The sequence below is a fragment of the Christiangramia gaetbulicola genome (assembly GCF_003054225.1).
GTDB classification, from domain to species: Bacteria; Bacteroidota; Bacteroidia; order Flavobacteriales; family Flavobacteriaceae; genus Christiangramia; species Christiangramia gaetbulicola.
In genome coordinates, this window is sequence record NZ_QBKQ01000001.1 from 57,672 (window position 1) to 173,014 (window position 115,343).

Here is a 115,343-nt window from a genome sequence, read left to right on the forward strand (position 1 = left end):
TGGTTTAGATGTTTATGTTCATAAAGAATTATTTCTGGGGAAAATTTATCCAGTTCCAACTGAGACAGAACAGCCCAGTCGTATCCCTCGACATCAATATGTAAAAGATCTATAAAATTTACCCTGTTTCTCTTTAAAAGTTCGGTAAGGGTAATTCCCAAAACCTTTTTTTCCTTGATATAAGGCGCTAACACACCATTTAAATGATCTGTTATATTACTTTTCTTAAAGGATCCTAATTGCTCTATCCAGGCAGGAAGATCAGGCCTCTCTTTTTTTGCATTTTCACTTACAAAATAAAAAGTTTGCCATGAACCATTATTGATCGCAACATTTTCAAAATTAAACCTGTTTTCATTCCCGTAATTTTCCTTAAGTTGCTTAAAAAGATATGGGACCGGTTCTACGAAAAGTATTTTCCACCTTAAATTTTTCAAAATGAGGTTATAAAGCGGATCTCCACTTTTCCCGTCATTCGAGCCGATCTGAACAATACTAGCGTTAGGCTTAGTCAAAATTTTTTCAATCCATTTTGAAGGATTATCAAATTTTTCTTCTTTTAGACTTTTTTTCGTAGGTCGAAAATTTGCAATTAATTTTTCCTTTCTTCTTCTTATACCCTCCTTAAATAATCTTAAATTATAGCCAGGTTTAAAATTTACTTTCTTTGTTCGAAATTTTTTTAAACGGCTTGAATACACTGGTACTCCCTGGAATGTATTCAACATATTTTTATCATGGACTACCTGCAGCCAGGCATCCTCTTCCTTAAGCTCCATAACCTGATGATCATTCCAATCATCATGCGCCCTGGATAGAACTGTTTTGACCTTAGAATTCGAGAGAACCTTTTCATATAAACTTAGAAACTGATTGTATGGGTATTTGAATGCAGCCAACCTGCAATTATTCCCATATTCCAGAAAAAGTCCCTGGGGGAAGTATAAAAGAGTATCCTTTTTTAAGTTGATCACTGCATTCTGAACATTTTCAATAAACCTGTAACTTAAGGCATCATCATTATCCAGCCTTGTAGTAAGCATATATTTTGTTTCAGATTTAATTCTTTTCTTGATAATAGCTGATAAATTAACCTGAAAATCTTCAAAACTGTTTACAAATACTGGTTCAATAATTGGAATCTGCTGAAGATCTTCTACAAGGTTCTTAATTTCCCTACTTGGATTAGACTGAAAAAATATGATCCATTGAAATTTTTTAACAGACTGTCCAATTATAGAAGGCAGGCAGAATTTTTTAAACAACCTGATCCTGTCTTTTTCCCAGGTTTCACCTAAAACTTCCATGTGATTCTTATCCTGCTTCCAATCACGTTTTTTTAAGTTGAACCTGGTGATAATAATATGTTGAAAATCTAATCCCGGCATCTCAACTTAATGCTTTTGAAATAGCAGAATTTAATATCGCGATATGTTTATCCATAGTATAATCTCTCAATACTATTTCCCTTGCATTTTCCCCCATTTTTTTAGCAAGATCGGCATCGCTTGCCAGGAGTATAATATTAGCTGCCATTTCATCAATATTATGCTCCTCACTTAGCAAACCTGTTTGGTTATGTCTAATAACATCTGCAATTCCTGCATGGGCGGTCGCGATAACAGGTAAACCGGCTGCTCCTGCCTCGGTGATCACCACCGGAGTGCCTTCAGAATTTCCCTCGGGGGTAGTTAAAGAATGTTGAATAAATGCTCTGGAGCTTGCCATAATTTTTCTAAGTTCATCTGGAGAGATCGATCCAACCAGTTTGATATTTTTTTCAAGCCTTAAATATCTTATTAAATTATTACAAGTATTAAAAAGTTCACCTTCACCTGCCATGATCAATTTCGCATGAGGTAGCTTCTTTAAAACCCTGGCAAATGCGAGGATAACATAGTAAGGAGCTTTTTTATCTGTAAATCTTCCTGCTGAAAGAAAATTTGGCTTGGAAAAATCTGGTGTGATGTCAAAAAATTCTTTTCGTGGCCCGCAAACGGTATAAACTATTTTTTCCACAGGACAACCCAGGTTGATCAAATCGGTTTTCATTTTTTTAGAAACCACTATCACATAGCTGGCATACCTAAATAATTTTTTATAGGACTGGTAAGCGATTAATTGATTTTGATGATGCGCATCGAAACCATGAAAATGCACGATCAACGGAATCTTTAAATGTTCGCAAAGTTCAGCAACAGTTTCCCCAGTACTACCATATTCTGCAAATACAAGATCTATTTTATTCACCTGGAAAGATTCAAGCAATGCTTCCTGTTCTAAAGTAAAATCATTGAGACGATAATACCCCTTGAGGATATGTTTAATTCTTTTCTGTCTTCCATAAATAATAGGCTTTCCCTGCAACATTGTGGGTAATTCGCCATTATGATAAAAAAAGATTTTCCCCTTCAAAAACTCTTTGTGGGCATTTATGAAAGTTTCTGAATATTGGTCTAAAGATGGGGAAATAAGGGCAATATTCATAAGTTCAATTTAATATCCAAAATCATTCCTTCTCTTTTTTATGGCTTTTTCAATGTGATGCTTATCTTCTTTCTCCTTAAAAATTTTCCTGAATTGCTTGAGAATTTTCACTCCACGCTTACACATTTCCTTTGCCGATAATTGATTCCATCTACCTCCCTGGTGCACACGATAAACTGCCATATCATCCTCTAAAAAAAATCCATCTGACTTTTTTAAAGCCCATAGTTGTATCCCCCAATCAATCGCATCGCCTAATTGAAGAATTTTTGGCATATTCGATATACAATCTTTTCTAAAGATTAAGGTGCAAGTATTGATATAATTGGAATAAATATGATTATTAAAAGTAATTGTATGGGACTTTAAGGGATTAGCAATAAGTTCACCATCCTTTAAACGTTTGGAGTTATGGGCACAATAGCTGTATTTGGTGTATTTTTCCAAGAAATCAACCTGCTTTTGCAACTTTAAAGGATCGGTCCAGTAATCATCACCCTCACAAATAGCAATATATTTTCCTCTTGCAGCATTTAGATTATATAAAAAATTGAAGCGTCCTGTTGTACTACCATTAATTTTAATATTATTCTTTCTATTGTGTAAAAAAAGCCTAATCTTTTCAGGATATTTTTCAGCATACCAGATACAAATATCTCTCGTCCCATCTGAACTATGATCCTCTCCTAAAAGAATTTCGTAAAGGAAATTTGTTTTTTGATTTAATATTCCATTCAGACATTTCTCTATAAATTTTTTATGTTGATAGGTTACAACGCTTACAGAAACTATGGGGTCTCCATCCATAATTTGATTGTACACAATTACTTCTTCTTTTTTATATTTTGAGAAAAATTTAGTGTAACTCATTTATCCTTAACCATAGTTTTTGCAGGTATACCAACATATACTTTGCCCTTTTCACAGTTTTTGTTTACAAAAGCCAAGGATCCTATTGTTACATTATCTTCTATAATTACTCCATGTTGAATTACTGCATTAGTGCCTATGAAAACATTACTTCCAATAGTGGCACCTCCAATCGCATTCCCTCCATCATCTAAATTGTTTGTCATCACTCTCGGACTCAAATAGCAATTGTCGCCTATGCTTAATCCTCTCGCTAAAATACTTTCGTATCTCATTGTAACATTATTACCAATTTTACAACTTCCAGAACTAGACACTTTTGAGTCTAGATAACAATTTTCACCAATTATGGTATTTTCTCGTAATTCTACATAACTTTTGACAACTGAATTTTTACCTATTCGAACTCCATTTTTCAAAATACAATAATGTTCGATAATTACTTCATCACCTATTATAACATCATCTTCGATAAAACAATATTTACCAATTTTGACATTTTTTCCTATTTGTGCTTTTTTAGATATAAAACTCATATTTCATAATATTAAAATACTATTCAGAGAACTTTGGAATACCTTTTAAGTTGCCATTAAACTCTCGTTCTTCAGCTGGAAGTCCAATTAATAGCTGTTTGGACCTTTTTGTGTTTTTTACAATAACCGCACCTGCCGCCACTACCGTAAATTGATGAATTTTAACCTTTGGTCTAAATGTCACAGAGGACCCAATAAAGCAAAAGTCTGCAATTTTGGTATTTCCACCGGTTACTACATTATTTGCAAAATGTACATTCTGACCAATTTTTGTACCGTGGCCTATCCTTGCTCCTGGAGCAATAACCGTATTAATACCTACTCTCGTATCTTCATTCAAAGAACCTCTTACAATAACAGAGTTTGCCCCAATAAAACAATTATCTTCAATAAAAACCCCTCCTAATTGGGGTTGCCTAATTTTTTCGTTGTTATTTTTCCAGACCCAAGCAGTTCCAGTGGCACCTATCGTACAATTAGGCTCAATAATGACATTCTTCCCAATTGAAGAATTATCGTTAATAATACAATGAGATTTTATAATTGTATTATCTCCAATTCTCGATTTTCCTATAACGACGAATGGATCTATCTGAACATTCTTTCCTAAGTTTGCCTTCTTATGAATAATTGCTGATTTACTTATATGACCATTTGATTTTTCCTGAAACATTGAATTTAAAAGTTGATAATAAATTAATTGTGGGTTTTCTTCCACATGAAGAAAACCATTTTCAGAACGAATATCTAAATTGACTGAAGTAATTATAAGAGATCTTTCTAGATTATAGGTCCAATTATCACCCACAAAAAAATAAAATCCATTAGATTCAGGTTCAAACAATGAGCAAATCTTATAGGATGTATGCTTAGTACCTGAAAAAGAATACTTAATCTTATTAATTTTCAAATAATCAATTATTTCCTCAAATGATAACTCCACATTCAAATATTATAAATGGTAACATTTTTTTTAATTGTATCACAAATCTGATCTAAAACATTTTCATGAAGCCCTTCGAATAAGGGCAAGCAAAGAATATTTTTAGAAATCTTATCTGCTACCTCCATTTCACATTCTTCCAAATAATTTAATGAATTTAGACATGGGTAAAAATATCTTCTTGGAAAAACACCAAGGTTTTCCAAATTAAATTTAATATCAAGAAGCATTTTTTCTGTTTTAAAAATAACCGGATAATAACTGTAATTCCAATTAGATCCTTCCCTTATTTTTAATTTCTTGATCTCGAAGCAATCTAAATTCTGATTATAAAAATTTACTTGCTTCTTCCTATTTTCTATAATTTGATCAATATAAGGCAATACGGATAGCCCCATTGCAGCCTGCAATTCACTCATTTTTGCATTGATCCCTAGTCCATGAAAATCTTCCTGCCCTTTATGCCCAAAATTATGATGGTAAAATAATTTTTGAAATACCGTATCATCACTTGCAAATAGAGCTCCTCCCTCCCCGGTATGAAAAATCTTGGTTGCATGAAAACTACAGGTACTCACATCGCCATATTCAAAAATAGACTTTCCTTTATATTTTGCACCAAAACAATGTGCCGCGTCATAGATCACTTTTAAATTATAATTTTTCGCCAACTTCTCAATAGCTTCCACGTTACAGGGATTACCAAAAACATGGGTTGCCAGGATTGCAGATGTCTCTTCAGTTATCGCCGCTTCGATTTTGGTTTCATCTATGGTTAGATATTCCGGATGAATATCTACGAAAACGGGCTTGCACCCCTCCCAAACAATACTAGAAGTCGTGGCGACGTAAGAAAAGGGAGTAGTAATGATCTCTCCTTTCAATCCGAGAGCTTTTATAGCTATTTGCAAAGGCAATGTTCCATTTGTGGTTGCGAGGATATTAGGGACTTGCAGGTAGGAGCTTAGCTTTTCCTCAAGTTCCTTAACCAGCACCCCCCTATTAGTGATCCAGCCTGCTTCCCAAGCCCGGGACAGAACAGCCTGGTATTCTTCCTGAGGCGGTAAAAATGTTTTTGTAACCGGAATCATCATTATCCTTTATTTAAAGGGTTGTTATATGAACATACCTCATAGGTCGATTTTAGTAAAAATGGTTCCCAAGTTTCATTTTCATGAATTACCTGAAAATTAATAATGGAATTTTTTCTATAAATTGGTTCCTTATTTACTGAAGACCTCACTGCAATATTAATAGAGTAAATACCTTTTGACAACTGCAGTTCATTATGGGATACGGCAAACATAATATGACCATCTTTTTCAATAATAACTCCGCTTAAATTTTTTTCTAGTAAAGCAACCGGCCTCTGTTCCTTATCAACAATAATGGTAAAAAATTCAGGAACCGGAATATCCTTTAAAAGTTTAAAATGATAGTAAACCTTTAGATTATCGTTCCAATTAATCTGCCCTTTTGGGGATTCGATTTTAGCATCAATCAATTCAATTGAGTTATCTGTAAATACCACGTTGCTCTCATTTTCAATAAATCTCGCATAGTATTTATCTATTCCTTTCCCAACATTAGATCCATTATACATAGATTTTCCGTGTTCCATAACTATGATTTGATTACATACTCTTGAAACTGTTGGCATACTATGGGAAACAAACACAATGGCCGTTTTGGGCAAAATTTTGTCAATAGTCTTAAAGCACTTTAAAACAAAACCAAGATCTCCAACGGCTAAAACTTCATCAATGATGAGAACATCCGGTTCCATTTGTGCAGCCACGGCAAAACCTAACCTTACCTTCATCCCGCTACTGTAATTTTGCACAGGCATATCTATAAACTCCCTCAATTCAGCAAAATCAATGATTTCATTTAATTTTTCTTCGATCTCCTTCCTACTAAAACCAAGTACCGCTCCATTGTTATAGATGTTTTCCCGGCCGCTAAGGATTGGATTAAATCCAGCACCTAGTTCTATTAATGCTCCCACTTTACCTTTGATGGTTACCTTACCTTCATCTGGCTTGATAAGTCCGTTTAAAATTTTTAACAAGGTAGATTTGCCCGCCCCATTATGCCCAATAAGACCAAGGCATTCACCACGGCGTAATTCAAAATTTATATTCCTTACCGCCCAGAATTCTTTATCTCGTAAATTTCTTTTGTGATCGTCCCTGGAAAGATTAGAAATTAAATCCTTTACCCCATACCATAAACTGGTCTTTAAATCCTTGCAAAATTTTTTGGATAGACCTTCAGCTTTTACTAGTATTTCTTTTTCTTGCATTTGGGGTCTGCTTATTCTGATTTTTGATAAATTTAAGGAATTTAAATTCCTTACGTTTAAAATAGAAGAGGGGTTTCAGCCCTTTCTATTTAGTAAACTAATCCTTTTTATTAATTTGATCTTTCTACAATAATAGGAATAGATATCCTGTAAAAAACCATTCCAATAAAAAGCAAAGGAATACAAATTAATAACGCTATTGAAAAATAGCCGATAAATTCGGGGTTAGTCCCAATAAGCAAATCCCTCGTAGTCACGATCAACGGGGTAAAAGGATTTGCTAGCATAAGTGTGCGCATTATTCCACTATCTGGTATAGAATAAACAACCGGTGTTATGTACATTAAAAATCCCAGTCCCATGGAAATTATCCTGGAAACATCAGAGTATAGCATACTTAAAGGTGTAATAAAAAGTCCGATGGTTGTCCCCATTAACAGGGCAGCCAGTATAGCTAAGGGAAGAAAGACCAAACTCCAATGAAATCCAACACCGAACAAAAATACAAAAGCAATAAGCATAACTATTTTCAAAAAAGAATTAAATAATAGTTTATATATGCCGGAAACCACCAGAGCCTCTTTTGGAAAGTTGATCTTACTAATAAGACCTCTGGCTCCCTTGGTACTGGTTGCAGGTGTATTAATCGATTCGGTTAGAATAGACCAAATTAAAGTACCAGAAAATGCATAAACCGGATAAGGTATACCAGTTTCAGAAACCTGAATCGTTCCGGAAAGGTTTAGAAAGATCCAAATAGCTCCCGTCATTAGTGGTGCCACGAATGCCCATACAATCCCAAGATAAGATTGCCGGTATTGCGCTTTGATGTCTCTTTCAGCAAGTTGCCTTGATAAAAATCTAGATTTCCAGATATCACTAAGGCTTTCCTTGATCAAATGGTAAATATTGTGGTTATTTTCCCGTTGATAGACTCTGGTTTCCAATTGTTTCATAACAAATAGTAAAAGTATTTATACTGTAAAAGGGCAGCTGTGCATTAGCCCATCCTGAAGACTTTTGATCAATTCAGGGTAGGGTAAATTTGGCTTTTCCTGAATCATACTTTCAATTTCTGAATCACTGATTTTTTCATTTATCATTTTACCGGAGTAAAAAGGAAGTTGGACAGATTCCATATAATCCTGGTATTTGATATTGTTTCCAAAAATTTTTTTCGAAAATCTCACCCAAACTGAGGGGATATTATACGCATGCGAAACTATGATGCCATGCAAAGATGATGAAATGGTTTGTTTACAGGCAATAATTTTCCTCGTAACCTCTTCAACATCCAGGGTCATTAGATCTATAACTATTATCTCTTCACTATCCTTGTACCATGAATTTACAAGATCGTAATCATGGTAATGTGGTATTATTCCAATCTTGTAGGATTTTTCTATATCTGGAAAGTAGAATTTAGGAAGCAAGAGAGCTGGATCTCCGTATACCTCAGGACACGAATAACCTTTTTGATGCAAAAAACCCATTGTTTGGGGACCTCTTACCGCTAAGAATTTCGCTTCCTGAATTTCCTGTTTATTATCTATTATACCGCTACCCCAAACAATACTATGCTTAGTCGCATGATGAATGATACTTCCTGCTCCCAGATAAACAACCTTATTTAACCTATACCATGGTTGCTTTTTAGGATGGATCCATTCAGTGTTTTTACCTGATATTTTCTCAATTAAATATTTTGAAACTAAATCTCCGTAATTCTCTTTTTTCTTGGATAAAAATTTTATCTCGCTCCAGTAAAAAACAGGTAATTTTCTAAAAGGCATATATAGGTAACAATAAGTATTTAACTGTTTGGGGAAATTAAATAAAAAACTAGAAAAAAATCGAATGTCAATAGGTTTTTAAAGCGTAATAGTAATCTGCCGAAGAGATTTTATATCTTTCGGGCATTAAACTTATAATTCATTTTTTTTTGGCTTCAAAAAAAATTTTCATCCTTCTCCCAGATGGCGTTAGTTTAAGGAATTTTGCTTTCACTTCTTTTGTTCAGATAGGAGAAAAAAATGGATGGGAAGTGATTTTCTGGAATCAAACTCCATTCGACCTAACGACTTTAGGTATCAAAGAAATTAAATTACGATCCAAACCCAGAGCTTTTACTGACCTTCTTAAGCGCGCGAAGGTAAAGGTTGAACTTGATGAATTCCAGGCAAGGTGGAATGACCCAGTTTATGATACCTACAAATTTCCATCTAAACCTAAAAATATAAAAGGTATTATTAAAAAAGGTGCAGTTTTCTTACTCACCAAAGCTTACAAAGGTGAAAAAGGATTAAATCATCTACGTAAAAGGCTCCAAAAATCTGAGCGTAAAAATAAATTTTACACCGAATGTTTGGCTGTTTTAAAAAGAGAAAAACCAGATTTTCTATTCTGCACCAGCCAACGTCCTCTTAGCGCTATAGCTCCCCTTACAGCAGCTCAAGATCTAAATATTCCAACATCATCCTTTATCTTTTCATGGGATAACCTTCCAAAGGGAACAATGGTTGTGGAAACTGATTATTATTTTGTTTGGAGTGAATACATGAAAAATGAAGTAAGGAAATATTATCCTTTTATTTCCAATGAGACAGTTTTGGTTACTGGAACTCCTCAGTTTGAACCACATAGTGACCATAGCAAAATTCAAACCCGAAAATATTTTTTTCAGCAACACAATTTAAATCAAGATCAAAAATACATTCTGTTTAGTGGTGATGACAAAACTACCAGTCCTGATGATCCGCAATATTTAGCTGATCTAGCAGAGGCGGTTGGAGAAATGAATAAAAAAGAAGGAAATATTGGGATTATTTTTCGCAGATGCCCTGTGGACTTTTCTGATAGGTATGATTGGGTTATTGAAAAATTTCCAGATTTGATTAAAGCTATAAATCCGCTATGGATAAAAAAAGGAGAGATTTGGAATATGATACTTCCCACCAAAGAAGATATTCAAATACAAATGAATTGTATTTTTCATAGTGAAGTAATTTATAACCTGGGCTCGTCCATGGTTTTTGATGGAGCTCAGTTTAATAAGCCCTGCATTTATATTAACTATGATGTTGAGGATAAAAAGAATAAAAGATGGAGTACGGAAAAAATATATAAATTCATTCATTTTAGAAGTATGCCTTCAAAACATTGTGTAATTTGGTTAAATTCTAAATCTGAAATTTCCAAAAAGATTGATTTAGCCTTTTCGAATCCTGATCTGCATATTAGGAAGTCACTAGAATGGTTTAATAAAATAAATCTGTCTCCAAGTAAGGATGCTTCTGAGAGAATTTGGAAAAAAATAGATAAAATTTTATAAAGTGCATCTGGCATTTCTAACTTCTGAATATCCGCACCAAAGAACTACCCTATCGGCAGGAATTGGAACGAGCATTAAAAATATTGCAGCCGAACTCTTAAAAAAGGGATGGACAATTTCAATTTTTGTTTATAATCAAAGAGAAGATGACATTTTTAAAGATTCAGAAATTGAAATCCATCTGATCAAGCAGCGGAAATATAAAATTGCTGGTTGGTATTATCATAGAAAATATCTTCAGAACTACTTAAATAAATTTATTAAGGCTAATGATATCGATGTATTAGAAGTTCCGGATTGGACAGGAATTTCAGCTTTTATGAAACTAAAGTGTCCAATAGTTTTAAGATTACATGGCTCAGACACCTATTTTTGTTCTTTGGAAAATAGGAAACAGAAAAGAAAGAACTACCTGTTTGAGTATATGGCAGTAAAAAATGCAAATACCATTCTCTCGGTAAGTCACTTTACTGCAAATAAAACTAAAGAACTTTTCAATATTAAAAAGCCTATAAATGTAATTCCCAATTCTTTAAATTTAGATAATTTCAAATTATCTAAATCAAGTTTGGATCACAATAGATTATTATACTTTGGAAGCATTATCAGAAAAAAGGGTGTTATAGAACTAGCCCATATTTTTAACATAATTAATCAAAACAACCCAGATTGTATACTGGTTATTGCGGGAAAAGATTCAAAAGATATTTTAACTGGGAGATCTACAAAAGATTTGATGCGAGAAATCCTGAGTGAAGGTGCTAATGAAAAAACAAAATGGCTTGGACAGTTGCCCTATGAAAATGTTAAGACAGAAATTTCCAAGGCTACTGTGATCAGTCTACCTAGTTTTGCCGAAGCATTTCCCATGACCTGGATTGAATCCATGGCAATGGAAAAAGCCATAGTAACATCAAATATAGGGTGGGCAAAAGAAATTATTGATGATGGCATTACTGGTTTTACTGTAAACCCTAAAAATCATAAAGATTTTTCGGAAAAAATTGAGTTACTTTTCAAGAATGATAAACTAAGGTATCAAATGGGGAAAATGGCTAGGAGAAAAGTAATTGAGCATTTTTCCTCCAAGATAATAGCAAATAAATATGATAATTTTTTATCTCAAATAATCCACGAGCATAAGTAGCCTTAAATTATTATGATATATTAATATAATTGGATAGACCTCATTTTCTTATGAAAAAACGTAAAATATGTGTCGTAATTACTGCCCGCCCTTCCTACAGTAGAATAAAAACGGCTTTAAAAGCCATAAATGAACATCCGGAATTGGAATTACAACTTGTTATAGCTGGTTCGGCATTGTTAGACAGATATGGAAATGCGGTAGAATTTATTAAAAAAGATGGCTTCGAAATTGCAGCAAAGGTATTTATGGTCCTTGAAGGTGAAAACCCCACTACCATGGCTAAAACTACAGGAATTGGAGTCATGGAGCTTACCAATGTATTTTACAATCTAAATCCGGATGCGGTGGTAACAATAGCCGATAGGTTTGAAACAATTGCTACCTCGATTGCTGCAGCATACCAAAATATTCCACTAATACATGTCCAGGGTGGTGAAGTAACTGGAAGTATAGACGAAAAAGTAAGGCATGCTAATACCAAACTGGCCGACCTGCATTTGGTAAGCAGCGAAGAAGCAAGAGATAGGGTGATTAGACTTGGAGAATATCCTGAAAAAGTTATGAATACCGGTTGTCCGTCAATCGATTTGGCACATGAAATTCTTAAAGATCCTGAATTAGACTTTGACCCCATTAAAAAATATGGCGGAGTTGGGATGGAAATCGATTGGCAAAATGGCTATATAGTGGTCATGCAGCATCCTGTTACCACTGAATATCAAATGGCAAAAGATCATATTACGGAAACCCTTAAAGCGATCAATTCACTGGGGTATCCTACGTTTTGGTTTTGGCCGAATGTTGATGCAGGTTCTGATGGAACTTCTAATGGGATTCGAAGTTTTCGAGAATTGCAGAAGCCGGAAAATATACACTTCTTCAAAAATATGGAACCTTTAGATTTTTTAAAACTTTTAAAGAACTCACGAACTCTTGTTGGAAATTCCAGCGTTGGAATCAGGGAATGTAGTTATATGGGAGTTCCGGTTGTTAACATAGGTAACCGCCAGAATAGAAGGTCCCGGGCTCAGAACGTTTTGGATGTATCCTATTCAGAAAAAGAAATTTTAAAAGCCATCCAGCAGTCAATTGATTCAGAGCACTTTCCTTCTTCTAATATGTATGGAAATGGAGATGCAGGTGAAAAAATCGCCGATATACTCGCCACTACACAATTATCCTTTGATAAAACAATTACCTATTAATCTATTCTGAAAAAGCTGAAAAAATGAAAATTCTTGGTATTATACCCGCTCGCGGAGGCAGCAAAGGCATCCCTGGAAAGAATATTAAAATCCTGGGCAAAAAACCCTTGCTCCAATATACCTATGAATCGGCCAAAAGATCGTCTTTATTATCGAAGGTGATATTGAGCTCTGATGACCAGGAAATTATTTCTATTGCCAGAAAGATAGATCTGGATGTGCCCTTTACACGCCCAGATTACCTGGCACAGGATAAAACTTCAAGTTTAGAAGTTATCTATCATGCCCTGAATTATTTTCAAGAGAGAAACATCAGATTTGATGCTATATGCTTATTGCAGCCTACTACCCCATTCCGCCCGGAAAACCTAATAGACCGAGCCATAAAAAAATTTATTCAGGGTAATTATGATTCATTGATTACGGTAAAGAAGGTCCCTGCAGAATTTAACCCACACTGGGTTTTTGAAGACGAAAGCGGAAAACTTAAACTTGCTACTGGTAAAAAAGAAATAATTTCAAGGAGGCAGGATCTACCTACAGCTTATTTTAGAGATGGTGCTATTTACCTAAGCAAAACAGATGTGATCTTAAATCAAAAATCACTTTACGGCCAGAATATTGGATTTTTAGAGAACCTTGATCCTCGCTATGTTAATCTAGATACTCTGGAAGATTGGAATAAGGCCGAAAAAATATTAAAAGAGAGCAACTAATGTGCGGAATAGCTGGAATTATTTCTCCTTATAATCGAAAACAGGATCTTAAAAAGCTGCTCCAGACGCAAAAACATAGGGGTCCAGATAATACCGGCTCTTGTTTTGACGAAGGTTATGCTGCTCTCGGCCATAACCGACTTTCTATCTTAGATCTAAGTCAGGCAGCAAACCAGCCTTTTAAAGATTCTTCAGGACGATATGCCCTTGTATTTAATGGTGAGATTTATAACTATCGGGAAATCCGGGAAGAGTTAAGTTCAATTTATGATTTTAGAACACAATCTGACACAGAGGTTTTATTAGCTGCTTATATAAAGTTTGGAAAAACATGTCTTGAAAAGTTAAATGGGATGTTTTCTTTTGCTATCTGGGATAGTAAAGAGAAAATATTATTTGCTGCCCGTGATAGATTTGGTGTTAAACCTTTCTATTACACGCAAAATCCCAAGGAATTTATATTTGCAAGTGAAATAAAATCTCTAAAAAAAGTTTCCGCTAAAAATGACCCTTCTTTAAAGGTCTGGGCCAGCTATTTTGCCTATGGATCCTATGGAGAACCCTATGAAACTTTTTATAAGGACCATATGCAATTACCAGCGGGTCACTATCTGGTTTACAAAAACGAGAAATTAAGTATAAACAAATGGTATGATTTTATTGGGAATGTTAATCGAATTGAAATATCGAATGATGCTGAATATGTAAAATCAAGGTATTTTGAAATTTTAAAAGAGAGTATATCTCTTAGATTCAGATCTGATGTTGAAGTAGGTTTTAATATAAGTGGGGGCGTAGATAGTTCCCTATTACTAGCACTCGTAAACCTCTACAAAGCGAATGATAAAATTAAAGCCTATACTTTTTATACTGGTAATCCAGATTATGATGAGTTAGCCTGGGTCGAAAAAATGGTAGAAAAAACCAGAAATCCATTAACAAAGGTTCTTCTTACGGCTTCAGAAGTAAAGAGTTTCTCAAAGGAAATTAGTGCATATCAGGATGAACCCTATGGAGGAATACCTACCATGGCCTATTCAAAAATTTTTAAGCAGGCTAGAAAAGATAACGTAATAGTGCTTTTAGATGGGCAGGGTATGGACGAACAATGGGCTGGGTACGACTATTATTCAGGTAGGTCCACTTCTGTAATCCAGGGACAGAAAAAAGGTAGCTCTCCCTTTAAATCACATTGTTTATCAGATGAGTTTCAAAAAATTGCGAAAAGGACTGAGTATCCTGAACCATTTGAAAACAAGCTTCAGAATCTGCAATATCGTGACCTATTTTATACCAAAATCCCACGTGCTTTAAGATTCAATGACCGAATATCAATGATGGCTGGTACTGAACTTAGAGAACCTTTTCTGGATCACCGGCTGGTAGAATATGCTTTTGCCCAACCAGAGAAATTTAAGATTCAAGGAAATATTCAAAAGTACCTCCTGCGTGAATTAATAAAAGACCTTGTTCCTCCAGATATTTCGAGTGCTCCAAAACGAGCCCTCCAAACACCACAGAGAGAATGGTTGGGAAAGGAGCTTCAAGAATTTGTTAGGGAAAATTTAAAAACTCTAAAAAAATCTTCCTGGACCAAATGGTTTAATCATACTGAGATTGAAAAAGAATGGCAGAATTATCTACGAGGTGATCAGGATTCTAGTTTTCATATCTGGCAATGGATTAATGCAGCACAAATACTATCTGAATAGAAAATCATTTACTCAAAATTTCTCATAAATTTTCTCCAGGAATCTTTTATTTGAGCAATTTTCGAAGGGGCAGCTCCATAATAACCCTTGGCATAACGATTATATCCATAGCCGTAACCATAGCCATAACCATAGCCGTAACCATAACCATATTTAGCACTATGTACAAAGTGGTTCAATACAAAGCTGATATTTTTAATCTCCTCTTTGGCATATTTCTGATTGATAGTTTCCAGCATACCTCTTTTAGTATAATCCTGTCTCACCAGGTATAACGTAGCATCAGCATGCTTTACCAAATTTAAGGCATCAGCTACCATACCAATTGGTGGAGTATCCAGGATAATATAATCATATTCTTTCTTCAGTTCATTGATAAGGGTATCCATCTTTTCACTCAATAATAATTCTGAAGGATTTGGAGGTACCGGACCAGAAGTAATTACATCCAAATATGGGATTTTACTCTTCTGGATGATCTCTCTATCTGTAGACTGATCAATCAGGTAATTAACTATTCCGAGATCGTTATTCAATTCAAAATCATCGAAAATTTTTGGTTTCCTTAAATCGACACCAACTAGTACTGTTTTCTTTTCACTAAGAGCAAAAACCGTAGCCAGGTTCATGGCACAAAAGGTCTTACCTTCCCCGGAAACAGAAGAAGTAATCATAACCGTTTTAGAACCTTTTACCCCTTGCCTTTTATACATGAACTGTAAACTGGAGCGTAGCCCTCTAAAACTTTCAGCAATGGAAGATTTTGGAGAGGTGAATACAGCCAGGTTTGAATCCATTTTATTTCTTCCAATTAATCCCAGAATCGGAATAGGAGAAAGCCTGCTAATTTCCTGGGCATTATGTATGTTGGTATTTAAAAATACTAATAGAAAAACAAAGGTTAATGGTATTAGCCCTCCAACCAATACCGCCATGACATAATTAAGTTGGGTATCCGGCCCTATTCTGCCTCCACCAGTATCCTTAGCCTTATCAATGACCAAAACATCACTCACATTGGCGGCTTTAATTAGACCAGCCTCACTTCGCTTTTCCAGAAACATATTATAGGTGCGCTCGTTAATGGCATATTTTCGCTGTATCTTTAAAAGGTCTTGTTCATCCTGTGGTAATTTTTGCACTTCATTTTCCAGCTTTGCTATTTTAGAATTAATTTCACTTAATTCATTTCTTATTAAACCTTTAGAGGAATTAATGTTTTCAAGTAGAATAGATTTCACTGAGTTAATTTGCCGGTCAATGTCATCAAATACGGGAGAATTTTCTTTTAAAGTATATTGATAATTTTGTCGCTCCTCTGCCAACTGAATTATTTTTGAGACACCAGCGGAGATACTACCTTCACTTATACCGGCAACAGAAGGTGCAGGAACATTTGAATAATCATTCCTGGTTTGCAGATAAGTTTCGAGATTATCATAATATGATAATTGCCTTCTAATATTTTCTTTTTTTATATCGAGATCTGCGAGTTTTCCGGATATTTTACCGCTTTCAGCAGAAATATCTAATATTGAATTCTCATCCCGAAACTGATTTAGCTCGTTTTGAACCAATTTTAATTGTTCCGCCTGCACTGAGAGACTACTGTCTATAAAGCGTATGGTTTTAGTGGCAAATAGATTTTTTCTCTCCAACATGTTGGCACTTAAAACAGCTACCGAACCATTTAGATAATCTACAATTCTTGATTTATTAAGTCCTACCTGGCTTAAATTTAGTACAGAGGATCCATTGGCGTCTGGAGAAACAGCAACTCCTCTATACCTACCTACCGAACCATCAAAATTCGCAAAGCTTACATAAAACTTTTTCCCAATTTGCGAAGGCTCCTCAGTTCTTTGAATAATCCCTGAAAAAAATGGAAGACTTAAACGTTCCCCGATCTTAAAGTTGCGATCAAACTCCCTTGCCTCTATTATGCGATTATCAGTTTCTTTTGTTTTGTAGTTTGTTCTAGCAAGATTTTCAGGTAGGTTAGCTTTAATATTAAATGAATTCTCATCTAACATTTGAATTATCATCTGAATATTATTTGCCTGAAAAGCTGACGTATCGGCTTCTATTTTAAATGGAGTCTTTCCATAAGCATCAACTCTTTGGTATTCCCCATCCTCAAGATAATTAATATAGAACTGCAGTTTCTCTACAACCTCCTCATTATGAGACCGGGACCTTAAAATTGTAATTGCAGTATTAACCTTATCTGAGGTACCTCCCCAATTAAAGGTTAAACTGGTATTGGAGGTGAAAAATGGATTTTGATCGTCTTTTATGGAAATGGTGTTGCCTAACCTATAAACGGGTAATTTTCTAACATTGTTATAATATGCTACCGCCAAACTGATACCTACCGAAAGTAAAATAAGCTTCCAATAACTTATTACTTTTAAGACAAAGCCTTTAAAGTCAAATGTAGATCCTACGTCTGATATGTGATCATCTTCATGTGCCATTATAATCGAGTTATTGCTACCACAGATGTTACGATCGCCAATAAACTTGCAACCGTTCTAAAAACCTCAAGTCCGGTAGTACCTAATCCAATGGCTTTTCTAGGCAAAGGATTAACAACTATCATATCATTCGGTTGTATATAATAATAAGGACTGCTTAAGGCATCAATATTTGTTACGTCTATTTGATGAACCTCTTCTCCCTGGGGATATTGTCTTATGATCTGTACGTTTTCCCTATCTCCATAATCCGTTATACCGCCTGCTTTAGCAATTGCTTCCATAATAGTTACCTGATCTTTATAAATTACCTGGCTACCCTGTCCTATTTCTCCTAAAGTTGTATATCGTATACCGGCAAGTTTAACGGTCACAAAAATATTTGCTTCTTCCTTGAAATATTCTTCAAGCAATTTCTTTTCAATTTTCTCCCGAACTTCCTTTTCTGTATATCCTAACACATTAATTTCACCCATAGTTGGAACCCTGATATTACCGTGATCATCTACAGTAAAACCATCGAAATAAACAGCCTCTTCTGTAGTGGCATTTGGATTTTCATTTCCTATTGGATTAAACATTCCCACAATATCCTGATCCAATGCCTTAACCCTTATACTTAAAAGATCTCCGGTCTGGATTCTATATGGCTTACGTAAACGCTGAACCTGGATAATGCTATCTACCTCCTGGTCATATTCCTGAAGATAAGACATCTGCTTAGTTGATACGCATGATGATAAGGCTAGTAGGGAAGCGAATAAAAACAAAAAAGATTTGAATCGCATAGGGGGACTTCACATTGTTTTAACAAATATAGTTTTTACGGGCAAATATCAAAACTTTAGGATGGAATTATGTTTGGAGTTTGGGGTTTGTGGTTCAGGGTGGAGAGTGGAAAGTTTATGGTTGTGGGTTGTTTGTTGTCTGTAGTTCGTAGTTTGGTGTTTGGAGTATGGTGTGAGGTTGCCAGTTGTTTGTAGTTTATTGTTCATTGAACAGATTTCTCCCAACGTTCGAATTGACCAATAATCCTGATTGTCATTTCGAAGGAGTATAGCACTGAGAAATCTGATTTTTAAATCCAATAAGGTTCATTGCTGTTTTAAAGATTTATAAACCAATGAGAATTTTTTTCCGACCAATCGGGATCTGAATGACAAAATCGAATTTTGAACATTAAGACCCTGAAATAAATTCAGGGTGACGTTCATAGTTAAGCGTCATGCTGTCCCGAGGGATCGCAGGTTTCAGCATCTCTTCCAAATACAGAACGCAAAACCTACAACAGATAACTGATAACTGTTTATTGATAATTGTTCATCGTTACTTCGTACTTTTGCCGTCATACTACAGACAAGCGTCTAAAGTCTAAAGACTAAATAAAACATGAATTATCTTTCAGTAGAAAATATAGCCAAATCATACGGCGAACGCAGACTTTTTGAAAATATTAGTTTCGGAATAAACAAAGATCAAAAGGTTGGTTTCGTTGCCAAGAATGGTACCGGAAAAACCAGTTTATTAAATATTCTGGCGGGAACCGATTCTCCTGATGAAGGGCAGGTTATCTACCGAAATGATATCCGGGTAGCTTTCCTTTCCCAGGAACCTGATCTGGCTCCTGAACTTACAATTGAACAGAGCATTTTTACCAGCGAAAATCCAACGCTTAAGGTGGTGGCGCAATATGAGAAAGCCATGCAAAATCCTGAAGATGCAGACGCCCTTCAAAAAGCCATGGATGCCATGGAGGCAAATAACGCCTGGGATTTTGAAACTGAATTTAAACAAATTCTTTTCAAGCTAAACCTGCAGGACCTGCAGGCAGTAGTAAAAAATCTTTCCGGAGGTCAGAAAAAGCGCCTTGCTTTAGCAAGGATGCTCCTGAAAAAACCTGACTTTATTATCCTGGATGAGCCTACCAACCACCTTGATTTGGATATGATAGAATGGCTGGAGGAATATTTCAAAAAGGAAGATTTTACCATTTTCATGGTTACTCACGACCGTTATTTCCTGGAGAGAGTTTGCAATGAAATCATTGAACTCGAAGATGGAAAACTATATACCTACAAAGGAAATTACTCCTATTATCTCGATAAAAGAGAAGAAAGACATCAGCTGGAAGCTACGAATACGGGTAAAGCCCAGCAGTTATATAAAAAGGAACTGGAATGGATGCGACGCCAGCCTAAGGCCCGTACTACCAAATCTAAATCCCGCATCGAAGATTTCCACGATATAAAACACAGAGCGAGTCAGCGCAGGCTTGACCATAAAGTTCAGCTTGAACTCAATATGGAGCGAATGGGAAGCAAGATCGTGGAGCTTCATAATATCTCAAAAGAACTGGGAGGAAAGAACCTTATCAGTAATTTTGATTACAACTTCAAAAAGGGTGAACGTGTCGGGATCATCGGAAAAAATGGGACTGGAAAATCCACCTTTCTGAATATGCTTACCGGGAATATGGAACCTGATACCGGAAAGATCATTATTGGTGAAACGGTGAAATTTGGTTATTACACTCAAAAAGGCATCAAGATCAAACCTGGGCAGAAGGTGATAGAAGTTATTAAGGAATTTGGAGATTATATCCCTTTAAAAAAAGGCAGACAGATCTCAGCAGAACAGCTTCTTGAAAGATTTCTTTTTGATAGAAAAAAGCAATATGACTTTGTTGAAAAATTAAGTGGTGGAGAAAAGAAACGCCTATATCTGTGTACTGTTCTTATCCAGAATCCTAATTTTCTAATTCTGGATGAGCCTACGAACGACCTGGATGTTTTAACCCTGAACGTTCTAGAGAATTTCCTTCTCGATTTCCCTGGTTGCATCATCGTGGTTTCTCACGACAGGTATTTTATGGATAAGATCACCGATCACCTTTTTGTATTCAAAGGCGAGGGCGAAGTGGTAGACTTCCCAGGAAATTATACCGATTACCGGGAATATGAAGCTTCCAAACCTAAAGAAGAAAAAACATCTTCTGAAGATACCCAGACCAAAAAAGAAAAAAAGGAATTTAAATCTAACAGTTCCGGCCCTTCTTTAAGCTATACTGAGAAGAAGGAATACGGCAAACTAGAAAAAGAGATCGCTAAACTGGAAAAAAAGAAAGAAGAGATTCAACAGAGATTCCTGAAAGAATTAGATGCTGACGAGATCGCAGAAAATTCAGTAAAGCTCAAGGAAATTGAAAATGATATTGAGTCAAAAACAGAAAGATGGTTTGAGTTGCTTGAGAAGTTGGAGTCTTAAATTTATAGGTTGTGAGTTGTGAGTTGTGAGTTGTGAGTGAAATAAATAGAGTGGAAAGTTGATAGAGGAAAGAGGAAAAAATAGAAATTAGAGAAGGTTTTATTTTAATTGATATGGAGGAGGTCAAATTTAATTTTGAAGATTTAAAGGTTTACCAGAAAGCATTGGATTTCGTAGATATGGCTTACGATCTTACCTCGCGATTTCCTGAGAAAGAAAAATACGGGTTAAGCTCCCAATTAACCAGATCTGCTGTATCAATAGCTCTGAATACAGCTGAAGGATCAGGAGATTCAGACTCTCAATTTCATCGCTACCTTCAAATTGCAGAAGGTTCAGTTAGAGAATGCGTTACTTGTACTACAATCGCAGTGCGCAGAGTTTATATTACTCCTGAAGAAAACTTGAACGCACGTACAATTCTACTTGAACTTCTTAAAATGATTAGAAGTCTGCAACATTATTTGAAAAATAAAAAAGCTAAATAAAATTTCACTTTCAACTCTCCTCTCTTCACTTTTTTCAGAAAACTGATCAATTAAAAATGCTCTTTCAGCTAAAATCCTACCTAAACTTCCTCTTGAAAAGCCAAAACCAACACGGGCTCCACTCCCCTTTTGTCTATGATCTGGTGACAAAATGTTTCTATGACAAAAGTGAGCATAAAACATATAAGCTCATTAAAGATTACCGAAATGATCTTTTAGGCAACAAGGACAGAATTACCGTTACCGACTTTGGTGCGGGTAGCCGGATTTTTAGATCGAATGAAAGACCGGTGTTCTCTATTGCGAAAAATGCCGGGATTACTTTGCATCGGGCAAAATTACTATACCGCTTAACCAATTATCTTAAGATCGATAAAGCATTAGAACTTGGTACTTCCCTGGGAATAGCTTCTTCTGCCATCGCTGTTAATAAAAGTACTGATCTTATTACCATTGAAGGCTGTCCCGAAACCGCAAATATCGCCAAACAACAATTCGAGAAATACCAGCTGAATAATATAACGCTCAGAGTAAATGAATTTGAAGCGGAATTGAATCGTCTGATTCGGGAGCACCATAAGTTCGATCTAATTTATTTCGACGGAAATCATCAAAAGCAAGCCACTCTAGATTATTTCGAAAAGTTACTTCCTACTGCACACAATGATTCGGTGTTCATTTTTGATGATATTCACTGGTCTGCAGGTATGGAAGAAGCCTGGGAAGAAATTAAAAGACATCCTAAGGTCAAAGTGACCATAGATACTTTTCAATGGGGTTTTGTATTTTTCAGACAGGAACAGGTAAAACAGCATTTTTGTATAAGATTGTAACAAATAATCTAAATTCACGTCATACAGTTGAAAATTCAGTCTTAATGAGCAAAGTAATAGAGATTCGCGATATCACCAGAGATTTCCCTCTGGGACAGGAAGTAGTAAAAGTTTTAAAAGGTATAAACCTGGATATAGATCGCGGAGAATATGTTGCTTTTATGGGACCATCAGGTTCTGGAAAATCCACTTTAATGAACCTGCTAGGATGCCTGGATACTCCTACTTCCGGATCCTATGTTTTGAATGGTAAAGACGTTAGCAAGATGAGCGACGATGAACTTGCCGAGATCAGGAATAAAGAGATCGGTTTTGTTTTTCAGACCTTTAACCTTCTACCCAGAACCACGGCATTAGACAATGTGGCTTTACCAATGATCTATGCAGGGGCATCTAAATCTGAAAGGATTGAAAGAGCTGAAGACGTTTTAAGAAGCGTAGGACTTGGAGACCGAATGGATCACAAACCGAATCAGCTTTCTGGAGGACAAAGACAACGTGTAGCTGTTGGCCGTGCCCTGGTTAATAAACCTTCTATTATCCTTGCCGATGAACCAACGGGAAACCTGGATTCCAAAACCTCTGTAGAGATCATGAACCTTTTTGATGAAATTCATGCTTCAGGGAACACGGTAATCCTCGTAACTCACGAAGAAGATATCGCCAAGCATGCGCACAGAATCATCAGGCTCAAAGATGGTATGGTAGAAAGTGACGAAAGGAAATCTGTCGTTAGTCAGCATTAATCTGCAATAATTTTAAAAAAAAAATTTTATCCTCTATTCTCAGCCCCAGAAATTTAAATTTTGATTCCTGAATCGAGAATTTCAGTTTTTGAACTTTTAAGAATCTTTATTATCTTGTATTTACTAAGTCATTTAAAATGATAGAACTGGACCAGGAAACCTGGATTTATCTTACCATCATTGCTGTATTCCTAGCCTATTTTCTTTGGAGCTCCAGAAGGGCAAAAAACATTAAGAAGCAACGGAAGAACAGAAATTTCAGAAAAAGGTATATGGAAAGAAAAAAGGAGAATGAATCTGATTCTCTGGTAAAATAATTCTTTTCTATACTTTCTAATCGGTCAGAATTCTTTCCTGGCCTCTCTATTCTTTGTAACTTTAGGCTCCTAAAAAATAAGCATGAAGATTTACACTAAAACTGGAGACAAAGGCACTACTGCGTTATTTGGAGGTACCCGCGTTCCCAAACATCATATAAGAATAGAAAGCTACGGAACGGTGGATGAACTAAATTCACATATTGGCTTACTAAGAGATCAGGATACAGATCAGCCAACCAAAGATTTTCTTACTGAAATCCAGGATCGGCTATTTACCATTGGCGCTATTCTGGCCACAGATCCTGAAAAGGAGAAATTAAAGAACGGGAAAGACAGGCTTAATATTCCTAAAATATCTGATGTCGATATAGAGAAACTGGAAAACGCCATGGATAAAATGAATGAAGATCTTCCACCAATGACACATTTCGTGTTACCCGGCGGACACCAAAGCGTGTCATTCTGTCACATAGCCCGCTGTGTCTGCCGTCGCGCCGAAAGACTTTCCAGTGCTTTATATGACATAGAGGCCTTTGACGATAAGGTTCTTATGTACCTTAACCGACTTTCAGACTATCTGTTTGTGCTGGCACGGAAGTTGTCTAAACAATTACAGGCTGAAGAAATTCAATGGATTCCAAAAAAATCCTGAATTCTTCTACCTTCAGAAAAATTTCTTGCGAATACCGCAAAAATTTGGAGAATTAATTATGTTCTTTATATTATTGTAGAAAAAATAGATTTTTTTCTTGGCTATAAGCGCAAAAAAATTATTTTTGCCAAAATTTAAAACCCGATTAATCAATGTATTGGACTTTAGAATTAGCATCCTATTTGAGTGATGCCCCCTGGCCGGCAACAAAAGACGAGTTAATAGACTACGCAATCAGAACCGGAGCACCGCTTGAGGTTGTAGAAAATCTTCAGGCCATTGAGGATGAGGGCGATTCTTATGATTCTATTGAGGAGATCTGGCCGGATTATCCAACCGATGAAGATTACCTCTGGAACGAGGACGAATATTAAATTGACAACACGCAAAAAATAGGGAAAAGTCTCATTCATGAGGCTTTTTTTTTGCTTAAATTTGAACCCCTTTAAATAAAAAAACCAATATGAGTTTTTTAAATTCTGTATTAAAAGCTTTCGTAGGCGATAAGTCGAAGAAAGACGTAAAAGAAATACAACCCATAGTAAACAAAATTAAGGCTTTGGAGTCTGAATTTGAGGCGCTAAGCCTTGATGAGCTCAGAGCCAAGACTTCTGAATTCAAAGCGAAGATCGCTGAGGCGACCAAAGAAGTCAAAGACAAGATCACTGCCTTAAATAAAGAAGCTGATGAAATTGATGATATCACCCGTAAGGAAGATATCTATGCCGAAGTAGATGCTCTTAAGGATAAGTCTTATGAAATTTCTGAAAATATCCTGAACGAGATACTACCTGAAGCTTTTGCGACCGTAAAAGAAACAGCAAAACGTTTTGTTCATAATACCGAACTCAAGGTAAAAGCAACTGCTTTTGACCGTGAGATCTCTGCAGAAAAAGAATATGTTACCCTGGAAGACGATTATGCTATTTGGAGTAACTCCTGGGATGCAGCCGGTAAACCGGTAACCTGGGACATGATACATTATGATGTTCAGCTTATTGGTGGTGTGGCCATGCACCAGGGAAAGATCGCCGAGATGCAAACTGGTGAAGGTAAGACCCTTGTGGCGACCCTACCAATGTATCTTAATGCGCTTACCGGAAACGGAGTTCATCTGGTAACGGTTAACGACTACCTGGCAAAACGTGATAGCGCCTGGATGGCTCCTATCTTTCAGTTCCATGGTTTAAGTGTGGACTGTATAGATTATCATCGTCCTAATTCTGCTGCACGTAGAAAGGCTTATAATGCTGATATCACCTACGGAACTAACAACGAATTCGGTTTTGATTACCTGAGAGATAATATGTCTCATGCACCTGATGATCTTGTACAGAGACCGCATAACTATGCTATCGTGGATGAGGTCGATTCAGTTTTGATCGATGATGCCCGTACTCCGCTTATCATTTCCGGACCGGTACCAAAAGGTGACACCCATGAGTTCATGGAGCTGAAACCGGCAATTGCAAATATCGTTGAAGCTCAGCGTAAATATCTGGTAAAGGTACTTGCTGAAGCTAAAAGGCTAATCAAAGAAGGTGATACCAAAGAAGGTGGATTCCAGTTACTGAGAGTTTATCGTGGATTACCGAAGAATAAAGCTTTGATCAAATTCCTGAGTGAGGAAGGGGTTAAGCAATTACTTCAGAAGACCGAAAATTATTACATGCAGGACAACAACCGCGAAATGCCAAAGGTTGATGCCGAATTGTATTTTACGATCGAAGAAAAGAACAACCAGATAGATCTTACTGATAAAGGGATCGAGTTCCTTTCTGGTAAAGATGATCCTGATTTCTTCGTTATGCCTGAAATTGGAATGGAAATTTCCAAGATCGAAAAAGAAGGTCTTCCGCCGGAAGAAGAAGCAGAAAAGAAAGAAGAACTTTTTAGAGAATATAGTGTAAAGAGTGAGCGTATTCACACATTAAGACAGCTATTGAAGTCTTACACTCTTTTCGAAAAGGATACCGAGTACGTGGTGATCGACAATAAAGTAAAAATTGTAGATGAGCAAACCGGTCGTATTATGGAAGGTCGTCGTTATAGTGATGGATTACACCAGGCGATCGAGGCGAAAGAGAATGTGAAGATCGAAGATGCCACCCAAACCTTTGCTACGGTAACCCTTCAGAACTATTTCAGAATGTACCGTAAACTATCGGGTATGACTGGTACTGCGGTAACCGAGGCGGGTGAATTCTGGGAGATTTATGAATTGGATGTGGTAGAAATTCCTACTAACAGGCCAATCGCTAGAAACGATAAAGATGATTTGGTCTATAAGACCAAAAGAGAAAAATATAACGCGGTTATAGATCACGTGACCGATCTTTCCAATGCTGGAAGACCGGTGCTAATTGGTACAACTTCAGTAGAGATCTCAGAATTACTGAGTCGTATGCTGAAATTGAGAAACGTACCACATAACGTTCTTAACGCGAAACTTCACAAGAAAGAGGCTGATATCGTTGCTGAAGCCGGTAAATCTGGAATCGTGACCATCGCCACCAACATGGCAGGTCGTGGTACCGATATTAAGCTTAGTAAAGAAGTAAAAGAAGCGGGCGGTCTGGCCATCGTAGGTACAGAACGTCATGACTCCAGACGTGTAGACCGACAGTTAAGAGGTCGTGCTGGTCGTCAGGGTGATCCGGGAAGCTCACAGTTCTATGTGTCTTTAGAGGACAACCTGATGCGTCTATTTGGTTCTGAAAGGATCGCAAAACTTATGGACCGTATGGGTCTGGAAGAAGGTGAAGTAATTCAGCACTCCATGATCTCCAAGTCTATTGAAAGAGCACAAAAGAAAGTTGAAGAAAATAACTTCGGGGTACGTAAGAGATTGCTGGAGTATGATGATGTAATGAACGCCCAGCGTGAGGTGATCTACAAGCGTCGTTACCATGCCTTATTTGGTGAAAGACTGCGTGTCGATCTTGCGAATATGATCTTTGATATTTCTGAATCTATTGCAGAAACCAATAAAGCTGCAGAAGACTTCAAGAATTTCGAATTCGAACTGATCAGGAATTTCTCTATGAGCTCTCCTGTTACCGAAGAAGAATTCAAGAAAATGAATGCGCAGAAGCTTGCCGGTGAGGTTTACAAAGCGGCATATAAGCATTATGACGAGAAAATGGCTCATAATGCTGAACGTGCCTTCCCTGTGATCAAGCAGGTTCATGAAGACGAAAGAAATAACTTCGAGAGAATCTCTGTTCCTTTTACCGATGGTAGCAAGACTTTGCAGGTTGTAACCAACCTTCAAAAGGCTTATGAAACTGAAGGTAAACAGCTGATCAAGGATTTCGAGAAAAATATTACTCTGGCAATTATTGACGACGCCTGGAAAACTCACCTGCGTAAAATGGATGAGTTAAAGCAGAGTGTTCAGTTAGCCGTGCACGAGCAAAAAGATCCATTATTGATCTATAAGTTCGAGGCTTTTGAACTTTTTAAAGCTATGCTTGAAAATGTGAACCGTGATGTGATGTCCTTCCTTTTCAAAGGGGAAATACCATCTACCGGGGCACCGAACATTCACGAAGCACGTCAAACGAAGCAGAAGGAAAAGATTGAGACCAAGAAAGAGGATATTCCTAATCTTGACGAAAGAGCTGCGCAAAGTAGAGCAGCAGGAAACACCCAGCGTCAACAGCCTGAAGTAACCGAAACCATCGTGAGGGACCGACCAAAAATTGGTAGAAACGATAAGGTTACCATCAAAAATGTGATGAGTGGAGAAACTAAAAATATGAAATTCAAGCAGGCGATTCCGTTACTGGATAAGGGTGACTGGGTGCTTGTCGATGAATAGAAGACGTTAGACGTTAGACGTTAGACGTTAGACGTTAGACGTTAGACGTTAGACGTTAGACCAAATTAAAAATCCTGAAGTAGATCACTTCAGGATTTTTTTTGATTTAGAAATTTCACTTCGACAAGCTCAGTGTGACATATTTTTCAATGCTAACTATAAATTCACTGTTGGACTGAGCCTGTCGAAGTCCGATTTAATATCTCAATCAGGTTTACCAAATTGGGAATAATTCTTAGAAAGCTTAACTAATTTATCCCAATCCTTTTTTATAAGAGCTTCCTTCTTTTTCCTGCTCCAATCTTTGATCTGCTTTTCTAAATCTGCAGCTAAATTTGGATCCGTAAACTGCTCTATCCATTTCAATTTCACAGGCCTTCTACTGTAAGTATATGCTTCACGAAACTTACCCGAATTATGTTGATTGAGTCTATTTTCTAAATGAGAGGTCATTCTTACATAAAAAGAATCATCACTGCACTGAAGGATATAAACGAAATATAGTTTCATAATCTTAAATAAAAAGGCACTTCGACAAGCTCAGTGCAACAAAAATTTTAATTAAAATCCTGAGTCTGTCGAAAGGTGAGCTTAACAGAAGCTCATATTAAAGTTGATACTCCCTATCTAAAAACCTTTTAAGAAATGGCACCTCTAATAAAAACAAGGCTACAAAGGCAATCCCCAGTTGCATCGTTCTGGAAAGGTTGATGCTTGGAATTTTAAGGGCGTTTAATAGATCAAAGTTAAGATCATACTTGAAGGATAAATCTGTATTAATAAAATACAAAGCTAGTACTGAAGCGACAAGCGTACCTCCCAAAACTATCCACACAGGCCTGGAAATAAGGGGTTCGTAAGGTTTTATTTCAGCATTTCGAGCTTCGATTTTCATCATGATCCTGCTCTTAAAATCTGCCGATGGTTTTTCAGTTCCTGCTTCATTCAGCAACTTCTTCATCAACCTGTCTTCTCTGTTAAATTGCTTTTCCATTCCTATCTGATATTTCCGGTTTAATATAGCCTTCCAGTAATGCAAACAGCTTCTTCCGGCTACGGTACAATTTAATTTTAATATTGTCTTCTGTAAGATCGGTAACTTTGGCGATCTCCTTTACAGATTGTTCTTCAAAATAATATAAACTTATGATCGCCGCTTCATCTTCCGGCAAACGATCTATACACTTTTTAATGGTGACACTTCTTTCTTCACTTAGCATAAATTCAAGGCCATTTTCAATATGATCCAGGCTATCTTCTGTGATCTCCTCAATAATTGCGTAGGTCCTGTGCCTCTTATTCATTTTCAACCTGTCAAGGCTTTTATGATATACGATCCTGTATAACCAGGTTGAAAATTTAGAATCTCCGCGAAAGCTATTCAGCGATTCAAAAGCTTTAATAAAACTATCCTGAGCTACCTCCTCTGCCTCTTCCCTAACCTTTAAAATTCTTACCGCAATGGTAAATACAAAATTTTGATAACGATCTACCAGCTCCCCATAGGCAGTTGTATCTCCCTCAAGAGTTCTTTCAACTAAATATTGGTCAGTGTTTTTAGTCATTATTACCTATGACGACCAGATCAAATGATCGGTTACAAAATGTTTCTATAATAAATTTACATTTTTTTGTAACCGGTTTAGATTTCGTGGCGTCATAATAGCAAACGAACATTATTTTCACATTAAAAACTAAGAAATCATGGGATCAGAAGTAATTATTATGCCAATCATTTTCGGGGTTATTTTCGGGATGTTTTATTTATACATTTCGGCAAGGAACCGCGAACGCCTTGCTCTTATCGACAAGGGAGCCGATGCAAGTATATTCTACAGCAAAAAGAAACACGTCACTCCAGTATGGAAGGTTATCGTCATCAACCTTGCCTTGCTTTTGGTAGGTATTGGAGTAGGTATTTTCTTTGCCAATATTTTGACTTACAATATGGGGGTTGATGAGGACGTCGCTTATCCAGGTACGATCTTTTTATTAGCAGGGCTGGGATTATTCTCGGGCTTCTTCGCCACCAAAAGACTGAATAAAGACGCTTAGGAATAATTCAAAAATTTCATCACATCCCGAATGCTTCATTCGGGATTTTTTTATTTGTAGTGGTTGATAGAAGATTTTTACTAATTTTAAATGCTACAACCAATCAAACAGACTAATGAAAAAGTTCGCAATTGAAATAAAGTGGGGTATTATCTTCAGCATAATCTCACTAGCATGGATGTTCCTTGAAAAAGGACTCGGCTGGCATGATGAAAATATTGCGCAACATGCGATCTACACGAATTTCTTCGCAATCATTGCCATCGTCCTTTACATACTGGCTCTACTGGATAAAAGAAAGAGCTTTTATAACGCCTCCATGACCTGGAGTCAGGGATTTATATCTGGAATTGTAATTAGTGTCGTAGTAGCCATACTATCACCTATTGCTCAATATATAACCCATCAATTCATTACGCCAGATTATTTTAATAATATCATTGAATACTCTGTGGAAAGTGGCGCCATGACGAGGGAAGCTGCAGAAGGGTATTTTAACCTTACTTCTTATATCATTCAGTCTTTCTTTTTTGCTCTTGTTGTGGGAGTGGTTACCTCTGCGATAGTTGCTTATTTTGTGAAGACTAAAAAGGGGTAGCTAGAAATAATAAAAGAGGTTAAATTCAATAATCGTCCTTCGTGATATTTTGATATTTCGAAATATTCAACATCTCCAGTTTTTAGACCCTGAAATAAATTCAGGGTGACGATAAAATTATGATCAGGAAAGCTTAGATCTTCAACAACAAATTAGGATCGGGGCAGTTCTTTAAAAAAAGATCCAGGTCCTCTTTTTTTACCACACCTGGATAATCCCCGGTATAATCATGCATTTCTTCCATTATCTGGAAATGTAAATGCGGTGCGTAGTCTCCATTCTCATCAAAATCACCTAATTCAGCTATTTTTTCACCGGCCCTCACCTTATCTCCTATTCTTAAAGTCTCAAGTGATTTCCTGGAAAGATGCCCGTAAAGTGTATAGAATTTCCTGCCATTTGAAGAATGCTGCAAGATGATCGTTGGGCCGTAATCTCCAAAATTGTCGTTATCCTTAAAACTATGGATCTCTCCGTCTAAAGGACTTATGATATCTGAAAAAGCCGGCACCCAGACATCCAGCCCTATATGTATGTTCCGGTTTGCTGCAACATTATTAAAAAGTTCACTGCGGTTATACAAGGTCCTCAATTCGTTATAACCCCCATAAGCAGCTTTAGCCTTTCTGTTCCGTAGATATTCATCTATAAAAATGGAAAATGCTTCCGAAGAAGCAACTTCAAGTTTCAAAAGGTCAGGGTTATTAGCCGAAAGATCGATATACGCATAGTCCTTTTGCCTATAATCTCCTCCAATAACCGGAGTAAAACCGATCGTCAACCCATCTATAAATTCAGAAAAACCTTGCATAACATTCGACTTAAAATAGCCAAATGTAATGGCTAAGTTTTAATTTATCAATACATCACTGAAATTTGCCTTTATCGTGATATTAGAATTTCCTTCCCTGGATTTATTATACCCATTAAGGATCTCGTTATCGTAAGACTTGGTGGATTTCAGTTTTAAACCTGAAGGGTGTTTGATTGAACTTTGCATCCCGTTAAAGGTAAAGTTAAAGGCAGTGTCTGGCACATTCAATTCAAGATCGCTGTTCTCCAGGCTGATATTTAAAGTCTCGAAACCTGCACCCAGGTCATTGATATCCAGTTTCCCGAAAGAGCCGGTTAAGACACCTGTTTTCTGAAGTTCATTGATCACCACGTCACTGGAATTGGAATCCAGCTTAATGCTCACCACTTTATCTAATCTACAATTCTTTACGAATTCTGTAGAAAGCACTCCGTAATCCCAGTAAGCAACCTTCACCGGAGTATAAGCAGCCTTTATATTGGTTCCTTTCCCCGAGATTCGGTTAGCTGAAAGCCGACTGTGTGACAGATCGGCCTTCAGGTTTTTTATGTTACTTCCAAGTTTAAGTTCGCCATGGCGAACATTAAGTTCTAATTTAGCGTCTTTCGGAACTTTAAGTTTGATGGTCTTTTTGGACTTTACTCCTTTTCCATCTTCCAGAATAAAGACCTTGCTTCCGCCATTTTCCATTTGAGCCTCAAACTGTTTCCCGAATTCTTCTCCCCAGGCTTCCATTTTCTTTCCGAATTCTTCTCCCCAGGCTTCCATATCTTTTTCAAAATCCTTACCCCAGGCTTCCATTTTTACTTCATATTCTTTCTCGAATTTTTCAGAATTCTTCTCTACATTTTTAGCCCATTTTTCCATTTTCACTTCATACTCCTTACCAAATTTCTTTTCAAAATCGGCTTCCCACTTTTCAAGGTATTTATCTCCGTCTTTTTTATAAGCCTCATAGTCGAATTTCATACCCTTCATATCTTCTGCAAATCCAGGTGGAAGCGGGTTTTCAGCAATATTGTTCAAAATAGGGCCTACGAGATCTGTCATAAGTGGTTCCAGCAAGGCCGGCAATTCTGACAGTGATCCTTCTAATGCGGCCATATCTATGTCAAGATCCATTTTCATACTACTTGATCCCCCAGATTCAATTTCCACCCTGCCATTCGTTGCAGATGTTTCAAGTTTCCAGGAATCCAGTAATTTTTTGGTCATTTCCTTATCACCGGTATCTCCTTCAAGATAAGCCTCGATTTGTACCTCGTTCCTGTCCCAGTTTTCGATGATGATATTGGTGTGACGGGAATCGAGTTCTACATTCACATCTGGAGAGGTTTTATAGGTCTTGCTCAGTTTTTTGGTTTGAGCAAAACTCCCCGCAGTGATAAAAAGCAGTGATAAGATCACGTATTTAAGCTTGATAGTTCTCATATCTGTTGTCTTTTGATTGTTCAATTTCGTTTAACTTTGTTTTCAATTTTTTGAGGAGATCCAGTCTCAGCTGTAAGTTCGCGATCATAGCTTCAACAGTTTCCTCGTTTAAACCGGTTTCCTGAATTTCAGCATTTAGTGCTATATATTCTTCATTCAGGGTTTCCAGTTTCTTCATAAATGCATCTATAAGTTCTTTGTTATCTGGGGTCATTTCCAGTTTAGCAAGCTGAATGTTCACGCTTGCCATATAATAATCTTCTATCTTTTTAAATTCTGGCGAGACATCGCTCAACCTGTACTCTGTAGTAGGAACCTCTTTCTCCTCTTTCTGCTCTTCAACCGGAGTATCTACTACCTGATTATTATTCTGAACAGGATTCTGAGTGTCATTGAAAAAGAAGAAGGCTCCAATTCCCAAAGCAACTACCATTACCGCAGCGATCTGAAGAAAGCTACTGAAGTTGCTCTTCTTTTTCTGAACCGGCAGTGCTTCATCAAGCCTGGCTTCAAACCTGCTCTGATGCCCCTTGCTCAGCTTTTCTTTTCCTACATGCTCCTCGTTTCGAAACATTTCTCTAATATCCTGTCCCATTACTTAATGTTTTAAGTTCTTCCTGTAATTTCTTCTTTCCTCTATGCACCAGGGTGCGTGAAGCAACCTGGGTAATATTCAAAATTTCACTTATCTCTTCATGATCATACCCCTCTACGAGATACAGCATTAAAGGATATTTATACTTTTCAGGCAGATTTTCCATTTTCTGTTTTACTTCTTCAATTCCAATTCCATCCTCAACCTGCCAGTTGTTCTCCTCCTCTACGGTTCCGAGCGTCTGTTCATTGATCGCAACCAGTTCCAGTTTTTTAGCTTTAAGCTTGTCTAAACATTTATTGATGACGATTCTTTTTAACCAGGCCCCAAAGGTGACCTCTCCGTTAAACTGATGTAATTTTGAAAAGGCTTTTATAAAAGCTTCCTGCATGGCGTCCTCTGCTTCCATCGAATCTTTCATGAATCTCAAGGCCACATAATACATCCCGTCATAATATTTGTTGTACAGCTTGAGTTGAGCCCTCCGACTGTTCTGCTTACAAGCCTCTATTAGCTTATGCTGTATCAATTTAATTTGTTTTTGATGGGTTAGTTCACTTTAAAGACGAGACAAAAAATCCCGCGTTGCAAAAATTCCGAAAAAAATTTCAAATTTGTATCATCTTCCCGTAATTAGAGACAATATTCGGATATTGAAATCGTTATGGCCGAATTTTTGAAAAGCTATTTTAAAAGAATGCTATGAACAGCACTACAAAGCAAATACTGAAGATTGGCGGGATTATCCTGGGACTAGGGCTTATTCTCGTAGTTATCCTAAGATATACCACCAAAGCACATAGCCCTGAAGATACCATTACCTATAAGCAAGATGGGTTGGAGCTGAATGTATTTTATAACCGTCCCTATAAAAAGGACAGGGAAATATTCGGGAATCTTGTTCCCTACAACGAGGTTTGGAGAACCGGCGCAAACGAAGCGACTACTTTTGAAACAAACCAGGATATCCTGGTAGATGGAAGTTTATTGAAGGCTGGCAAATATACGCTCTGGACCATTCCCATGGAAAATAGCTGGAAGGTCATGTTCAATTCAAAAATGTATCCCTGGGGTATTAACCTGGATGAGGAAGCTTATAGAGATCCCAGGTTTGACTCGCTGGTACTGGAAAGACCAGTAGAAAAGACTGATAATAACCTGGAACAATTCACTATATCTTTTGAAAGATCTGGCGAATTTGTAAATATGATATTGGCCTGGGATGATACCAGTGTGAATGTGCCTATAAAACAAGAAGAGCCGCTAATTAGCGACTCTTCAGATAAATCTTGAAATTAAGAGCTATTCGTCCAGAAGTAAATTCAATGTTACATCGATATTATCTCTTGTAGCTCTGGAATAAGGACAGATTTCGTGGGCTTCATTTACCAGTTTTTCACCTGTTTCCACATCTACATCAGGAATATAAGAATCAAGAGTTACAGAAAGCTGTAAGTTCCCAGATTCGGTTTGACCCAACTTAACTACAGCAGTTACACTATAATCGCCCAGATCTACTTTATGTTTTTTAGCAACAACTTCTAAAGCGCTACCATAACAAGAAGAGTATCCTGCTGCAAAAAGTTGTTCGGGATTGGAATAGTCTCCACCTTCACCGCCCATACTCTTAGGCATTTTAAGTTCCATATCCAGAATACCATCTTCGCTACGGGTATGACCATTACGCCCACCATACGTAGTTACTTTAGTTTTATACAAATTCTTCATTGCGTGAAATAATTTAAGTAATTTAGTTTTCTTCAATATAACAAGCATTTAATGATGCCTGAAACACGAATTCATAAATTTGTCATAAATATTCCGCCTTATTTTGAGTGAAGAACAGCAAAAATCGGCTTTAAGCGAGTCTCAAAGCAAACCTGCCTCCGGAAATATCAGTGCAGAATCGGCTAAAAAGATCAGGGATTTCAGGAAAAATAAATTCTCTGAAAAAGAGCTATTGAAGGATCTGCTGAAAGGAAATAAAACTGCCCTGGGAAGGGCAATTACCCTGATCGAAAGCAATCAGAAAACCCATCAAAAACAGGCTGAATTTATTATTGAAGGAGCCTTACCTCATGCCCATAAATCTATAAGAATCGGCATCACGGGAGTTCCCGGGGTTGGTAAAAGCACTTTTATAGAAAGTTTTGGTTCTCACCTGATAGACCTGGGAAAGAAAGTAGCCGTTCTGGCAGTAGACCCCAGCAGCTCAGTATCACATGGAAGTATTCTCGGAGATAAGACCCGTATGGAAAACCTGGTTACCAAACCAAATGCATTCATAAGGCCTTCTCCTAGCGGTGAATCTCTAGGTGGCGTAGCCAGAAAAACCAGGGAAAGCATATTATTATGTGAAGCAGCAGGCTTTGATGTTATCCTGATCGAAACTGTTGGTGTGGGACAAAGCGAAACCACTGTGCACAGCATGACAGATTTCTTCCTCTTATTAAAACTTGCTGGGGCCGGGGACGAATTACAGGGTATAAAGCGCGGAATCGTGGAAATGGCAGATGCTATCGTGATCAATAAGGCTGATGGAGAAAATCAAAAGGCCGCCCGGGATGCAAAACTGGAGTTTAAAAGGGCTCTGCACCTATACCCTCCTAAAGAAAGTGAATGGAAAGCAGATGTGAAATTATGCAGCGCGTTGTATAACGAAGGTGTTTCAGATATCTGGGAGATGATCACAGAATTCAAGTCTAAGGTTGATGAAAACGGTTATTTCCAGCATAACAGGCTAGAACAAAATAAATTCTGGCTATTTCAGACTGTAAACGATTATCTAAAGAGCAGGTTCTATGAAGATCCAAAGATCAAAACCGCGCTTAAAGAACAGCTGGAACTAATAGAAAATAATAAAACAACCGCTTTTGCTGCCGCAAAACATTTGCTAAGCCTAGCTTAGATCTTTTTTCAGAATTTTCGCAGTGAGTAATTTTCTAAGCTGATGGAATAGATATCCAAAAACAGCTCCAATGAACATCCCGGTAATCACATCTCCTGGATAATGCACTCCCAGGTATATCCTACTATAAGAAACCACGACAGCCCAAATAAGAAGAAATACGAATAATTTGGGATAATGCTTTTTGAACAGCAGGCTTAAAAAAACTGCAACCCCGGTAGAATTGGCTGAGTGTGCCGAAAAATATCCAAACCTACCACATCTTTCCGCGACAAAACGAGTGTATTCCATAACCCCTTCCTGCCTACAGGGACGAGGTCTTTCAAATCCATGTTTAAAAAGATTGGCCAATTGATCTGTAGCTGTGATCAACAAGGTTACCACAACCATTGTAATAAGAGTAGCTTGCCAGCCAAATTTTCTAAAGATGAGATACAGGAGAAGGGCGTAAAGAGGAATTGCCATCCATTTATCACTAATGGCGATCCACATCCAGTCCCATTGCTCTGAACCAAGATTATTCAGATACAAAAAAAGCTCTCTGTCTAATTCGGCTAATCTCTCCATTTAGTCTTCTTCGTATCTGTTCACTTCACGATCGTAGAATTCATTCGCCTGGGTGATCAAACCTTCAGCTTCGCTGGAAAGTTCCTTTTCGTCATCCTTATCGAAATCTTCCAGCCATTCCACTTCATCATCCTTAAGATCGATAATGAAACGAGGAAATTCTGTATGGATCACGTAAATAGATTCGGGAAAATCGGTATTATCACCTAGTATAAATTTTGGAAGTTCCATATATTTTGAATTATGCTATTAAAGTTTCTTTTGTTCGAATTAATTTTCTGCTTAAATAATTAAAGCGGAAATATAGTAATAATGCAGAGGATGTCAATCCCGCAAGCAATCCAAGCCAGATTCCCATACTGCCTAACTGCTCTTCCTGCCCGAAATAAAAACTGACCGGAAAGCCTATCACCCAATAGGAAATAAAACAGATGACCGTTGGAATTTTCACATCCTGAAGTCCCCTCAAAGCACCAAGTATGACTACCTGTACACCATCACTCAACTGGAATAATGCCGCAATTATAAGTAATTGTGCGGCCAGGGTAATAACCTCAACATTATCTATATAAAATACGGGAAGTATATCCTTTAGCAGTATAAATAAAAGCGCAAATACCGCTTCTATAAGAAAGACCAGCAGGAATATGGAATATCCAATTCGTCTTAATTCCCGGTATTGTTTTAGTCCAACCTGGTTACCTACTCTAATAGTGGCTGTAACTCCAAGTCCCACCGCGATCATAAAGGTCATGGAAGCGAGATTCAGAGCGATCTGGTTCGCCGCCTGCGGATTGGTACCGAGGTTACCCGCAAGAAAAATGGTTCCTGTAAATATCGCCACTTCAAACAGCATTTGTAAGGCCGTTGGAAAACCAAGGGAAAGTATTTTCTTGAAAATAGACCAATTGATCATTTCCTTTTTGGACCACTTGAAATATTCAATAAATTTTGATTTTCTCCTAAGGATCTCCCAAACGAACCAAAGCATAAAGAACCTGGAAATAAGAGTTCCCCAGGCCGCTCCTTCTAGTTCAAGTCTTGGAAATATCCAGATACCGTAGATCAATAAATAATTGAAAACCACGTTCACGATATTTGCCAGAAGTGTAGCATACATCGCATACCTGGTTTGGGATAAGCCATCTGCAAATTGTTTGAATGCCTGGAAAGCCATTAACGGCAACATAGAGAGAGCTACTATATTGAGGTAAGGAATAGCCAGTTCCACTACTTCTGCCGGCTGATCCAAATAATAGAGAACCGGTTTGGCGACCAATAACAATAGGAATAATAGCAACCCATTGATGGTACTCAGGATAAGACCATGATGAAAATAGCTTCTACCACCTTCAAGATCATCGGCCCCATCAGCTTCAGCAATTAAAGGAGTGATAGCGAAGGAAAAACCGATACCCATAGACATCGCGATAAACACGAGAGCATTTCCTAAAGAAACGGCTGCCAGCGGCGCTGCCCCCAATCTCCCGATCATTAGATTATCTACCAGGCCTACCATGACATGGCCCAACTGACCGAGCATCACAGGGTATGCTATCTTAAGATTTTTTCCGAATTCTTTGGTATAGGCCGAAAGCTGCAAAACTAATTTTTAAGTCTGCAAAGGTAGCCTCTTTGTAATTCTTTGAAAGATAATAAAGAGAAATTCTTTAAGCAGAGCTTTTCTTAATCTGTCCCGTTAAGACTATCCTTAGCGGTAGATTCCAAACCGTATTTATCTACCAGGTAAACCAGTGAAGTCATGGTTGCTGCCCCTAGTTCCAGTTCCCTTTTATTCACATGCTCAAAGGTATCGTTGGCCGCATGATGATGATCAAAATAGCGCTGAGAATCTGGTCTTAATCCAGCGAGCACCGTATTGCCTCCTTTAAGCGGACTAATATCTGCTCCGCCACCACCTCTATGGAAATAGTGAATTAGATAGGGCTCGAACAAACTCTTCCAGGATAAGATCTTTTCGTATTGTTCATCATTAGAAGTAAATCCAAAACCTCTCGGTGTAAATCCGCCGGCATCGCTTTCCAGGGCGAAAACGTGGTTTTCAGATTTCGATTTTGCCACCTCGGCATATTTATTTCCACCGCGCAAACCATTCTCTTCATTCATAAAAAGAACTACACGTAATGTTTTCTTTGGCTTATATCCTATTTCTTTAAACAACCTGAGAACTTCCATAGACTGCACTACTCCGGCGCCATCGTCGTGTGAACCATCACCAAGGTCCCAGGAATCCAAATGACCTCCTACAACCATGATCTCTTCTGGAGTTTCAGTACCGGTTATTTCTCCAATAACATTATAGGATTGTACATCTTCATGCTGCTCGCAGTTCATCTTAAAATATAGCTCCAGGTCTTTCTGGATCTTCAGAATTCCGCTTAGATATTCAGCATCATTGGTAGAAATTGCCGCTGCGGGGATCCTGTCTTTAACCGGCATATCACCATAGCTCATAGAACCTGTATGAGGGAGATCATCCAATCTCAAATTCATGGATCTCACGATCACCCCAACTGCACCATATTTGGCAGCTTCTTTGGCACCGGAATATCTCTGATCAACACATCCGCTATATGCCTCAAAAGTTTGAATAAGATCTGCGCGCATAGGGCGATTATAAAAAACGATCTTTCCTTCAATATTTTCTTTCCCGTATTCTTTTAACTGCTCTATTCCCTGAACCTCTATCACTTCAGCTTTAGTCCCTCCAGCCGGTGTAGCCACAGAACCGCCTAATGCAGTAATATTCACATTTCTTGTCTGGCCGGGGCCTGTTTGCACATAAGCAAATTCCCTTCCTCCACGGGTCCATTTGGGAACCATTACCGGTTGCAGCCATACCTTATCCAGCCCCAGCTTTTCCAGTTCGGCTTTGGTATATTCCACCGCCTGTTCGGCACCATAAGATCCCGAAAGTCTTCCCCCGATTTCATTAGACAAATGATCCAGCCAAGTATAGCTTTTGCCGTTAAGCAAAGACATATCATAGATCTTTCTAATATTAAGTGAATCTTCGGTAGAGTTGGTTTGGGCTGAAGTTCCTAAACCTATAAACAACAGAATAAGAACAGTATAGAATGATTTCATTAAATTTTATTTTGGCTGCTAAATAACAGTTTTTTATTCATTTTTTCGAACAGTAGCTTTAATTCTTTTCCCGGGTTAGCTCTTCCCGATATTCGGCTAGATTCTTCTTGATGTCTGGATCCAGTTCCGGTTCTTTTACCTCCTTATATTGAGTTAGTTCCTCATAAAGGATCTTTGCTACCAATAAACGGGCAGTATCTTTATCATCCGCAGGGATCACGTACCAGGGAGCATTTTCCCTGGAAGTCTTATTAATAGCCTCCTGGTAATACTTCTGGTATTCTCCCCATAGCTCACGCTCTTTAAGATCTCCCGGAGAAAATTTCCAGTTCTTACTGGGTTTATTAAGCCTTCGGAGTAAACGCTGGCGTTGTTCCTCTTTAGAAAGGTGAAGAAAGAATTTAAAGATGATGGTTCCGTTATCTGCAATATGATCTTCAAACTGACGGATATTCTCATAGCGTTGTTCCCAGAAATCTGCATCTATATCTGAAACACTATCTATTCCCGGCAAATTTTCATTCAGAATATATTCCGGATGAACTTTTGTTACCAGTACATTTTCATAATGCGTACGGTTGAACACACCAAATTTTCCCCTTTCGGGTAAAGCGATATAATGCCTCCATAAAAAGTCATGTTTTAATTCTTTATCTGAAGGGGTTTTGAAACTATGCACCACCACTCCCCTGCTATTAAAATCTTTGAAGACTTCGCGGATCAAACTGTCCTTACCAGCGGTATCCATTCCCTGAAGACAGATCAAAACCGAATATTTCCCATAGGCGTACAAAGTATCCTGCCAGTCTCCGAGATCTTTACGGATCTCTTTCATTTCATCTTTGATATCATCTTCAGATTCGTTTAGCTCGAACCGGGTACTAAGCCTGGAAAGTTCAATTTTGGAAGTTACCTTAAACTGGGAGTGATCTATATGCTTCATAAGTTGAATATCTACCAATAAATATACAATCTTTATAAGAGTTAATTTTTTTATCTTCGCGACAAATACAATAGGCTTGGACAAACTAGAAAGAGAAGATATCATCCAGAAGGTAACCACCTTGTTAAAGGAGATCCCTTCATCTATGGATATAGTAAAAAAAGGTGGTAATAGAGACAAAAGGTTCAGATACCTGGCGACTCATATGGTAGATAAAGCCATAGAAAAAGATGCGCTTATAGTTTCTGAAAATAAGCAGGGTATTGCCATACTTTTTAAGACAAGCAAGAAAGATAATAATATCTGGAAAGACCTTTGGTCGCAACTTAAACTGGTTGCCAATGTAACCGGGGTCAAGAATGCACTGAACATCATTAAAACCCAGGATTATATCAAGAAGCAGAGACCGCAGGAAGGTGAATATCTTTATTGCTGGTTCTGGGGAATTTTGAAAGAATATCGTGGTGCAGACACCCAGGTAGGAAAAGAAATGAAGGATGTTTTCTTCAGGACCGCTCATGATACAGGGCTTCCCCTATATGCAGAAACCCGCGGCAGAACGAATGCTATCGTTTACCAACGGGTTGGTTTTGATCTTTTTCATGAATGGGATCACCCTAGTGGTGACACTATGTATTTTCTAAAATACGATCCGAAAAATCCAAGGAACTACAGGCCTTAAAATCGGCTTCCAAAGAGTTTTACGTCTTCATCGGTAATCTCTTTTCCTCCAAGGATGAAAAGGCGTTCTACCACGTTTCGTAATTCACGTACATTTCCGCGCCATTCGCTCTCTTTTAGAACTTCAATGGCTTCTTTGGTGAATTCTTTTTTATTGGTCCCCTGTTCACTAGCGATCTTTTCACTGAAATAATCAACCAGAAGAGGAATATCTTCCTTTCTATCTTTTAAGGCAGGGACTTCGATCAAGATCACCGCCAGTCTGTGATAAAGGTCTTCCCTGAAGTTATTTTCTTCGATTTCCTTTTTCAGGTCTTTATTGGTCGCGGCAACTACTCTAACATCTACCTTGATATCCTTATCGCTACCCACACGGGAAATCTTATTTTCCTGAAGTGCTCTTAGAACTTTCGCCTGGGCAGATAAACTCATATCTCCTATCTCATCCAGGAAAATAGTTCCTTTATTGGCTGCTTCAAATTTACCGGCACGATCTTTATTGGCAGAAGTAAAGGCTCCCTTTACGTGACCAAAAAGTTCACTTTCTATAAGTTCTGAAGGTATCGCGGCACAATTCACCTCGATCATAGGTCCTTTAGACCTGTCACTCTTTTGATGTAACCAATGTGCTACCAGCTCTTTTCCGGTTCCGTTAGGCCCGGTAATCAGTACTCTCGCATCGGTATGAGCTACCTTTTCTATCATATCCTTGATATTCTGGATAGCTTCAGACTCCCCTATCATCTGGTAGTTCTTACTTACCTTCTTTTTTAACCTGGTATTCTCCACGACCAGTTCCTTGCGATCCAATGCATTTCTAACCGTATTCAATAACCTGTTTAGGTCTGGCGGTTTCGAAATATAATCGAAAGCTCCCATTTTCATGGTATTTACAGCTGTATCCAGATCGCCATGACCGGAGATCATCACTACCGGAATTTCAGGTTTTAACTTTTTTACAGCCTCGAGCACCTCGACACCGTCCATTTTAGGCATTTTTATGTCGCAAAGAATAAGATCGAAATCTTCATTTTTCACCAGTTCCATTCCTGCGAGACCGTCTTCAGCATCGGTGACTTCATAGTCCTTGCTTTCTTCAGTCAGTATCTTATTAAGTACTCGCCTAATAGACGCTTCGTCTTCTATTAATAATATTTTTGCCATTAGAATATTGTAAATTTTATTCCACTTCTACCATAAAAGGTATTGGTTTCGTTAATCGTATAAACATCATCCTGGTTACTATCCCGCAACCTGATGTCATTTCTTAGCGTGTGCCCCCCGTAAATATAAAATTTAAGATGATCGGTGAAGCTAAATTCATAACCCAAACCACTTAACACGATGGTCATCGAAATATTTTCAGCAATATTATCATTCCCGGTATTCGACGGAGTTGCATCAAAATTTTCCTGAATGTTCGCAAAGAATCCATCCAGGGTTACAAAGGCCTGTATCTCATGCCTCGAGTTAAAATAATACTTTAAATTGGATTTTGGAGTTCCTATCGCGTAAGACCACTTCTCATTCCAGCGTTTGTAATAATTCACAATGGGTAACGGAAAGGGAAATCCTGCTGTTGTAGAATACCTTAATCCTAATATTAGCCTGGAAGCATCGTCATTAACCGGATCCTCCTTGGTTTTCACAAATAGTACGGTTCCGGTATAGATAAGATCATCACTTATAATATGTCCTTGAGAGAAATTGGAAGCGATCTTTACTCCCGTCTCAGCACCAAACCTCCAGTCATTCTTCATTTTAAAGGTATATCCAAGGGTCGCGGTGAAAGACTGGAACCTATCCAGGTCGCTAGTATCGAAAACCTCGGGATCTTTATACTTAAAATGCACGTTCCTGTATTCCAGGCTCGGCACCAGGTAAGAACCTTCTTTCTTTAACCTGATAGGAAACGCACCAATAGCCCTGGATCTTCGAAATGAATTATCTGAATTCTTCTGCGGAAAATAGGTATACTCGATCCTTACCAGATCTGTTTGTTGCGAAAAAGCAGCATAACCGAAGGGGAAGATCAGGAAAATGAATAGGATCTTATACGTCTTCATTGTCATCATATTCCTCCAACGTTTGCCGTTTTTCAGGGTAGAACATATGTACATCTCTTTGCGGGAAAGGAATGGTAATATTGTTCAATCTGAATTTATTGTTCACCTTAAACCTAAGTTCACTTTTTACTTTTGGATCAACGAAACTATCCGACACATAGAAATGCAGACCGAATAATAAAGCTGAATCCCCAAAATCTTCAAAAAGCACAAATGGTTCAGGTTTCTTTAAAATACCCTTTTGTTCCCTGGCGCATTCCAGCAAAACTTCACGAACCTTTTCCACATCACTGCCATAGGAAACACCAACCTTTACGACCTCCCGGGTTGTTTTATGATTTTGAGTATAATTATAAACGGTATCACTAATGAATTTATGATTCGGGATGATCATTACTTTATCATCCCTGGTAAGTGCACGGGTAGTTCTAAGTTTTATCTCAAAAACGCGGGCCACACGGCCATCCATTTCGATCACATCTCCAACCAGCAGGGATTTATCGAGAATGATAAAAATTCCGCCTATAACATCCTGAAATAGCTCCTGCAAGGCAAGACCCAGACCAACGAACAAGGCTGCGGAAGCAGTAAGAAGAATCGTAACATCTATCCCGGCCGAACTCAGCGTGATCAAAATAACCGCGAGATAAACGAAATATTTTATGAATTTAAAGACACTGATGAATTTCATCTTGTCTTCATCCTGTAACTTTGAAGTGATAAAAGATCTAATGATCCTTAACAGCAAACTGGCGATAAGAAAAGCAAGAATTACCAGAACCACCATCCCCACAGATATGGTTACCGGTTCTCCCCCAATGGGAAAAGTATAGCCAAACTCCCAGATATCCTTAATGGTTCCCCAGATATCCTGTTCGATCACTTCTGTAACTTTCTCTTTAGCTGTTTGATCCTGCTGCATACTTAATATTTAAGCCATTTATACAGTTCCTTGTAAGTTGGTTTCTTTCCGTACATAAGGATTCCCACCCGGTATATTTTAGCCGATAACCATAAGACGCCAAAATTCGTCGCGATAAGAACAGTTATGGAAATCGCTATTTCCCACCATGGAACTCCAAAAGGGATCCTCATTAACATCACAATTGGTGAGGTTAACGGAATTATTGAAAATATAGTTGAAACAGTTCCATGCGGATTTTCCACCACCGAAAAGAATCCTACGTAGATCCCCAGGATTAGCGGAAGGATAATAGGAAACATGAACTGCTGGGTGTCGGTCTCGCTATCTACGGCAGCACCTATGGCTGCGTAAATGGCACTATACAAAAAATAGCCTCCAATGAAATAAATGACGAAAAAGCTCAGCAAACTGGCATAAGGTAACTTTAGAATATCGACCACCAGCTGGTTTATTTCGGGTTTCATGGCATTATCTATGGCTGCTGAAGCAGGACTACGCGCCGCCATAGGATCTATGCCCAAAAAAGAAGAAATACCAAAGAGAAGTACCGTCCCCAGGATGATCCAAACCGAGAACTGGGTTAGCCCGGCAAGCGAGGTTCCCAGTACTTTTCCTAACAATAACTGGAATGGTTTTACCGATGAAACGATGATCTCGATAATACGATTGGTCTTTTCCTCGATCACGCTGCGCATTACCATATTCCCATAGATAATTATGAACATCATTAACAGGTAACCAGCCGCTCCTCCAAAGAACATCTTAATATAATTAGACATCTTGGAGCTTTGTTCACCGGCAAAATTCTGTATCTGCACGCTCACATCGGCCCTGGCCTTATCTATTTCAGAAACATCTATTCCCTTGGCGATAAGCTGTTCCCGGGTAAGTTTATCTGAAATGGTTTTTTCAATATTCTCAATAGTTCCGAATCCGGGAGTGTCCTTTCCGAAAAATTCCACCTCGGGTTTTCCGTAGGTTGGGCTTACTTCAGAAATATGAATAAGTCCAAAATATTCGTTTTCCAGGACTTCCTGCCTGGCTGAGACCAGGTCTTTATCTGAATAATCTAAATATTGTACCTGCTCTCCATCCTTGAATTCACCAGCGAACAAGCCGCTTTCGTCATGAATCCCAATTATCTTCTGCTCGGTACTGTTCAGCATACTTAAATAGGCAATGAGCATGATCATCCCGACAAAAATGAGGGGACTCAAAAATGTCATGACAATAAATGTCTTATTTCTAACCCTTGCCAGATACTCCCTGTTGATTATTAGCCGTAGGTTACGCATGTTGAGTTACGGTTTTAATGAAAATATCGTTTACAGAAGGGATCACTTCTACAAAATGATTGATCCTCGCTCTGGATAGTAAAAACTGAATTAGATCATTAGAATTCTCATGATCTTTAAGCTTGATACTTAATTTAAGGTCTTCCTGTATACTTTTAAATCTTGCCGGTCCCGTTTGAAAGCGGTCTTTAAGCTCCTTCAACAATGTTACCTCATCGGCCGCATTGATGCCTACTTCGAAAGTATTGGATTTGTATTCTTTCTTAATTTCTGAAACCTTACCGTCCAGTAATTTATTCGATTTATGGATGAGGGCGATATAATCGCAAAGTTCTTCCACGCTTTCCATTCTATGAGTAGAAAAAAGGATCGTGGCTCCTTCATCTTTTAGTTGAAGAATTTCATCCTTGATCAAATTGGCATTTACGGGATCAAAACCACTGAAAGGTTCATCAAAAATGAGCAATTTAGGCCGGTGCAGAACGGTTATGACAAATTGTACCTTTTGTGCCATTCCTTTGGAAAGTTCCTGTATCTTTTTATCCCACCAGGCTTCGATATCCAGTCGTTTGAACCAGTATTCCAGTCTTTCTTTAGCTTCGGCTTTGCTTAAACCTTTTAAGCGCGCCAGGTAAAGTGCCTGCTCACCAACTTTCATGGATTTATAAAGACCACGTTCTTCAGGAAGATATCCAATATGCGCGATATCATCTGGATGCAAGGGTTTACCGTCCAGATAGACCTTGCCTTCATCGGGCATCGTGATCTGGTTTATAATGCGCAGCAACGTAGTTTTGCCGGCCCCATTAGGACCTAAAAGTCCAAAAATACTCTCTTTGGGGATATTGATTGAAACGTTGTTGAGTGCAGTAAAATTTCCGAAGCGCTTGTAGATATTCTCTGCAACCAAAAGATTTTCCATATAGTCATTTGAGAAGTGTTAAAGATATAGAAATAGACAGAGAGTTGAAGTCGATTAAGAAGATTTTATAATTAATGAACCCCTATAAAAACAAAACCCACCCTTAATTAGATTAAGGATGGGAAAAAAATTGCTATGAAAAAGAAAAATTATCACTAAAAGACTTAGTGATTCTCAAATATATAAATTTTTTCTTAAAACGGGCTTTCTAAGAAAACATATCTTTAACTTTTTCAAAGAAGGATTTATCGCTTTTTTCTGGATTTGGCTGGAAATTCTCATCTTCTGCCATCCTTTCAAAGAAATCCTTTTGTTCTCTGGACAGGGTTTTAGGAGTCCATACGTTCACGTGAACTAACAAGTCTCCCTTACCATAGCCATTAATACTACTAATACCTTTACCTCTTAGTCTTAAGATCTTACCAGACTGCACTCCTTCTTCGATCTTGATACGAACCTTTCCGGTTACGGTATCTATCTCTCTCGAAGTTCCCAGCGCAGCTTCAGAATAGCTGATATAAAGATCATAATGTAAGTTATCTCCTTCTCTTTGCAGGCTTGGATGCTCTTTTTCCTCGATGGCCACAAGAAGATCTCCTGGAATTCCATTACCCGGAGCGTCATTTCCTTTTCCGGAAACCTTTAATTGCATTCCGTCTTCAACACCTGCAGGTATTTTGATAGATACAGTTTCTTCCTGCATCACCAGACCCTGAGCATCTGAACCTTCCGGCTTCTTATCTATCATCTGTCCGCTTCCACCACAAGTGGTACATGGAGATGCTGTTTGCATTCTACCAAGAATAGTATTGGTTACACGGGTTACCTGGCCGGTACCATTACAGGTAGAACAGGTTTTATAGGTAGTTCCAGAAGCCTGTACTTTACGTTTAACCTTGATCTTTTTCTCACATCCATTGGCAATCTCCTCAAGATTAAGGCTCACTCTAATTCTCAGGTTACTACCTTTCGCACGACGCTGGCCGCCACCAAAACCTCCGCCGAAGCCGGAGAATCCGCCACCAAAACCACCGCCAAAAATATCGCCGAACTGGCTGAAGATGTCATCCATGTTCATACCTCCGCCGCCGCCGAAGCCACCACCTTCAAAGGCCTGGTGACCAAAACGATCATATTTGGCTCTCTTCTCCTGGTTTCCTAATACTTCATAAGCCTCTGCCGATTTTTTAAACATATCTTCAGCTTTAGCATCACCAGGATTTTTATCTGGGTGATACTTTAAAGCTTTCTTTCTATATGCTTTTTTAATTTCAGCTACAGAGGCGTCCTTACTAACACCTAATATTTCGTAATAATCTTCTTTCATGTTGGGTTTTTACAAAATTTGTAAAAGCGATTCTTATTTTCCGGTTACTACCTTAGGATATCTTATGATTCTCTCTCCAAGTTTGTAACCTGGCTCTACTACATCAACAATCTTGCCCTTAAGATCATCTGAAGGTGCAGGTACCTGAGTAATAGCCTCATGGATTTCTGAATCGAAGTCGCTTCCCTGCTCTACTTCCATTCTTTCCAGCCCTTTTGCCTTCAGGGTTTCCTTAAGTTTGTTGTGGATTAATGAAATTCCTGTGAGCAGGTTTTCGTCACCAGATTTTTTTAATTCATTCAGAGCCCTGTCAAAATCGTCCATAATAGGCAGCATAGCTGTCATTACTTCCTGATTGGCAGTTTTAAATAATTCTAATCTTTCTTTAGAAGTACGTCTTTTGTAATTTTCGAACTCAGCAAAAAGTCTTAGAAATTTATCTTTTTCTTTTTGAAGGTCTTCCTTTAAAAGCTCTTCCTCTGTAAGCTCCTGATCTTTGGTATCTGCTTGCTCCTCTGCATTTTCATCATTTCCCTCTACCTCATCGATAGCATCATCGATCTTATCTTCAACCTGATCTTTAATGTTTTTTTTATCGTCTTTAACTTTATCTTCTTTTCGACTCATTACTTTTAAATTTACTTACACGCACAACTGGTCAAAATCATTGCCAATTAATTTAAAATGTCAAAATGTCATCAGGAAGATTTAGTAAATATTTATGAATTGACGAACGCATTTCCGCTTACTTTTGCGCTTTAACTTTTTAAAAATAATTTAATAATGAAAAGAATTTTTCTAAACGCATTTGTGATCGCAGGTCTTGGATTGGCAGTTACTGGATGTAAGAATAACAATAACGAGGCAGAAATGACTGAAGAGAAAGAAGTAGCAACGGCTCAGGCTGAAGCGACTGAATTCACAGTTGTTCCTACTGAATCTGTAATTGAGTGGCAGGGAGAAAAACCTACCGGTACTCATACTGGGGTAATTAAAGTAGCCAATGGTTCTTTTAAAGCAACTGACAGTATTATTGAAAGCGGAACTTTCGTGATCGATATGCAGTCTATTGAAGTAACAGATCTTGAAGGTGACCAGAAAGCTGATCTTGAAGCACACCTAAAAGGAACTGTTGAAGGTCAGGAAGGTGACTTCTTTAACGTAACTAAATTTCCAGAAGCTACTTTCGAAGTAACTGGAATTACTGAAGAAGAAGGTCAATCTATGCTACAGGGTAACCTTACTATCAAAGAGGAAACGAAAAACATCGCTTTCCCGGTAAGTATTTCTAAGGATGGTGAAAACCTAATGATCACTAGTGAAGAATTTACAATAGACCGTACAAAATGGAATGTGAACTATGGTTCTAAATCTGTATTTGAAGGTCTTGGTGACAAATTCATCAACGATGATGTTGCCTTGAAAATAAATCTGAAAGCTAAAAAAGCTTAAGTTTTAATTTGAATTTGAAAAAGACTGCCCAACGGCAGTCTTTTTTTTTGCCCTTAAGTTAGATCCCCAAGCGCCCGGGATAAATTGGTATATTCAAAATTATAACCAACCTCCTCTATTTTTTTACTGCTAACCAACTGGCTGGAAAGAACGATCTGCGACATCTCGCCTAACAAAGTCTTTAAAGCAAACTTGGGAACATTCGGTAGCCAGACAGATTTACCCATTTTTTGAGCTAACTCCTTAGTCATTTCCTTATTGGTTACTGGGTTTGGGGCGACGGCATTGTAAACCCCGGTTAATTCATTCTCAATGGCAAAAAGAAAAATACCGGCAAGGTCCTTAATGTGTATCCAGGATTGCCATTGTTTACCACTACCCAGGGCAGCACCCATGTTCAGAGATATTGGCTTTTTTATTTTCTCGAGCATACCACCATTTTCGGCAAGTACCAGCCCTACTCTAATTTTGGCCACATCGATACCAAGTTCTTCAAATTGATCTGCGGCAGCCTCCCATTTGCGTACCACTTCGCCAACAAAATTATCTGCCACCTGTTGGTCATCTTCAAAATATAGTTTTTCCAGCGAACTCGGATAAACTCCAATTGCACTGGCCGAAATGAAATTCTCTACCTGGTTGGATGTTTTTTCTAAAGTCTTGTAAAGTAGCTTCGCGGTTTCTGTGCGGCTTTTAATGATCTTGCGTTTATAGGAATCAGACCAGGGTTCAGCGATACTGGCACCGGCAAGATGCACTATAGTTTGAACGCCTTCGAGGCATCCTGATTCTATCTCCTGACTATTGGGATCCCAAAAGAATCCTTGATAATCATCTTTCTTTTCAATTTTGGATTTACTGGTAGTGAGATAATTTACCTTAATTCCTTTTTCACGGCATAATCTACTCAACTCTGTTCCAATAAGTCCTGTAGCACCTGTGATTAAAACCCGCATATATTTTTCTTGTTAAGATACATAAGACATAAGGGCTAGGCTTTATTTTATAAGAGGTTTAACGAGCTGAGGCCTATTTTTTAACAGCCCTTAACATTTCTCTTTTTCCTGGTGGACCTGGAAGTTTCTCCACTTGAAATCCGGTAGCAAGCATGGCTCTTCTTACGCTTCCTTTAGCCGCATAAGTTACCAGGACTCCATTATTCTTTAAGGCTTTGAACATGATAGAAAAGATCTCCTCTGTCCATAATTCTGGCTGAACCCGGGCGCCAAAGGCATCGAAATAAATAATATCGAAAAGAGCTTTATCTTCTATTTCATCAAATTTCTTCTGTTGCTTTTCCAGGCTGAAATTTTTCGAGATTTCAGATCTCTCTTCCCATGGGATCGTATGCATTTCCTTGAATTTCACTTCCCATTCTTCAGCTTGAGATGCTTCCGGATAATTGAGTTGTAAAACTTCTTCAGCCGAAACCGGATAGGCTTCTACCCCGGTATAGTTTATTTTAAGATCGATTCTTTCAGCTTCAACCAAAGTAAGGAAAGCATTGAGTCCTGTCCCGAAACCAATCTCTAAAATCGATATCTCTTCAGGATCAAAATTCTCTATATAATGGTAAAGACCCATCTTCAGAAAAACGTGTCTCGCTTCCTGAACCGCACCATGTTTAGAGTGATATTGTTCATTCCATTCAGGTAAATGAATGGTTACAGAACCGTCTTCGGTCTTGATAATTTTTCTTTCCAAACTATTGTTTTATTAAAACTCCATGTGCCAGGAAGCCCGGAGATCTTGAAGGTTCAGAGATCGCTTCGATCTCTTCCTTAGTCTTACCTGCATCTTCAGCAAAATGCTTTTGATCTTCAACAGAAGTTTCTTCAATAAAGGCAATTCCTTCCACGATCACTTCCTTACCCTCTATATCCTTCGGAACAAAAAATCCATAATCCTTGAACTTCACCATAGGATCTTCATCTGTACCCGGCAGATCCAGGGTCATCCAGCATCCCTTCATTTTACAGACACTATTAATCGTAGCAGAAAATTTGGCAGGAATGGTATCTCCCGCCTGCAAAGATACGTACTTAGCTGTCATTTCTTTGGCAGACAAACTATTTGCCGGGGTGATCTCCTGCCCGAAACTTTTATAATCCTGTTGTGTAAAATCAGCCAGAGCCAATTCAGGTTTCTTTTCATTCTCATTCTGTTTGCAGGCAACAAAACCTAGTGCACAAACAGCGATTATAAAATATCTTTTCATGAATATCAGGTATTATAAGGGTTGAGCATCAAATTTACCAAAACTTTAGATTTTGATTCTGCATTTAATTGGGTAAATTTGTAGCTAATCCAATTATTATGAAAAATCTCACATCAATGATAGATATACAAAGATCTCCCAGTTCTAAAATAAAAGATACCAATTTTGATAATCTCGTATTCGGGCAGGTTTTTACAGATCATATGATGGAGTGTGATTATAAAGATGGAGAATGGCAAACCCCGGTCATTAAACCTTATGGACCGCTTTCTTTAGAGCCATCTGCCAGAGTTTTTCATTATGGCCAGGCCGTATTCGAAGGCATGAAAGCCTATAAGGATAAGGATGATAAGATCTGGCTATTTAGACCAGACCAGAACTTCGAAAGAATCAATAAGTCGAGTAAGCGTCTTGCTATTCCTGAATTTCCTAAAGAATATTTTTTCAACGCGCTGGAAGAGCTTTTAAAGCTTGATAAAGACTGGATCAAAAAGGGATTCGGAAATAGCTTGTATATAAGACCGTTTGTAATAGCTACTGAAGCCGGAGTTTCAGCTTCAGCCGCTAAAGAATATAAATTCATGATCATTTGCTCTCCTGCCCAGGCTTACTATAGCGGAGAGGTAAGAGTAAAATTTTCAGAAAAATATAGCCGCGCCGCAGATGGCGGAGTTGGATTTGCTAAAGCCGCCGGAAATTATGGAGCACAGTTCTACCCTACCAATCTGGCCAAAGAAGAAGGTTTCCAGCAAATCATCTGGACAGATGCCAATTCTCATGATTATCTTGAGGAAGCAGGAACCATGAATATTTTCTTCAGAATTGGAGATAAATTAGTAACCGCTCCTACCAACGACAGGATCCTTGATGGAGTTACCAGGAAAAGTGTTATAACTTTAGCTGAAGAGTTCAATATTGATACTGAGGTTCGCCGGGTTAGCGTTCAGGAGATCATTGAAGCCGCTGAAAAAGGAGAATTAAAAGAAATGTTCGGATCTGGTACCGCTACGGTAATTAATCCAATCGTAGGATTCGGTCATAAGGACAAGAAATTCGAACTACCAAAGATCGAAGATTCCTATGCTAAATTCTTCAAGGATAAATTAATGAAGATACAGTATAACGAGGTTGAAGATAAATTTGGCTGGAGATATGAAGTTAAATAGACTCTCGATATCGATATAAAAAAATCCCGGTCATCACCGGGATTTTTTTATTCATAGAATCGATCATTTATCGAGTATACTTTCAATATCTGGTTTAAAATAATTAGGTCCTTTAAGCACCTTACCATCTTCCCGGTATATAGGTTTGCCATCTGCACCGAGTTTACTCATATTACTTGACTGGATTTCATCAAAAACCTCTTCGATCTTGTGTTGCATGCCGTGTTCGATAATAGTGCCACAGAGAATATAAAGCATATCCCCCAGGGCATCGGCCACCTCGGTTAGATCATTATTATTTGCCGCTTCCAGGTATTCTTCATTTTCCTCTTTCATAAGATTGAACCTTAACAGGTTCTTTGCTTCTCCTAAATCAGCGATAGGCTTTTCGTTAATTCCCAGACCAAAGGCCGAATGAAACTCTTTTACGGCAGCAATTCTTTTCTTCATATTATATCAAGCTTTAAAAAGTTAACTTTGCATAAAAATAAACAAAATGTTTTCTACCGGACAGCTGATCTTTGCAGGTCTTTTTGTAATCGCTTTCATCATTATCATGATCTTTAGTTATCGAAAGGATATACGCCTTCATAAGAAATATTATAAGGGAAGTATTTTCGTATTGCTGGGATTCATAGTCTTTATTCTTATCCTTTTTTTCATCAAAAGCAGGCTGAATCACTAGTTACATAGGAATAAACCTACGTCCAATTTCCTATTTTAATTATATTAGCATCACCTAATCTTAACCAGACATGAAAATTTTTAAATATCTTTTTTTCCTATTACTCATTTTTATCATCGGCGCATCTATATATATAGCTACTAAAGATGGTAAGTTCCAGGTAGAACAAAAAGAAATGATGATGGTGCCGCAGGAAGTGGTTTTTAATGAGGTGAATGAATTCACTTCATGGAAAAAATGGGAACCATGGTCGCAGGAAGCAGAAGATATGATCATAAACTATGGTGAAAAGACCAGTGGTGAAGGAGCTTCATATTCCTGGAGCAGCGAAGAAATGGGCGAAGGTGAAATTACTACAACAAAGTCGAATCCACATACTAGCATAGACCAGAAGATCACTTTTAAAACTCCTTTTGGCGAATCAACCAGCGATGTATACTGGGAATTCGAAAAACAGGGAGATAGCACCATGGTTACCTGGGGCATGAAAGGCGATCAAAGTTTTATGGAGAAAGCAGCTTTTATATTTCAGGATGAAAGCATAACTGAAATGATGCAGCCTATGTTCAAAAAAGGGCTGGATAACCTGGAAGAGGTACTCATAGAAAAAATGGAAACTTATTCCGTTAATATAGATGGCGTTACCCAGCATGGTGGAGGTTATTATATGTATGTTACCACTGCCAGTAAAACCAGCCAGGTTACAGAGAGAATGCCGAAAATGATCACGGAAGTAAGGAATTATATGACGGCGAATAATATTGAGCAGTTAGGAAATCCTTTTATTCTATATAATCAATGGAACGAGGAAGCCGGAACTGCCATTTATTCTGCAGCTATTTTTACTCCAAGCGAAGTGATCACCCCGGCAGAAAGCAATGTACTCACAGGTTTCATGCCTAATCAAAGAACATTAAAAACAACTCTCAAAGGAGACTATAAAAATCTTAAGGAAGCCTGGGATGCTGCTTACGCGTATATCCAGACAAATGGTTTAACTGCGAATGAAGATGCACAGCCATTTGAAGTATATGTTACAGGACCTAATGAAAATGCCAATCCTGCTAAATGGATAACGAACATTTATATTCCACTTAAGCAAACGGAAATATTGAACTAAATGATTAAAAACCTGATCCTGGTATTTATTGGCGGTGGCCTGGGCAGTAGCCTCAGGTACCTTATTAGTAAATACCTTAATGCAGGTCAGCTTCTACCCTATGGGACTTTCCTGGTAAATATCGTGGGTAGCTTATTACTAGGAATCATTCTTGGTTGGGCACTTAAGACAAACAGTCTCAATACTCCGCTTAATCTAATGCTAGGCATAGGTTTTTGTGGCGGTTTTACAACTTTCTCTACGTTTTCCTTTGAGAACTACTCCCTTATTAAATCTGGAGATTATCTCGCTTTTTCAGTTTATTTCTTCGGAAGTCTGATCTTAGGAATTCTAGCAGTTCTTCTCGGAATTCTTATTTCCAAATTCGTATAACCCGATCCCTGGGATATCAAATCCTGAAAAATATCAGTTTAAAATAAATACCCCTGAATTTTTAGGGGTGTTTATTTATTATTCAATAAAAATTTCCAGTATACCGTATTTTTTTAAGGGGCTCCTCTTCCATTTTTATAAATTTGGCCAATTATCAATACTTAATTATGAAAAAAATCGAAGCAATCATTCGAAAGTCAGAGTTCGATGAAACCAAGGAGGCCCTACATGAAATAGGGGTAACCTTCTTTAGTTACTGGGATGTTACCGGAATAGGCAACGAAAAAGTAGGTCATGTTTATCGCGGTGTTAGTTACAGCACGGCAGATATTCAAAGAAGATACCTTTCTATTGTAGTAACAGACTCTTTCCTGGATAAAACCATTGAAACCTTACTGAAAGCTGCTCATACAGGTAAGGTAGGTGACGGGAAGATCTTTGTTTCCACAATAGATGAAGCCTACAGGATCAGAACCCGGGAAAAAGGAGCTGAATCCCTGAAATAAATCACGAATCACAACTAACGAAAGAAATAATGGACGCGTTACTTACAGTAAATAATGTATGGATGATGATCTGTACGGCACTGGTCTTCTTTATGCATCTTGGATTTGCATTTCTGGAGATTGGCCTTACCAGGCAGAAAAATACGATTAACATACTTTTCAAAAACCTATTTATAATCACCGCAGGCCTGCTATTGTATTGTCTTCTGGGCTTTAATCTCATGTATCCCGGAGAATTCAACGGCTTTTTTGGTTTCGCCGGTTTTGGTTTATCTAGCCCGCTAGCAGATGGCACCCTGGACCTCGGCTATAATCAAGGCTATACCTACTGGACAGATTTCCTATTCCAGGGAATGTTCGCTGCTACCGCGGCAACTATCGTTTCAGGAGCAGTAGCCGAGCGTATAAAGCTTAATAGCTTTATGATCTTCGTGATCCTATACGTAGGTATTGTATATCCTATCGCAGGTTCCTGGAAATGGGGAGGCGGATTTCTTGACGAAATGGGATTCTATGACTTTGCCGGTTCTACCCTGGTACACTCAGTGGGTGGATGGGCTGCTTTAGTCGCTATTTATTTATTAGGCGCCAGAATTGGTAAATTCAAGGACGGTAAGATAGGAGCTTTTCCAGGGCATAATATGCCTTTCGCCACGGCCGGTGTACTTATTCTCTGGTTAGGCTGGTTTGGATTTAATGGCGGTTCTGTTCTTTCTGCAAACCCTGAGCTTACTTCGCTAACTTTAGTTACCACCTGTCTGGCCGCTGCAGCGGGGGGAGTCTCGTCTTTTATTGTTTCCTCCATAAGATATAAGAATTACGATATTACTATGTTTCTGAACGGGATACTTGGCGGCCTAGTTGGTATCACTGCCGGGGCAGATCAAATGTCACCCACAGATGCTATTCTGATTGGAGCTATCGCCGGAGCTATCATTGTATTCGGTGTAGCCCTGATCGATAAGATTAGACTTGATGACCCGGTTGGAGCCATAGCCGTTCACCTGATCTGTGGTATCTGGGGAACCCTGGCCGTAGGAATCTTTGGCAACATGGCTGGTTTAGACCAGTTCTTTACTCAACTCATTGGCGTTGCTTGCTATGCAGTGATCTCTATCATAGGATCCTTTCTTATCTTTTATATAATGAAAGTTACTATTGGGATAAGAGTTTCTTCCAAAGAAGAAATTGAAGGTCTTGATATTCACGAACACGGCATGGATGCCTATCCAGATTTCGGATTAAAGGAATATTAGAAATAAACCTAAAAATAATAACGGAGCGTTTCTAGAAATGCTCCGTTTTCTTTTACACTTAATATTCGATATAAGCTAGTCACCCAAAATCTCAAAACTAATTCGGCAGACTAGATTTCTAAGCATATTTAATGATCTTCTTTAGGCTGAAGAGATCGCTTTGATGCTCTCTGTATCAATTAATGTTTATCAAAAGCCTTTACGCCGGCAGTAATTTCCACGGGCAGATCATTTTCCTTGGGTGGAATGGGGCAGGAATAATTACCACTATAAGCGCAATAAGGATTATATGCTTTATTAAAATCCAGGGTTACAATATTAGATTCAGGAATTCTGAAGTCGATGTATCTCCCGCCGCCATAAGTCGACTTACCATTGGTGGGATCTGTAAAAGGCAAAAATAAATAATCAAAATATTCCGGATCATTTACCAGATCCTGACTCTGGTATAAATTCAACTTTAAGTCCTGCCCTTTTAAAGTAAAGTATAACTCCCCATACTTTACATAGGTCTTCATTTTTTCTGAACTGGTTGGCATAGCAAAAGGAGATTCTGAAGGAGTCCTAACAAATTCTGCCTGAACGATATATTCAGGATCGATCTCAAAGAATTCAAGTCCTTTAAAAACTTCACGGTCTTTCTCATCTAAGGGAGAAAGATCTGGATCTGCGTACTCTCTGTCCAGCTCCTCCTGAAATTCTTTTGCGCTTTCCAAAAGCTCTGCATCCTGCCCCATAGAAGAAACGGGGCTCAGGATCATTACTAACAAACTGAAAAAATAAATATAAGCACTCATTGATTTTCTTTTGGTGGCACTCAAAATTAATAATTAAAACACCCAAAAATTAATTTAATTTTGAGCATTCATCACCAACCATGAAAAATCTATTTCGATTTTATTTCGAATCCTTTAAGGGACTCCGCAAGGAAATATGGCTATTATCATTGATCACCCTTATCAACAGGGCTGGAACAATGGTGATCCCATTCTTATCCCTATACCTAACTAAAAGCAGGGGATTTACTCTGGAAGAAGTAGGTTGGATCCTAACATTCTTTGGTCTTGGATCGGTTACCGGTTCATGGCTGGGCGGAAAGCTGACAGATAAGATAGGTCATTATAAAACAATGTCCATCAGCCTTATTGTATCATCGGTTCTATTTGTGCTACTTCAGTTCCCGGAATCCTTCTGGCCTATTTGTATAGGCATCTACCTGGTCATGACGGTGGCAGATATATTCAGACCGGCCGTTTTTGTGGCTATAAGCGCTTATAGTAAACCTGAGAACAGAACCCGTTCTGTAACCCTGATAAGACTGGCTATAAATCTGGGATTCTCAGCAGGACCAGCTATTGGCGGTTTTATAATTGCAACCGGCGGTTACAACTGGTTATTCTGGGTAGACGGACTCACCTGTCTGGCGGCAGGATTACTTCTTCTGAAACTTCTGCATCCCAAACGTTCTATCCCTGAACCCGAAGATATTATCTCCCAGGCAAAATCGGCATTCAGCGACAAACTTTACCTCATTTTTATTTTCGCGATGGTGATCTTTGGCTTTGTGTTCATTCAGTATTTTTCAACGATGCCACTATATTATGCTGAAGCCCATAAGTTAAATGAATTTGAGATTGGACTCTTACTGGGCCTTAACGGACTATTCATTTTCCTGTTTGAAATGCCGTTGATAAAATTCATGGAGAACCAAAGACATACGGCGATGGGATATGTGATCCTTGGTACGGTACTTACGGGTATCAGCTTTCTGGCTATAAACCTTACGGGATGGACTGGAATTCTTATAGTAGGTATGCTGCTGGTTACCATTGGTGAAATGATCAGCTTCCCGTTTTCAAATAGTTTTGCCCTGCATAGATCAGACGGCAAAAAGCGAGGCTCTTATATGGCACTTTACAGCATTGCCTTTTCGGTAAGCCATATCTTTGGACATAACTCGGGAATGCAGCTCATAGATAATTTTGGATTTGAATTTACCTGGTATACTATGTTTGGTCTTTCTATTTTCGCCTGTATACTTTTATTTATTCTGAAAAAGCTTTTAAGTCGCGAAAAGGTCTAATTCACTTTTTCATTGAAGAATTTTGATTCGCCAAGATACTTTTTGACGATTGCATTATATTCTGGGGTAAACTGAAGCTCTAAGGCACCTTCAATATTATAGAGCGATTCCATATCTGAATAGCCCGTTTTTAGAAGATCCTCGAGGTATAACAAGGCGGTTTCCTGGTCTCCATCTAGAGTAGCCAGGGAAATGATCTTAAAATAAGCTTCGGGATCATCCTTGGCTATCGCAGTGCGCAACACACTGATGAATATCTTAATATCTACAGGTGCACTTGATTTCATGATTTCGTCAAATTCCCGTTTAGTAACAAAATCCAGATAACCCAGTAAACGATAAGCCATATTTGATTTCGCCTCAGCTTCACCTTTCTTAAGCTTTTCAAGTTCATCTACCTGATAGGCCCACCAACCAATATTCTCAAAATTAGCCGATAGAATATCAGATCCCAAAAGGTATTCATATTCCCTTTGTTGCTCCCTTTCGAAAGCTACAGCCTGCCGGAAATCATTTTTCTGCGACCTGTAATTACTCGTTTTCTTGATCTCCTTTTTCTTATCCTCTATAGATTCTTCAAATCCAAAATCTTCATACTTCTCCTGCATTCTATCCAGTTTCTGGTATGCTGCATAATACTCACGGGTTCGTCTAAGAGTTTCGGCATATTCCATTTCATTTTCAAATAATCTCTGAATAAATTCTTCATCTCTAGGTCTTTTCCCTTTTTTGATCGCTTCCAGGGTAAAACCGGTCAAGGCATTGGAAATAACAGGACCATTAGGCCATTCGTCCTCCTTTCCATCAAAATAATATATATCTGTAGGGAAATCCAGATCGTCATAGAACCTCAGGTAATCTTCCATTTCATAGACCATATAATCCTTATTTCCGGCAACGCCAATGAACATATAAGGATGATTCTTATCCAGGTAATTTGGATTCACGAACGAATTACCTACGGCTAATACTCCAGCCATATTCTTATATATCAATGGCAAGGCAGATCCAACCTGTGCTCCTTCTCCCATCCCCGCAGTATAAACCAGTTCAAGATCTACCGGAAATGTTTGCAGCACTTCATTCATCATAGAAGTTGCGGTGTTGATAATAGTATCTATAGGCTTTTCTTTAAGTTTTATGTTAGAAGAGGCGATAATGTATTGCTGGTCCTCTGCCGCCCATCTAAAAAGGTTAGCGGTATTAGCTCCACGTCCTTGCGGATCAAAAACAAAAACTATGGGCCATTCTTTCTCTGGCGTATAATCCCTGGGAACATATAAGGCATAAGATTCGCCGGGAACGGCAGAGACTGGTAAAGAATCGGTCACCCCACCTTTTACAATTCTGAATTCCTGGGCGTTCAGGTTTACAAGGATAAAAACAGCAAAAACCGTTAATAGTAGCTTTTTCATAAATAAAGAATAGACTTAAATATATGAATTGCATCATTAATTATTCCATAAAAAAACCCACAAGTGCAATACTCGTGGGTTTCCATATATTTTAATGATTAATTTTTCTCCTTTATTTACGTACGCGCTGCAGTTTCATTTTCGGTTTATCAGGGAAAAATAATTTCGCCATAAGTGAAACGATCAACAGATCTGCAAAAATCAGAAACATCACTCTTACAACTTCAATTCCCGAAAACGATAAACCTGTAAATCCAACCAATCCTGTGATCACTGCAAGCACTAGAAATAATAACGCCTTCTTTTTCATAACTCGATTTTTACTTTTTTACTTTCTATTTAAAGCAAATTTAATGACAGATTGGACGCTGCAATCATAAAGAAATTACAATTAATCTGGATTTAACAATAAAAAAACCAGCTGATAATCAGATGTTAATATTGGCAATAATATATACCGGTTTTTAACATTTAATTGAAAGAAAAGCATTCGATTCAGGAAGGAAGCAAGGCATTAAAAACTTAAGATCAATCAATTTTTGAAACAATCGGTCCGTCTTTAATAACATTAGATAAAACGATATGAGTTCTGGTCTCACCATAGGTGATCAACTTGTCTATGAGTTTTTCCAGATGAACCTGGTCTTTTAAGATCACCTCCATGATTATATTTTCGTTTCCAGTGATCCTGTAACAATTCACCACCTCTTTAAATTCTTTTACGGTTTCCAGGAAGGCTTTTAACCTACCCGTAAATGCCCTTAAAGTTATTATGGCTCTGAGTTGATAACCGGTTTTCTGATGAGACAGGTTCACCTTGTATGAATCAATAATGCCGCTATCTTCCATCTTCCTCACTCTTTCGGCTACTGCAGGAGAAGTTAGACCTATTTTCCGGCCCACTTCAGAGAAGGAAATCCTGGCGTTTTTTTGCAATTCGTCGAGAATTGCCCAGTTCAATGTATCCACAATAATTTAAAGTTTAAGGTCTTATTTTATTTAATTTTTAAATTTAATCATTTTATACTCTTTAAAAACTAAAGACAAGTAATTAATTTGCTTAGTAAATTAGTGTAAAAATTGCAGGTGAAATATTTCTCAGGAAATTCGGATAAAAGAAACTCGGCTTTATACTTTAAGGCCCAGGAGATCATGCAGATCTCACGCCGTATTTCAGATTATATTATTCCCGATCTGGCGGTTCTAAATGAAAATGGAACTGAAGACAATCGTATCTATTTTACTGGCGATATCATTAGAAATTCTCATTCGCTTATTCTTAATATTAGCAAAGCAGAGACGGAGTATTTCCAGGATTCCCGGATGAAGTATGTGGCTAGTGTAAGCCGGTTAACTGAAAGGCTTTATAAAAGCTGTGAGCGTCTAGAATATGCCAGTAGTAATGGAAGAGATTTTCTTATCATCCTAAGAAAGGAAATTCAGAAATTTAGAAAGCTTCAGCGCGTCTGGAGATTATCTCTATAAAATCAATATTATATTAAATAAGAAAACCCGGATGAATGTCCGGGTTTTTATTTTTGATAATAATCTGTATTAATGTTTAGATAGAAGCTAACGACATTGCTTTGCTCATCGGGATAAGCGATTCTCAAAAACTTTTCAAGTAGATAGAACCTCTCCTAAGATCCCGATATCGCTTTACTCATCGGGATAAGCGATTAGCACAGCTTTCCGGCAAAGCCGAAAAGCTGGCTCTCTGCTTACATATTTCTTCTATACTGCCCTCCTACTTCGAACAAGGCGTGAGTGATCTGCCCTAAAGAGCAAACCTTGGTAGCCTCCATAAGTTCTTCAAAAAGGTTTTCATTGTTTACTGCCGCCTTTTTGATTTTCTCCAGGGTAGCTTCAGCTTTAGATTCTTTTGCCTTGTGCAAGGTCTCCAGAGTAGTGATCTGATGCTCTTTCTCCTCCTCGGTAGCCCTGATAACTTCACCCGGGGTTACCGTAGGCGAGCCTGTAGAACTTAAGAAGGTGTTTACACCAATAATAGGATAATCTCCATTGTGTTTTAAAGTCTCATAATAAAGGCTTTCTTCCTGGATCTTACCACGTTGATACATGGTTTCCATAGCTCCTAGAACTCCTCCTCTTTCTGTAATTCTATCGAATTCAGTTAGCACAGCTTCTTCAACCAGGTCGGTTAATTCTTCAATTATAAAAGATCCCTGAATAGGATTTTCATTTTTTGCCAGACCTAATTCCTTATTGATGATCAGCTGTATCGCCATCGCTCTTCTTACCGAAGCTTCTGTTGGCGTAGTGATCGCTTCATCATAAGCATTAGTATGCAGGGAATTACAGTTATCATAGATCGCATAAAGCGCCTGAAGCGTAGTTCTAATATCGTTAAAATCGATCTCCTGGGCATGCAGGGATCTACCAGAGGTTTGAATGTGATACTTCAGCATTTGAGCACGGGAATTCGCTCCGTATTTATTTTTCAAAGCCTTAGACCATATCCTTCTCGCTACACGACCAATAACTGCGTATTCAGGATCTACCCCATTCGAGAAGAAGAAAGAAAGGTTTGGACCAAATTTATTGATATCCATTCCACGGCTTAGATAGTATTCTACATAAGTAAAACCATTCGCCAGTGTAAACGCAAGCTGGGTAATAGGATTCGCTCCTGCCTCAGCAATATGATATCCTGAAATGGACACCGAATAGAAATTTCTAACTTTCTCTTCGATGAAATATTCCTGAACATCACCCATTAGTCTCAAGGCAAATTCAGTAGAAAAGATACAGGTATTCTGCGCCTGGTCTTCTTTTAGAATATCTGCCTGCACAGTTCCACGAACCACGCTGATGGTTTCAGCCTTGATCTTTTCGTAAACATCCTTAGGCAATACCTGATCTCCCGTTAAACCCAGAAGCATCAAACCTAAACCGTTATTACCTTCAGGTAATTCTCCACGGTAAACCGGTCTGGCGATATCGTTATCATCATAAAGTTCTTTCAGCTTAGCTTCAACTTTATCTTCCAGTCCGTTTTCTTTGATATATTTTTCACAATTCTGATCGATAGCAGCATTCATGAAGAATCCAAGCAGCATTGGAGCCGGACCGTTGATAGTCATGGAAACTGAAGTCATGGCATCTGCCAGATCGAAACCTGAGTAAAGTTTTTTTGCATCATCAAGACAGCAGATAGAAACTCCGGAGTTACCAATCTTACCATAAATATCAGGACGATGATCTGGATCATTCCCGTAAAGCGTCACAGAATCGAAAGCTGTAGACAAACGCTTGGCAGGTAATCCCTTACTCACGTAATGGAAACGCCTATTGGTCCTTTCCGGTCCTCCTTCACCAGCAAACATCCTGGTAGGATCTTCTCCGGTTCGTTTGAATGGATAAAGTCCCGCAGTATATGGGAACTCGCCCGGAACATTCTCCTGAAGACACCATCCAAGAATGTCTCCCCATGCTTTATATTTTGGCAGCGCCACTTTCGGGATCTGAGTATGTGAAAGTGATTCTGTATGCGTATCTATTTTTATTTCCTTATCACGAACTTTGAAACTGTAAACTGGCTCCCTGTATTTGGTCACCTTTTCATTCCAGCCCAGGATCATCTCCCAGTTGTAAGGATCAAGATCCATTTTCGTTTTATCGAATTCAGCAAAAAGCAATTTCAGGAAATCGGCTTGAGAATCTTCTGCAATTTCATAGATCTCGTCCTGGTCTATTCCATTCTTGCTTAAATATTTCTGCTGATCATTTCCAAATTCGGTCTTAATTCCGGCAACCGTTTCAATGGTCTTGTAAATTCCATAAAGCCTTTGTGCCACTTCTACCTGTGATTTGGCCTTATCATCATAGGCTCGGTTATTTTCAGCAATTTCCGAAAGATAACGGGTACGTTTTGGCGGAATCACAAAGATCTTCTCGCTCATTTCTTTCGAGATCTCGAAAGTGGAGGTTAGGCCAGATTCGGTTTTTTCTTCAACCTTATCCATGATGCTTTTATAAAGCGTATTCATTCCCGGATCGTTGAATTGAGAAGCAATTGTTCCAAATACCGGTAAGCTCTCTGCATCTGCATGCCATAACTGGTGATTGCGCTGATATTGCTTTTTCACATCTCTTAAGGCATCCTGAGCTCCACGTTTATCGAACTTATTGATGGCAACCAGATCAGCAAAATCAAGCATATCTATCTTTTCTAGCTGGGTAGCCGCACCAAATTCCGGAGTCATTACGTAAAGCGAAACATCTGAATGATCAAGGATCTCGGTATCACTCTGCCCGATCCCGGAAGTTTCCAGGATTATAAGATCATAATTCGCCGCTTTTAAAACATCTACAGCTTCTGCAACATATTTAGAAAGGGCTAAGTTCGCCTGTCTCGTTGCCAAAGAGCGCATATAAACACGCTCATGGTTGATAGAATTCATACGGATCCTGTCACCCAATAAAGCACCACCGGTCTTTTTCTTGGAAGGATCTACTGAAACTATCCCGATATGTTTATCTGGAAAGTCCATTAAAAATCTACGTACCAGCTCATCTACCAGACTCGATTTTCCTGAACCACCGGTACCGGTAATTCCTAAAACCGGAGTATTTCCGGTTTCAATCGCGTCTTTATCGAAATATTTATTGAATTCCTCATGCCTGTTCTCCGCAAGAGAGATCAGCCTGGAAATAGTATTAACGTTCTTGTTTTTCAGGTTTTCTTTAACCTTATCAGATTCCTTAAGACAGGGAACTTCATTATCCACTCTTTTGATCATGTCATTGATCATCCCCTGCAGTCCCATTTCCCTTCCGTCATCTGGGGAATAGATACGATCTATTCCATAATCCATCAATTCCTTGATCTCTTCTGGCAGGATGACTCCACCTCCACCACCAAAGATCTTGATGTGCCCGGCTCCTTTTTCATTCAACAGGTCATACATATATTTAAAATACTCTGTATGTCCTCCCTGGTAAGAAGTCATGGCGATAGCCTGGGCGTCTTCCTGGATCGCGCAATTCACTACTTCTTCCACACTGCGGTCGTGACCAAGATGGATCACCTCAACACCCGTAGCCTGAATGATACGGCGCATAATATTTATGGCTGCATCATGCCCGTCGAAAAGGGAAGCTGCGGTTACAATTCTTATTTTATTTTTAGGTTTATAGGGACTTTGTTGCTCCATTTTTAATTCTGTCTAAAATTTGGACCTGCAATTTACGAAAATCGCAATGAAAAAGAGATTTTTAAACTGCATAGGAAAGAAAAATTCTGGAGACCAGAATTCTGCATTTTTCAAGCATAATTTTCCCAGGTATAGATTTCAAAAAGTAATCCTGATCTGCTCAATTAAATACAAATTCGCCTCTTTTAGTATTAATATAACTTTTTACACCTCGGTTAGAATGACAGAGAAGTTATATTTGAAAAAATTACTTTAAATCGCCCTAATTTCAGGCATCTAATCTAAAAACCGCTAATCTCTACAACTTAAGTGCAGATCATTAAAAATCGGTTTTAAAAATATCAAAATGAAAAAAATAATTGCTTTTGCCTCTATCCTGATACTTTCTTCCTGTGCCGAACTACAACAAATTGCTTCTCAGTTACCTCAAGAATATGGAGTTAGTAATGCCGAAATCAGTTCTGGTCTAAAACAGGCCCTGGAATTTGGAATAGACAAAGAGGTCACAAAACTCGCCAATGAAGATGGATTCTTTTCTAACGAACTGGTAAGAATAGGTCTTCCACCAGAACTTCAAAAAGTAGATAAGACTTTAAGAGATGTTGGTTTAGACGCTTTGGCTGATGAAGGTTTAAAGGTTTTAAACCGCGCTGCTGAAGACGCCGTGAGTGAAGCAATCCCGGTTTTTGCAGATGCCGTAAGAGGAATAACCTTCACCGATGCCAGAGATATTTTACTGGGAGCAGATAATGCCGCGACGGTATATCTTTCAGACAGAACAGAAGAAGAGCTTTACAGCAAATTCAATCCTATAATCAGTAATTCCCTGGATAAGGTTGGAGCTACCCAGGTATGGAGAAATATTATTCAGAAATATAACTCGCTTCCCATTACCACCAATGTGAATCCAGATCTACCAGATTATGTTACTCATGAGGCTCTGGACGGTGTATACGTGATGATCGCCCAGGAAGAAAAAGACATAAGAAACACTCTTTCTGCAAGATCCACAGATCTTCTGCGTAGGGTATTTGCTTTGCAGGATCGATAGGTTTTTTCTTACATAATTTAATATTTTAACAGTTTCAATCCTATTTCAGCACTATTTTAAAACAACCTTAACTTCACGTTATTATACTATATAGGTACTACTCCTTAGCTTTGTTTTGTGTAGAAATGATTAATGACGATAGATAAGATTAAAATTACCATGTTTAGAATTTTTGAAAATAAATCTAGAGAGGAACGCCTTTGTGAAAAATATTCGAGGTTAATGCAACGTTCGTACAAGATCGCTCTGATAGATAAAGAGAAAAGTGATCGTTTGAATTACCGGGCAAGAAAGATCCTGGCTGAATTAAAAAGAATGAAATGCGATCTGGTAGAAACTAGGAGTGAAACTGCTTGAAGTAGTCCATCGCCTCTAAAAGTCGGCTACCATACCAGCTGAAATACTCTCCATCTACAATTTTAATTTCCCTGGCGACATACTTGAAAAGCGCTTTATGTTCTTCACTAAAGGGAAATGGCTCAGAAGATAAAAGACATATATCGATATTTTTATCCTTAAGTTCTTCTATACTAGTTTCCGGATATCTCTCCTCTGAAAATACGTTTTGAAATCCGTTCAATTTCAATATTTCATCAATGAATGTTCCCTTCCCGGCAACCATTAATGGATTATTCCATATAAAATAGGCAACTCTTTTTTCAGAAGAATTAGTCACCAGCTTTCCTAAACTTTCAGATTTCTTTCTTATTGAACTCACCATGGTACTGGCAAGCTGAGAGCAATTAAGGATCCTGCCATAATCCAGCATTAAATTAAACGCATCCTCGAGAGTAGCAACATCTGATACATGCACCGGAGCAATTTTTTCAAGCTCTTCCACCATCTCCCGGGTATTCTCCTCCTTATTACAAAGAATAATATCGGGTTCAAGCTCCCTGACCTTTCTGAAATTTACTTTTTTTGTTCCTCCAACGCTGGTCTTGATTTCCTTCAAAACAGCGGGATGAACACAATAATGAGTGATCCCAACAATTGAGTCCTGCAGACCGAGGTCTACCAGAAGTTCTGTCTGGCTGGGCACCAATGAAATTATCTTTTTAGGAGTTTTTTTCAGTCCAATTTTTCGGCCTAACTGATCCTGAATTTCCATGACGTAGAATTATAATTTTTCCAGTTCCTGGGCCATCTGGTTCTGTATGGCTTCAGCTTTTGCAGCAGCGATTTCAGCAAAATTAGAGGAGTCTGAAGCGTAAATGATCTTCCTGGAAGAATTCACGAGTAGCCCGACATTCTTAGTGATGCCATATTTGCAAACCTCTTCAAGACTTCCTCCCTGGGCACCTACACCTGGTACCAGAAGAAAGTTCTCTGGAATTATCTTCCTGATATCTGCCAGGTACTCTGCCTTGGTCGCTCCAACAACATACATTAGATTTTCAGAATTCTGCCAGTCTTTAGAGGTCTTGATCACCTTTTTATAAAGATCATCATCCCCAGTTTTCAAGGTCTGAAAATCGAATGCACCTTCATTGGAAGTAAGAGCCAGTAAAATAGTATGCTTATTAGTGAACTCCAGGAAAGGTTCTACAGAATCCTTACCCATATAAGGCGCTACGGTCACAGAATCGAATCCAAGGTCTTCAAAAAAAGCCTTGGCATACATACGGGAGGTATTCCCGATATCTCCACGTTTGGCATCTGCGATGGTATAGAGATCTGGATATTCTGAATGCAGATAATTGATCGTTTTCTTCAAAGACTTCCAGCCATCAACACCCAAAGCTTCGTAAAAAGCAATGTTTGGTTTATAGGCCACACAATATTCGTGAGTGGCATCGATGATCGCTTTATTAAAGCTGAAAACAGGATCTTTTTCAGAAAGTAAATAGGTTGGGATCCTTTCGAGATCTGTGTCCAGGCCTACACATAAAAAAGATTTTTTCTTGAAGATCTGTTCAGTCAGCTCCTGTGATGTCATAATATCAATTATCTGTTAGCGAATGTTGGTTAGCGTTTGTCAAAATAAAAATGCCATTCTTCGACTGAGCTCAGAATGGCATTTTGTATTCTTTAAAGTATATCTGAATTCTCTTTTAACTTTTCGGTATTTTCTGCAAGCTGCAATTCATCAATGATCTTTTGTATGTCACCATTAATGATATTAGACAGGTCATAAAGAGTTAGGTTGATCCTGTGATCTGTCACCCGGCTTTGAGCGTAATTATAGGTCCTGATCTTCGCACTACGGTCACCACTGGAAACCATCGAGTTTCTCTTGGCTGCATCTGCTTCCATTTTCTTGGCAAGCTCCATCTCATATAATCTTGAACGAAGTACACGGAAAGCTTTTTCCTTGTTCTTATGCTGAGATTTCTGATCCTGGCACTGAGCAACTAATCCTGTTGGCTCGTGGGTTAATCTTACTGCGGAATAAGTCGTGTTCACCGACTGACCTCCCGGACCTGAAGAACAGAAGTAATCTATTCTTACATCCTTTGGATCTATCTCTACATCGAATTCTTCGGCTTCTGGCAACACCATTACGGTTGCAGCTGAAGTATGCACCCTTCCCTGGGTTTCAGTTTGAGGAACACGCTGTACACGGTGAACCCCTGCTTCGAATTTCATGGTTCCGTAAACATCTTCTCCAGAAACTTCAAAGATCATCTCTTTGAAACCACCACTGGTACCTTCACTATAATCAACGATATTATGACTCCAGCCCCTGCTTTCTACATATTTGGTATACATACGGTAAAGGTCACCGGCAAAAATACTGGCTTCGTCACCACCGGTTCCTGCACGAATCTCCATCACCACGTTCTTACCATCTTCCGGATCTTTAGGAATAAGCATCATTCTTATTTTATCCTCAAGTTCAGGAAGCTGTCCTTTAGCTTCTTCCAGCTGAAGTTTTGCCATTTCGGTCATTTCAGGGTCACTACCGTCTGAAATTATCTCTTCGGCTTCTTTAATATTATCGGTAAGGCTAATATATTTCTCGCGCTCATCCATCAAAGCCCGAAGGTCTTTGTACTCTTTATTTAATTCAATATATCGCTTCTGGTCTGATATTACATCCGGCTGAATAATCAAATCGTTCACCTCATCGAACCGTTGTTTTACGATATTAAGTCTCTCAATCATATAATACTACTGAATTTAGGATAGCAAATTTACGATAATTTGCCTGAAATTTTAGAGAAAGCTTTAAAGGCTTTCTAATTCGGCAACAGCCGCGTGGCTTCGGGCGAAAGTAGTAAATTTCACGAGGCCCGCGATTCCCAGAATATAAAAAATCCTGTCTGGAAAATAAAATTCATAGAATTCCAGGTAGTAGGCAATGAAAGAAGTAATATCAGAAAAAACCAGGCATAAAGTGGCCGCGGTGTAAAAGAAGGAAGTTTTATTAGAGTACCTATTGGAGTAAGAAATTGCGGCGATCACCAGCGTGATCATAGAAATCCCATAGGCGTAGAATAAAACATTTAGAAAAGGATATCCAAATTTTGCCGGCACCATGTCTACCAGCATGAATAACATGCCCAGATTCAGAATGAATACCCCAAAGAACACCAGTTTCTGAAAAGGACTCGATTTAAGATTTTTCAGTTCCGGGACTACCGTAAAGACCAACATCAAATAAGCGGAGATCCGCATTAAAAAAGTACCGGTATTCGCCAGCGCATTTTCATAATAAAAGAGAAGCAGATCTGAAATGAGCAAAAAACAAAAGGCTACTAATATTTTAAGGTTGCAAGTTCGTTGCCAAATGAGTAAGAGAAGGAAAATAGCTGTTGAAATAAGACGGGCCCAACGACTGGCATCCTGATCGAATTCATAAATAATAAAGCAATTCACCAGTAGCAACGCCAGGGTGATCACCGAGAGATAGGTTTTTGGTAACATTTTAATTTTGGATTGGTTGTAACATACTTACGCAAAAAATATATTCCCGGTTTTAGCTGGTAGAAAATTTTCTTGAAGAGCGAACAACCCACTTATTGTTACTATAATCGATTAGTGCGAAATTTCCTATTTTGCAGGGTCTTATGAAAAAAGTCCGGAAATTTCTTTTCAAACTAAAGTTGTGTTTTTCTTTTTATAGAAAATTGTTATTCATTTCTATTGGACTTACTATTCTTTTATTGTTCCTCAATAATCCATTAGAAGCAACGCTATTTATTAAAATCTGCCTGCTGGGATTACTCTTTCTAAATTATCATTTCCTGGAGGCAAAGGATAAACTATTGTTCTATAAGAATTTCTCGATCACTCCTTTATTTCTATTTGCCATCTGTATTTTTTATGATTTTCTACTGAGCCTGGTGCTTTATAAAACCGCAATGCTGTTATGAAGTTCGAATTAGACAATGTAGAGCTTAGCTTTCAGGGAAAAAGGATCTTATATGGAGTTTACTTAAAAGCTGAAAAAGGAAGGATCACCGGCATTCTGGGACCTAATGGTTGCGGAAAGACAAGCTTGCTAAGGATATTCTTCGGAAACCTGGCCTGTAATAATAGGCTGGTGAAAATTGACAACAAAGGAACTCTTAAGCCGCTTTATTCAGTTGAAAACATTAAAATAGTCCCGCAATCAGATCTACTCCCATCCGGTCTATCGCTTTCAAAACTATTCCGGATCTATAAAGTTTCCTGGGATGCTTTTATAAAGAACTTTCCCAGTTTCAGAAATTATAGCTCACATAAACCAAATCAACTTTCTGGTGGTGAAAGACGGCTTCTGGCGATCTGGCTCAATATAAAATGTGATTCTGAACTCCTTCTTCTTGATGAACCTTTCACGCATCTAACTCCTATATATATTGAAAAAATCAAAAAGGAAATAGAACTAGAAAAGAAGAATAAGGCGATCGTATTAACCGATCATTTTTACCGGGACCTCATAGAGATTACCGATGACCTTTATTTTTTAACTAAAGGATGCACACGATTAATAGACGATCCCGCTCAACTGGGTGAACTGGGTTATATTAATTCTCATTAATATTCGAAAGTACCGTGCTCGCTCTTTATTGTCAGCTTTTTGGTTTCTGAAGCTTCAGCTCTACCTACGATCTTCGCATCCACATTAAAAGATTTCGAAATTTCGATGATATCCGCAGCTATACTTTCATCTACATATAGTTCCATTCTATGTCCCATGTTGAATACCTGGTACATCTCTTTCCAGTCGGTTTTACTTTCCTGCTGGATCAGTTTGAAAAGTGGCGGAGTATCGAACATATTGTCTTTTACAATATGAAGGTCATCTATAAAATGCAGGATCTTAGTCTGGGCACCACCGCTGCAATGAACCATTCCGTTAATCTTATCTGCACCAATATCGTTAAGTATCTTTTTGATGATAGGCGCATAGGTCCTGGTTGGAGATAATACCAACTTCCCGGCATCTATTGGACTATCCGCTACCTCATCGGTAAGTTTTTTGGTTCCAGAATAGATTAGATCTTCAGGAATTGAAGCATCGAAAGATTCCGGATATTTTTCAGCAAGGATCTTCGAGAAAACGTCGTGACGGGCAGAAGTAAGACCGTTACTACCCATACCGCCATTATATTCCTTTTCATAAGATGCCTGCCCGAAAGAAGACAGACCAACGATTACATTACCAGGCTTGATATTGGCATTATCGATCACATCTTTTTTGGCCATTCTTGCAGTTACGGTAGAATCTACAATGATGGTTCTTACAAGATCCCCAACATCGGCGGTCTCCCCTCCGGTAGAATGAATTTCAACGCCAAAATCCTTAAGTTCTGAGATCAGTTCTTCAGTCCCATTAATAATAGCCGAGATCACTTCACCCGGAATCAGGTTTTTATTCCGCCCGATGGTAGATGAAAGTAGAATATTATCTGTCGCACCCACACAAAGCAGGTCGTCTATATTCATGATCAAAGCATCCTGAGCGATTCCCTTCCAAACCGAAAGATCACCAGTTTCTTTCCAGTACATATAAGCAAGCGAAGATTTTGTTCCAGCTCCATCGGCATGCATGATCAAACAATGATCGTCACTTCCGGTTAAATGGTCTGGCACAATTTTACAGAAAGCTTTAGGGAACAGGCCTTTATCTACATTCTTAATAGCATTATGCACATCTTCCTTTCCTGCGGAAACACCTCTTCCTGAATATCGTTTACTTATTTCTTTGCTCATGACTTTTTCTTAGAGTTTTCAAAGATAATTAGTTTAAACAGTTCTGGTAAATAATCGGCAATTTTTAAAGCAAAAAGCCACGCTTTTGGGCGTGGCTTTTTCAATATTCAGTTTAACAGTAAAATTATCTAGTGAATAATAACTCTCTGTACTTGGTCAATGGCCAAAGCTCATCGTCTACCAATAATTCAAGTTTATCACAGTGATATCTAATTTCCTCAAAGAAAGGTTTTACATCATCACAGTAAGCAAAAGCTCTTTTCTCTGCATCTTCGATCTTATTAGCAACTTTTCTTGCTTCGATCATCGCATTCACATTAGAGTTAATGCTGGCGATATGAGCAGAAATACTTTCGATGATCTCTAATTGCTCTTTTGCATGTCTGGTGTATTCCTCACCGTATATAGACTTAAGACCAGTAACGTTCTTGATCAAAATATTCTGGTAACGAATAGCCGTTGGGATCACATGATTTCTGGCGATATCTCCAAGGATACGTCCTTCGATCTGGATTCTCATCGCATACTCTTCAAGTTCGATCTCATGACGAGCTTCGATCTCTACTTCATTCATTACCCCAAGTTCTTTATATAGAGCAATGGTCTTCTTGCTTACCTGAGCTTTTAAGGCTTGCGGAGTAGTTCTATTGTTACTTAGACCTCTTTTCTTAGCTTCTTTCTCCCATGCATCTCCATAACCGTCACCTTCGAAACGGATCTTTTTAGACTTCTTGATGTAATCCCTAAGTACATTAAAGATCGCATCATCCTTTTTCATCTTCTTATCCTTGATCAACTTATCTACTTCAACTTTAAAGTCTTTAAGTTGCTTGGCCACGATACTGTTCAGTACGGTCATTGCTCCGGCACAGTTGGCAAGAGAACCTACCGCACGGAATTCAAATTTATTACCGGTAAAAGCAAAAGAAGAAGTCCTGTTTCTATCTGTGTTATCTAGAAGAATTTCAGGGATTTTACCAACTACGTTTAATTTAAGCTCTGTTTTCTCTTGTGGAGAAAGCTTACCGTTGGTCACTTTTTCAAGTTCATCAAGAACCTTGGTTAACTGAGAACCTATAAAAACAGAAATAATTGCAGGTGGTGCCTCATTCGCCCCTAAACGGTGATCGTTAGATGCACTTGCAATCGCAGCTCTTAATAATTCCTCATTATCGTATACCGCTTTAATAGTATTCACAAAGAAAGTAAGGAACTGTAGGTTCTTCATTGGAGTTGAACCTGGAGAAAGTAAATTCACTCCGGTATCTGTAGCCAATGACCAGTTATTATGTTTACCACTACCGTTAATTCCGGCAAATGGTTTTTCGTGCATTAATACACTAAGGTTATGTCTTTCTCCAACTTTCTTCATCACATCCATGATCAAGGAGTTGTGGTCTACGGCAAGGTTAGCCTCTTCAAAGATCGGTGCAAGCTCGAACTGGTTAGGTGCTACCTCGTTGTGACGGGTTTTTACCGGTATACCAAGTTTCATACATTCGATCTCAAGATCCATCATAAAAGCGATCGCTCTGGAAGGAATAGATCCAAAATAGTGATCGTCTAATTGCTGACCTTTTGCAGGGGAATGCCCAAGAAGGGTTCTACCTGTAAGCTGTATATCAGGTCTTGAAGCTACAAGAGCTGAATCTATCAAGAAATATTCCTGCTCCCATCCAAGGGTAGCATTTACTTTCTTTACATTTTTATCGAAATACTTAGCAACATCTGTTGCAGCCTGGTCGGCAGCCTGCAATGCTCTAAGTAGAGGTGTTTTATTATCCAGTGCCTCTCCTGTATAAGAAACAAAAATGGTTGGGATACATAGCGTAGTTCCCCAGATAAATGCCGGAGATGTAGGATCCCATGCTGTATAACCTCGAGCTTCAAAAGTGTTTCTAATACCACCGTTAGGGAAACTTGATGCATCAGGTTCCTGTTGCACTAATTGTCCTCCACCAAATTTTTCGATGGCAAGGCCTTCTCCTAATGGCTCAAAGAAAGCATCGTGCTTTTCAGCAGTTGCTCCTGTAAGCGGCTGGAACCAGTGGGTATAATGCGTAACTCCTTTAGAGATCGCCCATTCCTTCATTCCGGTAGAAATATGATCTGCTACATTACGGTCAATTTTCTTTCCCGTACGCATAGCCTCGATCACATTCTCATAGGCTTCTTTAGTTAAAAACTGCCTCATGATAGTTTCATTGAACACATTACTAGAAAAGATCTCAGATCTCCTAGCCGGCTCTTCTATCTTAATAGGCTTTCGGTTTAAAGTTTCTTTTAAAGCTTGAAATCGTAAAGTTGACATATAAAATATTTAAGTTGTGTTTTTCAGATCATAATTGACCTTTTTACCCTTTAAAAAAGTCACCTATAACAAAAAATCTTGTTTCAAGCTGCGAATATAGGATATATGTGTTGATAATTTAAAAAAATCATCCTTAAAAAATGCTAATTTTTGAATTCAACCCCTCAAAAAATAGGGTTCAAATAAAATTTAACATGTTTTAAGTTTTTGAAGCCCCTTTTCTAACGGGGTTTAAGAATAAATTAATATTATTAGAAATTCAACCTGTAATTTTATCACTTCGATAATAAACAATAGGCTTAACTGAAGTTTTAATAATGCAAGGTTATGATATGGTTCAAAAGATGCGAAATGATAAATAAGGGAAAAACTGATTTTAGCGCAAACCGGCAGAAATGGAGATCTATCCTTAACTGAGGATACCTATTAATTTTGAAAGAATTAACCGGAAGGAGATTAGCAGATAATCTAAATCTCTGGTCTCAACCATAGAATCATTAAGAAGAATCTTCAACTTTCACTATGATTGCATAATCATTAATATAATAAGGAGAAGAAACCATCTCAAGTGATGGTTTTCATTTATATAAATGTTAGAATTATAAAAACGGAATACCCTGTTAGTAACACGAAACCTTCCTTACGGCCCATTTCTGAAAACTTAGGAATAAGAAGCATAGGTAAAAGTACAAAAGCGATACCCAGCATCCAGAACATATCATTGCTAAGGATCTGCGAAGACTGCACTACAACGGGCTGAATTAATGCTGTTAGACCTAATACCGAGGCTATATTAAAGATATTGGAACCGATAAGATTCCCTAGTGAAATAGCTTTTTCTTTTTTAATGGCTGCTATCAATGATGCAGCCAGCTCTGGAACACTGGTCCCAATCGCGATCACGGTGACCGAAACAACTCTTTCGCTTACCCCAAGCTGAGTAGCCAGATCTACAGCTCCCATCACCAAAAGCTCAGATCCACCCCATAGAGCGAAAATTCCAATTAGAAGCCAAAGACTCATTTTAAATCCTCTTACATCCCGGAGGGATTCATCTACTTCTTCCACGATAACCTTATCTTTTCGTCGAGATCTTTTGATCAATATGAAAAGGTAAACTACAAGACCTAATAATAAAGCTCCACCTTCTATCCTGCTCAAAGTGTTTTCGCTTAAAAGGAAGAAATACAGAATTATGGAAAACACCATCATCACAGGCCAATTGATCCTGTAAAAATCCCGGTCTACCATCAAAGGAGAGACCATCGCAGTTAAACCAAGCACCAGACCTATATTGGCTATATTAGAACCAATGACATTCCCCAGGGAAATATCTGAAAAACCATCTATGGCAGCCTGGAGACTTACCAGTAATTCTGGCGCAGACGTAGCGAATGATACTACCGTAAGCCCTATTACCATTCTGGAAATATTCAGTTTAAGGGATAAAGCTACCGAAGCTCTCACCAGAAACTCTCCGCCTATTACCAGCAAAACAAAGCCAACGAGTAGATATACAACGCTCATAAATCAATTTTTGACGAAGATAGAAGAAATGCCTTAAATACCAGCCAGAATAAAAAACAACTACTTTTATAGTTTATCAACTATTTTTTTCGTTATATTTGAAAATCAAATCTCACAAAGTATTGTTTCATGGAAAAACTAACTAATAAAGAAGAAGAGATCATGCGAGTTCTCTGGGACCTGGAAAAAGCTTTTGTCAAGGAAGTATTGCCAGAATTAAAAGACCAGAAACTGCATTATAATACCGTTTCTACTATTATTAGAAATCTGGAGGAGAAGGGATATGTTTCACATAAAGCTTTTGGCAAGACCCATCAATATTTTCCGGTGGTTTCCAAGGAAAGTTACCGCAAGCAATTTATGAACATGGCCACGAAACGCTTTTTTGACAATTCATTCAAGAATGTAGTTTCTTATTTCGCGAAAGAGGAAAAAATAAGCGCTGAAGAACTTAGAGAGATCCTGGATATTATCGAAAATGAGAAAAAGTAATGGAAAGTTTTCTGATCTACATTTTTAAAGCTTCTGCCCTGCTGGGTATTTTTTACCTCAGCTATCTCTTACTTCTTAAAAGGGAAACTTCATTTGAGCTGAACCGAAAGTTTTTACTTTCAGGTTTATTTACCTCCTTGATTCTACCCCTGATAAGTTTGAAGAAAAAAGTATATATCGAAGCCGCTCCTGAAACCTTCAATTACATACCGACCTCGACCAATATCACTGAGATTCCTGTGGAAAACACGCTGGATTGGTGGTACATTTCAGGAATCATTTATCTCATCATCACCGGATTTTTTCTCACCAGGTTTTGTATTCAAGTAAGTGCTGTCATAAAAATAATCCTCATTAATAAAGTTCAGAAAAGATCAGCTTTCAAATATCTTGAAGTAACAGATGATCAGCTGCCATTTTCATTTTTCAATTATATCGTATTCAATCCATATAAACATTCCGAAAAAGATCTTAGACTCATCCTCGAACATGAAAAAGTTCATGCCCGCCAATTACATTCTGCAGATATCATCCTGGTGAACCTGATCAATTGCGTTTTCTGGTTTAACCCTTTTTCATGGTTCTATAAAAAAGCGGTAGAACAGAATCTTGAATTCATCGCAGACAGGGAAACCGTGAGCAGAACAGAAGAAATTAAAGAGTATCAGCATGCGCTGGTAAAAGTTTCAATCGCCGATCTAAGACCGGCACTTACTAATCATTTTTATCAATCATTTATCAAAAAACGAATTCTTATGTTAAACAAAAAATCATCATCCCAAAGTCCAGCATGGAAGTTAAGCCTGATAATGCCAATAATTCTTGCTTTCATGCTACTTTTTAATGTCAAGACCGAAGCACAGGTCGTTGAAAAAGACATTTATCGAAATACTGATAAGCAAGAAGCTCCGCAACCTCAGCACGAAACTGAAGTCGTAGAAGATATTGAAATCACCGAAGCTCCCGGAGAGATCGAAATTGAGACTGAAGACGCTCCTGAAATTACATGGACTGCCAAAACCATTACCAGCACACGAAAAAGTAAAAAAGACCTGGGTAGAGATCCTTTATATGTGCTAAACGGAAAAAGATACAAGGCTTCAAAACTCAAAACTAAATACATAAGCCTTGGATCTGAATTTGAGATCTTAACCGGTAAAGACGCGACAAATACTTTTGGCGAAGACGCTGAAGGTGGAGCGATCATAATTCCGGATGCAGAGATCATTAAGAACTTTGATAAGGTCATGGAAGAAATTGGTGGAAACAACCAGTTTTCCGGTAGATATATTATGGTAGATGAAAGTGGAAAACCAAACTATGTAAGACTGAATGCTTCCACTTCAGCTCCAAACCATCAAAAAGTAATCTTTGGTAAGGGTTATTCCACAGTTCGTATCTCTCCTAAAATGAGTGACTACGAAATAATGCATGGTGGCATTGCTAAGGGAATAAACAGAAGAGGTGCATATGGATTCAGAACTAAAAATAGAAATGTATCAGGAAATAATGTAAGTATCCGAAAGATCAATAAGGATTCTAATAAGGTATATGTCCAGACCCAGAATGCTGAGCCAATCTATGTGGTTGATGAAGAAATAAGAACCAAGGATTTTATTCAGTTAATCCAACCTGAAGATATTGCCTCAATCAATGTACTAAAGGGTGAAAAAGCTACGGCAAAGTATGGTAAAAAAGGAACAGAGGGAGTAATCGAAATTTACACCAAGAAAGACTCAGGGGAGCTGAGTGATTCTGTATTCTTAATTTCCAAATCATTTACTAATGCTGAAATTGAGAATCTAAAGAAGGAAGTACTTAAAAAAACTGGATACACCTTAGAAGTTAAAGATATCGAACGCAATGGGAAGGGGCAGATCGCAAATATCGCCGTAAAATTCTTTAATTCGAATAGTATGGTTCAATCCAGCTATAGTAATGAAAATGGGATTCCGAATATTCATGTTGGTCTAAAAAAAGGTGGTGGATTGATTATTTCTGCCTCAGAGTAAATTATTAATTTGAATGCCTCCAAAACCTGTCAACGTACTCATTGACAGGTTTTTTTATACTTTGCTTATCTTTGGAGTAAACCGACCGAAAATGAAAAAGCAAATTTTTAAAGCTTTAGCAAAACTGAATAAAAAGGTATTCCCCAGTTATTCTAAAAAAGGCCTCGACCTTCAAAAAGCCAGTAAAGTGCAAATGGCTATTATTGGCTGGAAACTCTGGGTGACCAAAAACTCTTTGAGTTAAGAATATTTGATCAAAGAAGAGACACCATAATTCTTGATCTTTTCAGCGCCATGTAAAAATTCCAGTTCAACCAGAAAGCTACATTGCACGATCTCCCCTCCACACTTTTCTATCAGCTTACAGGTTGCCGCAGCGGTTCCTCCAGTTGCGAGAACATCATCATGCAACAATACTTTTTCTCCCTTTTTAATAGCGTCTTCATGGATCTCTAAAGTATCGCTGCCATATTCCAGATCATAATTTTCAGTATGGGTTCTATGGGGTAGCTTACCAGGCTTTCTTACCGGAATAAAACCGGCATTCAATTTTTCAGCCAGAAGCGTGGCAAAGAAGAATCCGCGTGATTCTATACCTACTACCTTATCTATATTGGTATGAGGTAAATTCTGCATGAACAGTTTCACCGCGAGACGCATGGCATCTGGATCCAGCAATAGCGGAGTGATATCTTTATAACTCACCCCTTTTTTTGGGAAATCTGGGATATTTCTAACGTAAGATTCTAATTTCATCATGTAGTATTAAACGGTGACGGCATGGTTCAGATATTTCCTGAACGGTAGCATCTCCTTATATATATCTATTAATTTATCCTGAAAATCATCCTGCATGATCTCCTTCTGGGTAAGACTATGCATTACCGCGAAGCTCTTATTTCTAAGAAGCTCTATATGCTCATGGTCCTGTGAATAGCCCTTTGGTGAGGTCTTTAATTTTTCCTCTTCCATGAGTCCGCCAAATGTATCCTTAAACGATTTCTTATTGAGGATCTTTTTAAATTCATCTCCATTATAATCTATGGCCGCCCTTATACTATCCAGCTTTTTCTTCTCTGGCTTATAAAAACCTCCAGCGACAAAACTTTCATTGATACCTATATGAATATAAAAATCGCCTTTCCCCTTTTCCTTATCCAGCCCTGCTCCAAAATGATCTTTATAAACAGGTTTGTTTGGATGAAAAAGCAAATTATTATTGATCCTGTTAATGGCCTGCTTGCCTGTAGTTGGTGAATATTCCGGATCTATCTGTGCAAGTTTTATATCCATTTGGTTGAGCCATTCAATATAAAAATCGCGTACCTCATGGTATTGCTTGCGATGATTATCCATCCACTCTTTATTATTGTTCCGGTTAAGGTCTCTCAGGAATTCGAATAATTTATAGAAGCTCATTTTTGTTTTAAAGATATTAAACTGAAACCGAACCTTAAAAAAGGAAGTCTCTAATTAATTTCTGAAGTCCGGATAAATTGAAGCAGGCAATAAAATAAACCTGATATTCAATGGATTGAATCCATTTTCCTCTAGATAGAGTTAATATAAAAGAAGAAATTATATTAATTTTAAAGTACCTAATCAATAAATCAACCAGTATGGACTACCAAAAACTGGGGGAGGATATCTATATCCCCAAACGAAATGTTTCAGCGCTTAAAGACTCTGGAGAGATTAAATTTCATTATTTCCTGGATAGCCGTATTAATGGTCACTGGGTAGATCTTGATGTCACCAGTAAACTTTTCGACAACGATAAACTGTATGTAAGAAAATCCTGTTACAGGGTAAAACTGGGACAGATAGAGAATTGCGTAAAGGCGAATATCATAGACCATATGAAGAGCCTTGGCCTCCCAACCAAAAACATTCCGAAAGCACTATATAACCGATCTACAACTAATCAATCTTTAAGACACAAGACGAGTAAAGTCTATAGTGATTAGTTGATCTGATCCTTCAGAGTAAAAACCCTGCCAGAAACGGCGGGGTTTTTATTTTGGTAAAAATCAAGCTGAATTCAATAAACAGCAAAAACCACAAATCCCTGATATTATTGCTTTTAAGCAGAAAAAATAAAAATGAAATAACTGAAAAAATTAATATTGAAAACAATTTGGAAACACTACTTTTGCAAAAATTTTAGAATAATTTAACACAACACAATTACCCATGAAAAGACTACTACTGCTATGCCTCATAGCATTATTTTCGAATCTTTCAGTAATGGCACAGGTTACCACGGCTGAGATTAGCGGAGAGGTATTTTACGAAGAAAATACACCTCTTCCCGGAGCTAATGTTACCGCAGTGCACACCCCTACCGGAACCACTTATGGTGCCGTAACTAATTTTGATGGTGGTTTTAATCTCCTTAACCTTAGAGTTGGAGGTCCCTACAAGATCTCTGTAAGTTATGTTGGATTCAAGACTTCAGTTCTTGAAGGAATTAATCTTAATCTTGGACAGACTTACAATGTAGAGATCGAAATGGTTTCTGATGCTACCCAGCTTGACGCCGTGGTCATCAATGCTACAAGAAACCAGGTGATCAACAGCGATCGTACGGGAGCTGAAACTAACATTGGAAGCAGAGAACTAAAATCTTTGCCAACAATTTCAAGATCTGCTTCAGATTTTTACCGATTAGAACCTACTGCTTCCAGCAATGGTTCATTTGGAGGTAGAAACGACCAGTTCAACAACTTCAGCCTTGACGGATCTATCTTCAACAACCCATTTGGGCTTGATGCAGCGACTCCAGGAGGACAAACCAATGCACAACCTATTTCTCTTGATGCGATTGATCAAATCCAGGTTTCTACCGCTCCTTATGATGTAACCCAGGCTGGTTTTACCGGTGCGTCTGTAAACGCTGTTACTAAAAGTGGTACTAACGAATTGAAAGGAACCGTTTATGGATTCTATCGTAACGAAGACATGACCGGAGATAAAGTAGGTGGCGACGATATAATCGTACCAGACCTTAAACAGGCTCAGTATGGATTTAGTATCGGTGCCCCGATCATAAAAGACAAACTTTTTATTTTCGCAAACTTCGAAAAAGACGATCGTGAAGACCTTGGTTCAAACTTCCTTGCAAGCAGACCAGGTTTAACAGGATCTAATATTTCAAGAGTTACTGCTGAGGATCTTGAATATGTTTCCAGCTCACTTGCTTCTCTAGGATATGAAACCGGAGCTTATGAAAATTATACTCATGAGACTGCTTCTACTAAAGGTATTTTGAAACTTGACTGGAACATTAACCAGAAGCACCGTCTTGCTTTTATCTACAACTTCCTTGATGCTTCAAGAGATCTTCCGGCTAACCCGGAAGCGATAGGAAGAAGAGGACCAGACCTTACTACCCTTCAGTTCAGAAATTCTGGATACGAGATCAACAATAAGATCGATTCATGGTTGGTTGAACTAAACTCGAATTTCGGAAATAACATTTCAAATAAATTCCAGGCGGGTTATACCTTCTTCGACGACAGTCGTGATCCTTTCTCTGCTCCTGCTCCGGCAATAAGCATCCAGAAAGATGGAGTGCGTTATATCGTGGCTGGTCATGAGCCTTTTTCTGTGAACAACAGACTGGAACAAAATGTTTACCAGATCACCAACAACCTTAATGTGGTTTCTGGAAACCATACTTTCACTTTTGGTGGAAGCTTTGAAAGATTCGATTTCGATAACTCTTTCAACCTTGGTGCCTATACTTACTTTAATGAAAATGGCGGAGTTGGAGTTTTTGCTCCAGATTTTGCAAGCGTAAGAACAAATCCTGATAATCCAGGAACTAGCTTCCAGGAAGCAATTGAGAACGGATTGATTGGAGCGGCTTTAGATAATGCTCAAAACGTTTTTGATTCAAACAATGCTAACGATAGCTGGGCTTTAGCTGAAACTAATGTTGGTCAGCTTGCTTTTTATGCTCAGGACAGATGGAAGATCACAGATGATTTTACCTTCACTTACGGTCTTAGAGTAGACAAGCCATTATATTTCGACACTAAAGACAAGATCCAGGAAAACATAGAGCGTCTTGCCGGTGGAACTTTCCCTGACGGAGATTATCAGCCAGAGATCACTTATTTTGATGAAAATGGAGATCCGGTAAAACTTAACAGTTTAGAACTTCCTTCAAACGATCTACTTTGGTCTCCAAGACTTGGATTCAACTGGGACGTGATGGGAGATAACCAGCTACAGCTTCGTGGTGGAACTGGTATCTTTACAGGTAGACTTCCATTTGTATGGATAGGAAACCAGGTTGCGAATCCTGCTTTCTATTTCTACCAGACCACAGCGCCAGATTTCCAGTTCCCACAGGTTTGGAGAAACAGTTTAGGTGCAGATTACAGGTTTGAAAATGGTCTTGTTGCTACTACAGATATCATCTACACTAAGGACCTTAATGCTCAAATGGTAAGAAACTATGGTCTTTCAAGACCTTCAGGAACTTTGAACGGAGTAGATAACCGTCCTATTTATCTGAACAGCGATAAAGCTGTGAACGAATTTGGCGGTCCTAACAACGCTTACGTATTCACAAATACAGATGTTGGATATTCCTTCAACTGGTCTGTAAAACTGGCTAAAAGCTTCGAGAAGGACTTTTATGCAAGTATCGCTTATAACTATTTGAAGTCTGAAGACGCTAGTTCCCTGGATGCAGAGATCTCTAGTGATGCTTACGACAGGAACCCTGCTTTAGGAAATGTGAACGCAGCAGTTGAAAGCGCTTCAAGATATGGAGACAAACACAGAATAGTAGGACAGCTTAACAAAGAGTTCAATTACGGTAAAAATGACCAGTGGAGAACCTCTATTGGTGCTTTCTATGAGTATGCCCAGGGAGGTAGATTCTCTTACACATATTCAGGAGATATCAATAATGACGGTTCTGTATTGAACGATCTTATTTATATCCCTACTAATTCTGAACTACAGCAATATACCTTTACGGGTACTATCGAAGAGCAAGAAGCTCAGAGACAGGCTTTCGAGCAGTTTATCCAGCAGGATGATTACCTAAGCGAGAACCGTGGGGAATATGCTGAAAAATATGGTATTCTTAGCCCATGGAGAGGTCGTTGGGATGTGAAATTCCTTCAGGATTATAACTTCAAAGTTGGTAAGAAAACCAATACTATCCAGTTAAGCCTTGATATCCTTAACTTCGGAAACCTATTGAATTCAGATTGGGGTGTGATCCAGATCCCGGTGAACGATCAGCCGCTTGGAGTTAGTGTTGGTGAAGACAACACTCCGGTATATACTTTCGGAAATCAAACCAGAACTTTTGCCAATGACTTTAGCCTTCAATCAAGATGGCAGGCACAGGTAGGTTTACGTTATATCTTCTAGAGTAACTAAAACCTGATAAATTAAAAAGCAGTCTTAGAAATAAGGCTGCTTTTTTTATTTGAAATATCTGAAAACCCGGAACAGATTTATTATATGATCTTTTTTATCTTTATTAAGTATCTAAATTTAAGCATATGAACAGATGGTCTGGACAGATCGATAAAGTAACCGAGGATTTCCTGAATTCCTTTACTAATCTTACCGAAGAGGAATTAAACTGGAAGCCCGATGCCGGAACCTGGAGCATCGCTGAAAATATAGATCACCTTATCCAGGTAAACAAAAGCTACTTTCCAATCCTGGAGAAATTAATAAAAGGCAATTATAGATTACCCTTTATCGCAAGGTTTGGCTTCGTTGTTCGCTTTTTCGGGAATATGATCCTGAAATCTGTTCAACCAGATCGCACGAAAAAAGTAAAAACCTTTCCTCTTTGGGAGCCTAAAAAGAGTCATTTTAGCCGGGATATTCTAAACAGTTTCGAAGAACACCAGAAACAGCTCAAGGCAGAAATTCTGAAGGTAGACGATAAAGTAAGAGAGAATGCTGTGATTTCTTCCCCAATCAATAAGAATATAGTTTACAAATTAGAAACCGCTTTCGATATTATCGTAAGTCATGAGAAAAGACATTACGAGCAGGCTGAAGAGGTTTACCAATTACTGAAAGTTCAAAAAAATAAATCATCATGAAAAAATTACTGTTTTCTATTTGTATTGCCCTGCTATGTTTTTCAGCCACAGCACAACAAAGTCCTGAAGAAAGACTCAAAGAACTCAATATAGAACTTGGTGAGGTTACTGCACCGGTCGCTAATTATGTGAAATGGCGCCGGGTTGGCAATCTGCTTTTCCTTGCGGGCGATGGTAGCGATATCAAAGGAAAACTAGGCCAGGACCTTACCATAGAAGAAGGTTATGCCGCGGCGAGAAAAACCGGTATAGAAATTCTTACAACACTAAAAGCGGCTTGTGGCGACCTGAGCAATATCAAACAGTTCGTGAAGGTACATGGCATGGTGAATTCCACTCCCGATTTTTACGACCAGCCAAAGGTCATCAACGGTTTTTCAGATCTTATGGTCGAGGTATTTGGTGAAAAAGGTAAACATGCCAGGGCTGCAGTGGGCCACTGCTCTCTACCTTCGAATATAGCCGTCGAGATAGAGGTTATCGTGGAGTTGGAATAACTACCTACTTTCCCTTATTTTCAGTTTAGTAATAAGTCTTAAGGAACTCATAAACTTATACTAAACTCTTGGGTTTTGTTTAAGTCTAGGCATACATTGCACCTGATTTTTCTGGCGATAGAAATATACATAATATTTTTGTGATCGCCTATAATCACTAATAATTCAAAAGCCCCCTATTCACTATTACCTTGAATTAATTGATTATGCTAACCGCTTCAGACTTTAAACAAAATTTAAATCTTCAAGGCCTTCCATTTAATATTGAAAACGCCCTGGAAGACCTTCCAATCCCAGTTCTTATTTGCGATAACAAAGGTGATATCATATATTTTAATACGGCCTTCAATGATGTAACCGCGAAAAAGATCAATCATGGAGATTCGATTTTCGATGAAGAAATAATACAGTTTTTAGATACTTCGGGTAACCCGATACCTGCTAATGCCTCACCAATAGCACAGATCATCCTGAAAAAAGAATCTGCCAGTGCGCTAAAGGTATTCCTTAAAAAGAAAGGTGATCTGCCGCACACCATGGTTACCAAGATTCATACAGATGCATCTAAGGAGATCCTGGCCTTCCAATTTAGCTTTTCACCGCAGGCATATTCAGAAAAGAGAAATCTAAAAAGAAACACTCTTTCAGCGATTGTTGAATCGTCTAATGACGCCATAATCAGTAAAGATCTAAATGGCACTATCACCAGCTGGAATAAAGGCGCTGAAAAGATCTTTGGATATACAGAAAAGGAAATATTAGGCAAAAAAGTAAATATTCTTATCCCCAAAGACCGAATAAGTGAAGAAAAACTGATCCTTAAAACGATTAAAAGCGGGAAGTCCCTGGATCATTTAGAGACCAGGAGATTAAACAAAACAGGAAAAGAGATAAGTATCTCCCTAACTGTCTCACCAATAAAAGACATTTTCGGGAACATCATTGGAGCATCTAAAGTTGCCCGGGATATTTCTGAAAGACTTAAAGGAGATGAAAGGCAGGCGCGTTTATCGGCAATCGTAGAATCATCTGATGACGCCATTGTGAGTAAGGACCTAAATGGTACTATTACCAGTTGGAATCGGGGCGCGAAGAGGATATTTGGATATTCAGAGGCTGAAGTCCTGGGAAAATCCATTACTATTCTTATTCCGAAGGAAAGACTGGATGAAGAAAAACATATCCTGAAAAATATAGCTTCCGGAAAAAGGATAAATCATTTTGAAACGATCAGGCTCACTAAAGATGGCAGGAGTATCCATGTTTCCCTTAGTGTTTCTCCCTTAAAGGACCGAAAAGGCAAGATCGTTGGTGCTTCAAAAATTGCCAGAAATATTGAGGACCAGGTGAGATCTAAAAAGAAGATCGAGAGTTATGTTGAAAAACTGAGGATCCTGAATTCGGTTGGAAAAGATATCTCTTCAAAACTTGATCTGGAAAACGTATTGCAAAAAGTTACCGATGCCACCACTACCCTATCTGGTGCAAAATTCGGAGCTTTCTTTTATAATACTGAAGTGGCGTCTGGAGAATCCATGATGCTATACACTCTTTCTGGCGCTCCCAAAAGTGCTTTTGAAAAATTGGGAATGCCGAGACACACAGCTGTATTTCAGCCAACATTCTCTGGTCAGGGCGTGATAAGGGTAGATGATATTAAAAAAGATGAACGTTACGGCAAGAATGAACCTATTTACGGAATGCCAAACGGGCACCTGGAGGTTACTAGTTATATGGCCGTTCCGGTGGTATCTAACTCAGGTAAAGTTATAGGCGGCCTTATTTTTGGTCATCCTGAAGAGGGTGTTTTTAAGAAAGACCATGAGGTCATGGTGAGAAACATCGCGGCACAGGCGGCAATCGCACTGGATAACTCGCAGTTATTCGAAAGGGTAAAAACCTTAAGTGAGAAAAAGGATGAATTCATCGCATTAGCAAGTCATGAACTAAAAACCCCGCTTACCACGATCAAGGGATACTTGCAGATCCTGGAGAAAAAGATCAGCGAACCTAAATCGAGGTTATTCCTGAATAAAACTTTAGACCAGGCAAACAGGTTAAACACGCTAATTGACGACCTGTTGAACATGTCGCGCATAGAAGCAGGTAAACTGGAATTCAATTACGAAGATTTCGATATCAGGGAATTACTTCTGGACGTGAGCGAAACCTTCAATTATAGTGAGAACAAGCATGAACTTATCACCGATTTCGGCGATCTGCCGGTTTTGATACATGCAGACAAACAAAGGATCGAACAGGTAATAAATAATCTTTTGAGCAATGCTGTTAAATATTCTCCTTTAGCAGATAAAGTTTATCTAAATCTAAAGCTTGATCAAGGCAAAGCGAAGGTCACTGTAAAAGACCAGGGCTTAGGCCTCACCCAGGAACAGCAGCAGAAGGTATTTACCCGCTTTTACCGGGCTGAATCTACCAAAGGCATTAATGGACTGGGATTAGGATTATATCTCACCAAACAGATCATGGACGCACATGACGGAATGCTGGATGTGAAAAGCGAAGAAGGAATAGGATCTGAATTTTATTTCACGCTTCCCCTGGCCAAATAAATTTTATCATTTCCCTTCGGAGTTTTTAACAAAACCTTTTTAAGAAGGAATTCACTGGCAATATATATTTGCCACAAGAAGCAGAAAATGAAAACAATATTTTTAGTTGAAGATGACCATAGCTTGAGAGATCTTATAAATTTTCTTTTAAGCGATAAGGAATATAATGTAGAGGCTTTTGCAAATGCGAATACTTTTGAGAATAGAATAAAAAACGGGGAACCCGATCTTATTTTAATGGATATCATGCTTCCAGACGGGAACGGAGTTGAGCTTTGCAAGGCTCTTAAACTTAATAGCACTAAAGGTAACATCCCGGTTATCCTGATGTCTGCTCATGCAGATCCTTCTATTGCCGATGATTCTGGTGCCTGTCACTTTATCAAAAAACCATTCGATATCGACGAATTATATACCGAGATCCAGAAGTATATAGGTTAGGTTTTCAAACTTTAGAATAAATATTTTCTGATTTTCAAGCTAAACCGTTTTAAAGAATACCCAATACCAACCCTAACCACTAAAACTAAAAAAAGTCCTCAGAAATCTGAGGACTTTTTTTTATGTCTACCAGGATTGGAGTTTCTGAAAAAGCTAAAGTAAGCTGGGATATGAGAATGATCTAAAGCAGTATCGAGCAAGTATTTCTCTCTATACTCCTACTCCAACTAACTCAAGCATTACGCTAGTCAAAACTGCACTGACAGGGCTTTCGATGATATACAAAGAAGGGTATAACTATAAAAAAGCGGGCATTATCGCATTAAAACTTACTCCAGCCAAAGAGAAGCAGTTCAAGTTATTTTTAGAAGAAAATCCCGAACATGAACAGTTAATGAAGGTGGTAGATCAGTTAAACTTCCGAGAGAATGGTAAAGTTAAATTTGGTGGTCAGGATCTTGGGCGAACCTGGAGGATTAAACAAGAGAAGCTTTCAAATAGATTTAGTACACGACTGAATGAAATTATCCAAGTTAAAAATGCTAATATTTAATCCATATTATTTTAGCCTAAAGCTTTACAAAAACCCATGTCTTTTAGCGTATTCTATTAATATTAAATCCCCTCCAGAAATATCAAATACTTCCTTCATGATCCTTTTTCTTTTTTCAATACCTGCAAGAGAGAGTGGAATATTTTGAGGCAAATCTTTAGTTTTTATACCTTTTGATAGATAATACAAAATGGCTCTATCAATTTTATCTAGCACAAAATCGGATGTAACAGTAGAGCGCAGTAAAGTATTGACAGTATTACTATAATAAATCTCACCATTAATACACTTTCTAATCGCTAACTTGAACTCAGTAGGATCTATATCACCTTTAATTAGAAATCCTTCAGGTTCCAAATTTTTTAAAATATTGTATAATCTAAAATTGTCTGAGTACATGGTTAGGACAATGAGTTTCGTGTCAGAAAACCATTTTCTTACAATTAAACCTAAATCCTCTCCTGAGTATAAACCTTTCTTTTCATAACCTGGAAGATTCATATCTAAACATATCATATCATATCCAACTCCAACACTCTTTGCCTTAGCCATTAAATCATAGGCTTCCTTGCAATCGTTTGCAGCTGTAATATCAACATCCAATTTAGCGTCATTATTAATCACCTGTTTGTATCCTTCAACTATTAAAGGATGATCATCAACTATAAGCAATTTTATTCTACTCATTGTTATAATTTAATAATACTCTTATTTCGGTTTTACCTTTTTCAGAAAAAATATTCCAAACTCCATCCATTTCATTAATTCTGTTTCCAATATTCTTTAGTCCAATTCCTCTTTTAATCTCATTTGGATCAAAGCCTTTACCGTTATCGATTATCCTTAAAATCATTTTTTCCGAAGACGTTTTTATAAATACTTTACATTCTGATCCATTGGAGTGTTTAATTACATTGTAAATAGCTTCTTGAATTATTCTATATATATTCACCTTGAATGTAATTGGAAGATTATTGAGAAAGGAATATTTATCCTTTAAAATCAATTTAAAGTTTAACTTAGACTGATCCTGCTCTCTTTGAATTAATTTCTCTATTATTGATTTAAAATCTTCCTTAAATAAATCGGTGGATTTTGATAAGTTATGCGAAATAGATCGTATTTCTTCTTCAATTTCTTTCAATTCACCAAGATATTTTTTCTTGGCCTTTCTTTCCTGGGGGATATCTGGATCTGTTAAATTTGATAATAAAAATCTGATCCCAAAAAGCTTACCTAAAACTCCGTCATGCAATTCCCTGGAAATTCTCTCTTTTTCGATTCTACGTCCTTCTTCTAACTTACCATGTTGAGAAAGTAACAATTCATAAATCTCTTGATTATTCCTAGTCTGATTCTGCTCCAGTTGTAATTTTTTATTACGAATTCTTTGAGAAATAAGGAATGAGAGTAAACTTATAATCAAAATTGAGCCTAAACTTATTCCTATTATTAGTTCTCGTTGAGTTATAAGTTTCTGATTAACCTTTTCTATTTTATCAATTTGATATTTAGTTCTTGCAAATTTATTTCTAACCCTTCGCTCCCTCCTCGTTAAACTATCAGAAATTCTAATATATTCTTGCAAATAGTCCTTTGACCTTGAATCATCTATTTCCCCTAAATTTTGCAAAGTGTACAACATATCACTTGCACTTTCTATTTCCCTGGCGAATTGATAGGCATCCAAAAATTGTTTTTTAGCCAAATTGGTATCTTCTTTTTTGAGATAAAATTCAGCTAAATGAATATTACTAATAGAAACACCTGCTTGATCCTGAAGACTTTCCCTCATATTTTTAGACTTAATAAGGTCCTTATATATTGGATCAAGGTCGTATTTTGAAGAAATAAGTTTAGTATAAGCTAAGTTATCTATTAATCTAGCATATAATTTTGGGTTTAACCTTTTAATACTATCAAGCTCTAAACCTTTATTAAAATTTTCAACGGCCTTTAAATAATTTTCAAGATTTTTCTGAACTACTCCTATGTTATTCCTGCTAATTGCTATTAATTCTTGTTGACCTAAATTTTCTGCTATTGCTAAAGCTTGTTCATGAAATGATAATGCTACATCATATTGCTCATAATTGTTGTAAATAACAGCAAGGTTATTATAACCATAATAGATTCCTTTTTCGTCATCGACCCTTTCAAATAATTTTATTGCATCTATTGTTGTATTCTCGCTACCTTGATAGTCTCTTAAATCTTTCTGAACAATCCCCATACTATACAACATTTTTGCAGCATGCGGTATGTCTTCAATGATACTATAATCATTGTAGGATTTTGAATAATAGTAATAGGCACTATCGTATATTCCTGTGTTATAATAAAAAGAACCTAAATCCCAATAAGATTCAGCTATTTTAGAGGTGTCTTGAAGTTTTTCGGATAATTCTAAAGTTTTATTATTCCAAAATAAAAATTCAGATCTATTTCGTTTTCTCAAATAATGGTAGCTAAAGTCAAAAAGATTCTTCAATTTTTGTGAATCTATAGGAATAGATTTTATATGCTTGAGTAAAGAATCTCTAGAAACTTTATCTGTAATTTCTAATTCTTGACTATTAATCTTAAGCGATTTGTTCCGGGAATTATCTCCGGAACAACCGCCAAGAATATATAGTATTAGAATTAGGAGTCTTTTGTTCACTAAATCTTTTGTAATAAATTAATCATTGCCTCTTTCTTTTTCAGCTGGCGGAGCCTCTTCCTCTCCTTCAGTTGCGAACACATCATTAACTTCTATTTCCCCGGCAGGTTGATCCGAATAGTTAGTTCCATCCACAATTGCATCATCAGGATCACAAGAAAAGCAAAAAATTGTAATAAAAACCAAAGTTAAACTTCTTAAATTTTTCATTTTGTTTCGATTTTAAATGTTAATAAAATCAAAACTATTCTCTAACTACACCTTATCCTATGGTTTCAGTAGGATTATAGTGAATGACCCTAGTTTATTAGTGGATAAAGACATATAAAGGGTATTTGACTAATTTAGTAAAGTGGATAAGCGATTTTCAAGAATTTTTTTGTTAAAACTCATTAAGTCATCACGATATTTCTTGGATAATGGAATATTAATCAAATTTTCAAAACCAGCTAAACTTATCTTATTTTTCCCAAAATTAACTCTATTAATTAATCTAGAATTAACTATATAGCTATTATGAGTTCTAATAAAAGCTTCAGGTAATTTGTTTTCGAATTTTTTTAACGTCTCGAAAGCAGCTATTTTAGATCCATTGGATAAAAATATATCTGTTGAATTATTATCTGCTTGTAAATAAAGTATGTCGTCGAGTTTAATATAATGGTAATCTGAATTCGATTTTAGACATAGCCGCATCTTACTAATTCCTCTATTGTCTTTTTCAAATCGCATGACGGATTTTCTTAGTTCAAATTCATTTAAGGGGTAAAGAATATAATCATAGAAATTATTCTTTAGGCATAAATACGCCAAATCGGTTCCCCGTGAAATTCCTATAAATTTTGGTAGGGTTTCTTTGTAGAAAAGGAATTCTTTTACAAATTCAAAACAGCTCTTATCCTTTAAAGTCATATCTAAATCTATAAATGTGATATCAGGATTCAACTTGAGTATCGAATTTGCTCCCTTTTCGTAATTATTTGAAATATCGAGGCATGTTGATTTTGTGATTGCTTGCATCTTAAAATCAATTTCTTCTATAAGATTTTGATTTTGACTAATAATACAAAATTTGAGCATTAGCTTTTTAAGCCACAATCTAGGCTTTGGAGACCCGCTATCTATAAAGAATAACCTTACTAATAATACGGTTCGATTCAATAAGCTCTTATATCCTCGCAAAGCTACAACTATGTCTAATCTGGTGGGATGCCTTACCAATAGTAAGGTTTAATCTTCCGCTTTTCTTCTTATAAGCCAATAGATTAGCCGAAACGAAAATCCCTACTAAATTAATTTATCAACCTTTTAATTATTTAAAGATGAAATTTAAATTTTTACCATTGTTTATGAGTGTCTTTGTTCTCTGGTCCTGTAGCCAAGATGACACTCAGATTGAGCCCGAAGAAAGTCTGACTGTCTATCGAGACAAGGAAATTGTCGATGACAAATTATATTTTTCTAGTAGGGAATCTCTTGACGATTTTATAAATGAAAAATCAGAGTCAGAATTTCAAAAAGCAGCTAATTCGTTCCGAAAAAAAGGTTTTAAACCTCTAGCTCCAATGTTTACTGAAGATGAAGCTCAGAAAAAAACAGAATTTCTTCAGAAAAAAAAGGAGCGACTTCTAAAAAAGAGTGATCTATATACATCTAAAAATCATGAAAATGCAGAAGTAGATGTAGATGACGAATTAATTATGGATCCTAGATTTGCTGCTTTGTTAAATGAAGGCAGAGAAATAATAGTAGGTGACACAATTTATGTTTACACTCAAAAAGGACTATTCTATAGTGATCTTAGTCATGAATCCAATCTAAGAGATTATTTGGCAAAGAAAAATAAAGCATCTTTAGAGAAACGCGAAGAAATCATCGATGTTTGTGGGACTGGTGAAGTTGAACCTTATGTTTTTCAGCATTCTGACTGCGATGGCGGCGGCGGAGGCGGAGGCGGAGGCACCCCACCCGCTCCAAGTTATGACGATTTCCCATTAGATATAAAAAGAAGCTTAGGAGTTTGTGTTGTGGATGATACCAGTCTATGGCAACAAGTTTTTGGACAGGCAGAAACTTGCCATGACTATTTTGCAGACGATAGAAGAGCGAAAGTGAAATTCTGGAATCAGAATTATTTCATTTTCTCATCTATTGGAGCCCAGGTAAAACATCAAAAAAAGAACTTCTTCATTTGGGACTCGTCTGATGCTACAGATTATATCGAGATGGGATTAACTAATGTATCCTTCAAATATAATTTCCCAACAGCGGTATATGGTGAAATCTTCCGAAATATATCATCTGGCGTAATAATTACTTGGAAGGGTAAAACCTATACAGCTGATGGTCGAGTAATTAATGGTTACCCTCTTCAAGCATCCAACCTACCTTTTGATGTTCAGGATAATGATGCTATTTCAGTCTACCTCTTTAATGAAGATATTAATATAATTGACGAACAGCAAGCCAATAATATTATTAGGGATGCTGCTAGGAACTTTATTTCCACTTATGGTAGTAGTCTAGAAACTCCAATTTCTAATACTTCAGACGACCTTGGTATTCATGGAGTTATTATTGATCCTCTTAGTAACGGAGCAACATTTACTATAGTTGGCCAAATCATACGTCAGCAGAATGCCAGTTCCATAACTAAAATTTTTGATTTTAATGTATTAGTTGGGTTCAATTTGAAATTGTCTGGAGGAAGTTACTCTGTTGGACCCAAAGGTGATGCTATGGTTTACAATTCGGGTGCTAGCGTCGAGTATGAGTCTGTTATGGCAACCTCCTATACAGACGTTACACTTGACATGTATGGAGTTGTAAGACGAAATGGAGATGAATACCGAGGAAGAAGAGTAATTTCAGAGAATTTAGAGTAATTACGATAATGAAGAATTATATCTATTTAATAATCATCTTTACCAATCTTGCGTTTGGTCAAAATCAAGGTGAAAGAACCTCAAACCTACTTTCTATCAATGTACTTACACCTTCGATTGAATGGGAAGTACCTCTTGGTGAGAAATCAACATTTGATTTGAAGATTGGAACTGCAATCGGATTTACCAGATCCGGAAATAATACGGAAGTAGGCTTTTTTCCTGAGTTTGAAACCCAATATCGATATTATTACAATTTTCAAAAAAGACTTGCAAAGGATAAAAGGATTAAAGATAATAGTGGAAATTATTTACTTTTCCTTGGTAGTTTGAGGAGTGGTAATTCGATCATTGGTGAAATGGAAATTGACGACAACTTCGCAGGTTTCGTTGGTCCCGGTTGGGGCTTCCAGAGAGTTTACAAAAGCGGATTTAAGCTGAATTTCAATACTGGAATTGGCTATGGAGCGAATGATAGAGGCGATTTCTATTTCGCCCCATTTATAGGAGTTCAACTTGGTTGGGTGATAGCTAGATAGTTATTAAGGTATATATTGAACCGGTCATTATTTAAATAATAATGACCGGTTTTTTTATTTCTATCAATATCACCTCTGTTATCTTCGTTATAAATCTAAGAAAATAATTCTCTATTTATTACTGAAACTTATTCGTCTCAGATTAGTAAAACAATTATTCTAAATTGCGATCTAAAATTTCAACGATCTATCAGTAATGCCCCGTAATATCAATTCGTTTTGTATAGAGGTCGTATACCATAAGGAGAGAAATAATAACAACTGCTCTATAACAGAATAAAACTAAAATAAACATATACAAAAAAGCACTCAAAATTTAATTTGAGTGCTTTAATAATGGCTCTTTCAAATTTAGCTATCGAATAAGGTTACTTAGATATTCTAATTATCTTAAACGGCTGCATTTCTACCTGTTGATTTCCGGTGCCTTCGATAGTAAAATCGACATATATCTGAGTGTCTTTACGTTTGTACACATTTTCGATACTAATCGATTTACAGCACAATTCTTCAAACTTTGCCGTAATAAATACTATTGAATTAGCCTCAAAATCGAAATTTAAACTTTCTATCTGTTCAAATTCTTCAATTTGACGCCTCTTCAAATTTGTAAGGAAAGAATTCCACTCATCCAAAGTATGAAATACTAAATATTGTTCGGGAATAGCTTCTTCACGAGAATAACTTAAATTACCTGTTTCTATCTCTTCGAAGCCAATTGCCCTCTCCTCAAGAGGTACTTGATCATCTTTGGTTTCACAACCTGTTATCATTAGTACAAACACACAACGGAAAAGAATTTTTTTTAATTTCATAATAGACATAATTTATTTGGGATATTTAAATTATTCACTTTATAAAATTGAATAATTTAATCTAAGACAATTAACTAATATTAAAAAGTTTTAAGTAATCATAAAATCGATCATACTTCATGTGTCTTAATTTTTCCGAAAAATGGCTTAAAATTACTTTTTTTAATATCTGCTAAAATATTACTACAATCACAGTCAAAAATGTATTAAACCGTAAAATAAGTAAGGTTCAATATCTTTTAAGGTAATTCGGCTTGATAATTAAACTATCTCAAAACAGTTTTTATATTTCTTTTATTACGTATGACCTGAATATGGATTTGAGGATAGTATGAAAAACTATATTTCAAGAAAATAATACTAAATAATTAAATCGTTTTAAAAGATTCCAGTACAGATAGTAAGGGTATTTATTTAAAAACCATATGGTTACAAATTATCTTTGAAATATTAATAACCCTAAACTATCAAATCATGATTAAAAGAATTTTATGTTTGTCCTTACTAGCTGTTTCCATAGGTTTTACCTCTTGCGAGAAGGAGCAGGTTTCTGAGCAACCTGTGAGTGAAGTAGCTAAAGAAGGCCCTGATGTGCCTAACCATATCCGAAAAAAAGTAGCAGATCTTAATTTTAACTCAAAGCATATAGTAAAGAATGATATGCTTTTACCTGACGGAAGTTTTTTAGAAAATTACTTAATTGAAGGTGATATCGCAATGTCAGAAGAACAGATGAGCACCATGTCATCTAAGCCTATTACAGATAAGCAGTATAGGACTTATAATTTAGTAAATACTCCCAGAACAGTAAATGTTATTGGTTATACAGGCGGTTCTCAAGCCCTCACTACCAAACAGCGAACAGCACTTCAATGGTCTATAGATAATTACAATGCCCTAAATTTAGGTATTACTTTTACGCTTACATTTGGTACTAACTACGCACCTTATGACATTGTGGTTTATCAAAATAAAAATGGCCAAGCTGGTGGTGTGGCAGGATTCCCAAGTAGTGGAAATCCTTATAAATATGTACAGATCTTCTCAGGTATGGAAGCTTATAGTACTAATACTAATGAACATGTGATTACCCATGAAATTGGTCACTCTGTTGGTTTACGACACACGGACTGGTTTAGCCGCCAGAGTTGCGGACAGTCAGGGGAAAGTGCTAATCCAGATGGAGCTGTACATATTCCTGGCACCCCAACAGGTTATGATTCAACATCCGTAATGCTAGCTTGTTTTGGAGCGAATGAAGACGGAGAGTTCGGGCCAAATGATGAAGTCGCATTAAATTATCTCTACTAATTTCTTTACTAGAAATTTTCAGAAAAGCCAAACAAAAAAGGATGTCATAAATGACATCCTTTTTTCTATTACAAAATACTCATTTAAAAGAATCAATTATAATTTCAAAAGATCGATTATCCGACTCACTATAGATTTAAAAAATAAATCCGTTTTCAAAAATCCTATAAATTTCTTTAGAAGTGTAACTAGATGAGTTTTTAAAATAAAAACCAGGCGGTACATTTGGCGGTACAAAAAAACAACAAAAAACCCTAACAATCTTGTTCATAGATTATTAGGGTTTTTAATCGTGACCTCGCCAGAACTTAAACAATTCTACTTCCGAAATTTATAAGAGATTGCTAATCTTAATTCAACCCTTGTATTTAGTACTCTTTCCATAGATTATGGTTTATTATCCAGTCTAATTTGATTGAATCAAATCTAAAATAATTGAAGATTGGTGGACTAAATGTGGACTAAGATGTTTAGCGAATTGTTTTTTGGATTACATTTAGCAGGTTTATCCTAACAATAAAGACTATGGCAATTTCATTCTACATTCAATCCAAGAATAACCCTGCTCCAATTTATGTTAGAGTTAGAGAAGGACGTTCAGTTGATGCAAAATCAAAGACCGGATTAGTAATAGATCCTCAGCACTTTCAAAAGAATAAGATTAAAATTATTAGGATGATTGCAGGCGCTGATGCTGAAACGAAGAAAAACATTCAGGTTCAGAACGATGAACTGAATAAACTTCAATCTAAACTGGATGAAATACGTACTTCAATCAGTACTGCCTTAAATAATCGACAAGATTATGAAACCATCAATTCTGACTGGTTAAAGGATATTATTAATCCCAAGCAGGATTTAGAGATACCGAACCAACTAACTGAATTCTTTGATTTCTATTTACAAGCGCGCAGAGGAGAAATTGCTGGGAGTACGTATAAGAAACTGAATACAACCAAAAATAGATTCTCAAAATTCCAAAATGATTATAAGGTATTACATATTCAGGAAGTCAATAAATCGGTAATTCAATCTTTTAAGAAATGGTGTACAGATAAATATGATTACAATACTATGCTCGGTTCTATAAAGAATCTACTAACGGTGTTAAATTATGCAAAGGAAAACGGACTGCCTGTTCATCCTGAGTATGAGTATATAACCAAAGGTATGAAGTATAAGAAGCATGAAAGAATCTATTTATCCTTAGAAGAAATTGAACAGATTAATAGCACCAAAATATTGAACAAAGACCTTGACGCAGCGAAAGACTGGTTGGTTATTAGTTGCTACACTGCTCAAAGGGTATCAGATTTCCTGAACTTCAAGAAGAAAGATGTTACCCTACATTTGAAAGATGGAGTTGAAATCCCCTGCCTTACTATCACACAAAAGAAAACTGGAAAACCTGTCGGACTCCCCTTAGCTCCTCCGGTAATGAAAATACTCAATAAACGTAATGGTAATTTCCCGCCAACATTTTCTACCGATCCAAATAGCAATGCAACCTTATATAATAGATTGATCAAAGATGTTTGTAGGCTTGCAGGATTAAAGCAGAAGGTTGAGGTTATGCGCAAGACTGGAAAAAACAAATTATATGAAAAGAAAACGGTCGCAAAGTATAAAGCAGTTACCAGCCATATTGGAAGGAGATCATTTGCAACCAATTATTATGGTAAAATAGCTACCCCTTTGCTACTGGATGCTACCGGTCATTCAAGCGAAAGACAGTTTCAAGCCTACGTTGGAAAGCCACCACATCACAATATCAACATTTTGTATGATGGGATCGTTAGGATATACAAGGAAACGAAGAAGAAGATTAAGAAAACAGCATAGTGAAAAAGCTATTCTTCTCTGATTACCGGAACGTTTATTCTGATTCAGATGTTTTCCTTATGATTCAACACCTAATCAAAAAGGAATGCGATATTGATATACCTTTAAAACGTATGGCAATTGCTGAATTGATCAAACATATCAATTCTTCAACATTACTAAGCAAAACCCTTGATTTAGTTATCGACTTTGATTTGTTTGATGGATTCACCTTCTTAAATAATGAACTAATATCTAATGTGGATTTTGATTCTTACAGCGATTCAGATCGTATTAAGATCAAAGCTATAAGCTTTTCAGAAGCTATCTTATTCAATCTTTACCTCGGCAGGTTAGGATTTAAACAAGATCCCAATTTAGTTCTCCAACTAAACTATGGGAAGGATTATGTTGAATCCAACTATGACGAGATCTATTCTTATACCAAACGTAAAGTATATTCTGGTCTACTTACCCATTTTGGTAATCAACCTGAGGAAATAAAACAGGATTTCTACAAAAAAGCCTTATCATCCATAGCTCAATTAGACTATGAAAATGCTACAAATACTTTTTCAGAGGAAAAGCAGCTATTTAGAGATCTAATCAATCCAATTGCCATGGTAGTCAGACAAGATAATTTTCCTGAAATCCCAATTTCGACCAATTCATATCCGAAGATATTTTTAGGAACGGATGATAAAGGTTATCAGCTTTTCAGGGAGTTTGTAAATCTGACACAAATTAAGGAACATAAAGATTGGAGCTTTTTTTTTCAGTTTCTATTAAAGGACGAAATAATTTGGCCTATAAAGCATAGTACCTTTGTTGATTGGCTTTACTCGGAAGGATATGTAAATCAGGATTTCTGTGATGAATTTGAACAAAAAAGGAACTTTACTTCGCTTAAAAAGGTCAAAGGAAACGCCTTACTTAATACCTACAAACAGCTTAGAAAGAAGCACTTCGGGAATTACTAATATGATGTTAATAATTTACTGATCATTTTCCTATATTTGGGCAACGCCCTACCGTTACCAAATTAAAACCAATCAATGTCCGAAGATCAGAAGAAAGCGCTGGAAACCCAGCTATGGAATATTGCCAACGAATTACGTGGTAAGATGGATGCCGATGAATTTAGAGACTATATTCTCGGCTTTATTTTTTACAAATACCTATCAGAAAAGCAGCACCTATACGCTAACAAGCTGCTTGAAACCGAAACAGTTAAAGAATACATCAAGATCAAGGAAGAAGAAATCCTTGATGTGATCAAAGAAGAATCTGTTTTAAAGCTTGGTTACTTCCTAAGGCCAGAGGAACTGTTCACCGCTATGGCTGAAAAAGGTAATGCCGATGAGGAAGTAGAGGATAACTTTATTCTGGAAGACCTTCAAAGCGTTCTGAACAATATTGAGCAAAGTACAATGGGTACTGAAAGCGAGGAAGACTTCAACAAACTGTTTGAAGACCTCGACCTCAACAGTACCAAGTTAGGGAGAAGCCCTAAAGCGAGGAACGAATTAATCGCAAAGGTACTTGGCCATCTGGATCAGATAGACTTTAAATTGGATGATGCTGATAGCGATATACTTGGAGATGCCTATGAATATCTGATAGGACAATTCGCCAGTGGTGCGGGAAAGAAAGCAGGAGAATTCTATACACCTCAGCAGGTTTCCAAGATTCTTGCTAAGATTGTTACCAGTGGAAAGAACAGATTGAAAAGTGTTTATGATCCTACCTGTGGATCTGGATCTTTGTTGCTTCGGGTAGCGAAGGAAGTGAAGGTTGATGATTTTTATGGGCAGGAATTAAATCGTACCACCTACAATCTTGCCCGGATGAATATGATTCTTCACGATGTACATTACAGGCACTTCGATCTGCAACAGGAAGACACCCTGAAAGAACCTCAGCATTTGGAAGAACGATTTGAAGCTGTTGTTGCAAATCCACCTTTTTCTGCAAAGTGGGCAGGAAAGAAAAACCCACTGTTTGAAAATGATGAACGCTTTAGCCAGTATGGAAAGTTAGCGCCAAGCAGCAAGGCCGACTTTGCTTTCGTACAGCATATGATCTACCAGCTTGCTGAAAATGGAACAATGGCATGTGTGTTACCACATGGGGTGCTATTTCGGGGATCTGCGGAAGGCACGATTAGAAAATATCTGATCGAGAAACTAAATTATCTGGATGCCGTGATCGGCTTACCCTCTAATATTTTCTACGGAACAGGAATTCCAACCTGTATTCTGGTAATAAGTAAATGCCGGGTGAATGATGATAATATTTTGTTCATAGATGCTTCCGAAGGATATGAAAAGGATGGCAACAAGAACAAATTAACCGAAGCCCATATTGAAAGAATCATAGACACTTATCGCAACCGAGAAACTATTGAGAAATATAGTTATGTAGCCGGTTTGGAGGAGGTGAAGGAGAACGATTATAACCTGAACATTCCAAGATATGTAGATACCTTTGAGGAAGAAGAACCAGTGGATCTTGATTCTGTTTCATTAGAACTAAAACGGATTGGAATGGCCTTGAATGAGAATGATGAGAAAGTAGTTGGATTTTGTAAAGCATTAGGAATCGCAACTCCCTTTTAACCATGGAAACAATAATTAATAGTAAATTAAAAATACCACAATTGAGGTTTCCAGAATTTGAAGACGAATGGAATGTTCATAAAATTGAAGATACCTTTTCAATTTTCAATGGTTACGCCTTTTCAAGTTCTGATGCTGTCAAAGAAAACGGTATAATATGGGTGAAAATAGCTGATGTGGGAATAAATAGAATGAAGAGGGATAACATATCCTATTTACCACCAGAATTTCTTAAGAAATATGAAAAATTCGTATTAAAAGAGAATGACTATGTCATTGCCCTAACTCGTCCAATACTCAGTGGAAAATTGAAGATTGCTCGAATTAATAGTTTTTTTAATAATTCACTTTTAAATCAAAGAGTAGGAAAAATAGTTACCCATCACAACTCTCGCTTTATTTTCAATCTTTTACAAAATTCAAAACTTATTAGCAAAATTGAAAATAATATAGCAGGAAGTGATCCACCCAACCTTTCCGCTAAAGAAATTAAAAATATCAAAGTTTTTTTGCCAAATGCTTTCGAACAACAAAAGATTGCGTCTTTCCTTGCGACCGTTGATAAACGAATCAATTTACTGGAACAGAAAAAAGCTAAACTGGAAGAATACAAGAAAGGCGTAATGCAGCGGATCTTTAGCCGAGAAATTAGGTTCAAGGATGAGAATGGGAAGGAGTTTCCAGAATGGAATAAAACAAAATTAAAGGAGGTTCTTACGGAACATAAAAAGAATAATGAAGAAGATAAATATGATGAAGTTTTTTCTGTATCAAAATCAAAAGGCGTTATCAATCAAATAGATCATCTTGGTAGATCCTATGCTGCTAAATCGATAAGTCATTACAAATTGGTTTTTCCATTTGATATTGTTTACACTAAAAGCCCTACATCTGAATTCCCTTTTGGAATTATTAAACAAAACCTTACTGGTAGAACAGGGGTAGTTTCCACCCTATATGCAGTTCTAAAGCCTAAGAATCAACACTTAGGTTATATAATACATTCCTATTTCAATTCGTGGGTTAAAACATATAATTACCTAAATCCTTTAGTTCAGAAGGGAGCTAAGAATACCATGAATATCAATAATAAAACCTTTTTAGATGGCAAACCTATTTCCTTACCAACTTCTGAGAAAGAACAGGAATTAATATCAAGGTTTCTTGAAGCACTTGATAGAAAAATTTTAGTTCTGAATAATCAAATAGAAACTTCTAACAAATTTAAAAAAGGCCTATTACAGCAGATGTTTGTATGAGTGAAACGAATGCAACTATAATTAGCGAAAATCAATTAACCGATCAGATCGATACCCGCTATGTTTTTTCTTACGGAAACATACCATATATCGAGGACGCCATTATTGATTATGAATTTAAGTTACCGATATATCAAAAGGTCTTGATTGAAGACCTGACAGGAACTAAATCAACCCACGATCTCTATTTCATGGATTGTAATTTTGAAAAGAAAGTAAGAGTGGAAGATTATGAAGGTTTACTATATTTTGATCGCTGCACATTCAATTCCTTTGTTGATCTTGCGAACACAAATTTTCATAGCAAAATAAGGTTTAGACAATGTATCTTCCATGGGGAAGTTTACTTCAACAATACTACCTTTCATGATCTTGCCGATTTTTGGCGATGTAAGTTTGAAAAAAGAACGAGTTTTTTTAAAACAGATTTTTTAGCCACGACCGTATTTTCAGGATCCATATTCAAAGAGAATGCTCTTTTCACTTATTCCCAAATTGAAAAGTTATTGATATTACGAAGAACAACTTTCATACAAGGGTTAGACCTATCTCTTGCAAATATTAACGGAGATTTAAAATTGTTTGACATTCAATTAGATGATTTTAAAAGTGTTGATAATATGCCCGAAACCATTGAATATGAAGAAGGTTTAGAAGAAAAAGGCGAAATTTATACAGCCAACAAACGGGAAACCTTTAGATTGATAAAACACATTTTCCAAAGCAATAATGATTCGGTCACTTCTCAGAAATTCTCGCTGTTAGAAAGTATAACACACAGGAAAGAAATATGGTTTCGCTTGAATCATGATTTTAGGTCGAAAGATCTCTGGGATTATATTTTATTAACCCTTAACCGGTTTTCGAATAATCATAAAACCTCCTACATCCGGGGTTTTGCATTTACTATTTTTTTAGGATTATTTACTTTCATTTTCGTAGCCTGGTCTTCCAAAACTTATGAACCAGCGACAAATTTTGACCAATTTGATTTTGGCTTGGCTGTTTCACATTTTGTTCAATTTCTAACACCAACCCACAAATTTGACTATATCGATGAAAACCCATCAGGCCAATTTTATCTTCTCGACTTTTTGGGAAGAATAATTATTGCCTACGGAATTTATCAAACAATTCAGGCATTCAGAAAATTTAGATAGTTATGTATCGGATTAATAAAGATAAAAATAATATCGCCAAGCTTGAAGAACGGCTTTTCAGTGATCTTAAAATCAGGGAAAGAGAAAACCTGCAAGAATGGATAGCCAAGAATCCAGATATGTTAGGAGAAGACCTGCTAATCATTCAAAAGGAATTTGATGGCTTTAATGACACCCACGAACGCTTGGATCTCTTAGCAATCGATAAGGAAGGTGGTTTGGTTATTATTGAGAATAAACTTGATGATACGGGGAGAGATGTGGTCTGGCAAGCTTTGAAATACACCTCCTATTGCTCTACTCTAACCAATCAGCAGATAATCAAGATATATCAATCATATTTAAATTCTTACGAAGGTGGTGGAAACGCCAAAGAGAATCTACTTGAATTTTTAGAAAGAGACGAGGAAGATCTATTACTGAACAAGAATGATCAAAGGATAATTTTTGTTGCTAATAAATACAGGAAAGAAGTTACCTCAACTGTTCTTTGGTTATTAGCTCACGACATCCAGATTCAGTGTTTTAGGGCAATTCCTTACACTATGGCTGATGAAGCTTTCCTACAAATTGAGCAGATCATACCTCTTCCTGAAACCAGAGAATTTATGATTGATGCAATGGAAAAGGAAAAGGAAGAACGGAGTAAATCAATGGCAGTTGCAGAAACAGAAGCAAGAATGTTGGATCTATGGACTAAATTAAAACAGCGCCTGAGTGATCAAAACATTAACTACTTAGACAGAGTTAGCGCTAAACATTATTTCGATTTAGGATTTAGCAAAGGTTCAGGGCGTTTTGCCTTTTGTGTTGGACGAGATTCAGTTAGAGTAGAATTATATTTCTCCAATGATCCTGAAAAATTGTTAATAGATGAAATGTCTAAACACAAAGAAAAGATTGAACAGCAATTTGGCAATGAATTAGTATTTGAAAGACTGGATGGAAAGAAAGCTTCCAGAATAAGATACGATAGACCAATAAGCCCTAATGAGAATTATTCAGTAAGCGAAAATAGGGATGAATACATTGACTGGTTCATACCTACCATGAAACAATTTTATGAAGCCACTTATCCCATCTTAGAAAAGGTTCAAAATAATTAAGTCCTTATTTAATGCCCCAACCAGAACATATTTTAGAACAAAACCTGATCAAACAACTTCAAGACCTTAAATATGAAAAGGTCTTGATCAGAGATGAAGATGATCTACTTTCTAACCTGAAAAAGCAGCTTGAAAAGCATAACAAGACCGAGCTATCAGAACTTGAATTTAAGCAGGTATTAAACAAGCTTACGAAGGGAAACATTTTTGAACGTGCAAAGATCCTACGTGATAAGGTAGACTATGCTAAAGACAATGGAGATACCGGCTATCTGGAATTGATCAATCAGGTACATTGGTGCAAGAATGAATACCAGGTTACCAACCAGATCAAAATGGAAGGTAAATACAAGAATCGCTATGATGTTACCATCCTGATCAACGGTCTTCCACTCTGCCAGATCGAACTAAAAAGGCGTGGTTTGGAAATGAAGGAAGCTTTTAACCAGACTAACCGTTATCAAAGACACAGCTTTCAGGCCGGAAAGGGTTTGTTCCAGTATATCCAGTTGTTTGTAATCAGTAATGGGGTAAATACGAAGTATTATGCCAATAATCCAATCAAGGCAAGAACCTTCAAACAGACTTTCTTTTGGGCAGATAAAGAGAATAAAAAGATCACGCAACTAAGCGACTTCGCTGAGGTTTTTCTTGAACCCTGCCATCTTTCAAAGATGATCACGAAGTATATTGTTTTGAATGAAAGTCAGAAGATCCTTATGGTACTTCGCCCCTATCAATATTACGCTGTTGAAGCAATTGTGGAAAGGGTTAAAAATAGCAGGAAGTTTGGTTATATATGGCACACAACCGGATCAGGTAAAACCCTAACCTCGTTCAAAACAAGCCAAATCCTTACCAATTTGCCAGAAGTAAAGAAAGTGGTCTTTGTAGTTGATCGTAAAGATCTGGACTACCAGACCATTAAGGAATTCAACCACTTTAGTGATGGCAGTATAGATGGAACAAACGACACCAAGTCTTTGGTTAAGCAATTCAACGATGATACCAAGATCATAGTCACCACTATCCAGAAATTGAATACAGCCATTCACAAAGATCGTTACCGGAATAAAATGGAACGGTTCAGGAACGAAAGAATGGTTTTCATTTTCGATGAATGCCATCGAAGTCAGTTCGGAGATACCCACCAAAGGATCAAAGACTACTTCCAAGATGTTCAGATGTTTGGTTTTACCGGAACACCAATATTTGCTGATAATGCAGTCAGGAACGAGTTAGGTAAACGAACAACCAAGGAACTATTTGATAAATGCTTACACAAATATGTAATTACAGATGCGATCCGGGATGGCAATGTTTTAAAATTTGCAATCGAATATATCAGAACTTTTAAAAAGAAAGAGGAAGTCGTTGATATAGATGTGGAGTCTATTGATAAGGCTGAGGTTATGGAAGCACCGCAACGGCTCGAAGGAATCGTTGATTACATTATCGCAAATCATACCCGTAAAACGCATAATAAGCGATTTACTGCAATATTTTGCGTTCCGAATGTGAACACCTTAATCGAGTATTACAAGCTGTTTAAAGCGAAAAAATTGAACGGAGATCATGATCTCAAAATAGGAACGATATTTTCCTATCAGGCCAATGAAGAGGATGCCGATGCCACCGGAATCGTAGAAACAGATCCGGGTGATATGCAGATGGCTGCCGAAGATCAGGAAACCTATGAAACCAAACATAGCCGGGAACATCTGGAAGATTTTATTAAGGATTACAATGAAATGTTTCAAAGAAACTACTCTACCAACGATTTTTATGGCTATTACAAAGACATAGGAAAGCAGGTTAAAAATCAGCAATTGGATATTCTACTGGTTGTTAATATGTTTCTTACAGGATTTGACAGTAAAACCCTGAATACGATATACGTAGATAAGAACCTTCGCTATCATGGATTGATTCAGGCCTATTCCAGAACAAATAGGATCCTGAACGAACTGAAATCTCAAGGGAATGTTGTTGCTTTTAGAAACCTGAAAAAACGGACAGATGAAGCGATCACCTTATTCTCAAATAAGGATGCAATTGAAGATATTATTCTACAACCCTATGAGAATTACGTTGCTAAATTTGATGCTGCTATCAAACGATTACTGGAAATTACCCCAACCGTTGATAGTGTAAATGATCTACCTTCTGAAAATGAAGAATTTGAATTTGTAACGGCATTCAGGGAACTACTTAGGATCAAGAACGTACTTAGTACTTTTACCGAATTCACCTTCTGTGATCTGGACATAAACGAACAGACCTTTGAAGATTATAAAAGCAAGTACTTAGATATCCGGGATAAGGTTAGAAACGATAATAGTAAAGAACAGGTTTCTATACTGGACGATATAGATTTTGAGGTAGAGTTAATTCATAGAGATGAAATCAACGTGGTTTATATACTTACTCTACTTGCTGAACTCAAAGATTCAAAACCAAGCGAACAGGCAAAGAAAAGGAAACAGATCTCAGATTTGATGGCTTCTGAAACTCAATTGAGAAGCAAGAAAGAATTGATAGAACGCTTCATATCCGAAAACCTTCCTTTAATAACCGATAGGGAAAACATACCGGAAGAATTTGAAAACTTCTGGACTGTGGAGAAAATGAAAGCTCTCGAAGATCTAAGTATCAATGAAAATCTTGATCAGGAGAAATTAAACAAGCTAATCGCCAATTATCTATTCACAGAGAAGCAGCCACTTAGAGATGAGGTGATTGATACAATGAAGGAAAAGCCAGGTCTAAGAGAGCGAAAGAAATCTTCTGAGAGAGTAATTGACAAGATCAAAGGTTTTATTGAAACCTTTATTAATGGAATGGGTTAATCGAATTAAATTTTGATTTAATTTTGACTGTTGAAATTCTATATGTGTTTAAGGGAATTTCAAATCTGTTTTTAAGTTGCCTTTATTCTGTTTTGAAGGCATTTTAATTTCTGTTTAAACCTTGTCAGCCAACTGACAGGGTTTTTTATTTCTATTGATTTCTTCTGCTTTCCGAGAATCGGAATAGACCGCTATTAATAGGAATCGAATATGGCAAACATTTGCCGGTATAAACTTAAAATATACCGCTATGTTACAATCAACAATTCTTCACAACACAAGTCCAGAAGACTTAATTAATCAATTGGTTACCATCTTAAAAAAAGAAATCCAAGACCTCAAACAAAACTTTCAACCAAAACAGCCAGAGGAATACCTAACCCGGCAGCAAGTAGCAGAATTACTTAAAATAGATAAAAGTACTGTTCACAATCACGTAAAAAAAGGTGTTTTAAAACAATATGGGATAGGAGGAAAAGTCTATTACAAGAGAAGCGAAATTGAAGCCGGAATGATTCCTTTATCGCCTTTATCTAATTAGTATTCGAAAGGTATTAATTTTTTGAACTTATGAAATTAGATACTGTTCAATTAACCACCTCTGTTGATTATTTAAGGGAATTTGATAAAAACAAATTCTATGAAAACGATATAACCAGAAGGAATAACAATATTAAATGTCATTCTCTTGATAACAAACCTTGGGGATTAGAAACGTTATCAATCAATGAAACCTCTGGAAGCATTATTATGAAGGTGAATAGTAAAATTTTAGGTAAGGATTATTCCAAATCGATTCAACTGAACACATTAGATCAGGTTTTAAACAGTTTGAATCAGACCGGGATTAAATTAGATCCAAGCTTTCTGGATGATGCAGCAGTTAGGGAAATTCATGCAACTGATGATATAAGGGTTTTTGATCCTGTTGCAAGCATTTTAGCTTTTCAACATCTACTTGCCCCTAAATTTATTAAAACAGCCTATGACCACGAAGGAATTGTTTTTAAGGAAAGAATTCTTCAAGGCCTATATACTACTGTATATAACAAGTTTTATCAAATGAGTAAGGATCGTAAATTTTTCAAACAAAATCCTTTTCTTGCCAAACAGTTTGAGAATATGCTAAGGATTGAATCTAAGCTTACAAGAGCCAATTTAATCAACAAATACACTGGCGGTGGATCCTTGCCTGAAATTTTATCAAGAGATAGTCCAAATGGTGTAATACTCAACAAGATTATTGCAGGGCAAACTTTATATAAACCGGATCTATTACACAATCTAAGCTGGAAAGATCAGAAGGATATTGGAATTGCTAAACTTTTATTCGAGCATTACAATGGTAATTTTGAATTAATTAAAGAACATCTACGAAATCAAGTGGGGAAGAATACTAAACCCAATTACTTATTTAATCAATACAAAGCAGCCTGTTTTAAACTATTAAATATTGAGAATCCTAATATGTTTGATTCTGTTCTGGAAGTATTAGCTGCATTAAATAATAATAACATTGAAGCAGCGGCATAAAAGCTAAAACATTTTAAGAGAACGGGATTTTTGGTCTACCCATAGGCTGAGAATTCCGTTTTTCCATTCTGAATTTTCATAATCAATAATAGCATTCAGCCTTTCCCTTGACCGGAAGTACCTTTTTTAAATTTTTAATCTGGGGAAGTTTTATTGAGTTAAGAATACTTGAATTAATTAGATTTGATGTTTGAAAGAAAGTATTAATTATGGATACACAAAACTTTGACATCTTTATCGATGAAAGTTGCCATTTAGAGAATGACCATAAAAGTGTTATGGGGATAGGATACTGTAAAGTTCCACAAGTAGATTATGATACTTTGAAAACTCAAATACACCAAATCCTTATCAAACATAATCAATATGCTGAATTAAAATGGAATAAGTTTTCCACTTCCCGCTTAGATCTTTATAAAGAGTTGGTGGATTTTTTCTTTCAAAGTTCAATGGAGTTTCGTGCCATTCTTGTTAAATATAAGGATAGACTTAATCATGAAGATTTCAATCAAGGGTCGCACGATAACTTTTATTATAAAATGGTTTATTTCTTATTAAGACCAAATGGAGAAGATGCTAATAAACAATTTAGAGTTTTCATTGACCTAAAGGACACAAGAGGCAGGGAAAAACTGAATAAGATTAGGGAAGTTTTCGATAATGCCCACAAAGGGGAGTCTCCATTTATCTACTTTCAACACATACAATCTCATGATAATATATTCCTCCAAATAGCAGATTTCTTTATAGGAGCTGTAACCTATAAGAGTCGGATGGCATCAGATGAATTTATACCAACTGAATCAAAACTTGAATTCATAAATTATCTGGAAGATGTTTCTGGTTTTAGCTTAAACGAAGGAACAGCCCCTTGGGAAAAGAAATTCAACATATTTGATCACCAGCCAAAAAAAAGAAATTAATGGATTTATTCGATCTGGATGATCTAATACCTTCGCTTGGCATAGATCCTACTGATGAACACCTCGAGGAATTATACGAAACGTTTAAACAGGATTTTGTAATTACTAATTATTCTATCGATGGATTTGATGTTAAAATTGATTTAGCAGATTCTAAGGAAGATGGTTTTGAGAATTACCCACATACATTTGTGAAATTAATTACTCGAGGAAAAAAAGGAAAAAGAGTTTTTGATAGAAAAAGAGCCAATAAGATTCATTGGATTAAAGTTATACTTGAGAATAGACACACAGAGGATATTCTTTGTTTCCAATACAAGGAAGGGAACGGATCTATACGAGATTATTTCTGGTTTAAAGAAGGTGATTATTTGGTAATTATGGAGAAAATTACTCCTAACTATATAATTATCTCAGGTTTCCATATAGATGATGAAAGAAACCGTAAATACTACCAGAAAAGATTAGATAATTGTGTAAAAAAATAAAGCCACAAATTACGGTATTGTGGCCAACCAGGTCCTTTTCCCTCTGGGAAATGACAAGACAAATATAAGCATATACTTACCTAAACATAAAATACATTAACATTTTTTTCTGATCAAGGTTAAAATTGTATCTATTGTTCTATAATTAATAATCTTAATTTCACACCACTCTATTTTGATTTTTCCCAACAATACACCTTGAATCCATCAGTCTTCTAAGTACTTTCCAATTATTTGCAATTCTAAAATTGCTATATTTTGTTTACGTGCGAGAATTTTTGCCAATAATACTGTCCAGAAATCAATTGCGGACTACCGGTGGACTAAATTTGGAAAGTTTATTAGAATAAAAAAGCGCAACCTCTTCATATATAGATGATTGCGCTTAATATTAAAATTCAAATTGTGACCTCGCCAGGATTCAAACCTGGAACCTTCTGAGCCGTAATCAGATGCGCTATTCAGTTGCGCCACGAGGCCTTTATAATGCCGCTCTACTGTTTTGCAAAGCGGGTGCAAATATATTGTTTATTTTAAAATCTGAAAAGATTAAAAGGATTTTTTGTTCTAAATTATTTCAGCGCTTAATCCGGCATCAAGTAATTTTGAACAACGGGGCTTTAATTCTTCATAAATACCCGTCTTTACAGTACACTTTCCTTTGTAATGCACAAGTATAGAACATTGTTCTGCCTGCTCTGGAGTATGGTCACAGGCATAAATTAAAGTTTCTATGACATGATCGAAGGTATTATAATCATCATTGTATAATACGATCTCGTTTTCTTTCTTCTCTTTGGTCTTTACATCAACCTCTTCTAATAATTCTTCTTTCGTGCTCATCTTCAAAAATTTCTCTTCTACATGGTTCAAAGATACAAAATATGATAAAATACTTAGCGTGAAAACTTTACAGCTACCCAGTCGTTCCTTTCAAAGTTCTCTACATAATAGAGCCCTAACTTTTTACAGGCCTTCTTTATTTGTGGCAGATCATCCTCATAAAAACCACTTAAAAATATACTTCCATTCGGATTAAGACATTTTTCATAGATAGGAAGATCCCGTTTTAAAATATTGAGATTTATATTGGCCAGGATCATATCATATTTCCTACCTTCAAGCAGTTCTGCCCCTCCCTCTTCTACATTAATATGTTCACAATCGTTCCTGGATATATTTTCAAGGGTATTGAGATAACACCAATTATCTATATCTATGGCATCAATGGTCTTGGCCCCTTTCATCGCGGCAAGAATAGCCAGAACACCTGTACCAGAGCCCATATCTAAAACCGATTTACCTTCCCAGTCATTTTTCAGGATATGCTGGATCATCATATGCGTAGTCGCATGATGACCTGTCCCAAAAGACATTTTCGGCTCGATGACTATATCAAATTCTGTATCTGGTTTTTCGTGAAACGGTGCTCTCACACTGCAGATCTCATCTACCAGAATGGGCGTAAAATTCTTTTCCCATTCTTCATTCCAATTCACTCTTTCGATCTCTTTTTGATCGTAAGTGATCTTAAAATCTTCAGATTGGAGAATATGCACCCCGGCCAGAAGGTCATCTTCATATTCCTCTTCCGGAATATAGGCCGTGATACCATCATCATTTTCCACAAAACTTTCAAAACCTAAATAACCAAGTTCGGCTATAAGGATCTCTGAAGCCGGCTGAACCGGGTCTATGGTAAAATGAAATTCAAAATAATTCCCGGCCATTTTTAAAATGAGTTTACGATAGCCATAAAGTCTACCGCGTTAAGACTGGCACCACCAATTAAGCCGCCATCTACATCTTCCTTTGCAAAGATCTCTTTTGCATTATTTGGCTTAACACTTCCACCATATAAGATAGAGGTGTTTTCAGCTACTTCTTTACCAACATTCTTATTCAGAAGGTTTCTTATATGCTTGTGCATTTCCTGAGCCTGCTCTGGACTTGCAGTTTCTCCTGTTCCTATGGCCCAAACTGGTTCATAGGCAAGAATGATATTCTTCCATGAGCTTTGGGGAAGATTAAATAATGCCTCTTTCAATTGCTGCTCTACCAGGTCAAAATGTTTATCGTTCTTTCTGTCTTCAAGTTCTTCACCAAAACAAAAAATAACGGTCATTCCATTATCGATAGCGGTTTTTACTTTTTTAGCAAGTAATTCACCGGTTTCATGAAAATATGCCCGACGTTCACTATGCCCGAGGATAACGGTATTTACTCCTACGCTTTTAAGCATTGAAGCAGATATCTCTCCCGTAAAAGCACCATTTTCACTCTCATGCATATTTTGAGCAGCCACGATCACCGAAGTACCTTTTAAAGCCTGGAAGGTTGGATATAGATTTGTAAAAGAAGGAGCCACCATTACGGTTGCTTCAGGTTCCTTTACCATTTGCATTTTTAACTTCCCGAGTAATTCCTCGGTCTCTGCAAGGTCATTATTCATTTTCCAGTTTCCGGCAACTATTTTATCTCTCATGATATTATATTTTGGTTCGCTAGTTTATTTTAAGCAGACCTAAGAATGATCTGTGTGAATCACAAATATAAGTAAAGGAGGTTTGAATGTTTCTTAAACCCAAGCTAAACCTTGAAGTTTTAGGGAGTATTCAAAAGATTTCGGGATGTATTTATAATTCGATATCAGATGCGTCGAACCAATGCTTTTTCTGAGTGATTGTTCCGTTGTTCAGGGTTAGAAAACCTGGATTGGAGCGAACAATTGTTTTAAGAGCGGTCTCATCTGTCTGGTAAAAATCGAAATTTAGATCGAATTCTTTCTTCAGTTCAGATTGAAATTCCGGCCCTGATGCGGTAAGTCCAATGACCTTATATCCTTTTTTCATAGCTTCCTCACTGAGAGATTTTACGGCCTTATAACCATCTTTTTCGGTAGCCCTTAAATTATAAGTTACGATCAGCAATACTTTATCTGCCGTAAGAACTTCATTGGTTATATCACCTTCTTCTCCTTCAATAACGAAGTCATGAATTGGAGCGATCGCGTTCTCCCCGGTCTGGGTAGTTTCCACTCCGATAAATTCACCATCTACCTGTGGATAGGCACCATTGTTTTTAATGATCTTTTCCTCCCCTTTCACTTTGAATTTCCAGCTATAAACTACCTCAGCCTGTTCTGCACCTTCAGGGATCTTCATTTTTTCAGGAATGTTATTTCCTATTTTATAAGGTCTGAAATCAAAAACAGGCAAATGCATCAATACATGATAACAAAAAGCAAAACAAGCCATAAAGGAAACAAACACCACCCATTTATGATATTTCAATGGAAAAATTGGATTGATGTATTTCTGATTAAAAAAGATAATCAGAATCAAAAGCAGCAGAACTATATCCTTATAAAAAGACTCCCACGGAGTAAGCGGAATCGCATCTCCAAAACAACCACAATCGGTCACTTTATTGAAATAGGCTGAGTAAAAGGTTAGAAATGTGAAAAAGATGATCATCACCAGCAAACTCCAACTGGTAAATTTAGGAGCGTAACCAATAAGCAACATGATCCCCACTACCAACTCAAAAATGACCAACAGAATGGCAATAATGAGTGCAAACGGAATTAAAAATGGAATATCCAGAACGGGTTCACTAAAATATTCCTGCAATTTGTAAGAGAAGCCCACGGGATCGTTCAACTTGATAAATCCTGAAAAAATAAAAAGGACTCCCACCAGGATCCTGGAGATACTTACAATTGCTTTCATAGTATTATTTTTTATCTGCCGTTTTTTCTTCAGCTTCGCTAAAATGGATCATAGCGAATACCGAGTAATTGATCATATCCTGGTAATTAGCATCTATACCTTCGCTTACCAGTGTTTTGCCTTTGTTATCTTCAATCTGCTTAACACGTAATAACTTTTGAATAATAAGATCTGTTAGAGAGCTTATACGCATATCACGCCAGGCTTCACCATAGTCATGGTTTTTATTCATCATCAACTCCTTGGTCTCCTGTATCTTTTCGTCATATAATTTGATGGCATCCTCCGGAGAGAGATCTGGCTGAACCGCAATTCCCTTTTCCAGTTGAATTAGCGCCATTACAGAATAATTAATGATCCCTATAAATTCAGATTTTTCATCCTCATCTACTTTTCTCACTTCGCTTTCC

At 37.3% G+C, this 115,343-nt stretch carries 113 protein-coding genes and 1 tRNA gene (2 of these 114 cut by a window edge); 54 read left to right on the top strand and 60 right to left on the bottom strand.

The features are described from left to right. The 9 genes from C8P64_RS00270 to C8P64_RS00310 form a co-directional block, all read right to left on the bottom strand. On the bottom strand, positions 1–1,388 hold the 5' portion of the coding sequence (locus tag C8P64_RS00270; RefSeq protein ID WP_108170065.1) for an FkbM family methyltransferase. It extends 139 nt beyond the left edge of the window; 1,388 of the gene's 1,527 nt are visible here — the first part of the coding sequence; it begins with the start codon at positions 1,386–1,388; its stop codon lies off the left edge, out of view. Position 1,389: 1 nt separating this feature from the next. Beyond that, positions 1,390–2,487: a glycosyltransferase family 4 protein gene (locus C8P64_RS00275; RefSeq protein ID WP_108170066.1), complete on the bottom strand. Its 1,098-nt coding sequence runs from the start codon at positions 2,485–2,487 to the stop codon at positions 1,390–1,392. A 9-nt stretch (positions 2,488–2,496) separates the two neighbouring features. Beyond that, on the bottom strand, positions 2,497–3,357 hold the full coding sequence (locus C8P64_RS00280) for a glycosyltransferase family 2 protein (RefSeq protein ID WP_108170067.1): 861 nt from the start codon (positions 3,355–3,357) through the stop codon (positions 2,497–2,499). Next, positions 3,354–3,893 (bottom strand): DapH/DapD/GlmU-related protein, encoded by a 540-nt coding sequence (locus tag C8P64_RS00285; RefSeq protein WP_108170068.1) that lies wholly within the window; start codon positions 3,891–3,893, stop codon positions 3,354–3,356. Before C8P64_RS00285 ends, C8P64_RS00280 begins: the two co-directional genes overlap by 4 nt. Before the next feature lie 19 nt (positions 3,894–3,912). Further along, positions 3,913–4,836, bottom strand: coding sequence for a DapH/DapD/GlmU-related protein (locus tag C8P64_RS00290; RefSeq protein ID WP_108170069.1), 924 nt, complete (start codon positions 4,834–4,836; stop codon positions 3,913–3,915). Between the two features lie 2 nt (positions 4,837–4,838). Next, positions 4,839–5,927 carry a DegT/DnrJ/EryC1/StrS family aminotransferase gene (locus C8P64_RS00295; RefSeq protein WP_108171225.1) on the bottom strand — a complete coding sequence of 363 codons (1,089 nt, stop codon included), beginning with the start codon at positions 5,925–5,927 and terminating at the stop codon, positions 4,839–4,841. Positions 5,928–5,929: 2 nt separating this feature from the next. Next, complete coding sequence (locus C8P64_RS00300; RefSeq protein ID WP_108170070.1) at positions 5,930–7,141, bottom strand: ABC transporter ATP-binding protein; 1,212 nt, start codon at positions 7,139–7,141, stop codon at positions 5,930–5,932. Between the two features lie 110 nt (positions 7,142–7,251). Continuing rightward, positions 7,252–8,097 (bottom strand): ABC transporter permease, encoded by an 846-nt coding sequence (locus C8P64_RS00305; protein WP_108170071.1) that lies wholly within the window; start codon positions 8,095–8,097, stop codon positions 7,252–7,254. An 18-nt stretch (positions 8,098–8,115) separates the two neighbouring features. Further along, positions 8,116–8,934: a polysaccharide pyruvyl transferase family protein gene (locus tag C8P64_RS00310; protein WP_108170072.1), complete on the bottom strand. Its 819-nt coding sequence runs from the start codon at positions 8,932–8,934 to the stop codon at positions 8,116–8,118. Positions 8,935–9,083: 149 nt separating this feature from the next. Here C8P64_RS00310 and C8P64_RS00315 point away from each other — a divergent pair, with 149 nt between their 5' ends. From C8P64_RS00315 to asnB, 5 genes are read left to right on the top strand one after another with little or no spacing between them, the layout of a single operon-like run. Then, complete coding sequence (locus C8P64_RS00315; protein WP_108170073.1) at positions 9,084–10,472, top strand: glycosyltransferase family 28 protein; 1,389 nt, start codon at positions 9,084–9,086, stop codon at positions 10,470–10,472. A 1-nt stretch (position 10,473) separates the two neighbouring features. Next, positions 10,474–11,619, top strand: coding sequence for a glycosyltransferase family 4 protein (locus C8P64_RS00320; RefSeq protein ID WP_108170074.1), 1,146 nt, complete (start codon positions 10,474–10,476; stop codon positions 11,617–11,619). 50 nt (positions 11,620–11,669) lie between these two features. Then, positions 11,670–12,827 (top strand): UDP-N-acetylglucosamine 2-epimerase, encoded by a 1,158-nt coding sequence (gene neuC, locus C8P64_RS00325; protein WP_108170075.1) that lies wholly within the window; start codon positions 11,670–11,672, stop codon positions 12,825–12,827. A 23-nt stretch (positions 12,828–12,850) separates the two neighbouring features. Beyond that, positions 12,851–13,543 (top strand): acylneuraminate cytidylyltransferase family protein, encoded by a 693-nt coding sequence (locus tag C8P64_RS00330; protein ID WP_108170076.1) that lies wholly within the window; start codon positions 12,851–12,853, stop codon positions 13,541–13,543. Continuing rightward, positions 13,543–15,255, top strand: a complete 1,713-nt coding sequence (gene asnB / locus C8P64_RS00335) for an asparagine synthase (glutamine-hydrolyzing) (RefSeq protein ID WP_108170077.1) — start codon at positions 13,543–13,545, stop codon at positions 15,253–15,255. The genes C8P64_RS00330 and asnB overlap by 1 nt, the downstream gene beginning before the upstream one ends. Before the next feature lie 8 nt (positions 15,256–15,263). Here the strand turns inward: asnB and C8P64_RS00340 are convergent, their stop codons facing one another. After that, a complete protein-coding gene (locus C8P64_RS00340) occupies positions 15,264–17,732 on the bottom strand; it encodes a polysaccharide biosynthesis tyrosine autokinase (RefSeq protein WP_108170078.1) in 2,469 nt (822 codons plus the stop codon). Further along, positions 17,732–18,520, bottom strand: coding sequence for a polysaccharide biosynthesis/export family protein (locus C8P64_RS00345; RefSeq protein ID WP_108170079.1), 789 nt, complete (start codon positions 18,518–18,520; stop codon positions 17,732–17,734). The genes C8P64_RS00340 and C8P64_RS00345 overlap by 1 nt, the downstream gene beginning before the upstream one ends. 601 nt (positions 18,521–19,121) lie before the next feature. On the opposite strand from C8P64_RS00345, the gene C8P64_RS00350 reads away from it, so the two are divergent. The 8 genes from C8P64_RS00350 to secA all read left to right on the top strand — a co-directional run bounded on the left by C8P64_RS00350 (position 19,122) and on the right by secA (position 27,858). Then, the gene (locus tag C8P64_RS00350; RefSeq protein WP_108170080.1) at positions 19,122–20,996 is read left to right on the top strand and encodes an ABC-F family ATP-binding cassette domain-containing protein; all 1,875 of its coding nucleotides are present in this window, start codon (positions 19,122–19,124) and stop codon (positions 20,994–20,996) included. 113 nt (positions 20,997–21,109) lie between these two features. After that, positions 21,110–21,484: a four helix bundle protein gene (locus tag C8P64_RS00355; RefSeq protein ID WP_108170081.1), complete on the top strand. Its 375-nt coding sequence runs from the start codon at positions 21,110–21,112 to the stop codon at positions 21,482–21,484. Positions 21,485–21,540: 56 nt separating this feature from the next. Next, positions 21,541–22,317: an O-methyltransferase gene (locus C8P64_RS00360; RefSeq protein ID WP_108170082.1), complete on the top strand. Its 777-nt coding sequence runs from the start codon at positions 21,541–21,543 to the stop codon at positions 22,315–22,317. A 44-nt stretch (positions 22,318–22,361) separates the two neighbouring features. Beyond that, positions 22,362–23,063: an ABC transporter ATP-binding protein gene (locus C8P64_RS00365; RefSeq protein ID WP_108171226.1), complete on the top strand. Its 702-nt coding sequence runs from the start codon at positions 22,362–22,364 to the stop codon at positions 23,061–23,063. Between the two features lie 137 nt (positions 23,064–23,200). Beyond that, complete coding sequence (locus C8P64_RS00370) at positions 23,201–23,380, top strand: hypothetical protein (protein ID WP_108170083.1); 180 nt, start codon at positions 23,201–23,203, stop codon at positions 23,378–23,380. A gap of 82 nt (positions 23,381–23,462) precedes the next feature. Continuing rightward, complete coding sequence (locus C8P64_RS00375) at positions 23,463–24,035, top strand: cob(I)yrinic acid a,c-diamide adenosyltransferase (protein WP_108170084.1); 573 nt, start codon at positions 23,463–23,465, stop codon at positions 24,033–24,035. A gap of 152 nt (positions 24,036–24,187) precedes the next feature. Continuing rightward, complete coding sequence (locus C8P64_RS00380) at positions 24,188–24,409, top strand: DUF2795 domain-containing protein (protein ID WP_008272287.1); 222 nt, start codon at positions 24,188–24,190, stop codon at positions 24,407–24,409. 89 nt (positions 24,410–24,498) lie between these two features. Further along, positions 24,499–27,858, top strand: coding sequence for a preprotein translocase subunit SecA (gene secA / locus C8P64_RS00385; RefSeq protein WP_108170085.1), 3,360 nt, complete (start codon positions 24,499–24,501; stop codon positions 27,856–27,858). 204 nt (positions 27,859–28,062) lie between these two features. Here secA and C8P64_RS00390 read toward each other — a convergent pair whose 3' ends face one another. The 3 genes from C8P64_RS00390 to C8P64_RS00400 form a co-directional block, all read right to left on the bottom strand. Next, positions 28,063–28,368, bottom strand: a complete 306-nt coding sequence (locus C8P64_RS00390) for a GIY-YIG nuclease family protein (protein WP_108170086.1) — start codon at positions 28,366–28,368, stop codon at positions 28,063–28,065. Positions 28,369–28,465: 97 nt separating this feature from the next. Further along, positions 28,466–28,852, bottom strand: a complete 387-nt coding sequence (locus C8P64_RS00395) for a hypothetical protein (RefSeq protein WP_108170087.1) — start codon at positions 28,850–28,852, stop codon at positions 28,466–28,468. Continuing rightward, entirely contained in the window at positions 28,836–29,423 is a 588-nt protein-coding gene (locus tag C8P64_RS00400) for an RNA polymerase sigma factor (protein WP_108170088.1), read from the bottom strand. The genes C8P64_RS00395 and C8P64_RS00400 overlap by 17 nt, the downstream gene beginning before the upstream one ends. Positions 29,424–29,562: 139 nt before the next feature. Here C8P64_RS00400 and C8P64_RS00405 point away from each other — a divergent pair, with 139 nt between their 5' ends. Continuing rightward, positions 29,563–29,913 (top strand): DUF6249 domain-containing protein, encoded by a 351-nt coding sequence (locus C8P64_RS00405; RefSeq protein ID WP_108170089.1) that lies wholly within the window; start codon positions 29,563–29,565, stop codon positions 29,911–29,913. 115 nt (positions 29,914–30,028) lie between these two features. After that, on the top strand, positions 30,029–30,511 hold the full coding sequence (locus tag C8P64_RS00410; protein ID WP_108170090.1) for a DUF4199 domain-containing protein: 483 nt from the start codon (positions 30,029–30,031) through the stop codon (positions 30,509–30,511). Positions 30,512–30,644: 133 nt separating this feature from the next. On the opposite strand, the gene C8P64_RS00415 is transcribed toward C8P64_RS00410, so the two are convergent. From C8P64_RS00415 to C8P64_RS00430, 4 genes are read right to left on the bottom strand one after another with little or no spacing between them, the layout of a single operon-like run. Then, positions 30,645–31,322, bottom strand: coding sequence for a peptidoglycan DD-metalloendopeptidase family protein (locus C8P64_RS00415; RefSeq protein ID WP_108170091.1), 678 nt, complete (start codon positions 31,320–31,322; stop codon positions 30,645–30,647). 39 nt (positions 31,323–31,361) lie between these two features. Further along, entirely contained in the window at positions 31,362–32,756 is a 1,395-nt protein-coding gene (locus C8P64_RS00420; protein ID WP_108170092.1) for a hypothetical protein, read from the bottom strand. Then, positions 32,737–33,351: a hypothetical protein gene (locus tag C8P64_RS00425; RefSeq protein WP_108170093.1), complete on the bottom strand. Its 615-nt coding sequence runs from the start codon at positions 33,349–33,351 to the stop codon at positions 32,737–32,739. Before C8P64_RS00425 ends, C8P64_RS00420 begins: the two co-directional genes overlap by 20 nt. Beyond that, on the bottom strand, positions 33,335–33,880 hold the full coding sequence (locus tag C8P64_RS00430) for an RNA polymerase sigma factor (protein WP_108170094.1): 546 nt from the start codon (positions 33,878–33,880) through the stop codon (positions 33,335–33,337). The genes C8P64_RS00425 and C8P64_RS00430 overlap by 17 nt, the downstream gene beginning before the upstream one ends. Positions 33,881–34,053: 173 nt before the next feature. Between C8P64_RS00430 and C8P64_RS00435 the strand changes: the two genes are divergently transcribed. Next, positions 34,054–34,644 carry a DUF2911 domain-containing protein gene (locus C8P64_RS00435; protein WP_108170095.1) on the top strand — a complete coding sequence of 197 codons (591 nt, stop codon included), beginning with the start codon at positions 34,054–34,056 and terminating at the stop codon, positions 34,642–34,644. 9 nt (positions 34,645–34,653) lie between these two features. Here C8P64_RS00435 and C8P64_RS00440 read toward each other — a convergent pair whose 3' ends face one another. After that, positions 34,654–35,079, bottom strand: coding sequence for an organic hydroperoxide resistance protein (locus C8P64_RS00440; protein WP_108171227.1), 426 nt, complete (start codon positions 35,077–35,079; stop codon positions 34,654–34,656). Between the two features lie 103 nt (positions 35,080–35,182). Here C8P64_RS00440 and meaB point away from each other — a divergent pair, with 103 nt between their 5' ends. Continuing rightward, positions 35,183–36,259, top strand: coding sequence for a methylmalonyl Co-A mutase-associated GTPase MeaB (meaB, locus tag C8P64_RS00445; RefSeq protein ID WP_108170096.1), 1,077 nt, complete (start codon positions 35,183–35,185; stop codon positions 36,257–36,259). On the opposite strand, the gene C8P64_RS00450 is transcribed toward meaB, so the two are convergent. The 5 genes from C8P64_RS00450 to C8P64_RS00470 form a co-directional block, all read right to left on the bottom strand. After that, the gene (locus tag C8P64_RS00450) at positions 36,251–36,826 is read right to left on the bottom strand and encodes a phosphatase PAP2 family protein (protein WP_108170097.1); all 576 of its coding nucleotides are present in this window, start codon (positions 36,824–36,826) and stop codon (positions 36,251–36,253) included. The two genes, meaB and C8P64_RS00450, sit on opposite strands and share 9 nt — an antisense overlap. After that, the gene (locus C8P64_RS00455) at positions 36,827–37,057 is read right to left on the bottom strand and encodes a hypothetical protein (RefSeq protein ID WP_108170098.1); all 231 of its coding nucleotides are present in this window, start codon (positions 37,055–37,057) and stop codon (positions 36,827–36,829) included. 10 nt (positions 37,058–37,067) lie between these two features. Further along, entirely contained in the window at positions 37,068–38,429 is a 1,362-nt protein-coding gene (locus C8P64_RS00460) for an MATE family efflux transporter (protein ID WP_108170099.1), read from the bottom strand. 83 nt (positions 38,430–38,512) lie between these two features. Beyond that, positions 38,513–39,934: a M20/M25/M40 family metallo-hydrolase gene (locus C8P64_RS00465; protein WP_108170100.1), complete on the bottom strand. Its 1,422-nt coding sequence runs from the start codon at positions 39,932–39,934 to the stop codon at positions 38,513–38,515. Between the two features lie 58 nt (positions 39,935–39,992). Further along, entirely contained in the window at positions 39,993–40,877 is an 885-nt protein-coding gene (locus C8P64_RS00470; RefSeq protein WP_108171228.1) for a PPK2 family polyphosphate kinase, read from the bottom strand. A 76-nt stretch (positions 40,878–40,953) separates the two neighbouring features. Between C8P64_RS00470 and C8P64_RS00475 the strand changes: the two genes are divergently transcribed. Next, complete coding sequence (locus C8P64_RS00475) at positions 40,954–41,559, top strand: hypothetical protein (RefSeq protein ID WP_108170101.1); 606 nt, start codon at positions 40,954–40,956, stop codon at positions 41,557–41,559. Here the strand turns inward: C8P64_RS00475 and C8P64_RS00480 are convergent. The 7 genes from C8P64_RS00480 to C8P64_RS00510 form a co-directional block, all read right to left on the bottom strand. After that, complete coding sequence (locus tag C8P64_RS00480; RefSeq protein ID WP_108170102.1) at positions 41,556–42,722, bottom strand: sigma-54-dependent transcriptional regulator; 1,167 nt, start codon at positions 42,720–42,722, stop codon at positions 41,556–41,558. The genes C8P64_RS00475 and C8P64_RS00480 overlap by 4 nt on opposite strands. After that, entirely contained in the window at positions 42,722–43,624 is a 903-nt protein-coding gene (locus C8P64_RS00485; RefSeq protein ID WP_108171229.1) for a DUF6268 family outer membrane beta-barrel protein, read from the bottom strand. Before C8P64_RS00485 ends, C8P64_RS00480 begins: the two co-directional genes overlap by 1 nt. After that, the gene (locus tag C8P64_RS00490) at positions 43,611–44,546 is read right to left on the bottom strand and encodes a mechanosensitive ion channel family protein (protein WP_108170103.1); all 936 of its coding nucleotides are present in this window, start codon (positions 44,544–44,546) and stop codon (positions 43,611–43,613) included. The genes C8P64_RS00485 and C8P64_RS00490 overlap by 14 nt, the downstream gene beginning before the upstream one ends. Before the next feature lie 2 nt (positions 44,547–44,548). Further along, a complete protein-coding gene (locus C8P64_RS00495) occupies positions 44,549–45,844 on the bottom strand; it encodes an ABC transporter permease (RefSeq protein ID WP_108170104.1) in 1,296 nt (431 codons plus the stop codon). Continuing rightward, positions 45,837–46,766: an ABC transporter ATP-binding protein gene (locus C8P64_RS00500; protein WP_108170105.1), complete on the bottom strand. Its 930-nt coding sequence runs from the start codon at positions 46,764–46,766 to the stop codon at positions 45,837–45,839. The genes C8P64_RS00495 and C8P64_RS00500 overlap by 8 nt, the downstream gene beginning before the upstream one ends. Positions 46,767–46,974: 208 nt before the next feature. Continuing rightward, positions 46,975–48,093 carry a molecular chaperone DnaJ gene (dnaJ, locus tag C8P64_RS00505; RefSeq protein ID WP_108170106.1) on the bottom strand — a complete coding sequence of 373 codons (1,119 nt, stop codon included), beginning with the start codon at positions 48,091–48,093 and terminating at the stop codon, positions 46,975–46,977. A gap of 33 nt (positions 48,094–48,126) precedes the next feature. Continuing rightward, on the bottom strand, positions 48,127–48,720 hold the full coding sequence (locus C8P64_RS00510) for a nucleotide exchange factor GrpE (protein ID WP_108170107.1): 594 nt from the start codon (positions 48,718–48,720) through the stop codon (positions 48,127–48,129). A gap of 156 nt (positions 48,721–48,876) precedes the next feature. Here C8P64_RS00510 and C8P64_RS00515 point away from each other — a divergent pair, with 156 nt between their 5' ends. After that, positions 48,877–49,545, top strand: a complete 669-nt coding sequence (locus tag C8P64_RS00515) for a YceI family protein (protein WP_108170108.1) — start codon at positions 48,877–48,879, stop codon at positions 49,543–49,545. Between the two features lie 53 nt (positions 49,546–49,598). Here C8P64_RS00515 and C8P64_RS00520 read toward each other — a convergent pair whose 3' ends face one another. The 3 genes from C8P64_RS00520 to C8P64_RS00530 form a co-directional block, all read right to left on the bottom strand. Next, positions 49,599–50,501: a TIGR01777 family oxidoreductase gene (locus C8P64_RS00520; protein ID WP_108170109.1), complete on the bottom strand. Its 903-nt coding sequence runs from the start codon at positions 50,499–50,501 to the stop codon at positions 49,599–49,601. 73 nt (positions 50,502–50,574) lie between these two features. Further along, a complete protein-coding gene (gene mnmC2 / locus C8P64_RS00525) occupies positions 50,575–51,249 on the bottom strand; it encodes a tRNA (5-methylaminomethyl-2-thiouridine)(34)-methyltransferase MnmC2 (RefSeq protein ID WP_108170110.1) in 675 nt (224 codons plus the stop codon). Between the two features lies 1 nt (position 51,250). Beyond that, a complete protein-coding gene (locus C8P64_RS00530; RefSeq protein ID WP_108170111.1) occupies positions 51,251–51,763 on the bottom strand; it encodes a DUF4920 domain-containing protein in 513 nt (170 codons plus the stop codon). 116 nt (positions 51,764–51,879) lie between these two features. Here C8P64_RS00530 and C8P64_RS00535 point away from each other — a divergent pair, with 116 nt between their 5' ends. Beyond that, positions 51,880–52,929 carry a branched-chain amino acid aminotransferase gene (locus C8P64_RS00535; RefSeq protein WP_423738315.1) on the top strand — a complete coding sequence of 350 codons (1,050 nt, stop codon included), beginning with the start codon at positions 51,880–51,882 and terminating at the stop codon, positions 52,927–52,929. 63 nt (positions 52,930–52,992) lie between these two features. Here the strand turns inward: C8P64_RS00535 and C8P64_RS00540 are convergent, their stop codons facing one another. Further along, the gene (locus tag C8P64_RS00540; RefSeq protein WP_108170113.1) at positions 52,993–53,379 is read right to left on the bottom strand and encodes a pyrophosphohydrolase domain-containing protein; all 387 of its coding nucleotides are present in this window, start codon (positions 53,377–53,379) and stop codon (positions 52,993–52,995) included. Positions 53,380–53,425: 46 nt separating this feature from the next. Here C8P64_RS00540 and C8P64_RS00545 point away from each other — a divergent pair, with 46 nt between their 5' ends. From C8P64_RS00545 to C8P64_RS00565, 5 genes are all read left to right on the top strand, one after another. Next, positions 53,426–53,614 (top strand): hypothetical protein, encoded by a 189-nt coding sequence (locus C8P64_RS00545; protein WP_108170114.1) that lies wholly within the window; start codon positions 53,426–53,428, stop codon positions 53,612–53,614. A gap of 70 nt (positions 53,615–53,684) precedes the next feature. Further along, positions 53,685–54,734 (top strand): SRPBCC family protein, encoded by a 1,050-nt coding sequence (locus C8P64_RS00550; RefSeq protein WP_108170115.1) that lies wholly within the window; start codon positions 53,685–53,687, stop codon positions 54,732–54,734. 3 nt (positions 54,735–54,737) lie between these two features. After that, the gene (gene crcB, locus C8P64_RS00555) at positions 54,738–55,106 is read left to right on the top strand and encodes a fluoride efflux transporter CrcB (protein WP_170106631.1); all 369 of its coding nucleotides are present in this window, start codon (positions 54,738–54,740) and stop codon (positions 55,104–55,106) included. A 167-nt stretch (positions 55,107–55,273) separates the two neighbouring features. Further along, positions 55,274–55,612 carry a P-II family nitrogen regulator gene (locus C8P64_RS00560; protein ID WP_108170117.1) on the top strand — a complete coding sequence of 113 codons (339 nt, stop codon included), beginning with the start codon at positions 55,274–55,276 and terminating at the stop codon, positions 55,610–55,612. A gap of 29 nt (positions 55,613–55,641) precedes the next feature. After that, positions 55,642–56,868: an ammonium transporter gene (locus C8P64_RS00565; protein ID WP_108170118.1), complete on the top strand. Its 1,227-nt coding sequence runs from the start codon at positions 55,642–55,644 to the stop codon at positions 56,866–56,868. 179 nt (positions 56,869–57,047) lie between these two features. Here the strand turns inward: C8P64_RS00565 and C8P64_RS00570 are convergent, their stop codons facing one another. Beyond that, positions 57,048–57,665, bottom strand: coding sequence for a DUF1684 domain-containing protein (locus tag C8P64_RS00570; RefSeq protein ID WP_108170119.1), 618 nt, complete (start codon positions 57,663–57,665; stop codon positions 57,048–57,050). A gap of 80 nt (positions 57,666–57,745) precedes the next feature. Here C8P64_RS00570 and C8P64_RS00575 point away from each other — a divergent pair, with 80 nt between their 5' ends. Beyond that, positions 57,746–58,951, top strand: coding sequence for an MFS transporter (locus C8P64_RS00575; protein WP_108170120.1), 1,206 nt, complete (start codon positions 57,746–57,748; stop codon positions 58,949–58,951). Here C8P64_RS00575 and C8P64_RS00580 read toward each other — a convergent pair. The 3 genes from C8P64_RS00580 to C8P64_RS00590 form a co-directional block, all read right to left on the bottom strand. Next, positions 58,948–60,366 carry a hypothetical protein gene (locus tag C8P64_RS00580; protein WP_108170121.1) on the bottom strand — a complete coding sequence of 473 codons (1,419 nt, stop codon included), beginning with the start codon at positions 60,364–60,366 and terminating at the stop codon, positions 58,948–58,950. The two genes, C8P64_RS00575 and C8P64_RS00580, sit on opposite strands and share 4 nt — an antisense overlap. 112 nt (positions 60,367–60,478) lie before the next feature. Further along, positions 60,479–60,676, bottom strand: a complete 198-nt coding sequence (locus C8P64_RS00585; RefSeq protein ID WP_108170122.1) for a DUF1328 domain-containing protein — start codon at positions 60,674–60,676, stop codon at positions 60,479–60,481. 218 nt (positions 60,677–60,894) lie between these two features. Further along, a complete protein-coding gene (locus C8P64_RS00590) occupies positions 60,895–61,341 on the bottom strand; it encodes an Lrp/AsnC family transcriptional regulator (RefSeq protein ID WP_108170123.1) in 447 nt (148 codons plus the stop codon). 111 nt (positions 61,342–61,452) lie between these two features. Here C8P64_RS00590 and C8P64_RS00595 point away from each other — a divergent pair, with 111 nt between their 5' ends. Beyond that, entirely contained in the window at positions 61,453–61,851 is a 399-nt protein-coding gene (locus C8P64_RS00595) for a hypothetical protein (protein WP_108171230.1), read from the top strand. Between the two features lie 236 nt (positions 61,852–62,087). On the opposite strand, the gene C8P64_RS00600 is transcribed toward C8P64_RS00595, so the two are convergent. Then, positions 62,088–65,543 carry a methylmalonyl-CoA mutase family protein gene (locus C8P64_RS00600; RefSeq protein WP_108170124.1) on the bottom strand — a complete coding sequence of 1,152 codons (3,456 nt, stop codon included), beginning with the start codon at positions 65,541–65,543 and terminating at the stop codon, positions 62,088–62,090. A gap of 346 nt (positions 65,544–65,889) precedes the next feature. Here C8P64_RS00600 and C8P64_RS00610 point away from each other — a divergent pair, with 346 nt between their 5' ends. After that, positions 65,890–66,594 carry a DUF4197 domain-containing protein gene (locus C8P64_RS00610; protein WP_108170126.1) on the top strand — a complete coding sequence of 235 codons (705 nt, stop codon included), beginning with the start codon at positions 65,890–65,892 and terminating at the stop codon, positions 66,592–66,594. A gap of 159 nt (positions 66,595–66,753) precedes the next feature. After that, positions 66,754–66,951: a Lacal_2735 family protein gene (locus C8P64_RS00615; RefSeq protein WP_108171231.1), complete on the top strand. Its 198-nt coding sequence runs from the start codon at positions 66,754–66,756 to the stop codon at positions 66,949–66,951. Here the strand turns inward: C8P64_RS00615 and C8P64_RS00620 are convergent. The 4 genes from C8P64_RS00620 to C8P64_RS00635 all read right to left on the bottom strand — a co-directional run bounded on the left by C8P64_RS00620 (position 66,932) and on the right by C8P64_RS00635 (position 70,464). Continuing rightward, positions 66,932–67,705, bottom strand: coding sequence for an ABC transporter substrate-binding protein (locus C8P64_RS00620; protein WP_108170127.1), 774 nt, complete (start codon positions 67,703–67,705; stop codon positions 66,932–66,934). The genes C8P64_RS00615 and C8P64_RS00620 overlap by 20 nt on opposite strands. Before the next feature lie 9 nt (positions 67,706–67,714). Then, positions 67,715–68,533, bottom strand: coding sequence for an orotidine-5'-phosphate decarboxylase (pyrF, locus tag C8P64_RS00625; RefSeq protein ID WP_108170128.1), 819 nt, complete (start codon positions 68,531–68,533; stop codon positions 67,715–67,717). A 92-nt stretch (positions 68,534–68,625) separates the two neighbouring features. Beyond that, on the bottom strand, positions 68,626–69,702 hold the full coding sequence (gene prfA, locus C8P64_RS00630; protein WP_108170129.1) for a peptide chain release factor 1: 1,077 nt from the start codon (positions 69,700–69,702) through the stop codon (positions 68,626–68,628). Positions 69,703–69,765: 63 nt separating this feature from the next. Continuing rightward, positions 69,766–70,464 (bottom strand): hypothetical protein, encoded by a 699-nt coding sequence (locus tag C8P64_RS00635; RefSeq protein ID WP_108170130.1) that lies wholly within the window; start codon positions 70,462–70,464, stop codon positions 69,766–69,768. Between the two features lie 445 nt (positions 70,465–70,909). On the opposite strand from C8P64_RS00635, the gene C8P64_RS00645 reads away from it, so the two are divergent. Then, the gene (locus C8P64_RS00645) at positions 70,910–71,563 is read left to right on the top strand and encodes an ATP-binding cassette domain-containing protein (RefSeq protein ID WP_108170132.1); all 654 of its coding nucleotides are present in this window, start codon (positions 70,910–70,912) and stop codon (positions 71,561–71,563) included. Here the strand turns inward: C8P64_RS00645 and C8P64_RS00650 are convergent. The 3 genes from C8P64_RS00650 to C8P64_RS00660 form a co-directional block, all read right to left on the bottom strand. Beyond that, positions 71,560–72,738, bottom strand: coding sequence for an AIR synthase related protein (locus tag C8P64_RS00650; protein ID WP_108170133.1), 1,179 nt, complete (start codon positions 72,736–72,738; stop codon positions 71,560–71,562). The genes C8P64_RS00645 and C8P64_RS00650 overlap by 4 nt on opposite strands. Before the next feature lie 124 nt (positions 72,739–72,862). Next, the gene (locus C8P64_RS00655) at positions 72,863–75,049 is read right to left on the bottom strand and encodes a glutamine synthetase III family protein (RefSeq protein ID WP_108170134.1); all 2,187 of its coding nucleotides are present in this window, start codon (positions 75,047–75,049) and stop codon (positions 72,863–72,865) included. Between the two features lie 582 nt (positions 75,050–75,631). Next, the gene (locus C8P64_RS00660; RefSeq protein WP_108170135.1) at positions 75,632–76,576 is read right to left on the bottom strand and encodes a calcium/sodium antiporter; all 945 of its coding nucleotides are present in this window, start codon (positions 76,574–76,576) and stop codon (positions 75,632–75,634) included. Positions 76,577–76,705: 129 nt separating this feature from the next. On the opposite strand from C8P64_RS00660, the gene C8P64_RS00665 reads away from it, so the two are divergent. The 3 genes from C8P64_RS00665 to C8P64_RS00675 all read left to right on the top strand — a co-directional run bounded on the left by C8P64_RS00665 (position 76,706) and on the right by C8P64_RS00675 (position 79,324). Beyond that, positions 76,706–77,068 carry a BlaI/MecI/CopY family transcriptional regulator gene (locus tag C8P64_RS00665; RefSeq protein WP_108170136.1) on the top strand — a complete coding sequence of 121 codons (363 nt, stop codon included), beginning with the start codon at positions 76,706–76,708 and terminating at the stop codon, positions 77,066–77,068. Beyond that, positions 77,068–79,080: a M56 family metallopeptidase gene (locus C8P64_RS00670; RefSeq protein WP_108170137.1), complete on the top strand. Its 2,013-nt coding sequence runs from the start codon at positions 77,068–77,070 to the stop codon at positions 79,078–79,080. The genes C8P64_RS00665 and C8P64_RS00670 overlap by 1 nt, the downstream gene beginning before the upstream one ends. Before the next feature lie 91 nt (positions 79,081–79,171). Then, positions 79,172–79,324, top strand: a complete 153-nt coding sequence (locus tag C8P64_RS00675) for an SsrA-binding protein (protein WP_108171232.1) — start codon at positions 79,172–79,174, stop codon at positions 79,322–79,324. Here C8P64_RS00675 and C8P64_RS00680 read toward each other — a convergent pair. Then, positions 79,321–79,836 (bottom strand): adenine phosphoribosyltransferase, encoded by a 516-nt coding sequence (locus tag C8P64_RS00680; protein WP_211307597.1) that lies wholly within the window; start codon positions 79,834–79,836, stop codon positions 79,321–79,323. The two genes, C8P64_RS00675 and C8P64_RS00680, sit on opposite strands and share 4 nt — an antisense overlap. A gap of 9 nt (positions 79,837–79,845) precedes the next feature. Next, positions 79,846–80,499, bottom strand: a complete 654-nt coding sequence (locus tag C8P64_RS00685) for a DUF2461 domain-containing protein (RefSeq protein ID WP_108170139.1) — start codon at positions 80,497–80,499, stop codon at positions 79,846–79,848. A gap of 200 nt (positions 80,500–80,699) precedes the next feature. Between C8P64_RS00685 and C8P64_RS00690 the strand changes: the two genes are divergently transcribed. The 7 genes from C8P64_RS00690 to C8P64_RS00720 all read left to right on the top strand — a co-directional run bounded on the left by C8P64_RS00690 (position 80,700) and on the right by C8P64_RS00720 (position 89,233). Beyond that, the gene (locus C8P64_RS00690) at positions 80,700–81,047 is read left to right on the top strand and encodes a hypothetical protein (RefSeq protein WP_108170140.1); all 348 of its coding nucleotides are present in this window, start codon (positions 80,700–80,702) and stop codon (positions 81,045–81,047) included. A 226-nt stretch (positions 81,048–81,273) separates the two neighbouring features. Next, the gene (locus C8P64_RS00695) at positions 81,274–84,477 is read left to right on the top strand and encodes a TonB-dependent receptor (RefSeq protein WP_108170141.1); all 3,204 of its coding nucleotides are present in this window, start codon (positions 81,274–81,276) and stop codon (positions 84,475–84,477) included. Between the two features lie 134 nt (positions 84,478–84,611). After that, on the top strand, positions 84,612–85,169 hold the full coding sequence (locus C8P64_RS00700) for a DinB family protein (protein WP_108170142.1): 558 nt from the start codon (positions 84,612–84,614) through the stop codon (positions 85,167–85,169). Beyond that, positions 85,166–85,666 (top strand): RidA family protein, encoded by a 501-nt coding sequence (locus C8P64_RS00705; protein WP_108170143.1) that lies wholly within the window; start codon positions 85,166–85,168, stop codon positions 85,664–85,666. Before C8P64_RS00700 ends, C8P64_RS00705 begins: the two co-directional genes overlap by 4 nt. 206 nt (positions 85,667–85,872) lie before the next feature. Next, positions 85,873–88,239 (top strand): PAS domain S-box protein, encoded by a 2,367-nt coding sequence (locus C8P64_RS00710; protein WP_108170144.1) that lies wholly within the window; start codon positions 85,873–85,875, stop codon positions 88,237–88,239. A gap of 87 nt (positions 88,240–88,326) precedes the next feature. After that, complete coding sequence (locus C8P64_RS00715) at positions 88,327–88,680, top strand: response regulator (protein ID WP_108170145.1); 354 nt, start codon at positions 88,327–88,329, stop codon at positions 88,678–88,680. A gap of 163 nt (positions 88,681–88,843) precedes the next feature. Next, complete coding sequence (locus tag C8P64_RS00720; RefSeq protein WP_341476486.1) at positions 88,844–89,233, top strand: DUF4113 domain-containing protein; 390 nt, start codon at positions 88,844–88,846, stop codon at positions 89,231–89,233. Between the two features lie 24 nt (positions 89,234–89,257). On the opposite strand, the gene C8P64_RS00725 is transcribed toward C8P64_RS00720, so the two are convergent. The 4 genes from C8P64_RS00725 to C8P64_RS00740 form a co-directional block, all read right to left on the bottom strand. Then, positions 89,258–89,920: a response regulator gene (locus C8P64_RS00725; protein ID WP_108170147.1), complete on the bottom strand. Its 663-nt coding sequence runs from the start codon at positions 89,918–89,920 to the stop codon at positions 89,258–89,260. After that, the gene (locus C8P64_RS00730; protein ID WP_108170148.1) at positions 89,913–91,895 is read right to left on the bottom strand and encodes a tetratricopeptide repeat-containing sensor histidine kinase; all 1,983 of its coding nucleotides are present in this window, start codon (positions 91,893–91,895) and stop codon (positions 89,913–89,915) included. The genes C8P64_RS00725 and C8P64_RS00730 overlap by 8 nt, the downstream gene beginning before the upstream one ends. Before the next feature lie 18 nt (positions 91,896–91,913). Beyond that, entirely contained in the window at positions 91,914–92,105 is a 192-nt protein-coding gene (locus C8P64_RS00735) for a hypothetical protein (protein ID WP_108170149.1), read from the bottom strand. A gap of 129 nt (positions 92,106–92,234) precedes the next feature. Next, on the bottom strand, positions 92,235–92,915 hold the full coding sequence (locus tag C8P64_RS00740; RefSeq protein ID WP_170106614.1) for a LytR/AlgR family response regulator transcription factor: 681 nt from the start codon (positions 92,913–92,915) through the stop codon (positions 92,235–92,237). A 302-nt stretch (positions 92,916–93,217) separates the two neighbouring features. Here C8P64_RS00740 and C8P64_RS00745 point away from each other — a divergent pair, with 302 nt between their 5' ends. Then, entirely contained in the window at positions 93,218–94,780 is a 1,563-nt protein-coding gene (locus tag C8P64_RS00745) for a hypothetical protein (RefSeq protein WP_108170151.1), read from the top strand. An 8-nt stretch (positions 94,781–94,788) separates the two neighbouring features. Then, positions 94,789–95,319 (top strand): DUF3575 domain-containing protein, encoded by a 531-nt coding sequence (locus C8P64_RS00750; protein WP_108170152.1) that lies wholly within the window; start codon positions 94,789–94,791, stop codon positions 95,317–95,319. 368 nt (positions 95,320–95,687) lie between these two features. Here C8P64_RS00750 and C8P64_RS00755 read toward each other — a convergent pair whose 3' ends face one another. Next, on the bottom strand, positions 95,688–96,134 hold the full coding sequence (locus tag C8P64_RS00755) for a hypothetical protein (RefSeq protein ID WP_146167159.1): 447 nt from the start codon (positions 96,132–96,134) through the stop codon (positions 95,688–95,690). A 474-nt stretch (positions 96,135–96,608) separates the two neighbouring features. Between C8P64_RS00755 and C8P64_RS00760 the strand changes: the two genes are divergently transcribed. From C8P64_RS00760 to C8P64_RS00815, 12 genes are all read left to right on the top strand, one after another. Then, positions 96,609–97,445, top strand: a complete 837-nt coding sequence (locus C8P64_RS00760; protein WP_108170154.1) for a M57 family metalloprotease — start codon at positions 96,609–96,611, stop codon at positions 97,443–97,445. Positions 97,446–97,970: 525 nt separating this feature from the next. Then, positions 97,971–99,287, top strand: a complete 1,317-nt coding sequence (locus C8P64_RS00765; RefSeq protein WP_108170155.1) for a phage integrase SAM-like domain-containing protein — start codon at positions 97,971–97,973, stop codon at positions 99,285–99,287. Positions 99,288–99,346: 59 nt separating this feature from the next. Beyond that, positions 99,347–100,246 carry a hypothetical protein gene (locus C8P64_RS00770; protein ID WP_146167160.1) on the top strand — a complete coding sequence of 300 codons (900 nt, stop codon included), beginning with the start codon at positions 99,347–99,349 and terminating at the stop codon, positions 100,244–100,246. A 75-nt stretch (positions 100,247–100,321) separates the two neighbouring features. Continuing rightward, on the top strand, positions 100,322–101,884 hold the full coding sequence (locus C8P64_RS00775) for a type I restriction-modification system subunit M (protein WP_108170157.1): 1,563 nt from the start codon (positions 100,322–100,324) through the stop codon (positions 101,882–101,884). Between the two features lie 2 nt (positions 101,885–101,886). Then, positions 101,887–103,143 carry a restriction endonuclease subunit S gene (locus tag C8P64_RS00780; protein WP_108170158.1) on the top strand — a complete coding sequence of 419 codons (1,257 nt, stop codon included), beginning with the start codon at positions 101,887–101,889 and terminating at the stop codon, positions 103,141–103,143. A 221-nt stretch (positions 103,144–103,364) separates the two neighbouring features. After that, entirely contained in the window at positions 103,365–104,303 is a 939-nt protein-coding gene (locus C8P64_RS00785) for a pentapeptide repeat-containing protein (RefSeq protein WP_170106615.1), read from the top strand. A gap of 2 nt (positions 104,304–104,305) precedes the next feature. Beyond that, entirely contained in the window at positions 104,306–105,409 is a 1,104-nt protein-coding gene (locus C8P64_RS00790; protein ID WP_108170160.1) for a DUF4268 domain-containing protein, read from the top strand. Between the two features lie 11 nt (positions 105,410–105,420). Further along, positions 105,421–108,258: a type I restriction endonuclease subunit R gene (locus tag C8P64_RS00795; RefSeq protein ID WP_108170161.1), complete on the top strand. Its 2,838-nt coding sequence runs from the start codon at positions 105,421–105,423 to the stop codon at positions 108,256–108,258. A gap of 250 nt (positions 108,259–108,508) precedes the next feature. Beyond that, positions 108,509–108,799, top strand: coding sequence for a helix-turn-helix domain-containing protein (locus C8P64_RS00800; RefSeq protein WP_108170162.1), 291 nt, complete (start codon positions 108,509–108,511; stop codon positions 108,797–108,799). A 29-nt stretch (positions 108,800–108,828) separates the two neighbouring features. Next, positions 108,829–109,791 (top strand): hypothetical protein, encoded by a 963-nt coding sequence (locus C8P64_RS00805; protein ID WP_108170163.1) that lies wholly within the window; start codon positions 108,829–108,831, stop codon positions 109,789–109,791. 209 nt (positions 109,792–110,000) lie between these two features. Beyond that, complete coding sequence (locus tag C8P64_RS00810) at positions 110,001–110,714, top strand: DUF3800 domain-containing protein (protein WP_108170164.1); 714 nt, start codon at positions 110,001–110,003, stop codon at positions 110,712–110,714. After that, positions 110,714–111,202, top strand: a complete 489-nt coding sequence (locus C8P64_RS00815) for a hypothetical protein (RefSeq protein WP_108170165.1) — start codon at positions 110,714–110,716, stop codon at positions 111,200–111,202. Before C8P64_RS00810 ends, C8P64_RS00815 begins: the two co-directional genes overlap by 1 nt. Positions 111,203–111,608: 406 nt before the next feature. Here C8P64_RS00815 and C8P64_RS00820 read toward each other — a convergent pair. From C8P64_RS00820 to C8P64_RS00845, 6 genes are all read right to left on the bottom strand, one after another. After that, a tRNA-Arg gene (locus C8P64_RS00820) sits at positions 111,609–111,682 on the bottom strand. An 87-nt stretch (positions 111,683–111,769) separates the two neighbouring features. Then, on the bottom strand, positions 111,770–112,045 hold the full coding sequence (locus C8P64_RS00825) for an ATP-dependent Clp protease adaptor ClpS (protein ID WP_108171233.1): 276 nt from the start codon (positions 112,043–112,045) through the stop codon (positions 111,770–111,772). A gap of 53 nt (positions 112,046–112,098) precedes the next feature. Beyond that, entirely contained in the window at positions 112,099–112,932 is an 834-nt protein-coding gene (prmA, locus tag C8P64_RS00830; RefSeq protein WP_108170166.1) for a 50S ribosomal protein L11 methyltransferase, read from the bottom strand. 2 nt (positions 112,933–112,934) lie between these two features. After that, entirely contained in the window at positions 112,935–113,687 is a 753-nt protein-coding gene (tpiA, locus tag C8P64_RS00835; protein ID WP_108170167.1) for a triose-phosphate isomerase, read from the bottom strand. Between the two features lie 151 nt (positions 113,688–113,838). Further along, positions 113,839–114,933: a BT_3928 family protein gene (locus C8P64_RS00840; RefSeq protein WP_108170168.1), complete on the bottom strand. Its 1,095-nt coding sequence runs from the start codon at positions 114,931–114,933 to the stop codon at positions 113,839–113,841. Positions 114,934–114,937: 4 nt separating this feature from the next. Further along, positions 114,938–115,343, bottom strand: the 3' portion of a protein-coding gene (locus C8P64_RS00845) for a DUF1599 domain-containing protein (protein WP_108170169.1). It continues 158 nt past the right edge of the window; only the last 406 of its 564 coding nucleotides appear in the window; the start codon falls outside the window, past its right edge — the gene reads right to left on this strand; its stop codon occupies positions 114,938–114,940.

Bases quoted from the DNA above. Each gene is read 5' to 3' on its own strand.
- C8P64_RS00725 (WP_108170147.1), bottom strand. From the start codon at position 89,920: ATGAGTAGAATAAAATTGCTTATAGTTGATGATCATCCTTTAATAGTT.
- pyrF (WP_108170128.1), bottom strand. From the start codon at position 68,533: ATGACATCACAGGAGCTGACTGAACAGATCTTCAAGAAAAAATCTTTT.
- C8P64_RS00305 (WP_108170071.1), bottom strand. From the start codon at position 8,097: ATGAAACAATTGGAAACCAGAGTCTATCAACGGGAAAATAACCACAAT.
- C8P64_RS00770 (WP_146167160.1), top strand. From the start codon at position 99,347: ATGATTCAACACCTAATCAAAAAGGAATGCGATATTGATATACCTTTA.
- C8P64_RS00440 (WP_108171227.1), bottom strand. From the start codon at position 35,079: ATGAAGAATTTGTATAAAACTAAAGTAACTACGTATGGTGGGCGTAAT.
- C8P64_RS00615 (WP_108171231.1), top strand. From the start codon at position 66,754: ATGTTTAGAATTTTTGAAAATAAATCTAGAGAGGAACGCCTTTGTGAA.
- C8P64_RS00580 (WP_108170121.1), bottom strand. From the start codon at position 60,366: ATGAAAAAGCTACTATTAACGGTTTTTGCTGTTTTTATCCTTGTAAAC.
- C8P64_RS00365 (WP_108171226.1), top strand. From the start codon at position 22,362: ATGAGCAAAGTAATAGAGATTCGCGATATCACCAGAGATTTCCCTCTG.
- C8P64_RS00500 (WP_108170105.1), bottom strand. From the start codon at position 46,766: ATGGAAAATCTTTTGGTTGCAGAGAATATCTACAAGCGCTTCGGAAAT.
- tpiA (WP_108170167.1), bottom strand. From the start codon at position 113,687: ATGAGAGATAAAATAGTTGCCGGAAACTGGAAAATGAATAATGACCTT.
- C8P64_RS00780 (WP_108170158.1), top strand. From the start codon at position 101,887: ATGGAAACAATAATTAATAGTAAATTAAAAATACCACAATTGAGGTTT.
- C8P64_RS00755 (WP_146167159.1), bottom strand. From the start codon at position 96,134: ATGAAATTAAAAAAAATTCTTTTCCGTTGTGTGTTTGTACTAATGATA.
- C8P64_RS00390 (WP_108170086.1), bottom strand. From the start codon at position 28,368: ATGAAACTATATTTCGTTTATATCCTTCAGTGCAGTGATGATTCTTTT.
- C8P64_RS00490 (WP_108170103.1), bottom strand. From the start codon at position 44,546: ATGCAGCAGGATCAAACAGCTAAAGAGAAAGTTACAGAAGTGATCGAA.
- C8P64_RS00540 (WP_108170113.1), bottom strand. From the start codon at position 53,379: ATGAAGAAAAGAATTGCTGCCGTAAAAGAGTTTCATTCGGCCTTTGGT.
- C8P64_RS00420 (WP_108170092.1), bottom strand. From the start codon at position 32,756: ATGAGAACTATCAAGCTTAAATACGTGATCTTATCACTGCTTTTTATC.
- C8P64_RS00815 (WP_108170165.1), top strand. From the start codon at position 110,714: ATGGATTTATTCGATCTGGATGATCTAATACCTTCGCTTGGCATAGAT.
- C8P64_RS00565 (WP_108170118.1), top strand. From the start codon at position 55,642: ATGGACGCGTTACTTACAGTAAATAATGTATGGATGATGATCTGTACG.
- C8P64_RS00690 (WP_108170140.1), top strand. From the start codon at position 80,700: ATGGACTACCAAAAACTGGGGGAGGATATCTATATCCCCAAACGAAAT.
- C8P64_RS00295 (WP_108171225.1), bottom strand. From the start codon at position 5,927: ATGATTCCGGTTACAAAAACATTTTTACCGCCTCAGGAAGAATACCAG.
- C8P64_RS00510 (WP_108170107.1), bottom strand. From the start codon at position 48,720: ATGAGTCGAAAAGAAGATAAAGTTAAAGACGATAAAAAAAACATTAAA.
- prfA (WP_108170129.1), bottom strand. From the start codon at position 69,702: ATGATTGAGAGACTTAATATCGTAAAACAACGGTTCGATGAGGTGAAC.
- C8P64_RS00840 (WP_108170168.1), bottom strand. From the start codon at position 114,933: ATGAAAGCAATTGTAAGTATCTCCAGGATCCTGGTGGGAGTCCTTTTT.
- C8P64_RS00350 (WP_108170080.1), top strand. From the start codon at position 19,122: ATGAATTATCTTTCAGTAGAAAATATAGCCAAATCATACGGCGAACGC.
- C8P64_RS00775 (WP_108170157.1), top strand. From the start codon at position 100,322: ATGTCCGAAGATCAGAAGAAAGCGCTGGAAACCCAGCTATGGAATATT.
- C8P64_RS00765 (WP_108170155.1), top strand. From the start codon at position 97,971: ATGGCAATTTCATTCTACATTCAATCCAAGAATAACCCTGCTCCAATT.
- C8P64_RS00650 (WP_108170133.1), bottom strand. From the start codon at position 72,738: ATGAGCAAAGAAATAAGTAAACGATATTCAGGAAGAGGTGTTTCCGCA.
- C8P64_RS00425 (WP_108170093.1), bottom strand. From the start codon at position 33,351: ATGGGACAGGATATTAGAGAAATGTTTCGAAACGAGGAGCATGTAGGA.
- C8P64_RS00415 (WP_108170091.1), bottom strand. From the start codon at position 31,322: ATGCAAGGTTTTTCTGAATTTATAGATGGGTTGACGATCGGTTTTACT.
- C8P64_RS00685 (WP_108170139.1), bottom strand. From the start codon at position 80,499: ATGAGCTTCTATAAATTATTCGAATTCCTGAGAGACCTTAACCGGAAC.
- C8P64_RS00570 (WP_108170119.1), bottom strand. From the start codon at position 57,665: ATGAGTGCTTATATTTATTTTTTCAGTTTGTTAGTAATGATCCTGAGC.
- C8P64_RS00275 (WP_108170066.1), bottom strand. From the start codon at position 2,487: ATGAATATTGCCCTTATTTCCCCATCTTTAGACCAATATTCAGAAACT.
- C8P64_RS00710 (WP_108170144.1), top strand. From the start codon at position 85,873: ATGCTAACCGCTTCAGACTTTAAACAAAATTTAAATCTTCAAGGCCTT.
- C8P64_RS00535 (WP_423738315.1), top strand. From the start codon at position 51,880: ATGATAGATATACAAAGATCTCCCAGTTCTAAAATAAAAGATACCAAT.
- C8P64_RS00635 (WP_108170130.1), bottom strand. From the start codon at position 70,464: ATGTTACCAAAAACCTATCTCTCGGTGATCACCCTGGCGTTGCTACTG.
- C8P64_RS00740 (WP_170106614.1), bottom strand. From the start codon at position 92,915: ATGCAAGCAATCACAAAATCAACATGCCTCGATATTTCAAATAATTAC.
- C8P64_RS00330 (WP_108170076.1), top strand. From the start codon at position 12,851: ATGAAAATTCTTGGTATTATACCCGCTCGCGGAGGCAGCAAAGGCATC.
- C8P64_RS00700 (WP_108170142.1), top strand. From the start codon at position 84,612: ATGAACAGATGGTCTGGACAGATCGATAAAGTAACCGAGGATTTCCTG.
- prmA (WP_108170166.1), bottom strand. From the start codon at position 112,932: ATGGCCGGGAATTATTTTGAATTTCATTTTACCATAGACCCGGTTCAG.
- C8P64_RS00360 (WP_108170082.1), top strand. From the start codon at position 21,541: ATGCTCTTTCAGCTAAAATCCTACCTAAACTTCCTCTTGAAAAGCCAA.
- C8P64_RS00705 (WP_108170143.1), top strand. From the start codon at position 85,166: ATGAAAAAATTACTGTTTTCTATTTGTATTGCCCTGCTATGTTTTTCA.
- C8P64_RS00735 (WP_108170149.1), bottom strand. From the start codon at position 92,105: ATGAAAAATTTAAGAAGTTTAACTTTGGTTTTTATTACAATTTTTTGC.
- C8P64_RS00800 (WP_108170162.1), top strand. From the start codon at position 108,509: ATGTTACAATCAACAATTCTTCACAACACAAGTCCAGAAGACTTAATT.
- C8P64_RS00655 (WP_108170134.1), bottom strand. From the start codon at position 75,049: ATGTCAACTTTACGATTTCAAGCTTTAAAAGAAACTTTAAACCGAAAG.
- C8P64_RS00795 (WP_108170161.1), top strand. From the start codon at position 105,421: ATGCCCCAACCAGAACATATTTTAGAACAAAACCTGATCAAACAACTT.
- C8P64_RS00665 (WP_108170136.1), top strand. From the start codon at position 76,706: ATGGAAAAACTAACTAATAAAGAAGAAGAGATCATGCGAGTTCTCTGG.
- C8P64_RS00745 (WP_108170151.1), top strand. From the start codon at position 93,218: ATGAAATTTAAATTTTTACCATTGTTTATGAGTGTCTTTGTTCTCTGG.
- C8P64_RS00435 (WP_108170095.1), top strand. From the start codon at position 34,054: ATGAACAGCACTACAAAGCAAATACTGAAGATTGGCGGGATTATCCTG.
- C8P64_RS00400 (WP_108170088.1), bottom strand. From the start codon at position 29,423: ATGACTAAAAACACTGACCAATATTTAGTTGAAAGAACTCTTGAGGGA.
- C8P64_RS00405 (WP_108170089.1), top strand. From the start codon at position 29,563: ATGGGATCAGAAGTAATTATTATGCCAATCATTTTCGGGGTTATTTTC.
- C8P64_RS00495 (WP_108170104.1), bottom strand. From the start codon at position 45,844: ATGCGTAACCTACGGCTAATAATCAACAGGGAGTATCTGGCAAGGGTT.
- C8P64_RS00410 (WP_108170090.1), top strand. From the start codon at position 30,029: ATGAAAAAGTTCGCAATTGAAATAAAGTGGGGTATTATCTTCAGCATA.
- C8P64_RS00450 (WP_108170097.1), bottom strand. From the start codon at position 36,826: ATGGAGAGATTAGCCGAATTAGACAGAGAGCTTTTTTTGTATCTGAAT.
- C8P64_RS00805 (WP_108170163.1), top strand. From the start codon at position 108,829: ATGAAATTAGATACTGTTCAATTAACCACCTCTGTTGATTATTTAAGG.
- C8P64_RS00715 (WP_108170145.1), top strand. From the start codon at position 88,327: ATGAAAACAATATTTTTAGTTGAAGATGACCATAGCTTGAGAGATCTT.
- C8P64_RS00285 (WP_108170068.1), bottom strand. From the start codon at position 3,893: ATGAGTTTTATATCTAAAAAAGCACAAATAGGAAAAAATGTCAAAATT.
- C8P64_RS00750 (WP_108170152.1), top strand. From the start codon at position 94,789: ATGAAGAATTATATCTATTTAATAATCATCTTTACCAATCTTGCGTTT.
- C8P64_RS00645 (WP_108170132.1), top strand. From the start codon at position 70,910: ATGAAGTTCGAATTAGACAATGTAGAGCTTAGCTTTCAGGGAAAAAGG.
- C8P64_RS00620 (WP_108170127.1), bottom strand. From the start codon at position 67,705: ATGGAAATTCAGGATCAGTTAGGCCGAAAAATTGGACTGAAAAAAACT.
- C8P64_RS00395 (WP_108170087.1), bottom strand. From the start codon at position 28,852: ATGGAAAAGCAATTTAACAGAGAAGACAGGTTGATGAAGAAGTTGCTG.
- neuC (WP_108170075.1), top strand. From the start codon at position 11,670: ATGAAAAAACGTAAAATATGTGTCGTAATTACTGCCCGCCCTTCCTAC.
- C8P64_RS00760 (WP_108170154.1), top strand. From the start codon at position 96,609: ATGATTAAAAGAATTTTATGTTTGTCCTTACTAGCTGTTTCCATAGGT.
- C8P64_RS00300 (WP_108170070.1), bottom strand. From the start codon at position 7,141: ATGCAAGAAAAAGAAATACTAGTAAAAGCTGAAGGTCTATCCAAAAAA.
- C8P64_RS00670 (WP_108170137.1), top strand. From the start codon at position 77,068: ATGGAAAGTTTTCTGATCTACATTTTTAAAGCTTCTGCCCTGCTGGGT.
- C8P64_RS00345 (WP_108170079.1), bottom strand. From the start codon at position 18,520: ATGCGATTCAAATCTTTTTTGTTTTTATTCGCTTCCCTACTAGCCTTA.
- C8P64_RS00465 (WP_108170100.1), bottom strand. From the start codon at position 39,934: ATGAAATCATTCTATACTGTTCTTATTCTGTTGTTTATAGGTTTAGGA.
- C8P64_RS00585 (WP_108170122.1), bottom strand. From the start codon at position 60,676: ATGAAAAAGAAGGCGTTATTATTTCTAGTGCTTGCAGTGATCACAGGA.
- dnaJ (WP_108170106.1), bottom strand. From the start codon at position 48,093: ATGAAAGAAGATTATTACGAAATATTAGGTGTTAGTAAGGACGCCTCT.
- C8P64_RS00375 (WP_108170084.1), top strand. From the start codon at position 23,463: ATGAAGATTTACACTAAAACTGGAGACAAAGGCACTACTGCGTTATTT.
- C8P64_RS00530 (WP_108170111.1), bottom strand. From the start codon at position 51,763: ATGAAAAGATATTTTATAATCGCTGTTTGTGCACTAGGTTTTGTTGCC.
- asnB (WP_108170077.1), top strand. From the start codon at position 13,543: ATGTGCGGAATAGCTGGAATTATTTCTCCTTATAATCGAAAACAGGAT.
- C8P64_RS00355 (WP_108170081.1), top strand. From the start codon at position 21,110: ATGGAGGAGGTCAAATTTAATTTTGAAGATTTAAAGGTTTACCAGAAA.
- C8P64_RS00545 (WP_108170114.1), top strand. From the start codon at position 53,426: ATGTTTTCTACCGGACAGCTGATCTTTGCAGGTCTTTTTGTAATCGCT.
- C8P64_RS00280 (WP_108170067.1), bottom strand. From the start codon at position 3,357: ATGAGTTACACTAAATTTTTCTCAAAATATAAAAAAGAAGAAGTAATT.
- C8P64_RS00380 (WP_008272287.1), top strand. From the start codon at position 24,188: ATGTATTGGACTTTAGAATTAGCATCCTATTTGAGTGATGCCCCCTGG.
- C8P64_RS00660 (WP_108170135.1), bottom strand. From the start codon at position 76,576: ATGAGCGTTGTATATCTACTCGTTGGCTTTGTTTTGCTGGTAATAGGC.
- C8P64_RS00610 (WP_108170126.1), top strand. From the start codon at position 65,890: ATGAAAAAAATAATTGCTTTTGCCTCTATCCTGATACTTTCTTCCTGT.
- secA (WP_108170085.1), top strand. From the start codon at position 24,499: ATGAGTTTTTTAAATTCTGTATTAAAAGCTTTCGTAGGCGATAAGTCG.
- C8P64_RS00340 (WP_108170078.1), bottom strand. From the start codon at position 17,732: ATGGCACATGAAGATGATCACATATCAGACGTAGGATCTACATTTGAC.
- C8P64_RS00680 (WP_211307597.1), bottom strand. From the start codon at position 79,836: ATGAAATTAGAATCTTACGTTAGAAATATCCCAGATTTCCCAAAAAAA.
- C8P64_RS00825 (WP_108171233.1), bottom strand. From the start codon at position 112,045: ATGAGCACGAAAGAAGAATTATTAGAAGAGGTTGATGTAAAGACCAAA.
- C8P64_RS00675 (WP_108171232.1), top strand. From the start codon at position 79,172: ATGAAAAAGCAAATTTTTAAAGCTTTAGCAAAACTGAATAAAAAGGTA.
- C8P64_RS00575 (WP_108170120.1), top strand. From the start codon at position 57,746: ATGAAAAATCTATTTCGATTTTATTTCGAATCCTTTAAGGGACTCCGC.
- C8P64_RS00470 (WP_108171228.1), bottom strand. From the start codon at position 40,877: ATGAAGCATATAGATCACTCCCAGTTTAAGGTAACTTCCAAAATTGAA.
- C8P64_RS00790 (WP_108170160.1), top strand. From the start codon at position 104,306: ATGTATCGGATTAATAAAGATAAAAATAATATCGCCAAGCTTGAAGAA.
- C8P64_RS00550 (WP_108170115.1), top strand. From the start codon at position 53,685: ATGAAAATTTTTAAATATCTTTTTTTCCTATTACTCATTTTTATCATC.
- C8P64_RS00310 (WP_108170072.1), bottom strand. From the start codon at position 8,934: ATGCCTTTTAGAAAATTACCTGTTTTTTACTGGAGCGAGATAAAATTT.
- C8P64_RS00455 (WP_108170098.1), bottom strand. From the start codon at position 37,057: ATGGAACTTCCAAAATTTATACTAGGTGATAATACCGATTTTCCCGAA.
- C8P64_RS00810 (WP_108170164.1), top strand. From the start codon at position 110,001: ATGGATACACAAAACTTTGACATCTTTATCGATGAAAGTTGCCATTTA.
- C8P64_RS00560 (WP_108170117.1), top strand. From the start codon at position 55,274: ATGAAAAAAATCGAAGCAATCATTCGAAAGTCAGAGTTCGATGAAACC.
- C8P64_RS00515 (WP_108170108.1), top strand. From the start codon at position 48,877: ATGAAAAGAATTTTTCTAAACGCATTTGTGATCGCAGGTCTTGGATTG.
- C8P64_RS00370 (WP_108170083.1), top strand. From the start codon at position 23,201: ATGATAGAACTGGACCAGGAAACCTGGATTTATCTTACCATCATTGCT.
- C8P64_RS00485 (WP_108171229.1), bottom strand. From the start codon at position 43,624: ATGAAGACGTATAAGATCCTATTCATTTTCCTGATCTTCCCCTTCGGT.
- C8P64_RS00520 (WP_108170109.1), bottom strand. From the start codon at position 50,501: ATGCGGGTTTTAATCACAGGTGCTACAGGACTTATTGGAACAGAGTTG.
- C8P64_RS00600 (WP_108170124.1), bottom strand. From the start codon at position 65,543: ATGGAGCAACAAAGTCCCTATAAACCTAAAAATAAAATAAGAATTGTA.
- C8P64_RS00695 (WP_108170141.1), top strand. From the start codon at position 81,274: ATGAAAAGACTACTACTGCTATGCCTCATAGCATTATTTTCGAATCTT.
- C8P64_RS00480 (WP_108170102.1), bottom strand. From the start codon at position 42,722: ATGGCAAAAATATTATTAATAGAAGACGAAGCGTCTATTAGGCGAGTA.